This is a genomic window from Erwinia persicina (genome assembly GCF_019844095.1).
Lineage (GTDB): Bacteria > Pseudomonadota > Gammaproteobacteria > Enterobacterales > Enterobacteriaceae > Erwinia > Erwinia persicina.
Window position 1 is genome coordinate 3,047,575 of the sequence record NZ_CP082141.1, and the last position, 115,343, is coordinate 3,162,917.

Below are 115,343 nucleotides of genomic sequence, written 5' to 3' on the forward strand. Positions count from 1 at the left end.
TATTTAACTCAGATTTTACCTAGAGATAAGTCACAATTTCTTTTATCAGCGGTGGGCCTTTATAAATAAATCCGGAATATATTTGCACCAGCGATGCCCCGGCCGTCATTTTTTCACGCGCGGAAACCAGTGAATCAATGCCCCCTACGCCAATAATCGGCATGCGACCCTGTAATTCCTGAGCCAGACGGCGGATGATTTCCGTACTGCGAAGCTGGACAGGGCGTCCGCTTAATCCCCCCGCTTCATCCGCATGTGCTAATCCTTTTATCAGATCGCGATCCAGCGTGGTATTGGTTGCAATCACCCCGTCTATATTGTGGCGCACTAAACTGTCAGCCACCTGGATCAATTCTTCTTCCGAAAGATCGGGCGCGATCTTCACCGCCACAGGGACATATTTATGATGGATCTGCTGAAGATCATTCTGCCGCTGTTTGACAGCAGACAGTAAATCATCCAGCGCTTCACCGTACTGTAACGATCGAAGTCCTGGTGTGTTTGGCGAAGAAATATTGATGGCAATGTAACCGGCATAGGCATAAATCTTGTCCATGCAGGTTAAATAATCGTCTTTACCCTGTTCCACCGGGGTGTCTTTATTCTTGCCAATATTAATACCCAGGATACCGTCGAAGTGGGCTTTTTTGACATTCTCCACCAGGTTATCCACGCCAAGATTATTGAAGCCCATGCGGTTGATGATGCCTTCCGCCGCCACGATGCGGAACATCCGTGGCTTCTCATTCCCGGGCTGTGGGCGCGGGGTGACCGTGCCGATTTCAATGGAACCAAACCCCATCGCGCCGAATGCATCAATGCACTCGCCGTTTTTATCGAGGCCGGCGGCCAGACCAAGCGGATTCTTAAACGTCAGCCCCATGCAGGTTACCGGTTTAAAAGGCAGGGACTGACGGATCAGGCCGATCAGCGGGGTGCCGGAGAGGCGCTTCAACTGCTGCAAAGTCAGGTCATGCGCACGCTCAGGATCGAGCTGAAACAGCGCCTTACGAACGAAAGGGTAATACATGGTCACTCCTGAGGTCCCGATGGAAAATCGGGGTCGTATTATCCCGGTTTCCTCGGTTAAAGGGAAATGACCTGGCGCAAAAGCACGCCCGAATGTCCATTTTTTTCTCTCTGTCGGGGTCCAGCCCCAGCGTTATGTGCAAAACGGCAAAAATATGCCGGATAAATCATTTAAGCGTCCAAACGCGCTCTGTCAGGATAAGTCATCTGTTCTTGAAATCTGGTTATTAATAACTTTTGGTTATAAGGAGAAGTTATGCGCGTTATTACTCTGGCGGGAAGCCCCCGTTTTCCTTCCCGCTCCACCGCGCTGCTGACAATCTGCCAGCACGCGCTGGAAAAACGAGGTGTCGAAGTTATCCCGTGGAACCTGCATAACTTCAATCCTGAAGATCTGCTGTACGCCCGCTTCGACTCCCCTGCCCTGCTGGCATTAAAAGAGGATCTCGACACCGCTGACGGCCTGATCGTCGCCACACCGGTATATAAAGCGTCTTTTGCCGGTGCGTTGAAAACGTTGCTGGATCTGCTGCCCGAGCGTGCCCTGGAACATAAAGTGGTGTTACCACTGGCAACCGGCGGCACCGTCGCTCATCTGCTGGCCGTCGATTACGCGCTTAAACCGGTACTGAACGCGCTGAAAGCGCAGGAAGTGCTGCACGGTGTGTTTGCTGACGACACGCAGATCAGTCACTACGACCGGACGCCCGAGCTGTCGCCGATACTCGCCGAACGGCTGGCAGAGTCGCTCGATACTTTCTGGCATGCCCTGGCGCGCCGGCATCAACCGCTGGCCACCGCCGTCTGAACTGAGGAATTGCGATGACACTGTTTTCCCGCTTCATCACCACGCTATTCATCGCAGGTCTGCTGGCCGGTCAGGCGATGGCGGCAGCCTCCCCTGATGCCCCCGCACAGATACGGATTGGCTATCAGAAAGGCTCCGTCAGTATGGTACTGGCAAAATCACATCAGCTATTGGAGAAGCGCTTTCCTCACACCACGATTAAATGGGTGGAGTTCCCCGCCGGGCCCCAGATGCTGGAAGCGTTGAACGTCAACAGTATTGATTTAGGCAGCACCGGCGATATTCCACCGATTTTCGCCCAGGCCGCCGGCGCTGACCTGCTGTATATCGGTTCTGAACCGCCCAAGCCAAAGGCAGAAGTGATTCTGGTACGCGAAGAGAGTCCGCTGAAAACGGTGGCCGATCTCAAAGGTCATAAGGTGGCCTTTCAGAAGGGGTCCAGCTCCCACAACCTGCTGTTACGCGCGCTGAAAGAAGCGGGTCTGAGCTTCAACGATATTCAGCCTGCATTTCTGACGCCAGCGGATGCCCGTGCTGCCTTCCAGCAGGGCGATGTTGATGCCTGGGCAATCTGGGACCCGTATTACTCTGCGGCCCTTCAGCAGGGCGGCGTTCGTGTGCTGAAGAATGGCGACACGCTCAACCTGACCGGTTCCTTCTATCTGGCAACCCGGCCCTTCACCGAGAAAAACGGCGCGTTCCTGCAGCAGGTGCTGGATACCTTCAGCCAGGCTGATGCCCGGACCCGCAGCCAGCGTGAGCAGAGCGTCGACCTGCTGGCGCAGGCGATGGGGCTGCCAAAAGCGGTCATCTCAACCTATTTCGACCATCGCCCGCCGACCGCTATCACCCTGGTGAGCGATAAGACAGCACAGGCACAGCAGCAGACCGCCGATCTGTTTTACAGCAACCACCTGATGCCGGTGAAAGTCGATGTCTCCAGCCGCATCTGGCATGGCCCTTCCCCCCAATGAATGAGGAGTAACACAATGAGTCTTTCCGTTTTCTGGTTTCTTCCCACTCACGGTGATGGGAAATATTTAGGGACTAACGAAGGTGCACGCCCGGTCGATTATGCCTATCTGCAACAAATCGCCCAGGCCGCCGACCATCTGGGGTTTGGCGGGGTACTGATCCCGACAGGTCGCTCCTGTGAAGATGCCTGGCTGGTGGCTGCATCGTTAATCCCGGTGACCCGGCGTCTGCGCTTCCTGGTGGCGCTGCGTCCCGGCGTCATCTCACCGACTCAGGCCGCCCGCCAGGCGGCAACGCTTGACCGCCTGTCTAACGGTCGTGCCCTGTTTAACCTGGTCACCGGGGGCGATGCGGAAGAGCTGGCCGGGGATGGCGTGTTTCTGGATCACCGCGAGCGTTACGCCGAGTCTGCCGAGTTTACCCGCGTCTGGCGACGCGTGCTGGAAGGCGAAACGGTGGACTATGAAGGTAAACACATCCACGTCCGCGGCGCACGCCTGATGTTTAAACCCGTTCAGCAGCCACGCCCGCCGCTGTGGTTTGGCGGCTCGTCTGAAGTGGCGCAGGACCTGGCCGCCGAGCAGGTGGATGTCTATCTCACCTGGGGGGAACCACCAGCGCAGGTGAAAGAAAAGATTGCGCAGGTGCAGGCTAAAGCGGCCGCACAGGGACGTAAAGTCCGCTTTGGTATTCGCCTGCATGTGATCGTGCGCGAAACCAATGAAGAAGCCTGGCAGGCCGCCGACCGTCTGATTTCCCACCTGGACGATGCCACCATCGCGAAAGCACAGGCTGCGCTGGCGAAAACAGACTCTGTGGGTCAGCAGCGCATGGCCGCGCTGCACGGCGGTAAACGCGACCAGCTGGAGATCAGCCCGAATCTGTGGGCCGGCGTCGGTCTGGTGCGTGGGGGGGCTGGTACGGCACTGGTGGGTGATGGCCCTACGGTGGCTGCGCGAATGCAGGAGTATGCCGATCTGGGGATCGAGACTTTTATTCTGTCCGGCTATCCGCATCTGGAAGAAGCCTGGCGCGTGGGCGAATTACTCTTCCCGCACCTGGATCTGGCTATCCCCGAGATACCACAGCCCCAGGCCGTTCAGGCCCACGGTGAACAGGTCGCCCACGATTTTGCCCCACAAAAAGTTTCGCAGAGTTAGAGGTGAGCCATGAGTAAAAGCCTGAATCGTATTGGTAATGGCCTGCTGCCGTGGGCGTTACCCGTTCTGCTGGTGGTCGTCTGGCAGTTAGCCTCACAGCTGGGCTGGCTTTCCACCCGGATCCTGCCGTCGCCGGAATCCGTTATTATCACCTTCTGGAGGCTGTCGGCCAGCGGTGAACTGTGGCAACACCTCGCCATCAGCAGTTGGCGCGCGGCAGTGGGGTTCAGCATAGGCGGTTCAATTGGCCTGTTACTCGGGTTAATTACCGGAATGTCAACGCTGGGCGAACGCCTGCTGGATACCTCGGTACAGATGCTCCGTAACGTGCCCCATCTGGCCCTGATCCCGCTGGTGATCCTGTGGTTTGGCATTGACGAGTCGGCCAAGATCTTCCTGGTGGCGCTGGGGACACTGTTTCCGATCTATCTCAATACCTATCACGGTATCCGTAATATCGATCGCGGGCTGGTGGAAATGGCGCGCAGCTATGGCCTGTCAGGCTGGAGCCTGTTTATTCAGGTGGTGCTGCCCGGTGCCCTGCCCTCCATTATGGTCGGCGTGCGCTTTGCGCTCGGTCTGATGTGGCTGACGCTGATCGTTGCTGAAACCATTTCGGCCAACTCCGGCATTGGTTACCTGGCGATGAATGCCCGTGAGTTTCTGCAAACGGATGTGGTGGTGGTGGCGATTATTCTCTATGCCCTGCTGGGCAAACTGGCTGACGTCAGCGCACTGCTGCTGGAACGCGTGTGGCTGCGCTGGCATCCGGCGTATCAATTAAAAGAGGAAAACGCATGAGCGAGTTCACCCCGTCTCCGGCGCGTCTTAATGCCGGTACGCCGCTGGCGATCAGCGGCGTCAGCAAACAGTATAACCAGCGCACGGTGCTGAATAATATTGACCTGCATATTCCCTCCGGACAGTTTGTCGCCGTGGTCGGGCGCAGCGGCTGTGGCAAAAGCACCCTGCTGCGCCTGCTGGCCGGACTGGAGAAAGCCAGCAGCGGCGAGCTTCGGGCCGGTAGTGCCCCCCTGAGCGAGGCGCGGGAGGATATCCGGCTGATGTTCCAGGACGATCGCCTGCTGCCGTGGAAAAGCGTCATCGATAACGTCGGGCTGGGCCTGAAAGGCAAAGCATGGAAAGATCGGGCGCTGGACGCGCTGAAGGCCGTTGGCCTGGCCGACCGCGCCGGGGAGTGGCCCGCTGCGCTGTCAGGCGGCCAGAAACAGCGGGTGGCGCTGGCTCGTGCACTGATCCACCGTCCTGGCCTGCTGCTGCTGGATGAGCCGCTTGGCGCACTGGATGCCTTAACCCGCATCGAAATGCAGGATCTGATTGAATCCCTCTGGCAGGCGCATCATTTTACCGTACTGCTGGTGACGCATGATGTCAGTGAAGCAGTGGCGATGGCCGATCGGGTACTGTTGATTGAGGAAGGGAATATCGGCCTGGATCTCTGCGTTGATCTGCCACGACCACGGCGTAAAGGATCGGTCAGGCTGGCTGAACTGGAAGCGGAAGTGCTGGATCGCGTGATGAAACGCCTGCCGGTGCAAAAAGAACGACAGTATGCGCATGGCTGACGGGGACCGACATCAAGAAAAATGGGCGAGATTATCGCCCATTTTTTTATCTTATTGTCCGCCCGTCAGGGTCAGGCATTCAGTGCCTTGCTAATTTTTTCAAACAGATCGCCAGACAGTTTATCCAGCGCCTGCAGCTGTTCCAGCGCGTTACGCATCAGCGCCTGACGTCCTGCATCATAGCGTTTGAGGCGAATTAATGGCTCGATCATGCGCGCCGCTACCTGTGGGTTGCGGGTGTTGAGATCGCTGAGGATCTCCACCAGGAACTGATAGCCACTGCCGTCCGCCGCATGGAAAGCCGCCGGGTTAGCTGAAGCAAATGCCCCGACCAGTGAGCGAATACGGTTCGGATTGCTCAGGGTAAAGGAGCGATGGTTAAGCAAGGCGCGTACCTGGGACAGTACATCGGCCGCCGGACTGGTCGCCTGCAGAGCAAACCACTTGTCCATCACCAGGCCATCCTGATGCCAGCGCTCATCAAAATCGGCTAACAGCGCGGCACGGCACGGCAGCTGTGCCGCGATGGCAGCCGACAGCGCCGCCACGGTGTCCGTCATATTATTGGCGTGGTGATACTGTGCGCTGACCAGCCTGTCGGCCTGAGCCGCGTCGGCAAAGGCCAGGTAGCTCAGGCAGACGTTTTTCAGCGAGCGTTTACCGATATCCGCGTGTTCAATGCGATATTCCGGCGTCTGACTGGCGTAATACACCGCCAGCAGCTCATCTTCCAGCTCGGTCGCCAGCGTGCGGACCAGTGCTTCACGCACCACCGCATTGGCCTGTGGGTCGATGATGTCAAACAGCTCAGCAATCTCATTCTCACCGGGCAGTGACAGGATCAAGGCCATCAGTGCGGGATCGGTGGACTCGGATAAAAGCACCGCACGGAACGCATCTGCAACGTGCAACGGCAGGGATAGCGGTTGCCCCTGCTGCTGGCGGGCAACGTTAATCTTGATGTGGTTCGCCATCAGACTCTGCGCTGCATCCCAGCGCGAAAAATCATTACGTGCGTAGCGCATCAGGAAAGTTAACTGGGCATCACTCCAGTTGTAGTCCAGCTTCACTGGCGCAGAAAACTCGCGCAGCAGAGAAGGTACTGGCTGGAAATACACCTTATCAAAGACAAATGTCTGGAATGATTCGGTCACGTTCAGCACGTGATGGACCGGGTGGCCGTTATGCTGTAGTGGAATAACCTTGCCTTCACCGTCATACAGCTCGATATCCAGCGGAATATGCAGCGGCAGCTTCTCTTTCTGGTCGGCCGTCGGCGGAGTCAACTGTGTGACGTGCAGCGTGTACTGCTCCAGCTCCGGGTTGTAGTCGTCACGGACTGACAGCACGGGCGTACCCGACTGGCTGTACCAGCGACGGAACTGTGACAGGTCAACGTTTGAGGCATCTTCCATCGCCTGGACAAAATCATCACAGGTCGCGGCGCTACCGTCGTGACGCTCGAAATAGAGCTGCATCCCTTTCTGGAAGTTCGCTTCGCCCAGCAGGGTATGCAACATGCGGATCACTTCTGAACCCTTTTCGTACACCGTCAGGGTGTAGAAATTGTTCATCTCGATCACCTGCTCAGGACGGATCGGATGCGCCATTGGGCTGGCATCTTCAGCAAACTGGGAGCCGCGCATGACACGCACGTTATCGATGCGGTTAACCGCGCGCGAGCCCAGGTCAGAGCTGAACTCCTGATCGCGGAAGACCGTCAGCCCCTCTTTCAGGCTGAGCTGGAACCAGTCGCGACAGGTGACACGGTTACCGGTCCAGTTATGGAAGTATTCGTGACCAATGACCGCCTCGATGCCGAGGTAGTCTTTATCCGTGGCCGTTTCCGCTTTGGCCAGCACATATTTGGAGTTAAAGACGTTCAGCCCTTTATTTTCCATTGCGCCCATATTGAAGAAGTCGACGGCGACGATCATAAAGATGTCGAGGTCATACTCCAGGCCAAAACGCTCCTCATCCCATTTCATGCTGTTTTTCAGCGAGGTCATCGCCCAGTCAGCACGATCAAGGTTGCCACGATCGACAAAGATTTCCAGGGCAACGTCACGACCCGAACGGGTTTTGAAGCTGTCGCGCAGCACATCGAAATCGCCGGCGACAACGGCAAACAGATAGCAGGGTTTTGGGAAGGGATCGTGCCACTTCATCCAGTGACGGCCATCTTCCATCTGCCCGCCATCCACGCGGTTACCGTTAGAGAGCAGGTACGGATAGAGTGCCTGTTCAGCAATAATCGTCGTGGTAAAACGTGCCAGCACGTCAGGGCGATCAAGGTACCAGGTAATATGGCGGAAACCTTCAGCTTCACACTGGGTACAGAGTGCTTCACCGGATTTGTACAACCCTTCCAGCGCAGTGTTTTTATCCGGATGGATATCATTGACGATTTTTAATGTGAAGACCTCTGGCAACTGCTGAAGTATCAGCGCGCCCTCTTCCTGCCGGTAATGCTGCCACGGCTGGTCGTTAACGTGCAGCGAGATCAGCGTCAGGTCTTCTCCGTCCAGGCGCAGTTCGGCATCACGGTCCCCCAGACGTTTAATCTGGCTGATGGCGGTCACCTGGGTGGTACTGGCATCAAGATTAAACGTCAGGTCGATATCGGTAATGGTGTAATCTGGCGCACGATAGTCATGGCGATTCTTGGCTTGTGGCAGTTGCGTCATAAGTCTTTCTCACGTCGATAATTAGTTAACCTTTTCAAGTCTATTCCTGTTATCACCAGGTTGCCACGTGGAATCACCCTTTAACCGTACCTTTGCGGTGAATTGGTACATTTCATTAACAAACGCACAGATTGCCCTCGACCACGCCGACCGAATTGTGCTGTGATCGGGTTCAATAAATACGTATTCGGGTTATACTCCTGCGACTTTTTCTTCATTTGAACCAGGGATAACGCTCTTCGCCAGAGGATGCTGAAACGCACCATGACACGACACGCTTCCCCGATTTTGACTACGCTTCTCGATACCGATGCCTATAAGCTTCATATGCAGCAGGCGGTGTTCCATCGTTATTACGATGTCACTGTGGCCGCCGAGTTTCGCTGCCGGGGTGATGACATGCTGGGTATTTATGTCGATGAAATTCAACAGCAAATCGATATGATGGCCGCGCTGGTGCTAACGGAAGATGAGTTCACCTATCTTGCCGGGCTGCCGTTTTTCACCCCGGATTATCTCAACTGGCTGCGGACCTTCCGATACGATCCCGCGCAGGTTCGCGTGCGCAATCACCAGGGAAAACTGGATATCCGCATCAGCGGACCGTGGCGTGAAGTGATCATGTGGGAAGTGCCGCTCCTGGCGTTGATCAGTGAGGTGGTTCACCGCCATCGTTCACCGCAGGTCACGCCAGAGATGGCGGTCAGTCAGCTGAAACTCAAGCTGGCGCAGTTTAACGAGCTCACCGCCGATCTGGATATGTCGCGCTTTCGCCTGATGGATTTCGGCACCCGTCGCCGCTTCTCGCATGATGTTCACCTGGCGATAGTCAGTACGCTGAAGCAGGAATTTCCCTGGCTGGTTGGGTCCAGTAACTATGAAATGGCGCGCCAGCAGCAGATTATGCCAGTGGGTACCCAGGCGCATGAATGGTTCCAGGCGCACCAGCAAATCAGTCCGGTGCTGGCCAACAGTCAGCGTGCTGCGCTGCAATCCTGGCTGGAGGAGTATCCCGATCAGTTAGGTATTGCCCTGACAGACTGCATCACTATGGATGCCTTCCTGCGTGATTTCGGTCTGGAATTTGCCAGCGCCTACCAGGGATTGCGCCATGATTCTGGCGACCCGCTGGAGTGGGGTGAGAAAGCGATTGCCCATTATCATCAGCTGGGCATCGACCCGTTGACGAAAACGCTGGTCTTTTCTGATAATCTTGATCTGGAAAAGGCGGTGGGACTTTATCGCCACTTCGGTCAGCGGATTAATGTTATTTTCGGCATTGGTACACGCCTGACCTGTGATATCCCTCAGGTTAAGCCGCTTAATATTGTCATTAAGCTGGTGGAGTGCAACGGCAAGCCCGTTGCTAAACTGTCCGACAGCCCGGGAAAAACTATCTGCCAGGATAAAGCCTTTGTGCGTGCCCTGCGTAAAGCGTTTGACCTGCCGCTGGTGAAGAAAGCCAGCTAGTCCTGTTACGGGGGCCCTCCCATACCGGCCCCCCGATCCCCTCCCCCCTAAAGAAATCTGCTTCTGCTGCCGGAATTCGCTTGTTTATCATCGCCTGGCAAGTAACATAGCAAGACCCTAAATTTGGGGTATTCAATTCAGATTAATTAATAGCGAGAGAATTATTATGAGCGTTGTGCCAGTAGCGGATGTACTGCACGGCCGGGTCGCGGTTGACAGTGAAGTCACCGTACGTGGTTGGGTGCGTACACGAAGAGATTCAAAAGCCGGTATTTCCTTTATCGCCGTTTATGACGGCTCCTGCTTTAATCCCGTTCAGGCTGTCGTGAATAATTCTCTGAATAATTATCAGGATGAAGTTTTACGTCTGACCACCGGCTGTTCCGTCGCCATCACCGGTAAAGTCGTTGAATCTCCGGGCGAAGGTCAGAGCTTTGAAATTCAGGCTACCCACGTGGACGTGGTGGGCTGGGTGGACGATCCCGATACCTATCCGATGGCGGCTAAACGCCACAGCATTGAATACCTGCGTGAGGTCGCTCACCTGCGCCCACGTACTAACCTGATTGGTGCCGTCGCCCGTGTGCGTCACACCCTGGCGCAGGCTCTGCACCGTTTCTTTGATGAGCAGGGTTTCTTCTGGGTTTCCACTCCGCTGATCACTGCATCCGATACGGAGGGTGCCGGTGAAATGTTCCGCGTTTCGACGCTGGATTTAGAAAACCTGCCGCGCACGCCGGAAGGCAAAGTCAATTATGATGAAGACTTCTTCGGTAAAGAAGCGTTCCTGACCGTATCCGGCCAGTTAAACGGTGAAACCTACGCCAGCGCCATTTCCAAGATCTACACGTTTGGCCCGACCTTCCGTGCGGAAAACTCCCACACCAGTCGCCATCTGGCAGAGTTCTGGATGCTGGAGCCTGAGATTGCCTTTGCCGATCTGGAAGACAATGCCGCGCTGGCCGAAGCCATGCTGAAATATGTTTTCAAAGCTGTGCTGGAAGAGCGCGCTGATGACATGGCTTTCTTTGCCGAGCGTGTTGACAAAGACGCAATTTCACGCCTGGAGCGTTTTGTCACTACAGACTTTGCCCAGGTGGACTACACCGAAGCCGTTGAGATCCTGCTGGCCTCGGGACAGACCTTTGAAAACGCCGTGTCATGGGGCATCGACCTCTCTTCTGAACACGAGCGTTACCTGGCAGAGAAACACTTTAAAGCACCAGTGGTGGTGAAAAACTATCCGAAAGAGATTAAAGCTTTCTACATGCGCCTGAACGACGATGGCAAAACTGTGGCCGCCATGGACGTGCTGGCCCCGGGCATTGGTGAAATCATCGGGGGTTCTCAGCGTGAAGAACGTCTGGATGTGCTCGATGCCCGACTGGCCGAGATGGGTCTGAATAAAGAAGATTACTGGTGGTATCGCGATCTGCGTCGTTACGGCACTGTGCCTCATTCAGGTTTCGGTTTAGGTTTCGAACGATTAATCGCCTATGTCACTGGCGTACAAAATGTAAGGGATGTTATCGCCTTCCCACGCACTCCACGCAACGCGACGTTCTGATTTCTGCATTAAATATAAGAAATTCATATATATACTAAGGTCAGCCTCGCTGGCCTTTTTTTATTTTTGTAAATTTAGAGATGACTCACAAAGTTCCGTGATTTTTACATTTTGTAATACATATTTTCCTCTTGTTACTAGAATAAGAGATTAGTAGCATTTTCGGGCTAGATTAACCAGGCTACGAATGGAAAGATGCGTGCAGACACAGGAAGACACCAAACTCTCATCAGAGTTCTGTAAAGAATTATTGACGGCAGTGGCAGGTGTCCAAATAACTCCAATGAGGGTAATAACAAAATGATGAAGCGCAACATTCTTGCAGTAGTGATCCCAGCACTGTTGGCTGCTGGTGCCGCTAACGCAGCAGAAATCTATAACAAAGATGGCAACAAACTGGACCTGTACGGTAAAGTTGATGCGCGTCACAACTTCTCTGACAATAGCAACGAAGACGGTGACCAGACTTATGTTCGTTTTGGTTTCAAAGGTGAAACCCAGATCAACGATCAGCTGACCGGTTACGGCCAGTGGGAATATAACGTACAGGCTAACACTGCAGAATCTCAGGGTACCGACGGTTCTAAAACCCGTCTGGGCTTTGCTGGTCTGAAATTCGGTGACGCGGGTTCATTCGACTACGGTCGTAACTACGGCGTGATCTATGACGCAATGTCTTACACCGACCAGCTGCCAATCTTCGGTGATGACACCATGTACACCAACAACGACAACTTCATGGTTGGTCGTGCAAATGGTGTTGCTACTTACCGTAACAGCAACTTCTTCGGTCTGGTTGATGGCCTGAGCTTCGCTGTACAGTACCAGGGCAAAAACGAAAGCAATGACCGTCGTATTATTGACGAGAATGGCGACGGCTGGGGCAGTTCTGTAGCTTATAACACCGGCATGGGTATCAGTGCTGTAGGTGCTTACGCGTCTTCAGACCGTACTAACCGCCAGGTTGCTGACGGCAACGGCGATAAAGCTGACCAGTACGCATTGGGTCTGAAATATGACGCAAACAACGTTTACCTGGCGGCGTTCTACGGTGAAGCACGTAACACCAGCAGCTATGGTAACAATCAGACTGCCAACAAAACTCAGAACTTTGAAGTTGTTGCTCAGTACCAGTTCGACTTCGGTCTGCGTCCATCCATCGCTTACCTGCAGTCTAAAGGTAAGGACCTGAACGGTGTGACCGGTAACGGTTCTACCTTTGCTGGCGGTGACGCTGACCTGGTTAAATACATTGAAGTTGGTACTTACTACTACTTCAACAAAAACATGTCTACCTACGTTGACTACAAAATCAACCTGCTGGATGACACAGACTACACCCGCGCTGGTGCTATTAACACCGACGACGTTGTTGGTGTTGGCCTGCAGTACCAGTTCTAATTGCCCTTTAATCGCGGCTCAGGTCGCGATTAACCGTGCACTCAACGGAGCTTCGGCTCCGTTTTTGTTTTTCTCTCCTCCCTTCCCCCTTTCTGCTGTTTTTTTGACGCAAACGGTTGGTAATTTACCCTTACTGGCGTTAACCTGAGTCCTCACTTCGCTTTAATTTAAGCTAACGGACTTCGACTATGTTTGAACGTATTGCAGCTGCACCCGCCGACCCTATTCTTGGTTTAGCCGATCTGTTCCGCGCTGATGACCGCCCAAATAAGATCAACCTCGGCATTGGCGTGTATAAAGATGAAACCGGCAAAACGCCGGTACTGACCAGCGTTAAAAAAGCTGAACAGTATCTGCTGGAAAACGAAACCACTAAAAACTATCTGAGCATTGATGGTATTGCTGACTTTGGTCGCTGCACCCAGGAACTGCTGTTCGGTGCCGATAGCGCACTGATTTCCGGTCATCGTGCGCGCACCGCCCAAACCCCTGGCGGTACTGGTGCACTGCGCATTGCCGCCGACTTTATTGCCACCCAGACCAGCGCAAAACGTATCTGGGTGAGCAATCCGAGCTGGCCAAACCATAAAAACGTATTTGCCGCTGCCGGTCTGGAAGTGTGTGAATATGATTACTATGATGCTGCCCAGCACACACTGGACTTTAACGGGCTGGTAAACAGCCTGAGCGCAGCGCAGGCTGGTGATATCGTGCTGTTCCACGGCTGCTGCCACAATCCGACCGGCATCGACCCAACGGCAGCCCAGTGGGCCCAGCTGGCTGAGCTGTCGCTGACTAAAGGCTGGCTGCCGCTGTTTGACTTTGCCTATCAGGGCTTCGCTCGTGGTCTGGAAGAAGACGCTGAAGGCCTGCGCTCATTCGCCGCCAGCCATCAGGAACTGATCGTTTGCAGCTCTTACTCGAAAAACTTCGGTCTGTATAACGAGCGCGTCGGTGCCTTTACCCTCGTTGCCGCTGATGCCACCGTGGTCGACACGGCGTTCAGCCAGGTCAAGGCCACCATCCGTGCTAACTATTCCAACCCACCTGCACACGGTGCTGCCGTCGTGGCCACGATCCTTGACAACAGCGCCCTGCGTGCCCTGTGGGAACAGGAGCTGACCAGCATGCGTGAACGCATTCAGCGTATGCGTCAGCTGTTTGTTAATACCCTGCAGGAAAAAGGCGCAAAAGGCGACTTCAGCTTTATCATTAATCAGAACGGGATGTTTTCCTTCAGCGGCCTGACGAAAGATCAGGTTGTGCGTCTGCGTGAGGAATTTGGCGTGTACGCGGTGAATTCCGGACGTGTCAACGTGGCAGGCATGACGCCGGATAATATGTCTCAGCTGTGCGAGGCGATTGTCGCGGTACTGTGATTCGGTGAGCTGAGGGTGACCACCCGGTGGGTGGTCACCCTTTTTTATTCGCTATTGCAGGAAGGGATTGCTGATGCGCTCACGTCCCAGCGTGGACTTCGGACCGTGCCCCGGAATAAAGGTCACGTCATCGCCCAGGGGCAGCAGCTTAGTCTTAATAGAGGCGATCAGGTCACTGTGACTGCCCTGCGGGAAGTCAGAACGACCAACACCGCCGCTGAAGATCACGTCACCCGAGACCAGCAGGCGGCCGGTACGGTCAAAGAAAACGATATGTCCCGGCGTATGCCCGGGACACAGCAGAACCTCAAGTTCCGTCTCTCCTACCCGGACAGTTTCGCCTTCCTCAAGCCAGCGGTCTGGTTCCAGCGGCGGACATTCGGCAAAACCAAACATCTGACTTTGCATCGGCAATCCGTCCAGCCAGAACTTATCAGCCTTATGAGGCCCGATCACCGGAACAGCATAATGTGCGGCCAGTTCAGCGGCAGCCCCGACGTGATCGAGGTGCCCGTGCGTCAGCAGGATGCGGGTCAACGTCACATCCAGCGCTGCAACCTGCTGCTTAATATTTTCAGGATCGCCGCCGGGATCCACCAGCGCGGCCTCACGCGTTTGCGTACACCAGATCACCGAGCAGTTCTGTGCGAACGCGGTGACCGGGATAATATGATAATCCATGCTACTCCGTTACCGGCCACCACAGGGTGCCGGGATGTCGTTTACCAGTGCCGGACTGGCCCGGTATCAATATGCACAAAGTTACTACTCGGATAGTATCCTACACCACCCGCCCGCAGCGAAAGTGCGGCTTTGCGAACATTGCTTAACGAGATCCCTTCAATATGGAAATCCATTGCCTGGCCCAGCGTGTGGTAGCTGTGCTTGGCGACCCCCCGGGTATGAGAGCGCAGGGAATTGTTGGTGCCGAGGGAGCGGTAGCCTGAGATAAGCTGTACTGGTTTACGACTGTCCAGCAGCGTTTGCAGGCGGAACAGCTGGTCGAAGAGATGGGGATCAATACTTTTACTTTTATTCGCGCGGTAATCACGGAAAAAATGATTCAGTCTGGCTAATTCATCCTTGTCATAGCTTTTACCGTTAAAAAATTCCGTTTTAAGGTTTTCACCGGTATTGAGGTTGTTGAGCGTCAATACACGCGGCCGGGACGTCGATAGCGAGGCGAAAGCCTGCCCCGGGAGGAGTGCTACACCGAGTGCGGCGCCACCTAACGTCAGCCACTTACGGCGATGAGAGTCAATTTTATGCATGGATCAGTATTACCTGGCTTAATGATTCGGAGCAGTGCAAATATGTGCACCGTTCGGAACCTTACCGGGCGAAAAAACCTACGTCAACCTGCGAAAAGAAAAACCGGCGCAGAGTGTGATGTTATCGCCTCTGCACCGGTTTTATACCCCACCAGCAACCCTGGCGGGAATATCTGATTAATCAATCATTAGAGCAATAACTGACCAGCTGACAACAGCGCCGGGGCGCCGGATCGGGCGGTATTGTCATAATTGTAAATATCTGTACGAAATTGCGGCAAGCCATCATCGGCGACCCAGGCCGTCAGATAATAGAGGTTCACCGGAACGCGCTGGCGGATGGAGACAAAGCGGGTATCCCCCTCTTTCAGCGTGCTGGAAATACGCGAATTATCCCAGCCAACGTTCTGTAACAGCAGGCTGGCCAGATCTGAAGCGCGGTTGACCCGGACGCAGCCTGAACTCAATGCGCGAATATCTTTCTGGAACAGGCCGTGATTTGGCGTGTCGTGCAGATAAATCGCATCCGAACTTGGCATATTGAATTTGTAGCGGCCGAGTGAATTAGTCGGCCCCGGAGCCTGGCGGATGCGATAAGGGAACGAGGCAGCAGACACCATGCTCCAGTCGATCATTGACGGGTCAATAACCTCCGCATCGTTCGTCCAGCCGGAAAGCAGCGTATAACCGTGTTTATACAGGTACATCGGGTCCTGTTTCACTTTTGGCACAATGTCCTTGCGCACCAGCGTTGTCGGCACATTCCACGGTGGGTTAAGCACCACGTTATTCAGGGCGCTGCGCATCAGAGGCGTTTTACGGTCAGGACGGCCAACAATCACCCGTGAAGAAAGGATCTCATTGCCGTTAACGTAGTAGGCCAGAGAGTAATTAGGAATATTGACCATAATACCGTTATGCATATCATCCGGCAGCAGACGTAACCGCTGTATGTTCAGCGCCAGTAATGAAGCCCGGCGCTGGGGCGAGACGTTAAGCCATTCACGCGTACGCGTACCAATGGCGCCGTCTGCTTCCAGCCCCTGCCAGGTCTGAAAACGTTTAAGGGCTTCGACCAGGTCCGGGGTATAAATATTATCGCTGTTCACCGGTATCACGACACCATCAACGTTACCCACGTTTTGCGGGGTAGCCGGTGGCAGGTTATCAGTCGGTACTGCCGACGGACTGACCACAACGCTGCTGTCCGTTGTGGGGCGCGCTGTCGCATCAGGCTGGGCATTGTCATCATCATGCACCAGCGGGGCGTCAACCGGCCCCACCACTTCTTCCGCCGGTGTCGATGGCTCGCTGGCCGGGGACATCATCCCGGTACGCTGCAGGATGTCACGCAGCGCGGGCACATCGTTGCTGACCTGGCCGGGACGCAGGGTTTGTTTATCGGTCAACTGCGGCCACGGCCGGTTTTCGGCCAGCAGGGTTTTCAGGGCCTGATGCATGCGCGCATACTGTGGATGCTGAGGTGCCAGCGACAGAACAAATCCATTCAGATTCCCCTGCGCCAGCGCATTTTGCCACTGGTTGATCACCGCCACTGACGGTGTTTCCATTTTATAAGGCACATTGCTGTAGAGCCAGGTTTCCCCTTTGCTGGGAACACTGGAAGTAAATTGCAGATAGCCCAGCATGGCATCAGACAACACCACGTCACGAGCCAGTCCGGTGATAGCGGGGTCGGTCAGCTGTTTGACCCACTGAATAAACTGTGGCTGAACGCCGGAGATAGCGACTTCGGCTAACTGCTGCTGAAACTGCTGTACGGCCTGACCATCCTGCCACATCGGCTGCATACTCCGGCTGGCATACAGAGGAGCAAGACTTTTCAAATAGAACGGCGCGTTTCCGTGCGGATAGAGCGCGGCAATCTGCGATGCACTTTGCACCACGCTAACGTGATGACTCACCGGCGCAGAGACCGGCGGTATCCCCGCAAGCGATGGCGACATGCTGACCATCCAGCAAAACAGAGTACAACCCAGCGCAACAGCCCGGGTGGAAAACGATTTCTGCAGCAACATCCTTGCTCCCTGTTAGTCTGCTGAACGGGAAGCCAGCAGTAATTAGTCATTGTTATAAGTATAGAAACAGAAAACGGCATTTGCCTCATACGTGCAAATGCCGTTATCCAGAGTAATCTGGACGCAGAAATATTACCACTGCGTCACATTATTTTTTACAGTATGAGGCGTGCTATGCCTCAGCCTCTGCATCTTTAGCGGTCAGTGTCGGTTCCGCCGTGAAGCCGCGGAGGCCGACCACGTGAACATGCTCGGTATTATTGAACACTTTACGGACCAGTTTATAAGTAGTGCCTTTCTCCGGGCTGATGTTCTCAGGTGCGGCGATAATCAGCTGCATCTCAAGGCGATCGCACAGTTCAAACAGGGTAGCGATGGATTTCGCATCCAGACGAGCAGCCTCATCAAGGAACAACAGGCGGCACGGAGAGATATCCTTACCGCGCAGGCGCCGTGATTCCTCTTCCCAGCTCTGCACCACCATCACCAGAATTGACATGCCGGTACCGATGGCCTCTCCCGTCGACAGCGCACCGCTTTCTGCACGAAGCCAGCCGTCCGATCCGCGGTTCACTTCCACTTCCATCTCAAGATAGTTGCGGTAGTCGAGCAGCTCTTCCCCGATAGTCTGTGGCGTGCGCTGTCCCATATCGATCTGCGGATTCAGGCGCTGATAGAGTTTCGCCAGCGCTTCAGAGAAGGTCAGACGGTTGCTCTTGAACAGATCCTGATGCTGCTCATGCTGCTCGGAAAGTACGTCCAGCAGCGTGGAGTGCGCTTCACGCACGTTGACGTTGAGCCGGACGCTCTTCACCTGCCCGAAGCTGACCGCCTGTAATCCCTGGTTCAACTGACGAATACGGTTCTGCTCACGCTGAATAGTTTTGCGAATAATGTTCGATACGCTGCGTGAACTGATGGCCAGCATCTGCTCACGAGCCGTCAGCTCTTCGGTCAGACGGTTCAGTTCAATTTCCATCTGTTCGATGGCTTCAACCGGATCGTCAGTGCGAATGATATCCTGGCGAATACGCTCGCGCAGGTGCTGATAGACCGCAATAAAGAACTGGATTTTGCGCTCAGGGCGTTTCGGATCTTCAGACAGGCGCAGCACATCGCGCAAGTGTTCGTTATCCGCCACGGCCAGACGCAGTGCTCCCAGCGCCTTATCCGACATGGAACGCAGCTCATCGCCCCCCAGATAGGCCAGTTCGCGGCGGTGCAGACGGCGCTCAACGCCGTTATCTTTCACCAGCCGCAGGACGGCCACCCAGCCGGCTTTGGCACTGACCACCTGTTCGCGACCAGCCTGATACTCCCGTTCCAGACGGCGCAGTTTTTTCTGCAGCGCATCCATCTCAGCTTCACAGAAGGTCAGCTGTTTTTCCAGCTGATTGCGACGCATACGGTTATTGCTCAGCGCGCTGTAGAGTTCATCACGGCGTTGCTTTGCCCGCTCTTCGGCAGAAGCATCCGCCTGCACACCGATATCCAGCATCTCCTGCTGCAACTCTTTCAGCATATCGCGTTTGGCATCGTAGGAGCTTTTCAGCGAGGCCAGCACCTGTGAGTACTGGGTTAACTGAGCCTGATGCTGACGTAATTTTTCCCTTGCACGGGTACGTTCACCTTCCGCCTGCTCCAGACGCTGGCGCAATTTTTCATTGAGGTCGCTGGTGCCGTTCAGCATCCCGGCTGAATCGACATAGCCAAAGTGCGCACGACGCTGCACGACCTCGGTCAGGGCAAAGGCCTGCTGACGGGCATCGCGCTGCTGCTGCTGCGCCTGCTGGTAATCCAGCTTCAACTGGTCGTGCTGTTCCGGGTCACTCTGCAGCACAGAAAGGATCGGCTCCAGTCGGGTCAGGTGTGCGCCGTGCTGCTGCACAAAGCGCGCGGCTTCCTGCGCTTCATCCAGCTTTTCCTGAATTTCTTCGTGGCGATCCTGTAACGTATCATCCAGTAACAGGCTGACGCGCGGTAACAGGCGGTTAAGCTGGGCAACGCCCTCTTTCGCCTGTTCAAACTGCTGACGCTGCTGCTGGTTTTCGCTTTCGTGGTTCGTCAGCGCACGCTCAACCTCATTACGCCGGGTATTGAGCAGACGCATTTCCGCTTCCGGATCCGACTCAAACGCTACGCCCAGATGGCTGCCAATAAAGCGGCTGAAGGACTGATGCAGACGCTGGGTTTTCTGAACGTCAAAGGACAGCGTGGCGTAACGTTCGGCCAGGGCTTCACGTTCAGCGTGCAGGAGGTCAAGCTGGTTCTCACGGGCTGCACGGCCAAACAGCGGTACTTTAGGAAAACGGGAATAGCGCCACTGGCGGTCCCCGGCTTTCACTACCACCGCTTTTTCCAGCTCCTCCACGTTAAACACGCTGTCATCAAATGACTGCGGGTCCCCTTCAATCAGATAGAGATCTTCCGGGCAGTCATCGAGCCCGTCGAGCTGTTCGCGGATCAGCGACAGGTCCGGCACCACAATCGCGTGGCGGGCGGGGCCATAGAGCGCTGAGAAGTAAGGGGCATCGTCGATGGTGACATCGTCATAGATTTCGGACAGCAGTACGCCGCCAAAACGTTCGGCCAGCGTGTTCAGTCGCGCATCTTCGGCACCGCCCGGCTGGCTGAGACGTTCGATCTGTTTTTCAATCTCCCGCTTACGCGCGGAAACTTCATCACGTTCAACGGTGGTTTCACGCTCGCGCTCCAGCAGCTGCTGCATAAACTCGGTGACCTGCTGGCTGTTTTCCAGCGACTGTCCGGTCTGTTCGCTCAGCTGCGACAGGATCTCCTGCGCGGCAAGCCACTGCGGTGCCTGTTTGGTGAGCCGCGCGATGCGTTCACGCAGTTGCTCCAGCTCCTGGCGCAGGGCCATACGGCGCTCACCGGCATCGGCCACGCTTTCGTTCAGCAATTCAATCTGGGCTTCCAGCTCCGCCTGCAGGGACTCCAGCTCACCGGCATCGACCTGCTGGCCGTGTCGCTTGCAGAAGTCATTGAGCAGTCGCTCGGCATCCTGTTGTTCACGCAGGCGTTGCGTCAGTTCATTCAGGCGGCTACGCAACGGCTGGAGCTGTTCAGCGTGGTAACGCTGATTGCTGGCGTCACGTAACAAATCGCGGCCCACCTGCCAGGCTTCGCTGCGACTGACCGGACCGGCGATTTTATTGACCAGTTCAAACGCCTGTTCGAACTGGCTGTGCGCGGCCTGCGCCACGCTCATTTTTTGCTCCAGCATCAGCAACCTGTCGGTGGCTTCCTGCTCTTTAGCCTGGAACGTTTCCTGCCACTCGTCGGCGTTTTCAATAGTGAGGTCGCGCAGCTGACAGATTTCCTGAGCACGCTGCAAAGCGGTCAACGCCTGTTGATACTGAATGGCCCGCGTCTGCTGGACATCCAGCGCCTGCTGGTAGTCGGCCAGCTGATTTTTCAGCTCATCCACTTCCAGTTCAGCATTTTCGCTGCGCGCTTCGTTTTCCTCATGCACCTCACGCGCTTCGGCGACCACTTCATTCTGCTCTTCCAGGCGGAAGGTCAGTTCTTCCAGGTCGGCGTCGTAGCGATCAATTTTTTCCTGCTGACGCAGAGCCGTCTGTACCAGATTCAGATGGTCGCTGGCCCCCTGATAATCTGTTTCCAGATCGCTCTCAGCGGCGTTATGTTCACCCAGCTCACGCGCCATCTCGATATGTCGATACTGCTCGGCAGCAAGCTGCTTCCGACTGGTAAACAGATCGTTACGCACCTGCATGGCCGCATCAAGATGAATGCGTCGCTCGTTAGCGTGACGCATGTAGTCTGCCGCCACGTAGCTGGTGGCTTCAGAAATCAGGTGTTTAAACAGGTCGCGATCGGACTGCGTCACCCGTATCGCTTCCAGCGTCATGCGGTTTTCACGCAGGGCGGCTTCCATATCCTGAAACGCCTTCCGCACGCCGCTGTTTTCCGGCAGCAGGTAGTCGCGCAGGGAGCGTGTAATGGCGCTGGAGATCCCGCCATACAGCGAGGCCTCAATCAGACGGTAATATTTACTACGGTCAGCCGCGGAACGCAGACGACGCGCCACGATACCGAGGTCGAACATCACCGAATGGTAGTCCGTAATGGAGTTGTACTGTTTGAACTGTACGCTTTCCATCGCTTCAAAGCGGTCTTTCAGCTCACTGATGGGCACCACGCGCGCCTGACGCGCGTTGACCGTCTCCGTGAGAATTTCGGTAGGGTTAATCGACGTTGGCAGGCCGTGGATACTGAACGGTTTGATATCCACTTTACGGTCGCGACCGGCAACCTGCTGCAAACGTACCCCGACCAGCACGCGCTGGTGCAGTGAGTTAACCACATCAAGCACCGCGTAGCAGACGCCCGGCCGCAGTTTACCGTGCAGACCTTTATCCCGCGAACCGGAGGTGGCCCCGGCCTCGGTGGTATTACGGAAATGCAGCAGCGTCAGATCGGGGATCAACGCAGTAACAAAAGCCGCCATGGTGGTGGATTTACCGGCACCGTTACCGCCTGACAGCGTAGTCACCAGCTCATCAAGGTCAAAGGTGCGGGCAAAAAAGCCATTCCAGTTAATCAGCGTCAGCGAGCGAAACTTCCCACGTTCAATCATTTATTCTTCCTCCGCACGGTCCGGCGCATTGTTGTCCGCGTCACTCTCATCGCTTTCATCATTCAGGGCCAGCCCACCGTCAAGCTGCATCGCTTCGCCATCCCGGATCATGCGCAGCTGCGCATCGCGCGGATCGTCACCGCTGCGCACATCGGCACCAAAGCGGAAGACCGATTCGGTAATGCGGAATTTGCTGCTGTCATTGCCCATAAACCAAACCATCCCCAGCCGGCGCAGGCGATTTAACGACGCGCGCATCTTCTCCTGGAGTTTCTGGCGATCCAGGTCAGAACCGGTCGAACGCTGGTTGACCAGCTTCAGCAGCTTACTTTCATCAGCCAGCGACATCAGTTCATCGTGCAGTTCCTGCTGGGTGAAAATCCCCTCATTGGCCAGACGCTCCGGACTGAGATAGAGGTAACACAGTATCTTACCGACCATCATATCCAGTTCAGACAGCACCGAGCGCGGGATCAGCGTGGTGGAGCGTGGCCGCAGATAAAAGAAGCCTTCTGGCGCACGGATCAGTTCAACGTTATAACGGGTGTAAAATTCTTCGAGAAATTCCTGATAATCCATCAGAAAGGCGTGCTGATCTAGCTCGTCGATACCAATATGCCGCCCTGCGCGTAACTGGCTGTCCAGCGCCGGAAAGATCGGATTTGCCAGAGCCATCGCCAGCTTAACCGGCATCACTTGTTCAATATTTGTCGATGACATGTGCCTGCACCTTGGCTCCGTAATCATTAATAGCCTGCCATTTTGCAGCCAGGCCAGAGAAGTCTGCTTCGGCCACGCCTAAGCGTACAGCCTGATCGACGACAATACGCGCCACGTCAAAGTGACGAACTCGCGGGTATTGTGTCAGGTAATCGCGTATGACTTCGCCCAGATCCAGCGGTTTCTGCTGGGTCTTGTAGCTGGCCAGCGCCTCTTCAATCATCGCCGCCAGCTGTTCACGAATCGCGTTAAACTCTTCGTATTCCAGTTCTGAAGGCAGTTCACCCGTCACCTCTTCGCTGCGCAGGGTCAGTTCTTCATCACGCATGTCGTACAAACGGTCAGCATTGGCAAAGGTGAGTGCCCAGGGCTGATCGAAGTAATTCTGTACCGACTGCCGCAACCGCTGGGCGAAGACACGGTTTTTATCCATATCTATCGCCGTACGGATAAATTTATGCACATGGCGGTCGTAACCAATCCACAGGTCAATCGCCTGCTGGCCCCAACTGATAATGCGATCCAGCTTGTTCTGCAGGTCAAACACCAGTTTGTCGACAAAGCCCAAATCGGGGCTGTTCATCGTCGCATCCTGAATGCGCAACAGGTTGGCCTGCAGCTTATCGCCCGCGGCTTCCAGGGTGTCCTGTAGCTCGCGCAGCGTGCCGGACGTTTCATTTAACAGCAGTTCACAGCTGGAGATAGCCGCCCGCCAGTCTTTGTTGAGCAACTGGGCAATATCGTCTTTTACCGCCTGCTGCTGCTCATCCATGATGCGCTGAGTGATATCAATACTGTCGAAAATTTCCGCGACGGAGTATTTCAGCGGCGCAAACACGTTGCGGTGCCAGTGGTATTCATCGCCATTTTCATCGGCGGCATCTGCCGCCCGCTTCAACTCACCGGCCACGATCGACAGCTGCAGCGAAAGGCGCAGCGTGGAAAATTCACGCTGGCGAATGTAGTAGTCTGTGATGCCGATACCCAGCGGGGTGAGGCGGTAGATGGCATTGCCTTCGGCGTGTTCGCTGGTAAAGCGATTAAGCAAACGCTGACGCACCATATCATTGATGGCATTATTGGCACGTACAACTACCGTTTCACTGGTCTGCTCAAAGCCTTCGCTGACATGGCGGAAGGCATCAATCAGTTCGCCTTCACTCATTTCGCCATCCATGCGCTCCCCGTTGAGGGTGGCAATTGCCAGCAAAAAAGCCAGACGTTCGGTTGGCAACGAGACGGAAAAATCATTTTTTCGCGCCCAGGCCACCAGTTCCGGTACAGTCTGGGAAAATTCACTCATAGTTCTTCTGCCTTATGGGTTTCCGCGCTGTAACGTGGATATAACGCCCTAAACTTAAAAAAGGCTCCTGGCGGCAGTATTGCTTTTCCAGGGCCAGAACCTCATCAAACCGTTCAATCTGCCTGGTTTTATCGCGCAGATAATCATGAAAAACCCGAATACCGGTTTTGCTCTCAATAGTAAAACCACAATCCTGAAGCCAGCCGTAGACCTGCTGGGGGTCACGGGGATAGTCGGGAGACAGCGTCTTCTTTTTACGCTTGGCCAAACCCGACTGCAGGTAACCAAAATTACCCAGCACCATCGTCTGCATCAGCAGGCCATTCAGATTGTAAAACATCAGCGACAGCACCCCGCCTGGCTTAAGCGCATCATACAGCGCGGCCAGCACTTCCTGCGGTTCTGCCACCCACTCCAGCACAGCGTGAAACAATACCAGATCAACCGGTTTATCTAAATGTTGACCGACCTGCTGGGCGCTAATTTGTGCGAATTGCATGTTACCGCTCACACCTTTTTCATCGGCCAGGCGGCGAGCGCGCGATAACATCTCTTGTGAAACATCACAAAGCAGAACCTGATGGCCCCGCGCGGCGACCCCGCAGCCGGTCTGACCTTCTCCTCCGCCCGCATCCAGTACCGACAGCGCGCCCTCGGGAAACGAGGCTAACAGCGCGTCAAGATCCTGCCAGAGGATCGCCTGACGAATACGCCCTTTAGTGGTACCGTAAATGTTCTGCGAAAATTTTTCTGCGATATCATCAAAGTTGCGATCCTGCATACAGCGGCTCCGGGTTAAGGGCGTGATGGTATGGGAGTCACCCGGTTATTCCGCGCCGGACTAAAACGGACAGGTAGATCCCTATTTTTCCCCGCCAGCGGACGTAGTAAATGAGCTGCAACGGCTGCGGCTTGAAAGTGGCGGGGTATTTTGGCATACACTGGCAAATAATGAAGCTTTCGGTCGCCGCTTAGTGCTTGGGTGATGTTTTTTCGGACAAAAGGAACCTGTTTTCATGTTTTTCGCCCTAAAAAAAGTCGTTGGTGGCCTGCTGCTACCGCTGCCGATGCTGCTGCTGATCATGGCAGTTGGCATTATGCTGCTCTGGTTTAGCCGATGGCAGAAAAGTGGCAAAACCCTGGTTTCCCTTGCCTGGGCTCTGCTCCTTCTCATCAGCCTGCAGCCTGTCGCCGACCGTCTGCTGGCACCGCTGGAAAATCGCTACCCGACCTGGCAGAATCAGCACCCGGTAGAGTATATCGTGGTTCTCGGCGGTGGCTACACCTGGAACCCACAGTGGGCGCCCAGTTCTAACCTGCTTAATAACAGCCTGCCCCGTCTGGCTGAGGGTATCCGCATCTGGCGGGCTAACCCGGGGTCGAAACTGATTGTGACGGGTGGCCATGCTCAGGGGAATCCGGTGAGTTCAGCCAGTGTGGCATCACGCGTGGCCCAGTCTCTCGGTGTGCCACCAGAGGATATTATCACTCTGGATCAACCCCGGGATACAGGCCAGGAAGCAGAAGAAGTAGCAAAAATAGTGGGCCAGCGGCCGCTGGCACTGGTCACCTCAGCCAACCATTTGCCACGCGCCATGGTTTTCTTCCAGCGTCAGGGGCTTAACCCCTGGCCTGCTCCGGCCAATCAGCTGGCGATCGCTTCTCCTCTGAATTTCTGGGAGCGGGCCCTGCCGTCATCCTTCTGGCTGGGGCATAGCGAACGTGCTGTTTACGAGTGCCTGGGCCTTGTCTGGCAGTGGCTGCATCCGGCAGCGAAGGAGTCAGTCGAGCCAGGGCAGCAGTGATCGACTGGCCAGACTGAACCGCTGAGCATCAAACTGTGCGGTGTGGATCAGTCTGGCAATCTCTTCCCAGACAATATACAGCCAGCGGCGTGCGACAAACCCCTCTGCGACGGGTGCGCGCTGCAGGTAGCAACTGAGGATGTCATCACCGACGCCAGTTGCGCAAAGGGGATAGAGATCGAATTCACGCGGTGCCCAGAGTACGGTGCCGGGATTGATCACCGCCAGCAGTTGATCTGCCCAGGCCTCTTTCATGATGCTGGTGGGTGCCATGTTTCCGTGGACTAAAACACAGGGATCGTCAAACCCGTTGAACAGCCTGGACAGGCTTTGACGGCTGCGAAAAAGCAGCTGCCGGGCATCCATGCTCAACTGTGCCGGGCGCAGGTAGCCGAGCGTGGCCCAGAGGACCTCGACCCGCTGGGCGTACCAGGCCGGCCAGTGATTCTGTTGCGTGCTGTCAACCGTGCCTACCAGCCCATGGCTGTCAATCCGGTGCCAGCCAAGCATTCCCTCGACAATCTGCTCCTGAAGCTGTTGCCAGCGCTCAGGCGTGCGCGTGGGCGCTTCGATGGATACCCCGCCCGTACGTTCAATCAGTAAGACCTCATGCAGCGGAGGTTGCTGGCTGATAACCAGACCATACACGGCAGGAACACGCACTTTGCCTTCACGCATCAGCATCGACAGCTTGTGCGCTTCCTGGGCAGCAATGCCATTCATACTGAAGTATTTCGCGACCAGCGGCAGAGAATAGCCCTGGTCATCGTACAGGGTATAGAGACTGGCGAAAGGCTGCTGACTGATACATTCCACCCGACTGACCGGTTCGCCAAGAACCAGTGCCAGTTCAGATCGCAGGTGTTCCATCTGCCCTCCTTTCAGGCAAAAGGTCTTATAAGGGCGCTGAACGCGGAAATTTTTTGCTTCGTGCCGGACACGGCTGCAGCAGAAATGACGGGGTCGGAGGAAAGCACCCCATCGTGGGTTACTGCATGGCTTCGCGTACGCGCAGTAAGTCTTCTGGCGTATCAACACCTACGCTGGGAATAGCCTTTGCCACATCGACGTGGATTTTTTCGCCGTACCACAGCACGCGTAGTTGCTCAAGCAGCTCGATCTGTTCCAGCGGGCTGGCTTCCCAGCCAACATAGCGGCGAATAAATCCGGCACGATAGCCGTAAATACCAATATGACGCAGGAAATGGTCCCCGATGGTGTCGCGGGAAGCCGCAAACCGCTCACGATCCCAGGGGATGGTCGCGCGCGAGAAGTAGAGTGCATAGCCATTAGCATCGCGCACCACCTTCACAGCATTCGGATTAAACGCCTCTTCCGCTGAATCCACCGGCACGGCCAGCGTTGCCATACCGGCGCTGCTTTGGGCCAGATTATCTGCCACCTGGCGAATAATCACCGGGGGGATCATCGGCTCATCGCCCTGGACATTCACAATTACGGTGTCATCAGGGAACTGATAATGATCAATCACCTCCGCCAGACGCTCGGTGCCAGACTGATGGTCAGGACGAGTCATACAGACTTCGCCACCGGCCGCTTCAACGGCGCGCGCTACGTCAGGATGGTCAGTCGCCACAATCACGCGATCGGCACCTGACTCCAGCGCCCGCTCCATGACATGGACCACCATGGGCTTGCCGTGAATGTCGACCAGCGGCTTACCCGGCAAACGGGTAGAAGCAAAACGCGCCGGAATGATGGCGACAAAACTCATGGATGGCTCTCTTCGAGGGTTAAGCCACGGGCTTCCACCTCCAGCAGGACGGGAATGCCGTCACGAACCGGGTAAGCCAGCCCATCCGGTTTGCAGATTAACTCCTGCTGATCTTTGTTGTAATACAGTTTGCCGTGACATACCGGGCAGGCAACGATTTCAAGTAAACGATGATCCATGGTTCCTCCGCGATGAACCCAGTTTTGCAATGGGTTAAGAATATCATAGCTGTACGGGCGCGGTTACCTGCACACCGCGAAAAAATGCCCTGGCGGCTATATTTCCCAACGCGCTGGCCAGCAGGCCGCCATGGCGGCGGGGAGTTTATTGACCTCGATCATTTCTGCGCCCTGCCAGCGGGCAAAACGTGTCAGAGCCAGCTTAATGTCGCCGACCATCTGCTGGCTGACGCGCGTGTTCGCCTCCAGCCAGATCGCATTGACCTGTAAGGTTTTCTCTTTACGCAACATGCGCGCATCCAGCCGGCCTTTCAGCGCACCGCGATGCAAAAGGGGCAGGACAAAATAGCCGTACTGCCGCTTTGCCTCTGGCGTATAACACTCCAGGCGATAGTCAAAACCAAACAGCTCCCTTGCGCGCTTGCGATCCCAGACCAGTGGATCAAAGGGCGACAGGATCGCCGTATGCGTGGCGGCCTGCGGCCTGGCAAGTTGCCCGAACAGGGAGTGATGGAGATACAGCGTGCCCAGGCTTTCGACCTGCACTTCACGGACCGTGCCCTCTTCGCGCCAGCGTGCAAGAGCAACCGCCACGGGCGCGCGTTTCAGACGGTAATAATCTGCCAGCCAGGAGAGGCGGAAAATGCCCAGGCTGGCCGCACTATTGTCCAACATACGCTGGACGGCGTCCTCTTCCTTCAGAGCATGTTGTTGATCATCCCAGTCGGGCAATATCCGCTCGCGCAGGTCGTAAACGCGCTGGAAATTGCGCCGTTCACTGATCATCAGTTCACCGGCCGTAAATAAATTTTCCAGGTGCCGCTTATGCGGCTTCCATGCCCACCAGCCGGGCTTCTGGCCTGGGGGGGCGGTAAAGTCAGCAGAACGGACAGGGCCGTTTTCGCTGATATGGGCCAGCAAATCGCCGATCTCCTGCTGATGCTGATCCCGCCATGCCTGACTGAACTTCCAGCCCAGCGCAGACGGGTTAAGCATGCGATGACGCAGCAACCCGTAATCGGCAACCGGAATAAAGCAGGCTTCGTGCGCCCAGTACTCAAACAGTTTTTTTTCCGCCAGGGCCTGATCAAGCCAGATCGGGGGGTACTCACCCAGCCGGCTGAACAGCACCAGGTAAGGGCTGCGTGCCACTACGTGGATGGTATCGATCTGCAACAACGCCATTCGTCGCACGGCAGCCAGCAGGTCGTCAAAGCAGGCTTTACGTTTAGGTGGGCGCAGCAGTCCCTGCGCCGCCAGCTGTAGCTGACGGGCCTGAACAAGAGAAAGTTTTTCCGCCGTCATATTGCCATCCCTAAAAATCAGATGGCTCAAGTGTAGCGCCTGTCAGACAGGCAGGCAGAAATTATCGGGGAATTAATGCACTGATTTTGTTAAGCAACACGCTGGACTGTTCAGAGGGAAGCACCGCATCAACCGGTAAATACCACCAGTCAGCACAGGCAAATGCCCTGACTTTTACCGCATCTTTTTCGGTCATCACCAGGGTCTGACCCGGCAATATCAGGGCATTCAGCGTGTCCGCGGTGTAATTCTGATGGTCAGCAAAAACCACCTCTTTCTCGATTCTCACACCCTGCTGACGCAGCGTATTGAAAAACCGCGGCGGATGACCGATGCCCGCCATGGCAACAACATTGTTCAGCTCACCCACTTCACGTCGCTCACCGGAAAGCAGGTTCACTGCCAGACCCGGCGCCAGACGCATCGCAAGCTCTCCCTGCTGCGCCGTGCCACCATTAGCGATCACGGCGCTGACATTTTTCAGACGGTTAGCACGCTCCCGCATCGGGCCCGCAGGCAGCCACCAGCCATTGCCAAAACGTCGTTCACCGTCCACGACGACAATTTCAATATCACGATCCAGTGCATAATGCTGCAGACCATCATCAGTAATGATGACATCAATATCTTCGCTGTTAACCAGCGCTTCAACAGCCTGGCGTCGTTGCGGCGCCACGGCGACTGCCGCGCCGGTGCGCTGATAAATCAGTACCGGCTCGTCACCCGCTTCGCGGGTGGTAACGTCTGGGCCCAGCACCAGCGGATAGCGTTCGGCTTTACCCCCGTAGCCCCGCGACACCACACCCACGCGAAATCCACGCTGCTGCAGTGCCTGCACCAGCCAGATTACCACCGGTGTTTTACCATTCCCTCCGGCGGTGAGATTACCCACAATCACCACAGGAACCGGTGCACGCCACACCTTGCGCCAGCCGCAACGGTAGCTCAGACGCAGCAGGTTACTGACCAGCCCATAGAGCAGACTGAAAGGCAGTAACAGGAGATACAGCGCCGAGCGACCGCTCCAGATGCGTTCAATCATTGGCCAAATTGCATCTTATGCAGTTGCGCATAGACGCCACGCTCGGCCAGTAGCATTTCATGACTGCCGCGCTCAACGATCTGGCCATCTTCAACCACCACAATCTCATCAGCCTTTTCAATGGTGGAAAGACGGTGCGCGATCACCAGGGAGGTGCGGTTCTTTTGCAGCTCATCCAGCGCAGACTGAATGGCACGCTCAGATTCGGTATCCAGTGCGGAAGTCGCTTCATCCAGGATCAGAATGGGGCTGTCACGTAGCAGGGCGCGGGCGATAGCGATACGCTGACGCTGCCCCCCAGAGAGCAGCACACCATTTTCACCGATCATGGTATCCAGGCCATTTTCCATCTTATTAATAAAGTCCATGGCATGAGCCATTGTTGCGGCTTTTTCCACTTCTTCCCGGCTGTATTGTTCATGGCGGGCATAAGCAATGTTGTTGGCGATAGTGTCGTTAAACAGGTGCACATTCTGCGATACCAGCGCCACCTGACTACGCAGAGACGCCAGCGTATATTCGCGCAGGTCGTGACCATCCATCAGGATATTTCCCTGCTGAATGTCGTAAAAACGCGTCAGCAAACTCGCCAGGGTTGATTTACCCGACCCCGATCGCCCAACCAGCGCCACGGTTTTACCCGCAGGAATGGCCAGATTAATGTTCTTCAGTGCAGGGATTTCGCGTCCAGGGTAAGTGAAAGTCACGTTACGGAATTCGATATCACCTTTGGCACGCTCGACCGTGCGCTTACCGGTATCCTCTTCCTGCTCACTGTCGAGGATGGAGAACAGCGTCTGACAGGCCGCCATGCCACGCTGGAACTGAGCATTGACATTGGTGAGTGACTTCAGCGGACGCATCAGGGCAATCATCGAGGAGAAGACCACGGTGATGGTCCCTGCGGTCAGGGTTTCCATCACGCTAGGGAAGCTGGCGGCGTACAGAACAAAAGCCAGCGCCAGTGAGGCGATGAGCTGAATAATCGGATCGGAGATGGATGACGCTGAAACCAGTTTCATGCCCTGCTGGCGCATGCGATTACTGACCACGTTAAAGCGTTTGCTCTCGATCTCCTGCCCACCAAAGATCAACACTTCTTTATGCCCTTTCAGCATCTGTTCGGCGCTGGTTGTCACCTGCCCCATCGTGTTCTGCATATTTTTGCTGATATTACGAAAGCGCTTAGAAACAGTACGAATGGCGAATGACACAACGGGTGCCAGGACAATCAGGATAAGCGACAGCTGCCAGCTGTAGTAAAACATCAGGATGAACAGGCCAATAATAGAGGCACCTTCACGCACTACGGTCACCAGCGCACCGGAGGAAGAGGAGGCCACCTGCTCAGAATCATAAGTAATGCGCGACAGCAGCGTACCGGTCGATTGCTGGTCAAAAAAGGCGACCGGCATGCCCATCATGTGGCTGAACAGGCGACGGCGCATACCCATCACCACATTACCAGACACCCATGAGATACAGTAACTGGACACATAGCTGGTCACGCCGCGAACCAGCATCAGCCCCATAACCGCCAGTGGCATCCACAGGAGAACTGCATTATTCGCTTTGCCAAAACCATCATCGAGTAAAGGCTTCAGCAGTGACAGCATGAGTGTATCGCCTGCCGCATTCAGAACCAATGCGATGGCTGCCACAATCAATCCCGCCTTGTATGGCACAATCATGGGCCAGAGTCGACGGAATGTCTGCCAGGTGGAGAGATCTTTATCCAGATGCATTATTTAACCAGCGTTGAATGAAATAGCCGCTTATTCTACCTGGAATACCTGACTACGCCAAACCACTGATGATACCAACGGTTCATTATTTGTTCTCTTAACCCTTTTAATTGCCAGTTATCACGAAAAAAATGAGCACTCAACTGGCCGGAAAGCGCTGTATCACGCCATTCCACATTATATTCAGCATAGCGTTGAATAATTTGCCTGGCGGGCAAACGCCAGGCACTGTAACGCGCTGCAGAGGCGATTGCTGCTGATGCAGAAACGGCACGCAGGAAGGGCGGTGATGAGGAGGTTCTGCTTCCGTGATGCGGCACCTGGAGTAAATCAGCCCGCAGGGTGGCACGTTGTTCAGCGACCAGCCTTAACTCTGCCGGTGCCTCAATATCACCGGTAAGCAGCACACGCCATTTTCCATCGGTAACGGCTACCACACAGGACTGATTATTTCCTTCCCGCACTTCTCCCTGTGGTGGCCAGAGCACCTGAAACTGGAGGTCCTGCCAGCGCCAGTTCACGCCTTTACGGCAGGGTAAGTGGCCGGAACGTGCAAGAGCGCTTCTCACTGTGGCTGCGGGAAACGCTGCCTGTACACTTTGAAGACCGCCGATATGGTCAAGATGACCGTGGCTGAGAATAATACCGGTTACGTTTAACCCCTGCCAGGCAAGCCAGGGCAGGATCTGACTGCGGGCAAAATCGCCTCCAGGCCAGCGATTTCCGGTGTCGTACAGCATGGCTTCACCGTGGCGGGAGATCACGACGGCCAGCCCGTGTCCGACGTCCAGCATGTCAACACGCCAGCGCGGCAGAGAGGCCACATCGCGCCAGCTGCACAGCACCAGAACAGCGCTCAACAGAGTGACGGGCGAAGTTCGCCACCAGCCGAAACGGAGGGTTAACAGCACCAGCCAGCATAACAGGCTGACTGCAGCCATCGTCCGGTCAAGTGGGAACCAGCCACGCGGGAGATGCTGGAGAGGGATAAACACCAGCGCGAGGGAACGGTCCACCCACTCCCACAATACCAGGTTAATCACAGGCACTGGATTCACTAACGTTGCCACCAGGATCAGAGGAACAGTAATGCAGGAAATCAGCGGTACAGCCCACAGGTTAGCCACCAGAGCACTTACGCTGATACCATGAAACAGCACCGTCTGAAGCGGCATCAGCAGTAACAACATCCCTGCCTGAAGATGCAACAGCCGCAGCAGCAGCCAGCGTTTACGCCGCGAAAAACGGGAAGGAAGAGGAAAAAAATGATACCAGAGCAACAGGCCAGCCACTGCCAGTGCTGAAAGCCACAGACTGTCGGAGAGCACGCTCAGTGGATCAAAAAAGAGAATGATACCGATACACACCGCCCATACCTGCCCCCCCTGACAGTTCATTCCACGCAGGCGAAGCACGCTCCAGACCAGTAAGGCTAAAATAGCCCGAAGCGCAGGCGGGTTTCCTCCAGAAAGCCAGCAATACAACAGCGCTACCAGCAATCCGCTGTACATTGGCAGACGATAGCCAATACACCAGGCCGGAAAAGTAAACTGTATCATGCGTGCCAGCAGCCAGCCGAAACTGGCAGCGAGAGCGATATGCATGCCGGAGATTGCCATCAGGTGCGCTGTACCAGTTTCGCGCAGCAGCTGATTTGTTTCGCGATCGACCTGCGATCTGTCGCCGAAAGCCAGCGCAGAAATTAACGCCTGCCGGCTTAAATTCGCCGTGTTTTTTTTCATGGCCCCCGTTACTTTGTCACGCAGGCTACAGGTGGCATCCGTGACCACGGCTGACACCACCCTTCCGGTCAGAGGGGTATGGTTCGCCAGGGCATAACGCTGACGATCAAATCCCCCTTCATTAAGTTGCGCGTGAACCGGACGCAGCGCTAGTTGCATCTGCCAGCGTTGTCCGGCACAAAAAGCGGTCGCCTGCGGCTGAACCCTTAAACTGGCGTAGAGAGGTGGAAACAGGATCCGGCCCTGAAAACGCAGCAGGCGTGCTCTGATTGTTTTGCCGTCAGGTTGGACGGCCTCCACTCTTATATCTGTCTTAACCCTCGCATGTGTAAGCTGTTCAGTCTGCGTCAGCATAGTACGCCCGGCGCTGGCGGCGGCGATAAAAAACACCAAAATCAGCGCGATATGCCTGGCAACACGCCGGCCCGACAGAGCCAGTAACAGAGCGAAGCACAGCACAAGAACGCTGCATACAGCGCCTGGCAGCCGGGGCAAAAAGCTGAGCGGCAGCGTTGCCGCTATTACACTCCATGCCAGCCTGTTGACCGTCAAAAACATCGCACCTCCCTGTTCTGATACCGCCAGTGTGCAGCAATCAGGATCAGGGTTCAGGTGGCGCAGAAAGGATTGGGATAATGCCACACAAACTATTGCTGGCGTTGCAACCTGCCTGCATTATTTTGCGTGACATCCCCCATCAGGACGACTTTTTTCAGACAAAAAAAAACGACACCGGAGTGTCGCTTTATCGATTCATCGCCATACCCTGAGGTATTAACCGCCGTAAATATTGGCGCGATCGCGCAGTTCTTTACCTGGCTTGAAGTGTGGAACGTATTTACCTTCCAACTCAACCTTGTCGCCCGTTTTCGGGTTACGCCCGGTACGAGGTGCACGATAATGCAAAGAGAAGCTGCCAAATCCCCGGATTTCGATACGCTCGCCGTCTGACAACGTCGTTGCCATATGTTCGAGCATCTCTTTTACCGCATCCTCAACGACTTTCGCCGGAATATGAGAGTGCTGGCCGGCAAGTCTTTCAATCAGTTCTGACTTGGTCATGTAACCTCCGGTTTATCCCTGTTAGGAAAAGTTCTGACAGTAACGACGGTACAGGGCAGCTTACGCTGCCCTGAGAGCGATTACTCGCCTTTAGCTGCTTTGAAAGCTTCAGCCATTGCGCTAGAGAAGTTGCCTTCTTCCGGTTTAGTCGTATTAACCGTGTTGATAGCTTCTTTCTCGTCAGCCTGGTCTTTCGCACGAACAGACAGGCTCACAACGCGGTTTTTACGGTCTACACCGGTGAACTTAGCTTCAACATCGTCGCCAACGTTCAGAACCAGAGTAGCGTCTTCTACGCGATCCAGCGATGCTTCAGAAGCACGCAGGTAGCCTTCAACGCCGTCTGCCAATTCAACTGTAGCACCTTTAGCGTCAACTGCAGTCACTTTACCGTTAACAATGGCACCTTTCTTGTTCAGAGAGATGTAGTTGTTGAACGGATCTTCTGCCAGCTGCTTAACGCCCAGGGAGATGCGCTCGCGCTCTGCGTCAACCTGCAGAACCACAGCAGCGATTTCGTCGCCTTTCTTGTATTCACGAACTGCTTCTTCTCCGGTCGCGTTCCAGGAGATGTCAGACAGGTGAACCAGGCCGTCGATGCCGCCGTCCAGGCCGATGAAGATACCGAAGTCAGTGATAGACTTGATTTTACCTTCAACACGGTCGCCCTTGTTGTGGGTTTCTGCGAACTGCTGCCATGGGTTGTTTTTGCACTGCTTCAGACCCAGGGAGATACGACGACGTTCTTCGTCGATGTCCAGAACCATAACTTCAACAACATCACCCACGTTAACAACTTTAGATGGGTGAATGTTTTTGTTGGTCCAGTCCATTTCAGAAACGTGTACCAGGCCTTCAACGCCTTCTTCGATTTCAACGAAGCAGCCGTAGTCGGTCAGGTTGGTTACACGACCAGTCAGCTTGGTGCCTTCTGGGTAACGTTTCGCGATAGCAACCCATGGATCTTCGCCCAGCTGCTTCAGACCCAGAGAAACACGGGTACGCTCGCGGTCGAATTTCAGCACTTTAACAGTGATTTCATCGCCAACATTCACGATTTCGCTTGGATGCTTAACGCGCTTCCATGCCATATCTGTGATGTGCAGCAGGCCGTCAACGCCGCCCAGATCAACGAATGCACCGTAGTCAGTAAGGTTCTTAACGATACCTTTAACTTCCATGCCTTCCTGCAGGTTTTCCAGCAGCTGATCGCGCTCTGCGCTGTTTTCGGATTCGATTACCGCACGACGTGAAACCACCACGTTGTTACGTTTCTGATCCAGCTTGATGACTTTGAACTCAAGCTCTTTACCTTCCAGGTGCAGCGTATCGCGCACTGGACGTACATCTACCAGAGAACCTGGCAGGAATGCACGAATTCCGTTCAGCTCTACGGTGAAGCCGCCTTTCACTTTACCGTTGATAACACCGGTAACAGTTTCAGCTTCTTCGTAGGCTTTCTCCAGCGTGATCCATGCTTCGTGACGTTTAGCTTTTTCACGAGACAGCAGGGTTTCACCGAAGCCGTCTTCTACTGCATCCAGAGCAACGTCTACTTCGTCGCCAACCTGAATTTCCAGTTCGCCGGCTGCGTTCTTGAACTGCTCTGCAGGAATTGCAGACTCAGATTTCAGACCCGCATCAACCAGAACGACGTCTTTGTCAATAGAGACAACAACGCCACGAACGATGGAACCCGGACGGGTTTCGATTGTTTTTAAGGATTCTTCAAATAGTTCAGCAAAAGATTCAGTCATATTGATAATCTTCAGGATTCTTCAATTTAACGTCCACCTGACATCCTGACGGGTGGGGTTGTTTCACATGCCCCATGACATCCATGTCACAGGGTTAGATAAATCGTTCTGTGAGCAAGGGCTCATACAGAGGTCATTAAGCGTAGCTTATTTTTAAGCCAGCGTGAGTTTTTCCCGCGCATAATTTAACGCAACTTCAATCACCTCTTCAATCGACATCGTCGTTGAATCAAGGACTAAAGCATCATCTGCCGGCACCAGAGGTGCGATGGCACGATTGCGATCACGCTCATCACGCTCTTTTATCTCAGATAAAAGGCGCTCAAAGTTAACACTAAAGCCCTTTTCCTGCAACTGTAGCATGCGGCGGTGGGCACGCTCTTCAGAACTCGCATCGAGGAAAATTTTCACCGGTGCATCGGGGAAAACAACCGTTCCCATATCGCGGCCATCGGCAATCAAACCCGGGAAATCACGGAAAGCGCGCTGACGGCGCAATAAGGCTTCACGCACACGGGGGAAGGCTGCCACTTTCGACGCTGTATTACTGACATCCTGAGTGCGGATTTCACTGGAGACATCTTCTCCCTCAAGGATCACTTCCATCTCGCCGTTACTGGATACAAAACGAACATCAAGATGGGCAGCGATCGGCACCAGAGCTTCTTCTGAGGTGATATCCACCTGATGATGCAGCGCAGCCAGCGCCAGAACGCGATAAATTGCGCCGGAATCCAACAGGTGCCACTGCAACGACTCGGCCATCGCTTTGCACAAAGTGCCTTTCCCTGCACCACTTGGGCCATCAATGGTGATCACTGGGGCTGTTGCCGTCATGTCGTTCTCCTGTCGGTGGAATGCCGGGGCAACCCGTGCCCGGGCAAATATCGACGCGCATTATACCCTTCATGCATGAAGCTGCAACTGCGTTGGTCGGTGTACCTTTGTGGCTGATTAACGGTACACATCCTCAAAGAGTGGCCGCTACGCCGGCTGGCTGATACGGCCCAGTTGCTCAAAATAGTCAGGGAACGTTTTGGCCGTGCATTTAGGATCAAGAATAGTCACTGGTGTGGAGGAAAGTGCGACAAGTGAGAAACACATCGCCATACGGTGATCATTGTAGGTACCGATTTCAGCAAACTGGATCTGCGCTGGCGGTGTAATACGAATGAAGTCATGCCCTTCTTCAACTTCCGCGCCCACTTTGCGAAGCTCAGTGGCCATTGCCGCAAGACGATCCGTCTCTTTCACCCGCCAGTTATAGATATTGCGCATTACCGTTGTGCCTTTCGCAAACAAGGCAGCCGTTGCAATGGTCATCGCCGCATCCGGGATATGGTTCATATCCAGGTCGATTGCGTTAAGCGTGCCACGCGTACAGGCAATAAAATCATCGCCCCACTCCACGCTGGCCCCCATTTTTTCCAGCACATCAGCAAAACGAATATCTCCCTGCATGCTGTTGCGGCCGATTCCGGTCACTTTGACCGTACCGCCTTTAATCGCGGCAGCGGCGAGGAAATAAGAGGCAGACGATGCATCGCCTTCAACCAGATATTCACCCGGAGCCTGGTACTGCTGCTGGCCGCGGATGTGGAAGGCGCGATACTCTTCATTTTCTACCTGAACGCCAAAGGTTGCCATCAGGTTAAGCGTGATATCGATGTAGGGTTTTGAAACCAGATCCCCTTTGATCACAATACGGGTATCACTTTCAGCTAAAGGCGCGGTCATCAGCAGTGCCGTCAGAAACTGGCTGGAAACGCTGCCGTCCACGGCTACTTCGCCCCCCCTGAATCCCCCTTTCAGGCGCAGCGGCGGATAGTCTGGCTGCTCAAGGTAATCAACTTCAGCGCCTCCCTGACGTAAAGCATCCACAAGGTGCCCGATCGGCCGCTCTTTCATGCGAGGTTCACCTGTCAGCACAATATTGTTTGCGCCGAGACACAGCGCCGCCGCCAGTGGACGCATGGCCGTGCCGGCATTACCAAGAAACAGTTCTAGCGGACCTTCAGCCTTAAGCGCTCCCCCCTGACCGACGACTTCACACACCGTGCGATCATCAGACAGCATAAAGTGTACGCCCAGCGCCTGCAGCGCATTCAGCATGTGGCGAACATCATCGCTGTCGAGCAGATTGGTCAGGCGAGTCGTGCCTTTTGCCAGCGCTGCCAGCAACAGTGCGCGGTTAGACACGCTCTTGGAACCGGGAAGGTTAACAGTACCGTCGACCAGGGCAATAGGTTGTAACGTCAGGGAATCCTGCATGTGAAACGTATTCTCCAAAATAATTACGATGAAACCCCGCTGGGCGCGGGGTTTCAGATTCAAAGCTTATTGCAAAGTTACCTTAGCCGTGACGACGTTCGAAGTCGACCATAAAGTCGGTTAACGTCTTCACACCCTGCAGCGGCATGGCATTGTAAATCGAGGCACGCATGCCACCGACGACACGATGACCTTTTAATGCATGTAAGCCCGCCGCAAAAGACTCTTCCAGGAACAGCTGATCCAGTGAGGAATCCGCTAACTGGAAAGGCACATTCATACGCGAGCGGTTAGCAGCGGTCACATCATTACGGTAGAAGCTGCTGCTATCAATGGTGCCATACAGCAGGTCTGCTTTAGCCTGATTACGTTTATCCAGCTCGGCAACACCGCCCTGCTCTTTCAGCCACTTGAAGACCAGCCCGGAGAGATACCAGGCAAATGTCGGGGGCGTATTAAACATGGATTCGTTTTCAGCCAGCACCTTGTAATCAAGAATGGAAGGCAGTTCTTTACGCGCCTGCCCCAGCAGGTCTTCGCGCACCACGACCAGCGTCAGCCCTGCTGGTCCGATATTTTTCTGCGCACCGGCATACAGCACGCCGAAACGATTAACATCAATGGGAGAGGACAAAATAGTAGAAGAGAGATCCGCAACCACTACTTTGTCGCCAAAGTCAGGCGTTTCCGGAATAGCGATACCGTCTATGGTCTCATTCGGGCAGTAGTGAACGTAAGCCGCGTCATCAGACAGGGCCCACTGGCTCATTGGGGTAATGCCACGCAAACCATCAATGGTCGTTTTCGCATCAATGACATTTGGCGTGCAGTATTTCTGCGCCTCTTTCACGGCGCTGGCCGCCCAGTAGCCGCCATCTATATAATCTGCTGTCGTATGCTGTCCCAGCAGATTCATTGGGATAGCCGCAAACTGCGCCCGCGCGCCACCGTGACAGAATAAAACTTTATAGTTAGAGGGAATTTTCAGCAGATCGCGAAAATCTTTTTCAGCCTCTTCTGCAACCTGAATAAACTCCTTACTACGGTGGCTGATCTCCATGACGGAGGTTCCCAGTCCCTGCCAGTTGCAGAGTTCCTGTTCAGCGCGACGAAGCACTTCTACCGGCAACATAGCCGGGCCTGAGCTAAAATTGAAAACCTGACTCATTTCCCCTCACCACTTTCAGATCAATCGGTTTTGATTCCTCTATCGGTTTTATCACTGCCACCCTCATGCTGCAATGATTTATCCGGACGGCAGGCCAGTTTGCTGCGACGTGTCGCAACAGCTTGTAGGGCAAATGCAAAAGCAGACGATATTTTGTGAGGCGTTTTCCCGTTAGAAAAACAGACCGGTTCTCTTTTCGCTGAAAAATGGCATTCTTGCCATGATGAAATTACCCGTGCCGGATAGCGATTCCGGCAGAAACCCCGTATCATTGCGCGCTTTCCGCACAATCAATCACGAGTGGACAAAATGACTCAAACTTATATACCAGGCAAAGACGCCGCGCTGGAAGTTTCCATCGCACGCTTTCAGCAAAAACTGCAGGATCTCGGCTTCAATATTGAAGAGGCCTCCTGGCTGAACCCGGTGCCAAATGTCTGGTCAGTCCATATTCGCGACCGTGACTGCCCGCTCTGTTTTACCAACGGTAAAGGCGCCAGTAAAAAAGCCGCTCTGGCCTCTGCGCTGGGCGAGTACTTTGAACGCCTGTCTACTAACTATTTCTTTGCCGACTTCTGGCTGGGTGAGAAGATCGCCAAGGGTGATTTTGTCCATTACCCTAACGAGAAGTGGTTCCCGCTGCCGGAAGACGATCAGCTACCGGAGGGAATTCTTGATGCCCGCCTGCGTGAGTTTTACGACCCGGAAAATGAGGTCAGCGCCAGCGATCTGATTGATCTTCAGTCAGGCAACGCCGCACGCGGCATTTGTGGCCTGCCGTTTACCCGTCAGTCAGATCAGCAAACCGTTTATATCCCGATGAATATTATCGGTAACCTGTACGTGTCGAACGGGATGTCTGCTGGTAACACCGCTAACGAAGCGCGCGTTCAGGGGCTGTCTGAGGTATTTGAACGTTACATTAAAAACCGCATTATCGCGGAATCCATCAGCCTGCCGCTGATCCCGCAGGATGTGTTAAACCGTTATCCGGGCGTTGTCGAGGCTATCGCTTCGCTGGAAGCAGAAGGGTTCCCTATCTTCTCCTATGATGCTTCCCTGGGCGGTAAATACCCGGTCATCTGCGTGGTGCTGTTTAACCCTGCCAATGGAACCTGTTTTGCTTCATTCGGTGCGCACCCTGATTTTGGCGTTGCCCTGGAGCGTACCGTCACAGAACTTCTGCAGGGCCGTGGCCTGAAAGATCTCGATGTCTTCACCCCCCCGACCTTCGATGATGAAGAAGTCGCAGAACATGCCAACCTGGAAACACACTTTATCGATTCCAGCGGCCTGATCTCGTGGGATATGTTTAAAGATGATGCAGATTATCCCTTTGCGGACTGGAGCTTCAAAGGCAGTACGGAAGAAGAGTTCGCCACCCTGATGGCTATCTTCAACGCCGAAGACCAGGAAGTTTATATTGCCGACTACGAGCACCTGGACGTTTACGCGTGCCGCATTATCGTTCCCGGCATGTCAGATATCTATCCGGCCGAAGATTTACTGCTGGCCAACAACAGCATGGGTGCCTATCTGCGTGATACGCTGCTCAGTCTGCCAGAAAGTCGTTGGGAAAAAGCAGACTATCTTTCTCTGCTTGAACAGTTAGATGAAGATGGCCATGACGACTTCACACGCGTACGTGAACTTCTGGGTCTGGCGACCGGTAAAGATAACGGCTGGTACACACTGCGTATTGGTGAGCTGAAAGCGATGCTGGCACTGGCTGCAGGTGATCTGGAGCAGGCATTGATCTGGACGGAATGGACAATGGAATTTAACCAGTCGATCTTTAGTGCAGAACGTGCCAACTATTATCGCTGCCTGCAAACGCTACTGTTACTGAGCCAGGAAGAAAGCCGCGATCCCCTTCAGTATCATACGGCATTTGTACGAATGTATGGTCAGGACGCCGTAGACAATGCTTCTGCGGCGATCAGCGGTGAAGCACCTTTCTATGGTTTACAAAGCGTAGACAGCGATCTGAACGCGTTCCCTGCGCATCAGTCTCTGCTGGCAGCCTATGAAAAACTGCAGAAGGCTAAACGTCTGTACTGGAAATAACGCTGCGAGAAAAATGACACAATATCGCTGCATCATTTAAGACGACTTTTTATTTATTTCTGCCATGACATGGGCAGTAGGTTAAAAAAAGGTAACAGCTTAGGTTGTTACCTTTTTTATTGTCACAATTGCGCTATATTTGCTGTGATATGTTCACGCTTTTTTTTATTTCCCCTGCATGAGACTCAAATATTTTTTTAATTATTAAAAAAGTTTTATACCTTAAAAAACAAGGTTTTAAATAAATTAACCTTACTAAAAACAAGTCTTTAACGGCTAATTTGCCGGGCCTGTATGATCCACGTCAATTTCTCTCCTATACTCGTTTGCTAGACTTTCTTTGCCGACTACTTTTGAGAGGACGTTAGTGTGAAAGCTGGCAACCCCTTTGATCTGTTATTACCATCCGAAATGGCAAAAGTTGCCGAAGACGCTGGCGTTTATAAAGCGACAAAACATCCCTTCACCACCTTCTTTCTGGCGATAACCGCTGGAGTATTTATCTCCATCGCTTTTGCTTTTTATATTACAGCAACCACCGGCACCGCAACCGTACCCTGGGGACTGGCCAAACTGGTAGGTGGCATCTGTTTTTCACTGGGCCTGATGCTCGTGGTCGTGTGTGGTGCGGATCTTTTCACCTCTACCGTTCTCACTGTCGTGGCTAAAGCCAGTGGGCGCATCAGTTGGTTACAGCTCGCCCGCAACTGGATCATCGTTTATATCGGGAATTTTATCGGCGCTATCTTCTTTGTCGTGCTGATCTGGTTTGCCGGACAATACATGGTGGCCAACGGAGCCTGGGGGCTGAATGTCCTGCAAACCGCTGACCATAAGATGCACCATACTTTTATTGAAGCCGTCTGCCTTGGCATCCTGGCAAACCTGATGGTGTGCATGGCCGTGTGGATGAGTTACTCCGGCCGCAGCCTGCTGGACAAAATGTTTGCCATGGTACTGCCTGTCGCCATGTTTGTGGCCAGCGGTTTTGAGCACAGCATCGCCAACATGTTTCTGGTACCCATGGCCATCATCATCAAAGATTTCGCCACGCCGGAATTCTGGCAGGCAACCGGAGCGAGTGCGGACCAGTTTACACATCTGACCGTGAGCCACTTTATTACCGATAATCTTATTCCCGTGACGCTGGGCAATATCATCGGTGGCGGGTTACTGGTGGGCTTAACCTATTGGGTGATTTATCTGCGTGATGGCGACCATCACTGACAGCCCCATGAACAGATTTTTGCAACTGTCGGTGTGATGTCACCCGGCGGGAACGTACAACGAACTTCACGTTATAAGGTAGGTATCAAATGACCGAGCTTAATCAAAAAATGGCGACAGCCTGGGAAAGCTTTGCACAGGGTGAATGGCAGACCAGCATCAACGTCCGTGACTTCATCCAGAAAAACTACACACCCTATGAAGGCGACGAAGCGTTCCTGGCCGGTGCTACCGAGGCAACGACTGCTCTGTGGGATACCGTCATGGAAGGCATCAAACAGGAAAACCGCACCCATGCGCCTGTAGATTTTGATACCGACCTGCCATCAACCATCACCTCTCATGACGCAGGCTATATTAATAAAAGCCTGGAAAAAATTGTCGGCCTGCAAACCGAAGCCCCCTTAAAACGTGCCCTGATCCCGTTCGGTGGCATCAAAATGGTCGAAGGTTCGTGCAAAGTCTATGGTCGTGAACTCGACCCGACAGTGAAAAAAATCTTCACCGAATACCGCAAAACCCATAATCAGGGTGTATTCGATGTTTATACCCCCGATATTCTGCGCTGCCGTAAGTCAGGCGTGCTGACCGGTCTGCCAGATGCATATGGCCGTGGTCGTATCATTGGTGACTATCGTCGCGTCGCGCTGTACGGTATCGATGCGCTGATGAAAGATAAATTTGCTCAGTTCACCTCCCTGCAGAACGACATGGAAAATGGCGTGAACCTCGAAGCCACTATCCGTCTGCGTGAAGAGATTGCCGATCAGCATCACGCTCTGCAGCAGATTAAAGATATGGCTGCAAAATATGGCTGTGATATCTCTGGCCCGGCAACCAGTGCTAAAGAAGCTGTACAGTGGACCTACTTCGGTTACCTGGCTGCGGTGAAATCACAGAACGGCGCAGCGATGTCCTTTGGACGCGTGTCGACCTTCCTGGATATCTATTTTGAACGCGACCTGAAGGCGGGTAAAATCACCGAACTGGAAGCACAGGAACTGATCGACCACCTGGTGATGAAACTGCGCATGGTGCGCTTCCTGCGTACGCCAGAATATGATGAGCTGTTCTCTGGTGACCCAATCTGGGCAACCGAATCCCTTGCCGGTATGGGCGTTGATGGCCGGACCATGGTGACGAAAAACACCTTCCGCTTCCTGAACACGCTCTACACCATGGGGCCTTCACCAGAACCTAACATGACTATCCTGTGGTCAGAAAAACTGCCACTGAACTTCAAAAAATACGCGGCCAAAGTGTCTATCGACACCTCATCTCTGCAGTATGAAAATGATGATCTGATGCGTCCTGACTTCAACAATGATGACTATGCCATCGCCTGTTGTGTTAGCCCGATGATCGTCGGCAAACAGATGCAGTTCTTCGGTGCCCGCGCTAACCTGGCAAAAACCATGCTGTATGCCATCAATGGCGGCGTGGATGAAAAAATGAAAATGCAGGTTGGCCCGAAAGAAGCGCCAATGATGGATGAAGTGCTGGACTACGATAAAGTGATGGATCGCATGGATCACTTTATGGACTGGCTGGCCAAACAGTATGTGACCGCGCTGAACGTAATCCACTACATGCATGACAAATACAGCTATGAAGCCTCGTTGATGGCACTGCATGACCGTGACGTTTACCGCACAATGGCCTGTGGTATCGCGGGCCTGTCCGTGGCGGCTGACTCACTGTCTGCAATCAAATATGCAAAAGTATCGACTATTCGTGATGAAGATGGCCTGGCCGTTGACTTTAAAATCGAAGGTGAATACCCGCAGTTTGGTAATAACGATTCACGCGTTGATGACATTGCCTGCGACCTGGTTGAGCGTTTCATGAAGAAAATTCAGAAGCTGCAAACCTACCGTAACGCGGTTCCAACTCAGTCTGTTCTGACCATTACCTCTAACGTGGTGTATGGCAAGAAAACGGGTAACACCCCGGATGGCCGTCGTGCTGGTGCACCATTTGGACCTGGTGCTAACCCTATGCACGGTCGTGACCAGAAAGGTGCCGTTGCCTCACTGACCTCCGTGGCTAAACTGCCGTTTGCTTACGCGAAAGATGGTATCTCGTACACCTTCTCTATCGTGCCAAACGCGCTGGGTAAAAACGATGATGTGCGTAAAACCAACCTTGCCGGTCTGATGGATGGTTACTTCCATCATGAGGCCAGCATCGAAGGCGGCCAGCACCTGAACGTCAACGTGATGAACCGCGAAATGCTGCTGGAAGCGATGGAAGATCCGGAAAAATATCCGCAACTGACCATTCGCGTCTCTGGCTACGCCGTTCGCTTTAACTCGCTGACGAAAGAGCAGCAACAGGACGTGATTACGCGTACCTTTACACAAAGCATGTAAGCGTTGTGCAGGCCCTCTCCGGGGGGCCTGCCTGCCACCAGCCGGTTTTGTCAGTTGTCTGCTTAGGATCACTGCCAAAACAGACTTAACACAGCTAAAGACTGTGTCACCGTGGAGAACTCATCGCAATGTCAGTAACCGGTCGCATCCACTCTTTTGAATCCTGCGGGACCGTTGACGGTCCCGGCATCCGTTTTATCACCTTCTTCCAGGGCTGCCTGATGCGCTGCCTGTATTGCCATAACCGTGATACCTGGGATACTCACGGCGGCAAAGAAATCACCGTTGAAGAATTAATGAAGGACGTTGTCTCCTATCGTCATTTTATGAATGCATCGGGAGGCGGCGTAACGGCTTCCGGCGGCGAGGCTATCCTTCAGGCTGAATTCGTCCGTGACTGGTTCCGCGCCTGTCAGGCAGAAGGAATTAATACCTGTCTTGACACCAATGGCTTTGTGCGCCGCTACGATCCGGTTATCGATGAGCTACTGGACGTCACTGACCTGGTGATGCTCGATCTGAAACAGATTAATGATGACGTCCACCAGATTCTGGTCGGTGTCTCTAATCACCGAACCCTCGATTTTGCCCGCTATCTTGCCAAACGCGGGATCCGCACCTGGATCCGCTACGTGGTGGTGCCCGGCTATTCTGATGATGATGAATCCGCACACCGCCTGGGTGAGTTCACTCGCGATATGGGTAACGTGGAGAAGATTGAGCTGCTGCCCTATCATGAGCTGGGCAAGCATAAATGGATCGCGATGGGCGAGGAGTACAAGCTGGACGGCGTTCATCCACCAAAAGCAGAAACGATGGAGCGGGTAAAACATATTCTGGAAGGTTACGGCCATCATGTGATGTACTAAAGGTCAGCCCTCCTTTACCCACAGATACCGTTCTTTTCTGCACCGCAGAGGCTGACCTTCTTTTCCGGTCAGCCTTTTTTCATTTATGCGTGCGCCACTGGTGTTGCGTGATGATCGGCTTTACGCAGTAACATCACCAGATAGACCAGAGCCACTCCGGCAATCATTACGAACAACAACCGGTCAGAATAGTTCTGCATCAGCATCGAGGTCATGGTCGGGCCAACCAGGCTGCCAACGGTATAACTCAGTAACAGGGCCTGGTTCATTGCCACCAGTTCGTGATGAGCCACTGTTTCACAGGCCCAGGACATAGCTACCGGGTAAAGGGTGAAACCGGCACAGCCGAGGATGAACAGCGCCGGAGCCATAGCAGCATTACTCAGCATTGCCAGCGCACCGAGGATCACCACAAACACCTGAACACGCAGAACCAGCAGCCGGCCATAACGATCCGCAAGTCGCCCTATCGGCCACTGACCGATAATGCCCGCGCTGACCAGCAGCGCCATCCAGTAGCCAACCGTGGAGTCACTCATCCCCTGATGGGAGAGATACAGTGGCATCAGGCCATACAATGAACCCAGCACGATCCCGGATATGATACAGCCGTTGATCCCCAGGCGAGCATTACGACGGCGCAGCATCGGCCACATCCGCCCAGGCGGGGTCTCTTCGTCTTGCTGACTTGCCGTGACGCGGCAGAACACCAGCGGCAGGACTGCCGCCAGAATTACGCTGCTGACCCACGGCAGGACATGCATCAGCTCGGTAGAGACTTTACTCACCAGCAACTGGCCAATGACCGTGCCGATGTAATAGACGATCATATAAGCCGCCAGCAGCCGCCCACGGTTGCGCAGAGTGCCGTTGCACAGCAACGCACTTTCCACGACGACCCAGATCAGAGCACAGCCAATACCCGCTACAAAACGCCAGAGCGTCCATGACCAGAACCCCGTCCCCAGCGCGAGGGCTACCGTCGCCAGGGCAAACACCAGCGAGGCCAGGTAATAGCTGCGATTAAACCCGTAGCGCTTGATGACCCATCCAGCCAGTAACGTTCCCAGCAGATTGCCACAATAGTACGAGGAGCTGACCATACCTACCTGCCAGGTCGGCAGCGCATCATGCGTCAGCCAGAGCGGCACCAGTGTATTCAACACGGCAATAGAAACCGTGAGCAGCAGTAAGCCGCACAGCAGCACCAGAACGGGACGTGACCAGGTGGACATAGTATTGGAGAACCGAAACGAGGAAGATTTTGCGCGCATCATGCCACTGCGCAAGCATTTGGAAAAGCACAATAAATCTGGATGCGCACGATTTGTAGAGCAGCGATTTAATATTTTTATCTACAGGAGCTTAACGCTTCCAGCTACAGGCATCATGTGGATATTATCTCGTTGAATTTATTCAACACTGATAAGCGGGTGCTCACAACATCCATCATATTTTTTGTTCGAACGTTAACATAAAAAAACCCGCCGGCGGCGGGTTCTTAGTACGGCACGTTGGACTTAACCAATAGAGGTTAAGCCTTTCATATACGGACGCAGTACTTCTGGCACTTCAATGCGCCCGTCTGCCTGCTGATAGTTTTCCAGCACCGCAACCAGGGTACGGCCAACCGCCAGACCGGAGCCATTCAGCGTGTGAACCAGACGCGTTGCCTTTTCACCGCGAGGACGACAGCGGGCTTTCATGCGACGCGCCTGGAAATCGCCCATATTTGAACAGGACGAGATCTCACGGTAAGTATCCTGGGCCGGCAGCCATACTTCCAGATCGTAGGTTTTGTGCGAACCAAAGCCCATGTCTCCGGTACACAGCAGCACCTTACGATAAGGCAGGTTCAGCAATTGCAGCACTTTTTCGGCATGACCTACCAGCTCTTCAAGCGCATCCATTGAATCTTCCGGACGCGTAATGTGCACCATTTCAACTTTGTCGAACTGGTGCATGCGGATCAGGCCACGCGTATCACGTCCATAGGCCCCCGCTTCTGAACGGAAGCAGGGAGTATGGGCGGTCATTTTGATTGGCAGAGACTCTTCTTCCAGAATCTCGTCGCGCACCAGATTGGTCAGCGGAACTTCTGACGTCGGGATCAGCGCATAGTTGCTGCTGGAAGCTTCTTCTTCCAGCGGACGCGTATGGAACAGATCTTCGCCAAACTTCGGCAGCTGGCCGGTACCGTACAGGCTGGCATGGTTCACCAGGTAAGGCACGTAGGTTTCCTGATAGCCATGCTGTTCGGTATGCAGATCGAGCATGAACTGGCTCAGTGCGCGATGCATCAACGCAATCTGGCCACGCATGACGATAAAGCGGGAACCGGTCAGCTTGACCGCAGCAGCAAAATCCAGTCCGGCAGCCATTTCGCCAAGCTCAACGTGGTCACGCACGGCAAAATCAAATTGGCGCGGTTCACCCCAGCGGCTGATTTCCTGGTTTTCACTGTCATCTTTGCCCAGCGGAACCCCATCTGCAGGGATGTTAGGGATAGCCATTGAAAAGTCATTGATGCTGGTCAGCAGTGCATCCAGCTCTGCCTTTGCAGCGTCCAGGCGTTCGCCCAGCACATTCACTTCCTGACGCAATGGCTCGATATCTTCCCCACGTGCTTTGGCCTGCCCGATGGATTTGGATCGAGAGTTACGCTCTGCCTGCAGGTTTTCAGTTTCTACCTGCAATACTTTACGACGCTCTTCGTGTGCGCGCAGCGTATCAACGTCCAGCTTATAGCCACGGCGTGCCAGTTTTTCAGCGACTGCGTCTGGCTCAGTACGCAGTAGATTGGGATCGAGCATGCTTGTCCTGTGATGATTGATTGAGTGTAAAAAGAAGGGACGCCCCCGTATTCGAGTGCGTTGAATTCATTGCTAACCTTACCGCAACGTCCGTGTCAGCGGTAGCGTTTTGTCGGGCTATTTTGATCCTGTTCATGCAACCAGGACAGCTTTTCGCCAATCTTGCCCTCCAGCCCGCGCGAGGTCGGCTGGTAATATCGCGTTTGCGCCATTTGTGGAGGAAAATAGTCTTCTCCGGCAGCATACGCATTGGGCTCGTCATGGGCATAGCGATATTCAGCGCCCAGTCCCATCTCTTTCATCAGTTTAGTGGGCGCATTGCGCAGATGTTCAGGGACATCATAGTCTGGACTGTCACGGGCATCACGCATGGCCGCTTTGAACGCTGTATAAACCGCGTTACTTTTCGGTGCACAGGCAAGATACACGATCGCCTGAGCGATGGCGCGTTCGCCTTCTGCCGGCCCGACGCGAGTGAAACAGTCCCAGGCCGCGATCGCCACCTGCATTCCCCGGGGATCGGCATTTCCAACATCTTCTGAGGCAATCGCCAGCAGACGCCTTGCCACATAGAGCGGATCGCCACCAGCAGTAATGATGCGCGCATACCAGTAGAGTGCGGCATCCGGCGAGGAGCCGCGCACCGATTTATGCAGCGCGGAGATCAGATCATAGAAACGATCGCCCTTATTATCGAAGCGCGCGCTTCGCTCGCCCGAGACTTCGTTCAGCAACTGAGGTGTGAGCTCGCGTTTAGCCTTGCTGTTCACCTCGGCCATGTCCGCCATCATTTCCAGCGTATTCAGCGCACGGCGTGCATCACCGTTGACCAGTTCTGCGATCATATTGCGGGTATTATCAGGTAAAACAATATTGTCATTACCATATCCCCGCTCGCTGTCTTTCATCGCCTGATCGAGAACGGTCGCAATATCTTCACTGGTCAGTGACTTCAGCAGATAAACGCGCGCACGTGATAACAGTGCGGAGTTAAGCTCAAAAGAGGGATTTTCGGTTGTAGCACCGATAAATGTGATGGTGCCATCTTCGATATGCGGCAGAAAAGCGTCCTGCTGGCTTTTATTAAAGCGGTGAACTTCATCCACGAACAAAATCGTGCGACGACCAGCATTACGATTTTGTCTTGCACGCTCAATGGCTTCACGGATCTCTTTTACGCCGGAGGTAACGGCGGAAATACGTTCGACGTCGGCCTGGCCATAGTGACCAATAATCTCGGCCAGCGTGGTTTTTCCCGTCCCGGGTGGTCCCCATAAAATCATCGAATGCAGATGACCGGCCTCTATCGCTCTCGGCAGGGGTTTACCGGCTGCGAGTAAATGTTGCTGACCGATATACTCAGCCAGCGTACGTGGCCGCATACGCGCGGCCAGAGGCTGAAATTCATTACGGGAAAAATCGAGGGACAGGTTACTCACGCAAACCTCACTGACGCTGGTCGTCCACGGTGACGCCCTTTGGCGGTGTGAACTTGAACTTATCGGCGCTGATACTGCCGTTCTGCTGGCTCTTAAGCGTATAGCTACTGCGCTGGCCGTCCTGTTCAATCGCACTGAACTGGTTAATGGTCCCGTTAGTCGAGACATTGATCGTAAATTGCTTCAGATTTCCATCGGCACTTTTCGGCGTCAGAGAGAAATCATCCCCTTTCTGCGCGACATTATACTGTTTCCAGTCGCCAGACTGGTTACGCGCAATCAGCATAAACGGCGTATTACTGGTTGCGTCCTTCAGCCAGCTTGCGCTGACCTGTTCGACAAACGGGTTATAGAACCACAGCGTTTTACCATCAGAAATCAGCGTGCTTTCGTCCGGCGCAGTCATATGCCAGTTAAACAGGTTGGGACGCTCAACCCACATCTCACCTTCACCGTCCTGCACTGAAGCCCCACTGCCGTCAGTAACTTTCTGATTAAAGGTGGCATGGAAGCTTTTCACCTTATCCAGGCGCTGTTGCAGATCGCTGGAGGCATCAGCCCACACAGCAGAAGAAGAAAACGCGGCCAGCAGACAGCAGGAGATCATTAATTTTTTCATTACGGCATCCTTATTAAAACTCTCTTATCCCGGTCCGGGTTGAGCGTGACAGGAATAACTTTAGCCCGGCGCTGAAAACAGCGACAGGAGAAAAAACTGAATTCTCCCGGCCATATCAAGCAAATATGGGGGCAACCCTCTTAAATTCAACAGGCCAGGCAGAGCCTGGCCTGTTGAGGGGCATTAAAACAGGGTGATTATCGTTCATGCGGTGGGGGTGCCAGCACCTCGCGGTTACCGTTATGCCCCGGTGACGAGACGATCCCCTGCGCTTCCATCTGTTCAATGATGCGCGCAGCGCGGTTATAACCGATGCGGAACTGTCGCTGTACGCCTGAGATAGAGGCGCGACGCTTATCGACCACAAACTCCACGGCCTGATCGAAAAGCTGATCAAGCTCTTCATCACCCTCCACGCCGCCGGAACCCGACTCTGCGTCGTCACCGCCACTGAGAATGCCCTCTTTATACTGAGGACGTTCACGGGCTTTCCAGTCTTTGACAACGGCATGGACTTCCTGGTCACGGACAAAAGCACCGTGAACACGAACCGGAATCGACGAGTTTGGGGCCAGATACAGCATATCCCCCATCCCCAGCAGCGACTCAGCACCGGACTGATCGAGAATAGTACGTGAATCAATTTTACTGGAGACGGTAAAAGCAATACGTGTCGGAATATTGGCCTTGATCAAGCCAGTGATGACATCAACTGATGGACGCTGTGTCGCCAGCACCAGGTGGATACCCGCCGCACGCGCTTTCTGCGCCAGACGCGCGATCAGCTCTTCCACCTTTTTACCGACGGTCATGATAAGGTCGGCAAACTCATCGACCATCACGACGATGTAAGGCTCTTTTTCCAGAACCGGCGGCGTCATATCCATGCTGTCCGTTGGCTTCCAGAACGGATCGGGGATTGGCCTTCCCATCGCCTCAGCCATATCCACTTTCTCGTTATAACCGGCGATATTACGTACACCCAGAGCAGACATCAGTTTATACCGACGCTCCATCTCGACGACGCACCAGCGCAGGGCGTTTGCTGCATCTTTCATATCGGTGACCACATCGGTCAAGAGATGTGGAATGCCTTCATAGACGGAAAGCTCAAGCATTTTCGGGTCGATCATGATAAAGCGCACTTCTTTCGGCGTGGCTTTATAAAGAATGCTGAGGATCATGGCATTGACACCCACCGACTTACCGGAACCGGTCGTACCGGCAACCAGCAGGTGAGGCATTTTGCCCAGATCGGCAACCACCGGATCGCCCGAAATATCTTTACCGAGCACAATAGAGAGCGGCGAGGGGTTATCACGGAAGGCAGGACAATCCAGCACTTCACGCAGGTATACCGTCTGACGCTTCAGATTAGGTAATTCCAGCCCCACATACGGACGCCCCGGAATGACTTCCACCACGCGCACAGCAACGGCAGACAGTGAACGCGCCAGATCGCGTGAGAGGTTAGAAATGCGCGCTGCTTTCACGCCCGGAGCCAGATCCAGTTCGAACCGCGTGATCACCGGTCCAGGCGAGTAACCCACGACATCCGCTTTCACGCGATAATCCGCAAGACGCGCCTCAATCAGGCGGGCAGTCTGTTCCAGCGCAAACTGATCAACCGGCTCTGTTTCTGCCGGTGGCGATGAAAGCAGATCGAGCGTGGGCAATGGCGTCGTCGGTTTGTGCGTTGGCTGCTCGTGGCGCATCAGGAACGGATGGATAAGGCTTTCCATATCCGGTTCCTGCGGTTTCACTGGCTGTACGGCAGGCGCCGTAGCGGGCTGCCAGGCAGGCGCTGCGGGGGCTGAAGGCTGTGGCGATTGTTGTACGGCAGCAGGTTGTTGCACGGCTGCAGGCTGCTGCCATGAAGGCGTTGCAGGCACCTCCGGTTCAACTTCAGCCGCAGGCGGCAGGGTAAACAGCGGCTCAACCGGACCATCATCCACCAGGTCGTCCATGGGGGAGAAGTCAAAAGCACCTGCCGTATCGAGAGTAAAGGCTGGACGGCTGGTTGGCTCTTCAGCCGTATAGCGCTGCTGCTGCTGTTCAGCAAACTGCCGTGCCAGCGCAGCCTGCTGCAGTGCTTCTTCGTCTTCAGCAGCAAACTCCTCACCGTAGCGCTGCTGTTCGCGCGCCAGGAAGGCTTCCCGCAGTTGATTCTGCTCTGCGTCATCCTGTTCTTCAGGTGTCACTGTTTGCCCGCTCGCCATGTCAGAAGCGGTCATTTCAGGCTGACGCTGCTCCTGCTCTTTAGCTTTTTCCTCTGCCATACGCTGAGAAGGTAATTTAATTCCATAAGAAGCCAGCTCACGGCGAGTCGGTAATTTCACCGGATTCGGACGTGGCAGTTCGGGGCCTATACCCTGCTTAACCTGCGGGTTAAGATCCTCTCCGCTGGTAGCAGTAAAGCCCGGCATAAATGGCGTGTTGCTGGTGGCAGACTGAGCCACGGCACCAATGGCTGCACCGGTAGCGGCGGCAGCGACGCTGGCAGGGTGAGACGCATGCGGCGTAGAGAAATCAAACGGTGATGCCGTGGAAGTATCCTGCCAGTTGCCCATTTTCGGGCCGTCATCGTCCTCGACCGGCACAGAAGGTGCCGGGGTGTGAACATCTGTTGGCATTTCAAAACGATACAGCGACGGCTGCGGTGCAGCGGCCTGAGTTTCTGCTGCTGAAGAGACAGGGGCAGGGGCAGCTTCATGGGCAGACTGAACCTGAACAGGTGGCACCGTAACGGTGACTGCTGCTGCCGGTTCAGCCACTGCGGCGCGAACCGCAGGCGAGGCCAGCAGGGGGTCGTCCTGCTCATCGTCCTCATCCGCATAGAGGGGCTGCGCTTTTTTCAGCAGAATATCATCGCGATCGTCCGTTTCCTGCGTCGCACTTCGTCTGACGACTGGGGCATCGCGTTCTTGTTCCTCGTCTTCCTCGTCATGCCACTCTTCCTCAGCACGCGAACGATTACTGGCGAAGGTGAGAACACCCATGACCACGCCACCAATTTTTTCAGCAATCGTCAGCCATGACCAGCCCGTATAAAGCGTCAGGCCAGCAGCCCAGATACACAGCAATGTCAGCGTGCCACCCGGCCCACTAAAATAAGGTGCCATGGCGTTGCTTAACAGGCTGCCGATCACACCGCCGGAAGCAAAATACCAGATATCATCAGCATTGATTGCGGCCAGGCCACAAGAGGTGACAACCAGCGCCAGCACACCAATCATGCGCAGTGCGACGGCAAAATAGTCAATGTAATCCTGAACGTGACGCTGGCTGAAGGTGATCCAGCACAGGCCCAAAATTACCGGCGGAAGGGCGTAAGCCATCACGCCAAAAATGAAGAATAGCGTATCAGCAAGCCAGGCCCCTACCCCTCCCCCTAAATTGTGGATGGGCTCATGCCAGGCAGTTTGTGACCAACTGGGGTCGGAAGGATTGAAGCTGACTAATGCGACCATTAAATAAATGGCGAAAAGAGCAACAACAATAAGTAATGCTTCAAGCAGACGACGCCCGCTGCTCAACGGTTGTAACGAAACGTCTTTATCTTCTGTATATTCCTGGCTCAAGAGTACTCTCCAGGTGCCTGTAAACTATGAAGGTAATTGCGCCGGGTACCCCCGGCGCTGAACCTGTATGAATTCACAGGAGTGTACCGAAACCCAACAGGTTTTGCACCTGTCCTGTGTTACCGGGTTTTAATCACTAACCGGTTACTTTGTTTCACTTCTTCCATAACCACATAGGTACGGGTATCGTTCACGCCCGGCAGGCGCAGCAAGGTTTCACCCAGCAATTTACGGTAAGCGGACATATCAGGTACGCGGGTTTTCAACAGATAGTCGAAATCACCGGAAACAAGATGACACTCTTGAGTTTCCTCAAGTTTTTGCACAGCGGCGTTAAATTGCTCAAACACATCCGGCGCACCACGATTCAGAGTAATCTCAACGAATACCAGTAACGATGCATCCAGGTAGTGAGGATTCAGCTGCGCAGTGTAACCCAGAATAAAGCCCTGTCGCTCCAGACGGCGAACACGCTCAAGACACGGTGTCGGTGATAATCCGACGCGCTTCGAGAGTTCGACGTTCGAAATACGGCCATCCTTTTGCAGTTCATTCAGGATATTACGGTCAATTCTGTCGAGATCTTTACCCGGTCGTTTTTTATTGTCTACCATTATTATTGTCTCTCTAAAAATCCTTCCCTCTACCTGCCATACCCTGAACGACATCAATGTAACAGGGTTGATCTCAGCGAAGACATAGAGCCTGTGGCAGTTTACACCGCCCTATCTGCATGACGCATGTTGTCTGTCCACACCATGCGTCATTACAGATAACAGGCTGAATCTATCCGGCCATAAGCGCAAAACGCGGGATGAACTGCTGCCTTTCGCAGCCTGATAGACTCTGCTTCTTATAATGTTTTCGCAAATGCGTAGCCGATTGTCAAAGCAAAACAAACAAAATCAGTACAACATGCCAAACCAGCGTCTGTCTCTCTGTTTTTCAATGACAAATTTACGCCCTACAAGGGCGACACCTGGCAAGATGTGCTTTTTTTGCCCGCCACCCCCTCTTCTCCTTCAGACGATTGGAAAAACCTTTTTCATTAATTGTTAACAAAATCGCAGAATACTTTTTTTGCCACGCCAAATTCCCTACAATCCGGGTATAGGTTTGCCAGTTAATTAATGAGGGTTTCATGGGTACGGCTAAACACAGTAAATTACTGATTCTGGGCTCGGGCCCGGCAGGCTATACCGCTGCCGTCTACGCAGCCCGCGCTAACCTGAACCCGGTGTTGATCACCGGCCTGGAAAAAGGGGGTCAGCTGACCACCACCACCGACGTCGAAAACTGGCCAGGCGATGCCAATGAGCTGACCGGGCCGCTGCTGATGGAGCGCATGCATGAACATGCGGTGAAATTCAATACAGAGATCATCTTCGATCACATCCACAGCGTTGATTTACAGAATCGTCCATTCCGTCTGACAGGCGACGAAGGTGAATACACCGCGGATGCGTTGATTATTGCGACCGGAGCATCGGCACGCTATCTGGGTCTGCCTTCTGAAGAGGCATTTAAAGGTCGCGGCGTGTCAGCCTGCGCAACCTGTGATGGTTTCTTCTATCGCAATCAGAAAGTCGCGGTCATTGGCGGCGGTAATACTGCGGTGGAAGAAGCGCTTTATCTGGCAAATATCGCCGCTGAAGTCCATCTTATTCACCGCCGTGACAGCTTCCGTGCGGAAAAAATCCTCATTGACCGCCTGAACGAAAAAGTCAGAAACGGTAATATTGTTCTGCATACTGACCATACGCTGGATGAAGTGTTGGGCGATCAAATGGGCGTCAGTTCACTGCGTTTACGCTCAACAAAAGACGATACGAGCAAAACACTGGAAGTGGCGGGTCTGTTTGTCGCCATTGGCCACAGTCCTAATACCGCTATCTTTAACGGTCAACTGGCGCTGGAAAATGGTTACATCAAAGTCCAGTCCGGCATACAGGGCAACGCGACGCAGACCAGCATCCCTGGCGTGTTCGCCGCCGGTGACGTTATGGATCACATTTACCGCCAGGCGATTACCTCTGCGGGTACGGGCTGTATGGCCGCGTTGGACGCTGAACGTTATTTGGATGGTTTAGTTAAAAATAATCAGTAAGTTGTTAAAATTCTGAACTAATCTTGCCTCAGGCGACGAGCAATTGTCGCCTTTTTACCCTTCTCATTGTACCATTGCCACGCTTAACACCTATCTTCCCGAGGGCTTTGCCTCACTACTGTTTACGTCAGGGCAATACGGCAACAGATGAATAAAACACGACAACAACATCTCACCCGCTGGCTGAAAAGTCAGAGTGTGCATGGCCATCGCTGGCTGCGCCTCTCCTTCATGCTGGGTACATTAAGCGCCCTGCTCATCCTGGCCCAGGCCTGGTTTCTTGCCTCGCTGCTGCAGGCATTACTGGTGGAGCATCAACCCCGGGAAACGCTGCTGACCTCTTTCGCCCTGTTGCTGGCCTGTTTTGCCGGCCGTGCCCTGCTGGCATGGTTACGCGAAAAAGTGGGTTTTAAAACGGGTCAGGCGATTCGCCAGACCCTACGGAGCCAGGTACTGGATCGCTTATCTGATCTGGGGCCGGCATGGATTCAGGGTAAACCTGCAGGAAGCTGGGCCACGCTGCTGCTGGAGCAGATTGAAGAGATGCAGGATTACTACGCCCGCTACCTGCCACAGATGATGCTGGCCGGAGTGATCCCGCTGCTGGTACTGATTCTGCTGTTCCCGGTTAACTGGGCAGCCTCGCTGATCCTGCTGGCTACCGCGCCTCTTATTCCCCTGTTTATGGCGATGGTTGGTATGGGGGCAGCGGATGCAAACCGCCGTAACTTCCAGGCGCTGGCACGTCTCAGTGGCCAGTTTCTTGACCGTCTGCGCGGGCTGGAGACATTGCGTCTGTTCCACCGTGCTCATGCTGAAACAGAAACCATTGCAGAAGCCTCCGACCAGTTTCGTCAGCGTACGATGGAAGTGCTGCGCATGGCGTTTCTCTCCTCCGCCGTGCTGGAATTCTTCGCCTCGATCTCTATTGCTCTGATCGCGGTCTACTTTGGTTTCTCTTACCTCGGTGTCTTTGACTTTGGCCATTACAGCGGTCCGGTCACGCTATTTGCCGGCTTCCTGGTGCTCATCCTTGCCCCTGAATTCTATCAGCCGCTGCGCGACCTCGGGACTTACTATCATGCCAAAGCCCAGGCCATTGGTGCCGCAGACGCTTTGCAAACGTTCCTTGAGGAGAGCGAAGCGGCCTCTGTAGCACGAGGGACACTAAGCCCAGACCTGAGTCGCGGCTTCCATCTGGTCGCACAGGATTTGGTGATTATCACTGCCGACGGTACCCCACTGGCGGGGCCGCTGAATTTCACACTGCGTCCAGGACAACGTGTTGCGCTGGTTGGGCAAAGCGGGGCAGGTAAAACCTCGCTGATGAATGTCTTACTGGGTTACCTGCCCTATCGTGGCTCCCTGCGAGTGAATGAGGTTGAGCTGCGTGATATTGATCTGCCGCACTGGCAGCAACAGCTTGCCTGGGTCGGGCAAAACCCCCACCTTCCAGCCAACACCTTGCGGCAAAATATTCTGCTGAGTGGCAACCGCGATGATGCCCGTCTGCAAGAGGTACTTACCCTGGCCGGGGTCAGTGAATTCCTGCCCGGCCTGCCCGCAGGCCTGGATCATGAAACCGGCGACCGATCCGCACGTCTTTCTGTCGGTCAGGCGCAGCGTGTGGCCGTGGCACGCGCCCTGATGAAACCCTGCCAGTTGCTGCTGCTCGATGAACCGGATGCCAGCCTCGATGCGCAAAGTGAACAGCATGTGAATCACGCGCTGCTTCAGGCCTCGCACAGCCAGAGCACGCTGCTGATTACCCACCAGTTAGACCGTCTGGATCAGTGGGATGAAATCTGGCTGATGCGAGACGGTGAAATTGTACAGACCGGAAGTCACGAGATCCTGGCTAATCAGCCGGGCCCCTTTGCCGATCTGATGGCCCAGCGCGGAGGATCGCTCGAATGAAAACCCTGCTGCCGTTTTTGAAACTTTACCGCCGCCATATTATCCGGCTGCTGGCCGGTATCGTGCTGGCCGTGCTCACACTGCTGGCCAGCATCGGCCTGCTGACGCTCTCCGGCTGGTTCCTTGCCGCCACCTCCCTTGCCGGCGTGGCGGGCATCTACAGTTTCAATTACATGCTCCCTGCCGCAGGCGTGCGCGGCGCGGCTATCAGCCGCACGGTAGCACGCTATTTAGAGCGACTGGTCAGCCATGACACCACCTTCCGCGTGCTTCAGCATTTGCGTGTCTTTACCTTCAGTAAACTCCTGCCCCTCTCTCCAGCCGGCATTGCGCGCTTTCGCGAAGGAGAGTTGCTCAACCGTCTGGTAGCCGATGTCGATACGCTGGATCACCTCTATTTGCGGGTGATTTCACCGCTGGCTGGCGCGCTGGCGGTGATCGTGGTGGTAACCACTGGCCTGAGCTGGCTGGACGGCGGACTGGCGCTGACGCTTGGCGCACTGATGCTGCTGACGCTTATCGTGATCCCACCGGTGTTTTACCGTGCCGGGCTGCCGGTAGGGGCTGATTTAACCCGACTGCGCGGGGAATACCGTAGTGGCCTGACCCGCTGGTTACAGGGCCAGGCAGAGTTAAGCCTGTACGGTGCCGCGCATACGTTCCGCAGTGCGATGGACAAAACTGAACAGGCATGGCTGGCCGCGCAGCAGCGTCAGGCCAGCCTGACCGGTCTTTCTCAGGGGCTGGTCATGCTGATGGGAGGGATTGCCGTAACGCTGTTGCTGTGGTTAAGCGCCTCCGGTATTGGCGGCGACCCGTATCCCGGGGCGTATATTGCGCTGTTCGTATTCTGTGCACTTGCGGCCTTTGAGGCGCTGGGGCCGGTCGGCACCGCCTTCCAGCATCTGGGTCATGTGATTGCGTCAGCACAGCGCGTTTCACAAATTATCGAACAACGTCCCGCCGTCACCTTCTCCCGTCACGGCGAGATGCCATCGCGTGCCGGTGCCGCGCTAAGCCTGAAGGAGGTCAGCTTCCGTTACGATGGTGAAGGTGCGTTTGCTATCCAGGGACTGACACTGGATATTCGCGCTGGCGAACACATCGCCCTGCTCGGCCGCACTGGTTGTGGTAAGTCAACGTTGTTGCAGCTGCTCACCCGAGCCTGGGACCCGCAGCAGGGGGCCATTTTGCTTAATGACCAGCCGCTGGCTGACTGGCGTGAAGCCGATCTGCGCGCCCGCACCAGCGTGGTCACTCAGCGTGTCCATCTGTTCAGCGCCAGCCTGCGGGACAACCTGATCCTTGCAGCACCCGGCAGCAGCGATGAGACACTGTGTAACGCGTTGCTGCAGGTGGGTCTGGAAAAACTGCTGGATAACGATCAGGGCCTCAATGCCTGGCTCGGCGAAGGCGGCCGACAGCTTTCCGGCGGTGAACTACGTCGGCTGGGGCTGGCCCGTGCATTGCTGCATGGCGGAGATTTGATGCTGCTGGATGAGCCGACGGAAGGTCTGGATGCAGAAACCGAGCAGCAGATTCTGGCCCTGCTGCGGGATGTTGCCCGGGGAAAAACGCTGATTATGGTGACCCACAGACTGCGCGGGCTGGCACACTTTGACCGTATTTGTGTTATGGACAGCGGACAAATCATTGAACAGGGAAATCATCAGGAATTAGTCTCAAAACAGGGGCGCTACTGGACATTTCTGCAGCGCTTTGCGCTATAGTGATTAGCTCTCGTTCTGCTGAGAACACCCTATGCGCCTGATCCAACTTTCCCGTGAATCGCTGAATTTCCCGCCGCCAGAAATGGCGCTGCGGGAACCTAACGGCCTGCTGGCCATGGGGGGAGATCTCAGCCCGCAGCGCCTGCTAAATGCCTATCATCGCGGTATTTTCCCCTGGTTCTCCCCCGGTGATCCGATCCTCTGGTGGTCACCCGATCCCCGAGCCGTACTGCTGCCGGAACGTTTCCATCTTAGCCGCAGTATGAAACGCTTCCATCAAAAATCACCCTACCAGGTCACCCTTAACCAGGGATTTCAGCAGGTGATCGAAGGTTGTGCCTGCGATCGTGAGGAAGGCACATGGATTACTCATGAAGTGAAACGTGCCTGGCAAAAACTGCATGAACTGGGCCACGCTCAGTCAGTTGAAGTATGGCGTGAGGGAGCGCTGGTGGGAGGGATGTACGGGCTTGCTCTGGGGCAAATTTTTTGCGGTGAATCGATGTTCAGCCGCAGTGAAAATGCGTCAAAAACCGCACTGCTGGTCTTCAGCGACTACTTCCGGCAGCGGGGTGGGCGGTTGATTGACTGTCAGGTTCTTAATCCGCATACGCTTTCCCTGGGAGCAGAGGAGATCCCCCGGGCGGACTATCTGCACGCTGTCGACTCACTGGCGCACCTGCCACTTTCGGCAGATTGCTGGCTGCCGCGCCGGCTTTTTTAATGGATTCCTTCGATGTTTTCCACGCAACACTGCGAGAACAGTGATATAATATGCGCGTTTGGTATGTCGTCCGCCTTTCACCGGTACAAGATGGTGATGCGGAATACCAGGCTGGGAATCTCAACGCACCTTTTCAGAACTGTTTCAATCGTGCGAAAAAAGCATATTTAAACAGATTCTTAGCCCGCTGTTCCCCCACGCTGACGTCTTTGACTCCAGATTTATTCGTAATCCGTCTGCGCAAGGTGCGCGTGAGAGGGATTGATGTGGATGAATTCATCCGCAATTCTTTACTTAATACGTGAAATTCGGCATTATCTTGCCGGTTCAAAACTAAGGTAGTCCACCTAGAGGATTCGATGGCCAAAGAAGACAATATTGAAATGCAGGGTACCGTACTTGATACGTTACCTAACACCATGTTCCGCGTTGAATTGGAAAACGGTCACGTGGTTACCGCTCATATCTCCGGTAAAATGCGTAAAAACTATATCCGCATCCTGACGGGCGACAAAGTCACTGTAGAGCTGACCCCGTACGACCTGAGCAAAGGCCGCATTGTCTTCCGTAGTCGCTAAGTAACGCATTCTGCAGTGCTGCCGCGTCCTTCACGCCCGCAGCACCGATAATCCAAACCGGACTTACTCAGTCCGGTTTTTTTATGCACAGCATATTTTTTTTTCCCCCCTAAAGTGCCCTTACCGCCTGCCGATAAATCAGATTAATCCTAAAAAAAGACCGATTAAATCAGTCTGACTCACTCTGATGGTGGCAAATCAATGAACAAAGCGTTGTACTCTTTCCCGTTAAAGCCGCTGGTTATCGCGCTGGCTGCTGCTCAAGGTTTTCTCTCTCTGGCAAATGCAACACCGCAACAAATGTCTCAAACAATTGATGCCACTTATGCCAGCAATATCCCCTTAAACATTACCACCGAGACGTTGTTCATCAATAATGATGGCAGCATTTATACCGCCTCGGATGCAGTGACTAACACGCAGAATACCCTGCTGGTCGATAACATGGGTACGATCGTCTCGCAAGATTCCTATGCACTGAACAACCAGTCGACGATCGATACTCTGCGCAATTCTGGCACCATCAGGATGGGAGAGAGTGGCAACGCGGGAGTGGGAAAAAGCGCCATTATCAACAGAAACGGGGCCACTATAGGTACCCTGCTCAATAGTGGCGTTATCTCGACTGGCTTCAGTAATGACCCCATGATGTCGCAGACGCTGTCGGGTATCAGCAATGCCGGCACCCTCGGTAAGTTGATCAATGATGAAAGAGGTTATATTTCAGGCAGCCGTGCTGGCATTTTGAACAGCGGTCTCATCACAGAGCTGAACAATGCGGGTACTATTACCACCACAAATAACGGCTTTATGAACAAGGCCACTGATGCCATTATCAACAATCGCATCATTGGCAGCATTATTAACAGTGGGACGATTGCGGGTAATATCAGGAATAACACGATTAATGTCCTGTCGATTTCGGGTGGCAGCTTCCAGCGGGGTATCCTGACCGGTAGCCAAAATTTGATGGGGATGTCATTTGGCTCACCGTTTGCTTCCCCTGTAGGTACCATCCTGAGTAATGCTGCCGACGTGCGTTTACAGCAGGGGATGCTGCACCTGAATGACAACGTCGAATTGGGGGGCAACCATACACTGAGCAATAATGCCGATGTATTAATTACTCAACCCCTGACCATTAATGGTAACTACCATCAGACCGAAAAGGCGATCCTTAATATCGGCGTAACGGATGCTACCGCGACGACGGGCACCCAGCTTGATACCCAATACGGCCGTCTGAGCGTTAGCGGCAATGCGCTGATTGATGCCGGGTCGACAGTGCGTTTAAGCAACACGGGCAGCAGCTATGGATTTGCCAGTGGCCAGCGCTATCTGGTGATCAGTGCGGGCACTGCAACGTATAACGAAAACAGCCTGACTTATCTTGCGGAAAACTTTAACGGTAAGGTTTCTGCCAGAGTGATCGACAACGGTAACGGCAACGATCTGGCGCTCTATCTTGATGATGCGGCTGCGCCACCCGTCACACCGCCCGTGACGCCTCCGGTCACACCGCCCGTGACGCCTCCGGTCACTCCGCCTGTGACGCCTCCGGTCACTCCGCCTGTAACGCCTCCGGTCACACCGCCCGTGACGCCTCCGGTCACACCGCCCGTGACGCCTCCGGTCACACCGCCCGTGACGCCTCCGGTCACACCGCCTGTGACGCCTCCGGTCACTCCGCCCGTGACGCCTCCGGTCACTCCGCCCGTGGCGCCTCCGGTCACTCCGCCCGTAACACCTCCGGTCACACCGCCCGTGACACCAGCTGATCCTGTTGCAGCCCAGCCGCTGCCGACCACGGGTAACGCGATTTCGTCAATCAATGGCCTTTCAGGTTATAGCGGCTTCTCTGCCGGTCTGCTTGACCTGTTCAACGCCTCAAAAACCATTACGACTCAGGCCGAGGCCAACCGGGTCGGTGAACAGCTGTCCCCTGCTCAGAACAGCATGGCGTCAGCGGCCACCTCGGCCGCCTCAATGGATGCGCTGGGCGTGGTGGGCACGCATCTCGATGGACTGCGTATCAATCCGGGGGCCAGTGCACGCGGGATTGCCACGGGAGATGACAGTCTGGAGTGGGCGGTATGGGGTAAACCTTTCTACGGTAGCGCGCGACAGGGAATGGTCGATGACGTCAGTGGCTATCGTGCACACTATGCCGGCCTGGTGCTGGGCACAGATCGTCAGTTGCTGGATAGCTGGCGCGCCGGTGCAGCCCTGAGTTACAGTCGTACCTCGGTCAAAGGTGCGGACAACCTGAAGGGAAGTCACAGCGATGTGGACGCGTGGGGCGGGATTCTTTACGCCACCTATAGCGGTGACCCATGGTTTGTTAACCTCAGTACCAGCCTGACACGTCAGACCTATGACAGCCAGCGCGCCGTCGACTTTAGCGGCTTTAACGACAGTGCCAGTGGACACTTCCACGGGCAACAGATCGCCGTGAAGAGTGAAGCTGGTTATCCCTTCCTGCTGAGCGCAAACACGACCTTAACCCCGCTGGCCAGCCTGAGTTACAGCTATCTGCATCAGGATAGCTACCAGGAAAATAGTGGCAGCGGCAGTGCCCTGACGGTTGAGAGTGCACACAGTCAGTCAGTTGAGAGTAGCCTGGGGGCGAAGCTGTCACACAACTGGTCAACGGCTGCAGGCGATCTTTCACCGTTTGTTCAGTTGATGTGGACTCATCAATACGATCGTAGCCGCATGACCACGACATCAGGCTTCAGTGCAGACAGTTTGGGTGAAACCCGCTTTACCTCACAGGGTGCCAGCCCGGCGGCCGACAGCGCGGAAACCAGCGTGGGCGTCGCACTGGCCCATGACGATGATCTGACGCTGGAAGCCCGTTATGATTTGCAGACCGCCCCGCACTTCCAGGGTCAGACCGTCAGCCTGCAACTTCGTAAACTGTTCTGATTAGCCGATGAAACTTACGTTACGTCTGGCATCGGTGTGTTGCAGCCTGCTTCTTGCCGGCTGTACTTCACAGAACAGGTTAGCGACCGCCGATGCCATCGCGCATCAGGCGGGTTTGCAGCCGGGTGAGATCCACGCTGCGCCTTTTGTCCTGCGCTGGTGGGGGCGGATTAGCGATCCCCACCAGCCGGTTCATCTGTATATTGAAGGGGATGGATTTGCCTGGGTGACGCCCGGCCAGCCCTCGCGCGACCCTACCCCGCTGAACCCGGTTGCACTCAAGCTGGCCGCTGTGGATAACGCGGCAAACGTAGCCTACCTGGCACGCCCCTGCCAGTATATCCCCATGACCCGTAACCCTGCCTGTAATCAAAGCTGGTGGACTGACCGCCGTTTTGCTCCAGTGGTGATCGATACAATAAACAACGCCATCAGCCAGATACTGCGCTCGGCCCCCGGACAGTCGCTGGTTTTAGTGGGATATTCCGGCGGGGGGGGCATCGCAGCGCTGGTGGCTGCGCGGCGGAGTGACGTACTGTCGTTGCGCACCGTGGCAGGCAATCTGGATATGGATGAAGTTAACCGGCTTCATCATGTCAGTCCGATGCCGCTGTCGCTGAATGCCAGAGCCGTTGCCACCAGGCTGGCTACCCTGCCGCAGATCCATTACTCAGGCAAAGATGATCGGGTTATCCCACAAAGCGTGACTGAGGGCTACGTCAGTGCCAGCCACTCGACCTGTGTAAAGGGGATCAGCGTGCCGGGCATGGCCCACGGAGGGGACTGGGACAGACTCTGGGCCACACTGTTAATGCAGCCGCCAGGCTGCGAATAGATAAAAAAAAACCTGATGACTAACCATCAGGCTTTTTTATTAACGCAGGGCGGGCAGATTAGTATTAGTGCACTGTGCCTTCTGCTTTGCGCTTTTCAGCACTCAGGAAGTGGTAAGTGAGCTGGTTTTTGTCTTTATCCAGCGCTACCGACACTGACCCCCCGTCAACCAGTGAACCAAACAGCAGTTCATTAGCCAGCGGTTTTTTCAGGCTCTCCTGCACGGTACGGGCCATCGGGCGTGCGCCCATTGCCTTGTCGTACCCTTTTTCTGCCAGCCAGTCCCGGGCTTCATCACTGACTTCCAGCGAGACACCTTTTGCATCCAGCTGTGCCTGGAGTTCGACGATAAACTTGTCGACCACCTGGTGGATAACCACCTGATCCAGATGTTTGAACCAGATAATGTTATCCAGACGGTTACGGAATTCTGGCGTAAAGATCTTTTTGATCTCCTCCATGGCATCCGTACTGTTGTCCTGCTGGATCAGGCCGATAGATTTACGCTCCGTTTCCCGTACCCCGGCGTTAGTGGTCATCACGACCACCACATTACGGAAATCCGCTTTACGGCCGTTATTGTCGGTCAGCATACCGTTATCCATGACCTGCAACAGCAGATTGAAGACATCCGGATGTGCTTTTTCGATTTCATCCAGCAGCACGACCGCATGGGGATGTTTAATCACCGCATCGGTTAACAGCCCACCCTGGTCAAAGCCCACGTAACCCGGAGGCGCACCGATCAGGCGGCTGACCGTATGACGTTCCATGTACTCAGACATATCAAAACGTAGCAGCTCGATGCCCAGTGCTTTAGCCAGTTGAACGGTGACCTCGGTTTTACCCACGCCAGTCGGGCCAGCAAACAGGAAGGAACCGACCGGTTTGCGATCCTGCCCCAGGCCTGCACGGCTCATTTTAATGGCTTCAGTCAACACCTCAATGGCATTGTCCTGCCCGAAGACCAGCATTTTCAGACGATCGCCCAGCGTTTTCAGAGAGTCACGGTCAGAAGCCGACACGCTCTTCTCAGGGATCCGCGCAATACGAGCCACCACCGATTCAATGTCGGAAACGTTAACGGTTTTCTTGCGCTTGCTGACCGGCATCAGTCGTGAACGGGCACCGGCTTCGTCTATCACGTCAATAGCCTTGTCAGGAAGATGACGATCGTTGATGTATTTCACCGCCAGTTCCACCGCTGCGCGTACCGCTTTCGCGGTGTAACGGACGTCGTGATGCGCTTCGTACTTCGGTTTCAGGCCGTTAATGATCTGAACCGTTTCCTCTACGGTAGGTTCGGTAATATCAATTTTCTGGAAGCGACGCGCCAGCGCACGGTCTTTTTCGAAAATATTACTGAATTCCTGGTAAGTGGTTGATCCCATCACCCGGATCTTGCCACCCGACAGCAGTGGTTTGATCAGATTCGCGGCATCCACCTGGCCACCCGATGCCGCACCTGCACCGATAATGGTATGGATCTCATCGATAAACAGAATGCTGCTGGTGTCCTGCTCAAGCTGTTTCAGCAGGGCTTTGAAGCGTTTTTCAAAATCGCCGCGGTATTTGGTGCCAGCCAGCAGTGAACCGATATCCAGCGAGTAGATGGTGCAGTCCTTCATCACTTCCGGGACATCACCCTGCACGATACGCCAGGCAAGGCCTTCCGCAATCGCCGTTTTACCAACACCTGACTCCCCCACCAACAGCGGGTTATTTTTGCGACGGCGGCACAGCACCTGAACAGCACGTTCCAGCTCTTTATCACGGCCGATCAGCGGATCGATACCGCCTACGCGGGCAAGCTGGTTAAGGTTGGTGGTGAAGTTTTCCATACGATCCTCCCCGCCTGCCTGCTCTTCATTGACCGGATTTTCCGCACCCGATGCCGGACCCGGTTCATCTTTGCGCGTGCCATGAGAGATATAGTTCACCACATCAAGACGGCTGACTTCATGTTTACGCAGCAGATAAGCCGCCTGCGACTCCTGTTCGCTAAAGATGGCGACCAGTACATTTGCCCCCGCCACTTCGCTGCGGCCGGATGATTGCACGTGGAAGACAGCACGCTGCAGTACGCGCTGGAAACTGAGCGTCGGCTGTGTGTCGCGCTCCTCTTCACTCACCGGTAAGACCGGAGTGGTTTGTTCAATGAAGGCTTCGAGTTCCTGGCGTAAGGCCACGATATCCACCGTACAGGCTTCCAGTGCCTCTCTGGCCGACGGGTTACTGAGTAAAGCCAGTAACAAATGCTCGACGGTCATAAACTCATGTCGGTGCTCGCGCGCTCTGGCGAAAGCCATATTTAAACTGAGTTCCAGTTCTTGATTGAGCATAGGCACCTCCCCCATTAGATCGCCTTATTCAGGCTTTTTCCAGCGTACAAAGCAACGGATGCTCATTTTCCCTGGCATATTTGTTCACGTGAGCGACCTTGGTCTCTGCGACTTCCGCAGTAAATACACCACAAATCGCCTTTCCCTGGTAGTGAACCGCGAGCATCAGTTGCGTTGCACGTTCAACATCATAAGAAAAGAACTTTTGCAGAACGTCAATAACAAATTCCATAGGCGTATAATCGTCATTATTCAGAATAACTTTATACATCGAGGGTGGCTTGAGCTCCTCGCGGACTTTGTCGTCTGCAAGTTTTTCAAAATTCAGCCAATCGTTAGTCTTTCCCATACCTGTCCAGAGTGATCAACATGACTTACTTACGCCACACTACCATTATTCAGGTTAGGAATAACATGAACATAATGTTGTGCAGCGCGATTGAAATGGCGTACTGAAATCATCAATCGCGACCTTCATCACAAAATTTCCAATAGCGTTAACTGCTTCAAATTTTGATGATTTCATCTCCGTTTCCTCCCCTCGTTTGCTTGACCGTTGGAGCTAATTCTCTACAGTACAAGCACAGGCTGGATGCGATTTAACCAGCCATCAGGTCAAAAACCTGAACACCTCACTCAATTTTGAATGTCTTGCGAGGGATGTAGAAGCATGGAGACGGGTACTGTTAAGTGGTTTAATAACGCCAAAGGCTTCGGTTTCATCTGTCCGGTGGGCGGCGGCGAAGATATTTTCGCACACTACTCAACGATTAAGATGGACGGCTACAGAACGCTGAAAGCCGGGCAACAAGTCCAGTTTGATCTGCATCAGGGGCCAAAAGGCAATCATGCCAGCCTCATCGTCCCTGTGGAAGAGGCCATCGCCGTCAGCGCGTAATCCCCTTCCTTCATTCTGTACAACCCTACGATAAAATGCCAGCCAGCGATGCTGGCATTTTTATGCTTCCGCCTGACGAATTATCTATATGGGTTGCGATACGCCTTTTTCAAGGCGCATTACCCGGCAACCCTTCAAATGCCTCTGCGCCGCGGCTAATCTGCGTTGCCCCGCGCCAGCCGCTGCACGCGTGAAAACATGCTGCGCAGCAGTTCAGGCACAGAATCCGTTCCCCGTGAGGCGGCCTCTGCTGCCACTGCAATCGCCAGCTCTGGCTTGGACGCATGCTGAATAGCTTTAGCAATAATGCGCCGCAGGTTGAGTGGTGTCCCCGCCGGCAACCCGGACATACGATGATAAACTGCTGCGAATCCCTGCTTGTACAGGAAATGCTCCATATCCAGTGCGGGTAATTGCGTCAGGTAATGATCTTCGTGCCGATCGCCTTGCTGTAACATGCCACGGGCCGTGGCGGCATACTTCCGGCCCGCATCGTCACCATCGGTCAGCACATGCCACGCAATCCCCATTCGCCGGGCAAATTTTAACAGCGGGCGTAAACCGGATTGGGCAAACTCAATCACCTTTATCCCTTCTGCGGCAAAGTGGTAGCCGCACTGCCTGGCCAGCTCGTTCATCACCCAGACTTCCGTCTCGCCTTCCACCAGCAGCCAGCAGCGGGCAAACAGCGAGGACGGGCGGTTAAAACGGATGTGGAAAGCAATACGGCGGCTGTCTTCAGCACTCATGCCTGACGGGCCAATGCGCCACGCAGCCACGCGTCCGGGCTCACGCACCAGACGGCATACCTGTTCTACCGGTACCTGTGACAGCAGTTCGCCAGAGTTGGTGGTCACCATTTTTTGCAGCGGAAGCAGGGACAGCAGCTCCCAGGCAACGGACAGCATGATGGGATGCAGCCGGGTCTCCGGATCTTCCAGCACCAGCAGCGGACGGGCCTGTGCATCCAGCTCCCGGGCATCCCGCGCCTGTACCAGCAGCGCAAACAGCCGCAGCAATATCAGCCGGCGGCTGCGGTCGCCGCCGGCAATCAGATGATTCATCTCACCCAGATGCCGCCAGCCGCTGCCTGACTCACGCTGCAGGTGAGAAACCCGGTTTCCCGGCAGTGAAGCCTGCGGTGACTGAACAGAAAAATAGTGTTCCACCAGTTGCCGGAGTGTGTTGACCCCTTCGCGCAGAGCACTGTCGGACAGATTTTGTGGGCCCGCCCCCCCCTCGCGCAGCAGATCTTCCATTATACTGGTCAGTTCGGCAAACGGCGCGGCGGGCAAGGTCGCTGCCGCGTCATGAGGCTGACGACGACTGAAACGCGCATCACGCAGGCGCAGTACCGGATGCAGGCGGATAAGCGTTTTGATCGCCGCCAGCGCACGCTCATCCGTAAGCAGCGGCTGGCTGCAGGCATCAACAAACTGGCGGTGGGTGATCACCTCCCCGGCGTCAGGCTGATGTCCCGTCATTTTCAGCGTCAGACGCCGTAATCCGTCTTCACCACACCACCACAGCGGGGCGAAGACCTGATAGTGAAGGGCATCCGCCTCCCCCGCTTCGCGTTCACAGAAGGTAAACACCACCTGCAAATCCCGCTCGCGGCGCGCTGCATCGCCCTGTGCAAAATGAAAATCGTGGGGCCTGAAGGCATAAAGATCGGGCTGAGGTGCCAGCAGGAGAGTCAGCGCATCCAGCAGGCTGGATTTCCCCCAGGCATTTTCCCCGATCAGGACATTGGTTCCCTCCAGTGGCAGCGACAGCTGACTGATGCCACGAAAGCCGGTAACGGCCATATTTTCCAGAATCATCTTCGCCCCTGTTATCCCGGTTTTAATCAGAATGGTTGGCCAGTGGCTGTCGGTCAAGCTGCGGGGAAAAATCGTTTTTCAGGCCGTCCCCTTTGCGCCAGATCAAAGCCAGGTGGGTTAACGGCACAAGCCCCTTGTATCCGCCGCCGGGATCTCTTACATAAGATGCATATTAAATACATCTTATAAAAGGTGAGATCATGTTCTGTATTCAATGTGAGCAAACAATGCGTACACCAGCCGGTGACGGCTGTACCTACGCGCAGGGGATGTGCGGTAAAACAGCGGAAACCTCTGATTTACAGGATCTGCTGGTCGCAGTCCTTCAGGGGCTTTCAGCCTGGGCGCTGCAGGCACGCAGTCTGGGTATTATCGACCATGAAGTGGACAGCTTTGCCCCGCGCGCGTTTTTTTCCACACTGACGAACGTCAACTTTGATTCACGGCGTATTGTGGAGTATGCGGTTGAGGCCATTGCGCTACGCGATCGCCTGCAGCAGCGCTGTGCCGACGCGGGCGGCAGTCGGTTGCTGGATCATCCGCTGGCCTCACTGGCCCTGGCCAGCCACGAGATAGCCGGGTTGCAGCAACAGGCAGCGCAGTTCGCGTTGAATGTTGCCGGCGTCAACGCCGATATTCTCGGGCTGCGCCTGCTTTGTCTCTACGGGCTGAAAGGGGCTGCGGCGTATATGGAACATGCCCACGTCCACGGGCGCTTCGACAACGATATCTATGCTGAATATCATCAGATTATGGCCTGGCTGGGAACGCAGCCATCGGAGATGGCTGAGCTGGTCAGTTGTGCCATGCAGATTGGTAAAATGAACTTCACCATCATGGGGATGCTCGATGAAGCGCAAACCACCGCATATGGTGATCCGCAGCCCGTCACCGTCAACGTCCGACCGGTGGCCGGTAAAGCCATTCTGATATCAGGCCACGACCTGAAAGATCTGCAGATCCTGCTGGAGCAGACCGCCGGCCGTGGCATTAACATTTTCACTCACGGCGAAATGCTGCCAGCACACGGTTACCCGGCGTTAAAAAAATATCCGCATCTGGCAGGCAATTACGGTAGCGGCTGGCAGAATCAGCAAGCGGAATTTGCCCGTTTTCCCGGCCCCATCGTGATGACCTCCAACTGTATTATCGATCCGCTGGTGGGCGATTATCAGCATCGTATCTGGACGCGCAGTATTGTCGGCTGGCCTGGCGTAAACCACCTTGAAGAGGATGACTTCTCGGCGGTGATTGACCAGGCAGAATCGATGCCGGGGTTCCCGTGGAGTGAAATTCCCCATGAAATCACCGTCGGTTTCGGCCGAAAAGTGCTGCTGGAGGCCTGCGACAGCATCATTGACCTGGTCAGCCGTAAAAAGCTGCGCCATGTGTTTCTGGTGGGCGGTTGCGATGGCAGCCGCGACCAGCGCAGCTATTACACTGATATGGCGCTGGCGATCCCCGATGACTGTCTGATCCTGACGCTGGCCTGTGGAAAATACCGCTTTAACAAACTCGATTTTGGTCATATTGAGGGGCTGCCACGTCTGCTGGACGTTGGCCAGTGTAACGACAGTTATGCGGCCATTATGCTGGCGGTAAAACTGGCGGAGAAACTGAACTGCGGTGTGAACGACCTGCCGTTATCACTGTTGCTGTCCTGGTTTGAACAGAAAGCTATCGTGGTACTGCTCACGCTGCTCTCCCTCGGAGTAAAAAATATCCGTACCGGCCCGACGGCACCGGCGTTCCTCACCGACAATCTGATGGCGCTGCTGCAGAAAGAGTTCGGCATGATCCCGGTCAGCAGCGTGGAAAACGATCTGGCTGGCATTCTTGGCCACGCGGAGTAACTGATGAAATCACCGAATCTGTGCCCCTGGCGTATGCAGGTGCATCATGTGCAGCAGGAAACGCCGGACGTCTGGACGCTGGCGTTAATTAATCACGATTTTTATCGCTGGCAGGCAGGTCAGTTCGCGCTGGTCAGAATCGGCAACAGCGAGGAAATGCGCGCCTATACGTTGTCCTCCACCCCCGGGCAAAGCGCCTTGATCACGCTTACCGTACGGCGCATTGAAAAGGGTAAAGGGTCGGACTGGCTGACCCGGCAGGTGCGCCCGGGCAATGATATCTGGCTGTCCGATCCACAGGGAGATTTCAGCTGTCAGCGCCACCCCGCCAGTCACTATCTGTTTCTCGCTGCGGGCTGCGGCATCACGCCGGTGATGTCGATGTGCCGCTGGCTGCAGGCGCAACGCCCCGGCTGCAGCGTGCAACTGATTTACAGTGTTCGTTCGCCGCAGGATGTGATTTTTGCCCGGGAACTGAGCGCCATGCAGCCGTGGTTAACACTGACTCTGTTTGCAGAACACGCCGCCACGGCAGAGATGCAGTCCGGGCGACTTGATCGTGCCCGCCTCGCAGCCCTGGTGCCAGATATGGCCCGGCGTACGGTGATGATCTGCGGCCCCCAGCCTTATATGAATGCCCTTCAGCAGGATGCGCAGGCGCTGGGGGCAAAAAAAATTCTGACTGAACAGTTTACGCCGGTGAGCGAAGCGCCGGTGGGATCCGCTCAGTTCACCCTGCGCAGCCCGGCGCTGATGCAGGGGGGCGCCTTTCCCGCCGGGTGGTCGCTGTTAACGGCCATGGAACAGCATCAGCAGCCGGTCGCCGCGGCCTGCCGTTCGGGTGTCTGTGGTTGCTGTAAAACCCGCGTTGCTGAAGGGAGCTATCACACCACCAGCGTTCAGACCCTGAGCGACAGTGAGATTGAGGCCGGCTTCGTTCTGGCCTGCAGCTGCTACCCACAAAGCGATATTGTTCTCACCTGACGCCCTGGTGCCGTGTGAAATAAACGGTTTCACACGGGATTTCCCCGTTTCCTGCATCCTAAACTAAGCTTGTTTCAGCCAATTTGACCTTTCTGTTAAAGGACATCCCCACCACTGAGGAGAGAAGCATGAAGCAAACTGTTGCCGCGCTGGTAGCGAAAACACTGGAAAGTGCAGGCGTGAAACGTATCTGGGGGGTCACCGGCGACTCGCTCAACGGCCTGAGCGACAGCCTTAACCGTATGGATACAATCCGCTGGATGCCAACCCGTCATGAGGAAGTCGCCGCCTTTGCTGCGGGTGCGGAGGCACACCTGACCGGCGAGCTGGCGGTATGCGCCGGCTCCTGTGGCCCAGGTAACCTGCATCTGATTAACGGTCTGTTCGACTGCCACCGTAACCACGTGCCGGTACTGGCCATCGCCGCTCATATTCCTTCTGCAGAGATCGGCAGTAATTACTTTCAGGAAACTCATCCTCAGGAGCTGTTCCGTGAGTGCAGCCACTACTGCGAACTGGTTTCCAACCCCGAGCAACTGCCGCAGGTTCTCGGCATTGCCATGCGCAAAGCGATCCTGAACAAAGGGGTCTCTGTGGTGGTGCTGCCGGGCGATATTGCCCTGCAGATGGCCCCGGAAGGTGCAACGGCGGACTGGTATCCCCCACATCTGCCGCAGGTTCAGCCGGTCAGTGAGGAGCTGACGAAGCTGGCGTCGGTACTCAACGCGTCAGGTAATATTACTCTGCTGTGCGGTAGCGGCTGTGCCGGTGCCCACAGTGAGGTCGTGGCGCTGGCAGAAACCCTGAAGGCCCCCATCGTTCATGCCCTGCGCGGTAAAGAGCACATCGAATATGATAACCCTTACGATGTGGGCATGACCGGGCTGATCGGCTTCTCATCGGGTTATCACGCCATGATGAATGCCGATACGCTGCTGGTGCTGGGCAGCCAGTTCCCTTATCGTGCGTTTTATCCGGCCGATGCAAAAATTATTCAGATTGATATTAATCCAGGCAGCCTGGGCAGCCACTGTCATCTGGATATGGCGCTGGTCGGGGATATCAAATCGACGCTCAATGCCCTGCTGCCGCAGCTGACGGTCAAGACGGAGCGCGGCTTTCTGGACAAGGCGCTGGAACACTATGGAAAAGCGCGGAAAGAGCTCGATGACTTGGCGACGGCCAACGATAAACTGCCTGTTCATCCACAATATCTGGCGCAACAGATCAGCCGCTACGCCAGTGAGGATGCGATCTTTACCTGTGATGTGGGCACGCCGACCGTGTGGGCAGCCCGCTACCTGAAAATGAACGGCAAACGCCGCCTGCTCGGCTCCTTCAGCCACGGCTCGATGGCGAATGCCATGCCGCAGGCGATTGGAGCCCAGGCGATCGACCCCAACCGCCAGGTGATCGCCCTGTGCGGGGACGGTGGCTTCAGCATGCTGATGGGCGACTTCCTCTCACTGGCGCAGTTAAAACTGCCAGTGAAAATCGTGGTATTCAACAACAGCGTGCTGGGCTTTGTGGCCATGGAGATGAAATCCGGCGGTTATCTGACCGACGGTACCGATTTGGAAAATCCCAACTTCGCCGCCATTGCCAACGCCTGCGGGGTAAAAGGCATCCGCGTTGAGCAGGCATCCCTGCTGGACGATGCGCTGCAGGAGGCGCTGGCGCACGACGGCCCGGTGCTGGTGGACGTGGTCACCGCCAAAGAGGAGCTGGCCATGCCGCCGCAGATCAAACTGGAACAGGCCAAAGGCTTCAGCCTGTACATGATGCGCGCCATCATTAACGGCCGCGGTGATGAACTGGTTGATCTGGCTAAAACCAACTGGCTACGGTAAAAGAGTGAGAGGCTCTTTTTGACGGACGCTGCGGCGTCCGTTTTACCGTTGACAGGAGAACAAGCGTGATCGACCTGCGTAGTGATACCGTGACCCGCCCCACTCAGGCCATGCTGAGTGCGATGATGTCAGCCGAAACCGGAGACGATGTTTACGGCGACGATCCCACGGTCAATAAACTGGAAGCAGAAGTTGCCCGTCTGAGCGGTAAGCCCGCTGCCCTGTTCCTTCCCAGTGCAACCCAGGCCAACCTGGTCGCCCTGCTCTGCCACTGTCAGCGCGGCGAGGAATATATTGTTGGTCAGCTGGCACATAACTACAAATATGAAGCAGGTGGCGCTGCGGTGCTGGGGGGCATTCAGCCTCAGCCAATCCTCGCGGCCGCTGACGGCACGCTACCGCTGGACGTTGTGGCGCAGTTTATCAAGCCGGATGATGTACATTTCGCCATCACCCGCCTGTTAAGTCTGGAAAATACGCATAACGGTAAGGTGCTCCCGCTGGCGTATTTACAGCAGGCATGGGCGTTTACCCGTGAACGTCATCTGGCGCTACATATTGACGGTGCGCGCATTTTCAACGCGGCCGTCGCGCTGGACGTACCGCTGGAGGCCCTCGCCCGCTATGGTGATACGCTGACGGTCTGTCTGTCCAAAGGGCTGGGTGCCCCGGTGGGAGCCATGCTGTGCGGCAGTGAGGCGTTTATTCTGCGAGCGCGGCGCTGGCGCAAGATGACCGGGGGCGGGATGCGCCAGGCGGGAATACTGGCGGCGGCGGGGCTGTATGCGCTGGAGCATCACGTGGCGCGCTTAAAAGATGACCATGATAACGCCGCGTGGCTGGCGGCTGCGCTGCGGGATATTGGCGTTGACGTTACCCGCCAGGATACCAACATGGTGTTCCTGCGCCTGCCGGAGGCACAGGTTGCCACGCTGGGCCCCTGGATGCGGGAACGCGGTATGCTTGTCAGCCCTGGCCCGGTGACGCGGCTGGTGACCCATCTGGACACAGATCGCCCTGCGCTGGAGCAGCTGGTCAGCCAGTGGCAGGCCTTTTTAGCCACGTCGTAAACTATCCTGCACCATATTTTTCCACCAGCGCGGCGGCGATGGCTTCAGTTTCGGCATCGGCAATGCCACTGTAGTCAGCAGGACGAAAGTGCATCTGAAACGCCGCGATCAACGCCTGCTGCTGATACGGTTTCATCTGCGGCGTTACCTCGTAGCCATAGCTGGACAGCAGGCTCAACAGGCGGGTCTTATCCACCCGCTGCGCCGGTGGTCGTCCTGCCAGCCAGAACGTCACCCGGGCCGCATCAGGCCAGGCACCCACCCCCTGGCGGGCAAACGCTTCCCAGGGAAATTCCGGGCCGGGATCCTGCTTGCGCATCGGGGCGATATCGCTGTGTGCTACCACGTCCTGCGGCAGGATGCCGTAGCGCTGGATAATATCGCGCATCAGCGGAAGCAGCGCATCCATCTGCGACTGCGGGAAAGGCTGCCAGACGATCGCCCGCCCCTCGCGATGCCAGCCCTGATTCTCCAGCTCAATGCCGATTGAGGTATCATTCAGTCGGGTGGCACCGCGCCAGTAGCTCTCACCGGCGTGCCACGCCAGCATCGACTCCGGCACCAGACGCCACACCAGAGGCTGGCCGTCATATTTCGGCGGTTTTGCCGGCAGGAGATAGTGTGCACTGACGCTGCGATCGGTAAGCGTATTCAGCGAACGCGGAAAATCCCCGGCGGTGTAGTGGATAACCAGCACTTTCACGCGCGGCCGTGCGCCCCAGGCCTCCTGCCGCGTATCGACGGTGTACCCCTGTTGTGGCAGCAGCCCTTTTGGGGTAATAGAGGTATAAATAAAGACAGCCAGCAGCACCAGCAGCGGCCGGATAACAGCAACTGGACGCATCAGTGACGCAGTTTAACGGCAGTACCGCTGACGCTCACCATCAGCATACTGCTGTCTTTCCCTACGGTTTCATAATCAATGTCGATACCCACTACGGCATCCGCACCGAGGGATTTCGCCTGCGCTTCCAGTTCAGAAAAAGCAATCTCGCGGGCTTTGCGCAGCTCTTTCTCATAGGCTCCGGAGCGCCCACCGACGATATCGCGAATGCCGGCAAAAAAGTCGCGAAAAATATTGGCCCCGAGAATAGCTTCTCCAGTCACAACACCACAATATTCAGTAATGGGCTGGCCTTCCAGCGTCGGGGTAGTCGAAAATTTCATACAGCTCTCCATGTGTCATGTACGCTTCGTTCTTTTCACTCAACTGAGCGGCTATACTTAATGATAAAGCACACCCGCTGATAACAATAAGGAAATCAAAATGAAATACCAGCCCTTTGCTGTCGTGGTTCCCCTCGCACTCCTGCTGAGTGCCTGTACCACCGTCGAACCCGCTTATAAGGATATTGGTACCCGGGTAGGGCCATGTGTTGACGGCGGCCCGGACAGCGTAGCGCAACAGTTCTACGATTTACGCGATCAGCAGCCTTCTCAGGGCGTGCCGGATGCGCAACTGCTGGCAAAATACCGGCCTCTGCTCAGTAACAAACTCTATCAGTTGCTGCTCAAAGCACAGAATGAACCGAATAAAAACGCACAGCTGACGGGGGATATCTTCTCCAGCCAGCGCCAGGGGCCGACGGAAGCCAGCGTGGCGGACGCCTCGACCATTCCGAATACTGACGCACGCAATATTCCGCTGCGTGTAACCCTGCAGCGTGGCGACGTTCGCTGGCAGGATGAAGTTCATATGGTCCGTGAAGGCACCTGCTGGACGGTCAACGATGTGCGTTATCTCGGCAATAATCCCCATCTGTCGGGCGGTTCGCTGGGTCAGCTGCTGCAAAAATAAACCCTTTGTGCGTGCCGCGCATCAGCGGCACGATCTCGCGCACACATTTGCATAACAACATCGATACATCGAAGCCAAAACCGTTACATCACGCTATGTTGTGCTACTATTCAATCACCCTGCCCGCATAAATAAATTTTAACGCACAATGATTGCATAACTATGCTGTCGACGTTAAGATTCGCGGCATCAATTGCTATTCACTTTTTGCGCATGAGTATTCAACTAAACGGTATAAACTGCTATTACGGTGCCCATCAGGCGCTGTTCGACATTCAGCTGGCTTGCCCACAGGGTGAGACGCTGGTACTTCTGGGCCCGAGTGGCGCCGGGAAGAGCTCACTCCTGCGCGTGTTAAACCTGCTGGAGATGCCGCGTTCCGGCACGCTGGAGATTGCCGGTAATCGCTTTGACTTTACCCGCCCGCCTGGCGACGCCGCGATACGCGAACTGCGTCAAAATGTGGGTATGGTCTTTCAGCAGTACAATCTCTGGCCTCACCTGACGGTCGTTCAGAATCTGATCGAGGCGCCCTGCCGCGTGCTGGGTCTCAGCAAAGCACAGGCCCATGATCGTGCGGCCAGGCTGCTCGATCGCCTGCGTCTTAAGGCTTTTGCTGACCGCTACCCGCTTCACCTTTCAGGCGGTCAGCAGCAGCGCGTGGCGATTGCCCGTGCGCTAATGATGGAACCGGCCGTTCTGCTGTTTGATGAACCGACCGCGGCGCTGGATCCGGAAATCACCGCCCAGATCGTCAGCATCATTCGTGAACTGGCGCAGACCCAAATTACCCAGGTGATCGTGACCCATGAAGTTGAGGTGGCGCGTAAGACGGCCAGCCGCGTGGTGTATATGGAGAACGGTTATATCGTCGAGCAGGGTGATGCCAGCCGCTTTACACAGCCGCAAACCGAGGCGTTTGCCCACTATCTTTCGCATTAATTGCAGGACATAACGATGAAAAAAATTGTCATTGCCGCGCTGTTAGCCGGCTTCAGCCTGAGCGCCAGCGCGACCCAGACCCTTCGTTTTGCCACCGAAGCGTCTTACCCTCCTTTTGAGTTCGTGGATTCTGATAATAAGATCCAGGGCTTTGACGTGGATCTGGCCAACGCGCTGTGCCGCGAGATCGGCGCCGAGTGTACCTTTACCAACCAGGCTTTTGACAGCCTGATCCCCAGCCTGAAATTCCGTCGTTTCGACGCCGTCATGGCGGGAATGGACATTACACCTGAGCGTGAAAAACAGGTGCTGTTCACTAAACCGTATTATGAAAATTCCGCCCTGTTTATCACTCAAAAAGATAAAGTGCCCAGCGTCGATGCGCTGAAAGGGAAACGTGTCGGTGTGCAAAACGGCACCACGCATCAGAAATACCTCGGTGAGAAACTGGCAGACATTAAGGTTGTCCCTTATGACAGCTATCAGAATGCGATCCTTGACCTGAAGAATGGTCGTATTGATGCCGTATTCGGTGATACTGCCGTGGTGAACGAATGGCTGAAGCAAAATCCGAATCTGGCCCCACTGGGTGAGAAAGTAACGGATAAAGCCTACTTTGGTACTGGCCTGGGCATTGCAGTTCGCCAGGGCAATACGGAACTTCAGGGTAAATTCAACGCGGCGCTGGACAAGGTGAAAGCCAACGGCACCTATAAAACAATCTACAGCAAGTGGTTTGCGCAGTAATTAATGAACGAATTTTATACGCTTGCCAGCGCCGCCGGAATGACCGTCGGCCTGGCTGTTTGTGCGCTGGTCGCAGGGTTAATCCTGGCGATGATTTTCGCCGTCTGGGAATCGGCGCGCTGGCGTCCCCTCGCCTGGCTTGGCACCGGCCTGGTCACCCTTTTTCGCGGCCTGCCGGAAATTCTCGTGGTGCTGTTTGTCTACTTTGGCGCTTCACAGCTGCTGCTCACACTCTCTGATGGCTTTACCCTCAATCTGGGTATCGTGCAGATCCCCATCCAGGTCGCCATTGAGAATTTTGACGTCAGCCCGTTCCTGTGTGGTGTGATCGCGCTGGCCGTGCTCTACGCCTCCTATGCCTCACAAACCCTGCGCGGCGCGCTAAAAGCCGTACCGTCAGGACAGTGGGAATCAGGCCAGGCGCTGGGGATGAAAAAAACCGCCATCTTCTTCCGACTGATTATGCCGCAGATGTGGCGCCACGCGCTGCCGGGTCTGGGCAATCAGTGGCTGGTGTTGCTGAAAGATACCGCGCTGGTATCGCTGATTAGCGTTAACGATATTATGTTACAGACCAAAAGTATCGCCACACGTACCCAGGAACCTTTTACCTGGTATGTCATTGCGGCGGGGATCTACCTGCTGATCACCCTCGTCAGCCAGGCGGTATTGAAACGGATTGAGCTGCGGACTACGCGTTTTGAACGGGGTGACTGCTGATGCTGAGTTATTTCCCTGAACTCCTGAAAGGTCTGAATACCAGCCTGCTGCTGACGGTGACGTCCCTGCTGCTGGCGCTGGTGCTGGCGCTGCTGTTTACCGTGATCCTGGCGCTGAAAGTGCCGGTGCTGAACCTGGTGACGCGGGGGTATATCACCCTGTTTACCGGAACGCCGCTGTTGGTGCAGATCTTCCTGATCTATTACGGTCCGGGTCAGTTCCCGGCGATTCAGAATATTCCCTGGCTGTGGGCTCTCCTTTCTGAGCCCTGGCTCTGTGCGCTGCTGGCGCTGTCACTCAACAGCGCGGCCTATACCACGCTGCTGTTTCACGGTGCGGTCCGTGCTATTCCCGCCGGGCAATGGCAGTCCTGCGCGGCACTGGGCATGAACCGCCGCGATCAGCTGCGCATTTTGCTGCCTTACGCTTTTAAACGTGCACTCTCTTCTTATTCCAACGAAGTGGTGCTGGTATTTAAAAGTACCTCGCTGGCCTACACCATTACGCTGATGGAAGTGATGGGACACGGGCAGTTGCTGTATGGCCGCACGTATGACATCGGGGTGTTCGCCGCAGCCGGGGTGATTTACCTCTGTGTGAACGGACTGCTGACCCTGATGATGCGCCTGATTGAGCGCCACGCCCTGGCGTTTGAACGGCGTAACTAAAACGGGCGAGTGCGTTGTCAGGCGCGGCCTCACCGGCAACGCAGAATAAAAAGCCCTCACCGCCTTTTAATCAGCCGATAGACCGGCCTGCCCGTCAGGGATACTGGTCAGGATAATGAGACCTTAAGGAATAAACTGATGAAAAAACTCGTTCTGGCAGCCCTGCTTGCCAGCGTTGCCTTTGGAACCCAGGCCGCAGATAAGATCCGTTTTGCCTCCTCGGCGACCTATCCTCCCTTTGAATCCCTGAACAGCGATAATCAGATTGTTGGCTTTGATATCGACCTGGCCAATGCGCTGTGTAAGCAGATGCAGGCGGAGTGCAGCTTTACCAATAATCCTTTTGACAGCCTGGTGCCTGCGCTGAAGTTCCGACGCTACGATGCGGTGATCTCCGGGATGGACATCACCGAAGAGCGCAGTAAGCAGGTCAGCTTTACGCAGCCGTATTACGCTAACTCAGCAATTATTATCGCCAAAAAGGGCCGCTTCACTCGCCTTGAGGAGCTGAAAGGAAAACGCGTCGGGATGGAAAACGGCACGACTCACCAGAAATATCTGCAGGATAAGCATCCTGAGATCACGGCGGTGGCCTACGACAGCTATCAGAACGCTATTCTTGATCTGAAAAATAACCGTCTGGATGGCATCCTGGGCGATACTGCTGTCGTCGGTGCCTGGCTGAAGACCAATCCTGACCTCAGCTCCGTCGGAGAACATATCACAGACAGCAGCTACTTTGGGACGGGTCTTGGCATTGCCGTGCGCAAAGATAATGAGGCGTTACTGAATAAGCTGAACACCGCTCTGGACGCGCTGAAAGCCGACGGGACGGTGGAGAAACTGAATAAGCAGTGGTTCCCTGAATAATCAGATGGACTGACAGGGGTCGCAGTTCCGTCCTCACTGGCTGGGTTCGCACCGTTGCAACGGCCGAACCCAGCCAGGGTTTTTCATCTGCGGTAATAACGTTTTTTCCGGTCGCACTGCCTGTTAACCGTTTACACCCGCTGTAACAGCGTCAGCACCTCGTAATGCGCGGTGTGTGGGAACATATCGAACATCTGCACCCTGACAATACGGTAAGCTGGCAGACGGCCTATATCCGTAGCCATCGTCTCTGCGTTGCAGCTGGAGTAGAGTATCCAGGGCGGCGCCATCTTATCCAGATAGTCACACAGATCCGCACCAATTCCCCGGCGCGGGGGATTGACCAGCACCAGCTCAGGCACACTGCCCTCTCCGGTGGCAAAAGCGGTGGAGTCCAGCGCCGCGAAGCTGACCTTTTCCAGCCCCATCTGCGCAGCAGAACGCTGAGCGCAGGCGATCGCCGCCTGACTGATCTCGATGCCAGTCAGCGTCATATCAGGCGTGGCGCAGTGCAGGCCAAAACCACCGACGCCGCAAAACAGATCCCACATCGTACTTACCTGCAGCGCGCTGACCCATTCACGAGCCGTCGCGTACAGCGCAGCGGCCACAGCGGGGTTGGTCTGGAAGAAGCTCTTAGGCAGGATGGACAGCGGGACATCGTTGAGCTGCTCGGCAAGCACCTGGTTTTCCGTCAGCGGGATCTCCTCTTCGCCTTCGAGAATGGCCATCGCCACGGGCTGTATATTCGCAGAGATCGCCACCAGCTGTGGCAATGCACGCTGGAGTTCAGGCAGCGCAGCGCGCAGCTGTGCCAGCTTGGTGGTCGAACGCAGTACAAAGCGCAGCATCAGCTGACCAGTATGATGACTTTCTGTGAGCAGAATATATTTCAGTTCACCACGCCGGCGCGCGACGTTGTAAGGCGTTAACCCGGCGCGGGCGATAAATGGGCGCAGTTCAGCAAATACGCTGGCAAAACTGTCAGGATAAAGCGGGCAGTCGGCCAGATCGACCGGCGTACCATCGCGGTGCAGCATACCCAGCAGCGGACGTTCCACGCTGCCGCTGACCACCATTTTGGCCTTATTGCGGAATTTTTGCTGCGCCGACACCGCAGGGGGCAGCCATTGTCCCACCGGATGCGCTTCCAGCAGCTGCTGCAGGTGAGACTGTTTTTGGGCAAGCTGCCGGGGATAAGGCGTTTCCAGCCACTGGCAGGAACGGCAGCGGCCGGCGTCGTAAAGCGCGCAATACATGATGAAAGCCTGATAAGGGAAGCGAAATGCAGGGGCGCAGTATAGCAGCGAGGGGTTACCGATAAAACTGCCGGCTGCTCTGTGGCACGAACAGCAGCAGCAGGATCAGCATATCAGGGAGTTTTTGCCCCAGCAGGGACTGAATGATCTGGCGGCCACTGTCCCGATTGATACTGAATATTTCCGGATAGATCCAGCCCATCGATGCGATAAACATATAAACCACCACCACCAGCTGCGCCAGCAGAAACCCCCAGCGTCCCCAGCTACGTCCGCGCATCAGCGCAATCGCACAGCGCAGTTCAATAAAAAAAATCAGCTGGCTGGCAATAAAAATCAGCGTGGAATCCCAGGCCTGTGCGCTGCGGTGAATAAAATTCATCAGTTCCAGAAATCCCAGCTCGTTGAACAGCAGCATCACGCCCAGACAGCGGGTGGCAATAATGGCAATACCGGCAATCCACACCGGGACCGGGACAGGCCCCGCATCGCGCAACAGGATCTTATCCTCTCTCAGCAGTGCTGACATTTTTCTCTCCCGCTCTGCCGGAGGTATGCCCTGAAGGCGAACAGCTGACCCGTTTTGGTGTTTTACAATTGCGCTCACCAGAATATTCCCACTAGAAAGAGAAAAAAGTGTCTTTTAAATTCACTGTGCCATAAATAATAGCCTGATAACGGGATGACGTTCGCCAGATTAACCGACGACACGACTTGTTATCTTAAAGATTAATTTCTTTAATACATCCTGGCATGATATCTGCCGTACTCATCCGGCAGATCACTGTTTATCGGCAGTCACCCCCCTTATTTTTAGCCTGGGTAACAGAATAATTCCACTGCCGGGAGCGAAAAGCACCCGCAGGCTATTTTGCCTGATTGTTGATAGCCGTGAGGAAGTTAATCGCTGTGCCTGCAAATAAAATTAGCGCATCCGCTGAAGAGAACGCAACCGGCTCATCGGCCTGCCGCTAAGGGTTGTCAGCCAGATGTATTTTTCCGGTGAGGGTTTGCACAATAGCGCTAAGCAGCCTGACGCCTGTCGCAAAATAAATCTCAGCTTAGGATGATGAATAATCCCTTCCCGGGTGTTGCGGCGGCTCTGCGTAAAGATTCCCTCTTTTTAATGGGATCCCGGTACAGTTAAGGCAATGCCTGCCTGGCGTCTCTGACGTAGCGACGACATAATGGCCGCTGCGGATATTGCCCCGCATGATGAATGCCTCAGTGGCGATGTGAGTAATGAGAGTCATTGCGTAACACAAGCTGAACGGAGTGAAATAACGTGTCAAAAGTATTAGAACATTACCATTACCTTCATGACATCCCGGAGTTAGGTTTCCAGGAATTTAAAACTTCGGCCTATATCAGCCAGCAGCTTAAGGCCGCCGGATACGCAGTACAGGATAATTTTAATGCTACTACCGGTATCGTGGCAGTACTGGACAGCGGCGTGCCGGGCCCGACTCTGGCATTACGCGCAGATATGGATGCGCTGGGGCATATCATTGACGGCGTCCCCTGCGCCCGCCATACCTGTGGCCATGATGGCCACTCCTCCGTAGTGCTGACGGCCGCGCAGGAGCTGATGGCCGAAAAGGCCATTAAAAAAGGCCGCCTCAAACTGATTTTCCAGCCTGCAGAAGAACTGGGCACGGGCGCACTGGCGATGATTGCCGGCGGCGCGATCGATGATGTGGATATGATCCTTGGTTTCCACGTGCGCCCGGCGCAGGAGTGTGCCGTCGGCACGGCGATCCCAGCCGTGTACTATTCCGCCTGCGTGACCGTCGAGGCAATCATTCACGGTCAGACGGCGCATGGCGCCCGCCCGCACCTCGGCGTCAACGCCCTGGATGCCGGCGTCAGCGCGGTACAGGCGGTTAACGCCATCCATCTGGCAGCGGACAGCATGTGGAGCGTCAAAGCCACCCGCTTCCTCTGCGATGCGGGCGTGACCAATTCCATCCCGGATGAAGCGCGGGTGGTGTTCGATCTGCGCACGGCAACAAACGAGGATATGGTGACGTTGCAGGATCGCGTGCGTCGGGCGATTGAGCACAGCGTGGCGGCCTTTGGTGCGCAGGCGGAGGTGCAGATCCTAAAGGCGATGCCTGCGGCAGAGATTGATGACGAGATGAGCGCATTGATCGCCGGGGCTATTGTTGAGGTGCTGGGTAAGGAGGCGCTGATGGCTCCCCGCGCCACGCCGGGCAGTGAAGATTTCTTCCACTACCCGGTGGAGCGTCCATCGGTGAAAGCCGGATTCTGGGGGCTTGGCACCGGGTTACTCCCCGGGCTGCACCATCCTGATATGCACTTTGATCTGAATTCACTGCCGGTGGGGATTAACATTTTCAAAGCCTGCGTGAAGAAGGTTCTGGGATAATTCGCCCCGGAACACAGCGCTTACTGGCCGCAACCCAGGATCAGCCACGGCGTTGTGCCCTGCAGGGTACGCCCTTTTGGTTCGGTCGCCCCCTGCAGATAATGCACGCCGGGTGTGATGCAGACTTTTTGTGTCGCATCCTCCCCGTTACCGCAATGATTAATGCCCGCTGCGCGCCCGCTGAATATCCTTCAGCCGCTGCTTCTCTTTACCCGCCATCAATCGCCAGGCAATAAACCCGACAATCCCGACCACCAGCAGGATCAACGTTGCCAGCGCGTTAATCTCCGGGTTAATGCCACGGCGAACGGTGGCAAAAATCTGCATCGGTAAGGTATTGGCCCCCGGCCCGGTCACAAAGTTGGAGATTACCAGGTCATCCAGCGACAGGGTGAAGGCCAGCAGCCAGCCGGTGACAATCGCCGGGGCGATCATGGGGACGGTGATGACAAAGAACACCTTCAGCGGCGTGGCCCCTAAATCCATCGCGGCTTCTTCGATGGAGCGATCCAGCTCGCGCAGGCGGGAATTGATCACTACCGCAACGTAGGCAGTACAGAACGTCACATGCGCCAGCCAGATGGTCAGCATTCCACGCTCGGCAGGCCAGCCAAAGGCATTGCTCATCGCCACAAACAGCAGCAGCAGTGACAACCCGGTGATCACATCCGGCATCACCAGCGGTGCGGTGAGGATAAAGGCAAAACCGGTGGAGCCCTTAAAGCGCCCGAAGCGCACAATCACCATGGCCGCAATCGTTCCCAGGATCACCGCCGCCGTGGCCGACAACCCGGCCAGAGAGAGGCTGAGGGTGACGGCGCGGATCATCGCATCATCATTAAACAGCACGTGATACCAGTGCAGGGAGAAGCTCTCCCACGCCGCCAGTTGTGATGAGTTAAAGGAGTACACCACCAGCAGCAGCATCGGCGCGTAAAGAAACACGAAACAGACCACGAGAATGGCCGTACGCCATTTTGAGCGAATAACCGGTAACTGACTCACGCTTTTTCCCCCATCTCTTTGTTCTGATGTTTATGGAACCAGATAATGGGCAGGATCAGGATCAGCAGAATAATCACCGCCAGCGCCGAAGCCACCGGCCAGTCATGGTTATTAAAGAACTCCATCCACACCACGCGCCCGATCATAATACTGTCAGGGCCGCCCAGCAGCTCAGGGATCACGTACTCCCCCACCGCCGGAATAAACACCAGCATCGATCCGGCAATAATCCCGCCTTTGGTCAGTGGCACAATGACACTCCAGAAGGTTTTTAGCGGGCGGGCACCCAGGTCGAGCGATGCTTCCACCAGTGAGTAATCAATCCGCGTCAGGGCGGTGTAGATCGGCAGCACCATAAACGGCAGATAGCAGTAGACAATCCCGATATAAACCGCCAGGTCGGTGTAAAGAATGGTGAGGGGATGATCGGTGATCCCCGTCCACATCAGGAACCGGTTCAGTAAGCCGTTATTATTGAGGATGCCCATCCAGGCGTACACCCGCACCAGGAACGAGGTCCACGAGGGCAGGATCACCAGCAACAGAAGAATATTGCGCGTTGAAGGCGATGCATGCGCTACGGCCCAGGCCAGCGGATAACCAATCAGCAGGCAGACAATGGTGGCAATCCCGGCCACCTTCAGCGAGTGCAGATAGGCGAGGATATACAGCGGATCGTCGGTCAGCGTCAGGTAATTGCCGAAGTTAAGCGCCATGGTCAGCTGGCCGTCGGCCCAGCTTAACAGGTCGGTATACGGCGGGCTGGCACGGGCGATATCAGCAAAGCTGATCTTCAGAACAATCAGAAACGGCAGCAGAAACAGCAGTGCCAGCCAGAGGTAAGGCAGGCCGATAATCAGTTTACGTCCGTGTGCCGTTTGCAGGCGCGTCAGCAGCCCTTTAAAGCCGGTTTGCTGGCCGCTTGGCGGTTTAGTCTTACGTTCAGAATATGGGTTCATGATTTACACCGTTAAGACCACACAGCTATCGGCATCCCAGCAGAGACGCACTTCGTCACCCCAGGTCGGGGTATCCTTACGAAAGCGATAGGCGTTTTGCAACTGGGCGCTGATCATCTGTCCACTGCGCAGGCGAACGTGATAAATCGACAGATCACCGAGGTAGGCGATATGCACGACTTCCCCGACCGCAAAGTTACAGCCATCCGCCGGAACCGCTTCGCACAGCATGACTTTTTCCGGACGCAGCGCCACGGAAACCGGTACGCCATCGACCACCGAGACATCCGAGGCGACTTTCAGCGGATGGACAAGCCCCGGGCAGTCGATAATCAGCCCATCGTCCTGACGGTCACGCAGCAGGCCTTCGAAGAGATTAACCGACCCGATGAATTCAGCGCTGAAGCGCGTGGTCGGGTGCTCATAAATCTCTTCCGGCTCGCCCATCTGCACGAATTTGCCCCGGTTCATGATCGCAATACGGCCAGCCATGGTCATCGCTTCTTCCTGATCGTGGGTCACCATGACGCAGGTCGCCCCGACACGCTCAAGAATATCCACCACTTCATGCTGCATACGGTCACGCAGCTTTTTGTCCAGCGCACCCATCGGTTCGTCGAGCAGCAGCAGCTTCGGGCGTTTGGCCAGGCTACGGGCCAGCGCCACGCGCTGACGCTGGCCGCCGGAAAGCTGGTGCGGCTTGCGTCTGGCATATTCCTGCATATGAACCAGAGCAAGCATTTCCGCCACGCGTTCAGCAATCACCTCTTTCGATAAGCGGTCCTGCTTCAGGCCGAACGCAATGTTCTGCTCTACCGTCATATGGGGAAACAGCGCGTAGGACTGGAACATCATATTGATCGGACGCTGATACGGCGGCACATGGGAGAGATCCAGGCCATCCAGCACAATCTGCCCCTGGGTAGGCGATTCGAAGCCAGCCAGCATGCGCAGTAGCGTTGACTTACCGCAGCCAGAGGGGCCAAGCAGAGCAAATATCTCGCCTTTATAAATGGTGAGGTTCACATCATCCACTGCGTGCTGACCGTCGAACGATTTGGTCAGGTTACGGATTTCCAGCAGCGGCGTTAGCGCCTTATCTGCTTTGCTTTCAGGACGGGGGATTGCGTCGTTCACGACCATGATACTCCGGCGCTAAAAGGGGGGAACGGTGCGATGCCCCACCCCTAAAAATGACAAAACAGAGGCCGGTAATCGCGCCTCTGCTGCTTAACAAGTGTAAAATGAGGGTGCGTTACTTACCGCTTTTAACTTTAGTCCATGCACGCGTACGCACACGGTCAAGTTTTGGCTCCTGCACCTTCAGGGTAAACAGTTTTGCCATGGTGTCTGCCGTCGGATAAATCCCCGGGTTATCACGGATGGCCGGATCGACAAACGGCAGGGACGCTTTGACGCCGCTGGCGTAGAACACTGTATTGGATATCTGGGCCATCACTTTTGGCTCCATCAGATAGTTAATAAACTGATAGGCCTCATCGACGTTTTTCGCATCTTTAGGGATAGCCAGCATATCGAAGAACGCCAGCGCCCCCTGTTTGGGAATGCTGTAGGCAATATTCACGCCGTTCTTGGCTTCGACAGCACGATTTTTTGCCTGCAGGATATCCCCGGCCCAGCCAATAGCCACGCAGGTGTTTCCGTTCGCCAAATCGTTAATGTACTGAGATGAGTGGAAGTAGCGAATGCTGGGGCGCAGTTTCAACAGCAGGTCAGTCGCTGCGGTATAATCTTTCGGATCGCTGCTATTAGGATCTTTGCCCATATAGTTCAGCACGGTAGCAAAGATTTCTTCCGGTGCATCCAGGAAGGATACGCCACAGCTTTTCAGTTTTTCCAGGTTTTCCGGCTTCAGTACCAGATCCCAGCTGTCGACAGGGGCATCTTTGCCCAGCGCCGCTTTCACTTTTTCAACGTTGTAGCCGATGCCCGTGGTGGCCCACAGGTAAGGAATGGCGTATTTGTTGCCCGGATCGTGCTGCTCAAGCTTTTTCATCAAATCCGGATCAAGGTTTTTATAATTTGGCAGTTTGCTTCTGTCCAGCGGCTGGAACACGCCTGACTGAAGCTGACGCGCCAGGAAGCTGGAGGAAGGAACGACGACATCATAACCGGTATTACCGGCCATCATTTTGCCTTCCAGCACTTCGTTGGAGTCGAAGACGTCATACACCACTTTAATACCGGTTTGCTTTTCAAAATCCGCCACGGTATTGGGCGCAATATAATCAGACCAGTTATAAACGTGCAGCGTCTTATCTGCAGCCAGTGAACCCGCAGAGACCGCCATCAGCGCACCCGCAACCACAGCTGACAACCATTTTTTACGTTGGTTGAACATTTTCCATCCTCCTGAACAGAGATAAACTAATGCCGGGCAGGCGAACCGGTGAACACCTGCCTCTTAATACAGGTTAGTACCTTAAGAGAACCAGAGTGAATCAATATTCATTCTGTTGTTAATACTAAAAACCTATATATCTGGGGACGTTGCACGCATGATGCAGCCACGCAAGAATAGCCCCACTATCAGGCCCAGACCAGCCCCCAGGATAAAAAACGCCTTTTATCGATTTTTTATGCATGTTTCCTCTCTGTGATATGCCATTCATGGCATAAACAGCGACTAATATCTGGCAATAAAGGGCATAGTGCAGAATAAAAAGCCGTGTGGATACTCAGGGATAAGGTGATAAAAGCAGCGTTTGCGGCAAAAAAGGATGGGAACGTTTTGGCGGGATGAAAACAGGCGGAAGATAGCTCCGCCTGCTGGCAAAAATGAAGGTAAAAAAGGAGGGGTTAATGCAGCACGGAATGGCCATCAGCCATGAGTGTCCGGTCCTCATCTTCCCCGATCATCAGCAAATGATTGGCAAAGGCTTCCATGACAATCATGGAGATCTGTTCTTCGCTCTGCTTCATAAAATGGACAAACTGGCTGTAGGTCAGCCCCGCCGTTGTACTCACTGACTGGCAAACGATCAGTTTTGGCAGGTTATCGTCCTGAATATCCAGGAACGCCTTTACCGTCAGGGAGCTGGCGTTGATTTGCGACAGGTCCGCAAGCAGTGGGATCAGCGCCGTAGGTTTCACCTCGGCAAGCGCCGAAAACAGGATCACGTTGTCCACCAGATCCAGTTTGGCGTCAAACACCCCGTCAAAATTCTGCATATGCGGCAGATGAAGTGCCTGGCATGAATCACACTCAAACCAGGTAATGCTTTGCTGATCCAGCCAACGTCGCAATACGTCGAGATCCGGAACGACGAGTGAATCCATATTGTTTGTCTCTTGCCGCAATAAAATTGCGTTCTAGCTTACGGAAAAACGCCGCTAAAAACCATAATTACGACAGAAATATGACGCCAGTGACTGCTTTTAAGGATTAACCCAGAGGGGGTCCCCATGGGCAGCCCCCCTCACTGCAGAAAGCTGTCGGGCGTAGCAATAACGAAAGAAAAGACCTTAGCGGGGCGATGCCTGAGCTGCAATTGTCAGGTTAATCGCAACCCGGTCATCCACGATACCCACCAGGTGATCAACGTTAAATGCGCTGCGGGAAATGGCCGTTGAGGCATGAAGGGCGAGGGTCTGCATACCCGGCGATAAAACCCCATGATTATCCAGCGAGGCCTCCATCACTACCGGACGACGCACATCTTTCACTGACAGCATGCCAAAAATTCTGAACTGCCCCTGCCCCAGTGCTACCACCCGAATGCTGGTAAAGCGTATCCAGGGGTAGTGTGCCGCATCAAAAAACAGCGCCCCTTTAAGCTGGCTGGTCAGCAGGATATTGGACGCCACCAGCGTGGCCACCGGGATTTTCACTTCGATATGGTCCTGCCAGTCGGCAGCAGGATCCAGTGTGACCGTCCCGGTCACTCCCTGAAGTCGGGCCTGTGAGAAGGCGTGGCCGAACGCGCGCCATGACAAACCAATCGCCGTTTTATCCGTTGAAATAGCATAGGTTGCTGGCGCCGCATACAGCGCCGTACTCATCAGCAATAAAAAACTCAGTAAATACACAGGGCGAGTCATCGGTGAACCTCCGTTTAGCAGTCATAGCGTAAACACCTGACCACGCCATTCTATTCACCGATTTATGCGCATGGCGCTGCAGCGCCGGGTTGCCCGGCGCTAACGATGCCCTTTATCCGCCGGTTTTCAGGCAAAAACCGGGCTGGGCCTGCGCCTCAATCCATCCGATCATCTTAGCGGCTATATTCAGTCCCGTGGTCTTTTCAATCCCCTCCAGTCCGGGAGACGCATTCACTTCCATCACCAGCGGACCACGGTGAGCGCGCAGAATGTCCACACCAGCCACATCCAGTCCCAGCGTCGCGGCAGCTTTGATCGCTATCGCGCGTTCAGCAGCGCTGATCGTTACCCGCCGGGCCTGGCCGCCGCGATGCAGATTCGAACGGAAATCGCCCTCTTTCGCCTCGCGTTCAATCGCCCCAACCACCTCTCCGCCAATCACCAGGCAGCGGACGTCGCAACCCCGTGCTTCTTTGATAAACTCCTGCACCAGAATGTGCGCATTCAGGCCGCGAAATGCATCGATCACGCTTTCAGCAGCCTGACGGGTTTCAGCCAGTACCACACCAATCCCCTGCGTGCCCTCTACCAGCTTGACCACCAGCGGTGCGCCGCCCACCATTTCGATCAAATCCCGGGTATCGTCCGGTGAGTGAGCAAAGCCAGTGACCGGCATGGCAATCCCTGCCCTCGCCAGCAGTTGCAGTGAGCGCAGTTTGTCCCGCGCCCGGGCAATTGCCAGTGATTCATTGAGCGGATAACTGCCGCACATTTCGAACTGACGCAGCACGGCCGTGGCATAAAACGTGGTGGCGGATCCAATACGCGGGATCACCGCATCAAAGTGCGCCAGCTGACGCCCCTGATAATGAATCGCCGACGACCCCGGATTGATATTCATATAGCAGGAAAGCGGATCAATGACCTCAACGCTGTGCCCGCGTGCCCGCGCGGCCTCCAGCAAACGCTTACATGAGTAAAGCGAACCATCACGGGAAAGAATGGCAATTTTCACCAGAAGCCTCCGGGCGAAAGGGTTAGCGCGTTGCCCATCCCTGCTGATGCAGGTAGTCAAGGATAAACGGACGGCTCTCTTTAATGATGGTTTTCTGGATATGCTCACTCCAGCTTTCCGAGCGGCGATTGCTGTCGCGTGACTCATAATAGGCCACCAGCTCGCGGTCATATTCCGCCAGCAGCGCAGGGTCAAGCGGCTGATAATGGTTTTCGTGCACCAGCATGGCCGCTGGCATACGTGGTTTGGTATCCGGATCCTGTTCAGGGCTGCCCAGGCACATGCCAAACAGCGGCAGCACAAACTTCGGCAGGCCAAGCAGTTCAGTCACCTCTGCAATGTTGTTACGAATACCGCCAATATAGCAGCCGCCAAAGCCCAGCGACTCCGCCGCTACCATCGCATTCTGCGCCATCAGCGCCGTATCCACACAGCCCAGCAGCAGTTGCTCTGCAAGCCCCAGTTGCGCTTCCGGACAGATCTGCTGATTGCGGTTAAAATCGGCACAAAAGATCCAAAACTCCGCGGCCTGAGCCACATATTTCTGGCCACCGCTGAGGGTGACCAGCGTGTTACGCATCTCCGGATCGGTAATACGGATAATGGATGAACACTGTAAAAAACTGGAGGTGGAGGCCGACTGAGCAGCATCCAGAATCGCTGCACGTTGCTCTGCAGTGATCGCCTGGTCGCTGAAGGCACGAATTGAACGGTGCGAACACATTAGCTTAATGGTCGGCGTCATGGGAATCTCCTGGTTTGGGCTTCTCACGCGAAGATCGCGTGTTAAAAAGGTCGGGCGCCATGACCCTGGCCGTCCGCCACATCATGACTGTGGCAGCAGGCAGCATCAGGGCGATACCGGCAAAAATCATCACTGTCGCGGCAAGTTTACCGGTAAATAGCGACGGCAAGGGTAGCATTTCATGTAACGTCAGGTAAGAGAGGATGAGCAGCACCATGCCAAGGACTTCAAGAACCAGCACCGGCCGGGGAAGTTGACTGAATGCACGCATAACGGCTCTCCTGCTGACGGCATTATTCTGAATGAGTGAGGATATTAAAGCGCAGAATGTGCGTTTATGCATAGGTGCAGCGAATCAGACTAACAGGTAATTCCTTCTTCCTTTCAGCCCGGGATGCGGGCATCATAAGCGCCAATAAGCCATGATATGTGACATGTATCACATAAAAGTTCTGACCCTTTGAGGAGAAACCTATGTTTGCAGTGATTTTTGGACGTCCTGCCTGCCCGTACTGTGTTCGCGCGAAAGAGCTGGCTGAAAAACTGACGGAAGAACGTGATGACTTTAATTTCCGCTATGTGGATATTCACGCTGAAGGGATCACCAAGGCTGACTTAGAGAAGACCGTGGGCAAACCGGTAGAAACCGTGCCGCAGATCTTCCTGGATCAGACACACATCGGTGGCTGTACAGAATTCGAAGCTTATGCGAAAGAGAATCTGGGCCTGTTCCAGTAAATTCCCCTCTTATTACGCCCCCGCAGCGGCCGATTCTTTTGCAATCGGCCCGCATTGCAGTCAGTAAGCTATAAGCGCTCTTTCCTGTCCTGTTGCTGCTGATGCATCTCCATCAGCGTCCGCCACAGCATCACCGCTAAAGTGCCCGATCCGCACCAGAATACGGCGCTGGCAATAAAGGCAATCTCCTGACCCAGCCCCACACTGTTAAAGCCATCTGACTGCATCAGTAGCAGACAGGGGGGTGATGCCAGAGCGATGGCGACGGTCATCACCGTTAGCGGGGCCTCGCGGGAGGTCAATGCAGCCAGGGCGCCAGGTAAGACAAACAGCAGCAGCCCGAGCTGAGCATGTCCACTGTAACCTGCGGGTAGCGGATAGCGTACGGCGATATAGATTGCACCGTAGAGTGCGCTGCAGGCGATCAGACCTGTCCAACGGATACCTTTTATCCACACAAGAATTTTCTCCGGGTCATGATTAACCCAATTCAATTCATTTCGACGCGTCAATGAGTCAGCCCACTGACAGTGAGCAGCCGCTTTTATCCTGAATATTTTCCAAAAACAAAACCCGTAACAAATAAGCCAGCCAGGTGCTGGCTGTCATGCCACATAGCGACTAAAATGAGTCGCGCTTTATCTGACTGTCGGCTAAGACTTCTCTTAACAGGCAACAGCAGTGGCTATTGTTACGCCATGAAATTTAGCGCATAAACCCCCTCCTATCAATAGGTTACTGGTAAACAAGAAGTTAAACCGTGAATATAAACGTCGCAGATTTGTTAAGTGGAAATTACATTCTGTTATTATTTGTCGTACTGGCGCTGGGGTTATGTTTAGGCAAACTTCGGTTAGGTTCTGTTCAACTCGGTAATTCTATTGGCGTTTTAGTTGTTTCTTTACTGCTCGGCCAGCAGCATTTCTCCATTAATACCGACGCCCTTAATTTAGGCTTTATGTTATTTATTTTTTGCGTTGGCGTAGAAGCGGGCCCCAATTTTTTCTCTATTTTCTTTCGCGACGGAAAAAACTATCTGATGCTGGCCATTGTGATGGTCACCAGCGCGATGATCCTCGCTCTGTGTCTGGGCAAACTATTCGGCTGGGATATTGGCCTGACGGCCGGGATGCTGGCAGGTTCAATGACCTCAACACCGGTACTGGTCGGGGCCGGAGATACCCTGCGTCAGACACTGACTGACGGCCAGAGCCTGAGCCAGGCACAGGACCATCTGAGCCTCGGCTACGCGCTGACCTATCTGATTGGTCTGGTCAGCCTGATTTTTGGCGCGCGCTATCTGCCTAAATTACAGCACCAGGATTTGCCCACCAGCGCCCAGCAGATTGCCCGGGAGCGCGGTCTGGATCCGGACAGTCAGCGGAAAGTCTATCTGCCAGTGATCCGCGCCTACCGCGTTGGACCGGAGCTGGTGGCCTGGATTGATGGCAAAAATCTGCGTGAGCTTGGTATCTACCGCCAGACAGGTTGTTATATTGAGCGTATTCGTCGCAACGGCATTCTGGCCAACCCGGATGGCGATGCGGTACTGCAGCCTGGAGATGAAATTTCGCTGGTGGGCTATCCTGATGCCCATTCCCGGCTCGACCCCAGCTTCCGCAACGGGAAAGAGGTTTTTGACCGTGACTTGCTGGATATGCGCATCGTCAATGAAGAGATCGTGGTCAAGAATAACAATGCGGTGAATAAACGTCTGAGCCAGCTGAAGCTGACCGATCATGGCTGCTTCCTTAACCGGGTGATCCGCAGCCAGATTGAAATGCCGATCGACGACAGCATTATTCTCAATAAAGGCGACGTCCTGCACATCAGCGGTGAAGCACGCCGCGTGAAGGCGGTGGCTGACCGTATTGGTTTTATCTCCATTCACAGCCAGATGACCGATCTGCTGGCATTCTGCGCTTTCTTTATCATCGGTCTGATGATCGGCATGATCACCTTCCAGTTCAGCAGCTTTAACTTTGGCATTGGTAATGCGGCCGGGCTGTTGTTTGCCGGGATCATGCTGGGCTTCCTGCGCGCTAATCATCCAACATTTGGCTATATTCCCCAGGGCGCACTGACCATGGTGAAAGAGTTTGGTCTGATGGTCTTTATGGCGGGCGTAGGGCTGAGCGCCGGTAGCGGTATCACTAAAGGATTGGGTGAAACCGGGCTGCTGATGCTGGGTGCCGGTCTGATCGTTAGCCTGGTGCCGGTGATTATCTGTTTCCTGTTCGGTGCGTGGGTGCTGAAAATGAATCGCGCCCTGCTGTTCGGCGCCATTATGGGCGCACGTACCTGTGCTCCGGCGATGGAGATCATCAGCGACACCGCACGCAGTAATATCCCGGCACTCGGCTATGCAGGAACCTATGCTATTGCTAACGTTTTACTGACACTGGCAGGTACGCTGATTGTGATAATCTGGCCGATTCTGGGCGGTTAAAAAAATTAATCGATTTCGCAGAACTTTTTTTGTGGGCTGAAGTCTTAATTAGTGCCACTGCTTTTCTTTGAAATCCCCTGATTGTGGAGCCCGTTAATCTTATGATTATCGGGTTTTTTTCTTTTCTGCCTCCTCGTAAACCGCCCTGTCAGCCTTAAGGCTTCCTTAAGCCCTCCCCGGCAAACTGACTGCCTGGACTCTGGTCAGATAGCTAAACCTTCATGAAATCATCATCAATTCTCAACAAAAGCCAAACGAGCCATGCAATTAAGAGCGAAACTCTTTACCCCTTACCTGCTGGCTTTTACCTTAAGCAATTCGTGCTGTTAATTCTCAGTGCGATGCTGTTTATCTGGCTGTCGCGCAGTGAACGCTGGGATATGGCAATAACGCGGATGTGGTTCGATCCGCTGACCGGACAGTTTCCGTGGAAGGATAATGTCTGGCTTGATGTGATCAACCACCGGCTGCTGAAGCAGGGCGTGATCGCCATGGGCGTTCTGCTGCTGCTGGCCGGGTTTATCCGCCGTCAGCCGCGCTGGGTGCTGGTGGCCCTGCTGATGGGTATCGGCCCGCTGGTGGTGGGCGTGCTGAAAGCCACCAGCGCTCACTCCTGCCCGTGGGATCTGGTGGAGTTTGGCGGGAAGGCTGTCTCTTATCCTTTGTTCGGTGCGGTGCCGATCAACAGTGGGCCGGGGCACTGCTTCCCGGGCGGGCATGCCTCCAGCGGCTTTAGTGCACTGGCGCTGTTTTTTCTTTTTTACCCGCGTCGGCCGCGCCTGGCATGGGTTTGCTGGTGGTCAGCCCTGATTCTCGGCATGGTCATGGGTTTTGGCCAGATTATGCGCGGCGCCCACTTCCTTTCTCACAACTTGTGGGCGGCGTGGTGGGTCTGGCTGACGCAATGTGTGATTTTTGGGTGCGTAACGTACCTGCTGAAAAGACGAGGATATATTGATGATGGAAGAGTTAAACCGGGTGCTGTTTCTTTGGGTTAACGCCAGCACGGATTCACCCGAGTGGCTGATTACCCTGGCGACGTTTATTGCCCGCGATCTCATTGCCATTGTGCCCCTGCTGATTGTCGGCCTGTGGCTGTGGGGGCCGCGCAGCCAGCTCACCTCCCAGCGCGTGCTGGTGGTTAAAACGGGTGTCGCTCTGCTTTGTGCGCTGGCAATCTCCTGGTGTCTTGCCCATCTGTTCCCCCATCCGCGTCCTTTCGCTATTGGGCTGGGTAATCAGTTTCTGTCGCATGCGCCTGATGACTCTTATCCCAGCGATCATGGCACGGTTATTTTTACCTTTGCCATCGCCTTTATTTGCTGGCACCGGATGTGGTCAGGTGCCATTTTACTGGTCACTGGTGCGGCTATCGCCTGGTCGCGAGTCTACCTTGGCATACACTGGCCGCTGGATATGCTCGGCGGTATGCTGGTCGGGCTGCTCTCGTGCCTGTTTGCGCAAATTCTCTGGCAGTTCTGCGGCGGCGCGTTGCTGCCCCGACTCTCTTCGCTTTATCGCACCGTCTTTGCCTTTCCCATCAGTAAAGGTTGGGTTCGCGATTAATATTTAATTAGGGCCTGATTATTCAGGCCCTTTTTGCATTGATGCAGATCATCGTACCTTCTTTTAAAACACGAAAACTTTGCTGTTATTTCAGACAGCGGGGGCGTTATTTATTGCGCAACACGCGCTTTAATCACGCCCGTTATTTTACCTGTTGCGCAATAGCTCCCAGCCGGAAAAAACCCACCCCATCAGAAAAACACAACCCACTGATAAATAGTGTTATTTAATAAAAACCGCCGTTATTATAAGCAGAACAGCTCACTACTTACCCAGTTAAAAAACAAAAAAAGCAGTGTAAATGGCTGTTTAAACAGCGGTAACCTGGTGATTAACACCCTTAAAAAACACACCCGCAGACATTCCCTCTAAAAAAGGTAGTGAAAGTGTGATTACGATCACCGGTAACCACAAAGACAGTGCTTTCATCTATTTTTTCTGGTGGTAAAGTGTGCGCCATTAAAACAGAGTAATTAATTAAAGCCGTAATCAGAGGCTAATTCTGTAGAGGCGAATGAAATACGATTTAGTTAATTGTTTTTACCTTTTAACCCTGGAGAAATCATGGACACATCCCAAACGGCGGTGTTGAGCCCCGAAGCAACACAGGATGCCAGCGTCTGGCGTAAAACTGACACCATGTGGATGCTCGGCCTGTACGGCACGGCTATCGGTGCCGGCGTGCTGTTTCTGCCGATCAATGCCGGCATTGGCGGGTTGATCCCGCTGATCATCATGGCGGTACTGGCCTTCCCGATGACTTTTTTTGCTCACCGTGGTTTGTGCCGTTTTGTGCTTTCAGGCCGTCAGCCGGGCGAAGATATCACTGAAGTGGTTGAAGAACATTTTGGTGTGGGGGCCGGTAAACTGATTACGCTGCTCTACTTCTTTGCCATCTACCCAATCCTGCTGGTCTACAGCGTGGCGATCACCAATACCGTTGAAAGCTTTATGACCCATCAACTGCATCTGCAGGCACCGCCACGCGCCCTGCTGGCGCTGATTCTGATTGTCGGGCTGATGACTATTGTGCGTTTTGGCAAAGAGATTATCGTCAAAACCATGAGCGTACTGGTGTATCCGTTTGTGCTGGTGCTGATGGTGCTGGCGCTCTATCTGATCCCGCACTGGAGCAGCGCGATTTTTGATAACGTCAGCATGAGCGGAACCGGAAAAGGGCTGATGATGACCCTGTGGCTGGCTATTCCGGTCATGGTTTTTTCCTTCAACCACTCCCCGATTATCTCCGCCTTTGCCGTGGCCAAGCGCGAAGAGTATGGCGACCAGGCAGAGCCTAAATGCTCACGCATTCTGGCACGCAGCCATGTGATGATGGTGCTCACCGTGATGTTCTTCGTGTTCAGTTGCGTACTGAGCCTGACGCCGGCCAACCTGGCGGAAGCCAAAGCGCAGAACATCTCTATCCTCTCTTACCTGGCCAACCATTTTGATACCCCGCTGATGGCGTGGCTGGCCCCCGTCATTGCAATGGTGGCCATTACGAAATCCTTCCTGGGTCACTACCTTGGCGCACGTGAAGGCTTTAACGGTACCGTTAACAAAATGCTGCGCAGTCGTGGAAAATCCATCGCCGAACATAAACTGAATCGCTTTACAGCGCTGTTTATGCTGGTAACGACCTGGATTGTCGCCACGCTGGATCCGAGTATTCTGGGTCTGATTGAAAGCCTGGGCGGCCCGATCATTGCCGTCCTGCTGTTCCTGATGCCGATGTATGCCATCAACAAAGTGCCGGCAATGCGCAAATACAGCGGTAAACTGAGTAATGTCTTTGTGGTGCTGGTTGGCCTGGTGGCGATTTCAGCCGTCGCTTACGACCTGTTCTGATGCGGTGGGCCGACCGGTAAACGGGTCGGCCCCTTACTGATTAAGCGAACCAACTGCCAAACCAGCCGTTCATTTTCATCATGATGTAGTCCCAGATACGCCCAAAGAAGCCTGCCTCTTTCACCTCATCTAATACCACCAGCGGCCGCTGCGCGATGGATTTTCCGTCCAGTTGGAAGTCGATGGTCCCTACCACCTGATTTTTTGCCAGCGGTGCCGTCAGCTGCGGCTGGGCAAGCGTAAAGCTGGCCTTGAGATTTTTCAGCTGGCCTTTGGGCAGGGTGATCGCCGCATCTTTCGCCACACCCAGATTGACCTCTTTCCGGTCACCGAACCAGACGCGCTGGGTAGCAAACGCATTCCCTGCCTTAATCGGTGTCACCGTCTCGTAAAAACGAAAGCCCCATGTCAGCAGTTTTTCACTTTCCCGGAAGCGGATGGCGTCGGTGGCCGCGCCCAGCACCACCGAGATCAGCCGCTGATCGCCGTCAACGGCTGAGGCCACAAGGTTATTTCCTGCGCCGGAGGTGTGTCCGGTCTTGATACCATCGACCTGAAGATTGGTGCTCCACAGCAACCGGTTACGGTTGTACTGGCGGATCTTATTGAACGTGAATTCTTTCTCTTTGTGCAGCGCATACTCCTCCGGCACATCGCGGATCAGCGCCTGCCCAATCAGTGCCATGTCGCGTGCGGTACTGTACTGTCCGGAAGAATCCAGCCCGTGCACCGTTTTGAAGTGGGTGTTTTTCAGCCCCAGCGCCTGCACATAATTGTTCATCAGGCCGACAAAGGAGTCCTGGCTCCCTGCCACATGGTCGGCAAGCGCAATACTGGCATCATTACCTGACTGAATAACGATGCCTTTGTTGAGTTCCGACACAGGAATGCGATCGCCCGGCTTAAGAAACATCAGCGATGATCCCTGTAAAATCGGGTTTCCGGTGGCCCAGGCGTCCTTCCCGACAGTGACCATATCATCTTTGCTGATCTTGCCCGCTTTCAGCGCCTGACCGGTCACATAGCTGGCCATCATTTTGGTCAGACTTGCAGGATCAAGACGCTCATCAGCATTCGATTCGGCCAGCACCTTTCCACTGTGATAATCCATCAGCACCCAGGCCTTCGCTTCTATCTGCGGGGCAGCGGGAGCCTGCTCAGCATAAGCAGTAGACAGCGAGAGCAGTAGTAATGTGGTGGGGGTAGCCAGTGCAAAAACACGGGAAGGAAGGGACGTATTTTTCATGGGGTGACCGCTTATCCATTTGAAAGGCAATTATAAAAGTGAAACCAGGCGTTTAACTGCCCTACACTAAGGCGTTATACCCAGAAAATGAACAACTTAACCGTAAAGTTTCTTAGAGTTTATTCAATCTGGCAGATTTTTCCTGTATCACTGGCTGATTTTTCGTCATTTTTTCTGCGATTAAAACGGGCGAAAATCCGAATTTGCCGCGAACAGTTAAGCCTGTCACAAAAATCCGCTACTCTGGGCCGCCACTGCCAGAGGAGTATGATGATGGATTTAGCGCTGTTCGATCTCGACGAAACACTGATTTGCGAAGACAGCACCGGCCTGTGGCTGCGCTGGCTGGTTGCGCAGGGGTTTGCCCCCGCCGGACTGATCGATGAGGAGCGGGCCCTGATGGAGCAGTACTATCAGGGAACGTTGTCCATGGAGGAGTATATGCACACCACACTGTCACCGCTGAACGGTATGGCTGCCTCCACGGTGTCTGGGTGGATCCGCCGCTTTATCCAGCGCGATATCCTGCCCCGCGTCTACCCTGCCGCGCGGGAACGCATGGCGTGGCACCGGCAGCGGGGAGATACCATTCTGGTGATTTCAGCCAGCGGCGAGCATCTGGTCGCACCGATAGCCGAACAGCTGGGGGCATGTGGGGCACTGGCGATAGGCGTAGAAGTTATCGATGACCGCTACAGTGGGCAGATCTATGGCACGCTGACCTATAAAGAAGGCAAGGTCGCCCGGATAAAAGAGTGGCAGGCAGCGCAGAAAGCAGCGCCCTTTTCCCATAGGTGGGCTTACAGTGACTCAATCAATGATGTTGCCATGCTGGAATATGCGGATCGCGCGGCTGTGATTAATCCCGCCGCTGCGCTGGAGCGACTGGCACAGCAGCGCGGCTGGGACATTTGCCACTGGGCCAGATAGCCCACAGGGCTGACCCCAACAGGTCAGCCCCGACCTGATCAGGGCTGCAGCCCTACCCTGAGCAGCTTGCCGTTACTCTCATCGGTCAGCACATACAGCCAGCCGTCCGGCCCGCTGCGCACGTCACGAATACGCTCGCCACGATCGGTCAGCAACCGCGCCTGTTCTTCAACCCGGTCACCGTTCACCCGCAGCTGGATCAGGTTCTTTTCTTTCAGCGCGCCGATAAACAGAGCGTCTTTCCACTGCGGAAAACGGCTGCCGCTGTAGAATGCCATGCCGCTGATCGCCGGGGAGACCTTCCAGTATAAAATCGGCTGTTCCGTGCCCGCCACCCGTCCTCCTTTCGAACCGGGTACCTTCTCACCGCTGTAATCAATGCCCCATGTCGCCAGCGGCCAGCCGTAATTCCTACCCTTGCGCGGAATGTTGATTTCATCGCCGCCACGCGGCCCGTGCTCACTTTCCCAGATTTCACCGCTGGCGGGGTTCATAGCCAGCCCCTGTGGGTTACGCATTCCCCAGCTCCAGATCTCTGAACGCGCTCCCGCTTTATGTGCCAGTGGATTATCGGCCGGTACGGAACCATCGGCATTCAGGCGAATAATTTTTCCCTGAAGCGCTGACAGATCCTGCGCTTTTTCCGCCTGGAAATTATCACCAAAGGCGATAAACAGGTGGCCGCTACGGTCAAAGGCCATCCTGGTACCCAGATTCGCCCCGGTTGACACGCCCTGCTGGCGCAGGACTTCACGGAAATCGGTTAAGCGAAGATAATCATCACTCAGGCGGGCATAGCCTACGGCGGCCCCGGCACGACCATCATGCCCGGCTACGGTATAACTGAGCCAGACACGTCGGCTGCTGGTAAAGTCCGGGGCCAGCACCACATCCAGTAATCCCCCCTGGCGCTGCGACCAGACGTCAGGCACGCCGGCGATCGCTGGCGACAGGCCCTTCCCCGCCTGCCAGCGCCGCAGCTGGCCGGATCGCTCGGTGATCAGCAGTCCCTGATCTTCGGGTAAAAAGGCCAGCGACCACGGATGGTCAAGCCTGTCCTGCAGTACCTCTACCTGAACCTTATTCGCCAGCACAAAAGGGCTGAGTAATAACGCCGGAAGGAACGCGAATGCCGCCAGGTAATGCCTCATCGTAATTGCTCCTTGTAACCATTTGTTAAATAAATTTAGCTAAGTTGTCAGTAATTGCCGAATTATCTGGCGCACTGCGCTATATTTCTCCGGCTGTGACCTGCAATACCTTCATTCAATACGACAAGGGATAGTTCTGATGACTTCACGATTAACACAGACAGGCTTCGCACGTTTTCTGCTGTTGCCTTTTATCATGCTGGCTTTACTGCTGACGCTGAGCGGCTGTGGCGACAAAGAGCCTGAACAACGCAAGGCTTTTATTGAGTTCCTGCAAACCCGCGTGCTGGCGAAATCTCAACTGGCTGTTCCGCAGCTGACCGACGATGAGAAGAAGGCCTTCGGTCCTTATGCCAGTGACTATGCGATCCTGACCGATTATCACCAGGGAATGAGTGAGATATTTAACGCGTCGCTGGTGCCTGTTTTTTCCAGCCTGAACCACGTGGGTTCGGTCACAACGCTGATAGCTAAACGCGATGAAATGAGCAAAATGGCCGCTGACAGTAAAGCATGGGAGCCTGCGCTTGCCAAACAACGCGCGGAGGCTGATGCGAAACACCAGGCGCTGAAGCAGCCGGAAGATCTGAAAGCGGTCTACGATCAGGTGTATACCAAACTGGTAGCACAGCCTGATGACGTGGCGCGCCAGATCGCCACGCTGGTGCCGGAAACGCTGGCTCTGGTAGTCAGTCAGGTCGATCTGCTGAAACAGCAGGGTGATAAGGTGAAGATTATCGGTAACAGCGTTCAGTTCACCGATCAGAAGGCACTGGATCAGTACAACGCCATTCAGCAAAAATTACAGCCGTTGGTGACTGAGCTGTCGAATACGGTGAGTAAATTAGAAAATATGATGCGTTAACGGTTAAACGGTGGCGACCGCAACAGCGGTCGCCACTGACCCGATGCCTTATTCTGCGGGCAGTGCGACCACGTCACGAACCATTTCGTCAATAGCACTTTTCAGCTCGGCCTGGTTAATCGGCGCGCTGCTGTTTGCCACCGTTTTACCATAAGCTTTACGCACCACTTCCATCACCGGTTTCCCGGTTTTCGCATCCAGAAGCTCGGCCTCGAGGAACAGCACGCTGTTCTGCGTCCGGTGGCCGGATGCGGCCATGGTGCTGGCTACCACTGCGGCCACCGGAACCACTTCATAGAATTTCATGTCCTGATTTTCCGCGTTCACTGCCGTGATGGCGGTCTTCATCACCAGCGTACCGGGTTCCGGCTGACTCACCAGCGGCTTGCGCTGCGCAACAGCGGCTTTAAGCTGAGTATCAAGGTACGTGCGAATCTGGTCGAGTGTAGCCTGGCTGACCCGGTTATTGGGCTTTGCGGCAGGATAGTAAACGACCGGGGTGTAATAGATCCCGCGATAGTCGGACAGCTTGTCATCCGGCGAAATCCAGCGCAGCGTTTGATGGCCGCTGGGCGATTCGGACGGCTTCAGTTTTGAGTAATCCGGTAAAAAACCGGAATATTGAGTAGTATCAGCCACTTTAGACGAACAGCCCGCCAGCACTAAACACAACGTTGCCAGCCCGGCGACCAGAGGTAAACGTGCAGAATGCATTGCCATATCCTTACAGGGTGAAGGTTATTCAAGCATAGAGCGCCTGTCATCAATCACCAGACAATGTGCACAATATTTGTTCAGGCTGCACTGAGGGCTAGGTTTTTAGCTTCGGATCCAGCGCATCACGCAGGCCATCTCCCAGCAGATTAAAAGCCAGCACGGTAAGGAAGATTGCCAGACTGGGGAAAATCGCCACATGCGGAGCCATCACCATATCGGCCTGCGCCTCATTGAGCATGGCGCCCCACTCCGGCGTCGGGGGCTGTGCACCCAGTCCAAGGAACGACAGACTGGCCGCAGAAATAATGGAGGTACCAATACGCATGGTGAAATACACCACGATCGATGACAGCGTTCCGGGCAGGATGTGGCGCAGGATAATCGTCAGATCTGACGCGCCAATGCTGCGCGCCGATTCAATGTAAGTCAGGTGCTTGAGGACCAGCGTATTCCCCCGTACCAGCCGGGCAAAAGCCGGAATACTGAAGATCGCCACAGCGAGAATCACGTTCGACATGCCGTTGCCCATCACCGCTACAACGGCTATCGCCAGCAGGATCCCGGGAAACGCAAACAGCACGTCACAAATGCGCATGATGATGCGATCCCACCAGCCTTCGTAATAGCCCGCCAGCAGTCCCAGCAATGTGCCAATCGCCGCACCGACTGCCACGGAGAAAAATCCCGCCACCAGAGAGAGCCGGCTACCCAGCAGCACGCGGCTGAAAATATCCCGCCCCAGCGCATCGACCCCAAACCAGTGGATCAGCGACGGCCCTTCATTCAGCCTGTCGTAATCAAAAAAGTTTTCCGCATCAAAGGGCGCAAGCAGCGGAGCAAACAGCGCCGTCAGGATCAGGAGCAGCACAAAAACGGCGGCGACCATCGCCACGTGCTGACGGCGGAATCGTCGCCAGAACTCCCGCCACGGCGTACGGACGCGATGGGGGCTGACACCCGGCAGCGCAGAGAGGACGGCGTTACGTCGCCAGTTAATCATCGTGCATCCTTACTTATAGCGAATGGCGGGGTTGATAGCCGCATACAGCATATCAACGACCAGGTTAATCAAGATAAATTCCAGCGAAAACAGCAGCACCTCGGCCTGGATCACCGGGTAGTCGCGCATGGCCACCGAATCCACCAGCAGTCGCCCCAGACCCGGCCAGTTGAAGACCACTTCAACCACGATCGATCCGCCAAGCAGGAAGCCAAACTGAAGCCCCATCATGGTCACCACCGGGATCATCGCGTTTCTCAGTCCGTGTTTAATCACCACCACCGATTCACGTACGCCTTTGGCACGCGCGGTACGCATGTAATCTTCCTGCATCACCTCAACGAACGAAGCACGGGTAAAGCGTGCCATGACGGCCGCCACGGCGGCTCCCAGGGTGATGGAGGGTAAAATGTAGTGCTGCCAGCTATCGGCTCCCACCGTCGGCAGCCAGCCCAGTTCAACGGAGAAAATCTGCATCAGCAGAATACCCAGCGCAAATGCCGGGAACGAAATCCCCGATACGGCCAGCGTCATACCCAGCCGGTCGGGCCAGCGGTTGCGCCACACGGCAGAGGCAATACCAATCGCCATACCAAAAATAACCGACCACACCATGCTGGTCAGCGTCAGCCACAGGGTGGGCAGAAAACGCTGGGCGATCTCCTCAGCGACCGGTCGTTTTGACACCATGGAGATACCAAAATCGCCGCGCACAACGTGGGTAATGTAGTGCCAGAACTGCTGCGGTAATGGCAGATCCAGGCCCAGTTGCTGGCGGACCATTGCCACTACCTCGGCATCGGCTTCGCGTCCGGCAATCAGCCGTGCCGGATCGCCCGGCAGCAGGTGGACAAAGAGGAAGACCAGCACCGCGACAATCAGCAACGTGGGGATCAGGCCCAGTAAACGTTTTAAAAAGTAATTAAGCATCTTGCACCCTGCGCCCCCCTTTTCGGGAGGCGCGCCAGTCGGTTACTTCAGGTCGGCATCGTCAAAGCTGAACGAGGTATCCGGCATCACATAAAATCCGGTCAGATTTTTGGTATTGGCTGACACCAGCTTTTCCACCACCAGCGGAGCCCAGGGCTGATCTTTCCAGATACGATCCTGAGCGTCTTTGTACAACGCGGCTTTTTTCTCGCCGTCGGTAGTATTCAGCGCATCAGCCAGGTCTTTATCAACCTGCGGATTACTGTAAAAGGCCGTGTTAAAGATGGTCGGTGGCCAGGACTGCGTGGCAAACAGCGGCGTCAGCGCCCAGTTGGCTTCCCCAGTCGACGCAGACCAGCCGGTGTAAAACATTCTGACACCGCTCTCTTTCTGGCCTTTATCTTCCACCTGCGCCGCGCGCTGGCCGGCATCCATTGCCGTCAGTTCGACTTTAATACCCACCTGCGCCAGCTGTTGCTGGGTGAACTGCAACACTTTTTGTGCGGTGCTGTGGTTGTGAGAAGACCACAACGTCGTGGTAAAGCCGTTGGGATAGCCTGCTTCTTTCAGCAGCTCACGTGCTTTCGCCGGGTTGTATTCCGGGGCCGGGTAACTTTGTGAATACTGGATCGACGGCGGCACGATACCCGTTGCCGGGGTGGCATAACCGGCAAACGCCACTTTCGCCAGAGCCTGTCGGTTAATCGCGTAGTTAATCGCTTCGCGCACTTTCGGATTATCAAACGGCTTTTGCGTCACGTTAAAGCTGATGTAGCGCTGCATAATGGATGGTGAGGTGACCAGATCCAGTTTGCTGTTTTTTTCCAGCAGCCTGGCCTGCTCAAACGGGATCGGGAAAGCAAAGTTCGCCTCGCCGGTTTGCAGCATCGCGGAACGGGTATTATTATCCACCACCGGACGCCAGGTGATGCTGTCCAGTTTTGGATAACCCGTTTTCCAGTAGCCGGCGAACTTTTTCACCTTCACAAACTCGGTCTGGTTCCAGGTCACAAACTCATAGGGACCGGTGCCCACCGGGTGGAAGCCGATGTCCTTACCGTATTTTTTCAGTGCGGCCGGCGAGATCATCGCCGCTGCCGGGCTGGCCAGGGTGTTAATAAAGGCTGAGAATGGCTGCTTCAGCGTAATTTTTACCGTGCTGTCATCGACCACTTCCGTTGTCGCGATGGTTTTGAACAGGTTATAACGTTTGAGATGATTATCCGGGTTACTGGCGCGGTCGAGGTTAGCCTTGACCGCCGCGGCGTTAAATGGCGTACCGTCCTGGAACTTCACGCCGCCTTTGAGCTTGATGGTGTAAATCAATCCGTCCGGGCTGGCCTGATAGCTATCCGCCAGCACATTTTCCAGCTTCATGGCTTTATCAAAGCCAAACAGCCCCTGATAGAAGGACTTTGCCACCGCCTGCGACAGCGTATCGTTAGCGTCGTACGGATCGAGCGTGGTGAAATTTGAGGCAACGGCGATGGTTACGTCTTTCGCCGCCCAGACGGGCAGTGCAACGGCGCTACCGAGCAGGCCAGCGGTTAACAGCAGCTTACGTGTGTAGTGATTCATCATCTTACGTCATCCCTTGTTGTCGTTATGCAAAATTCAGGTGCGGTGAATGGTATGGCGCGCCACGTAGTGCCCGGCGCTCACCTCCACCAGAGGGGCCACGTCCGGCTCGTCACCAACAGCACGTATCGGACTGGGTATTTCATCAACTAACAGTGCCCGTTCACGTCGGCGGTGTGCCGGGTTGGCCACGGGCACAGCGGCCATCAGCTTACGGGTATAAGGATGCTGGGGATGTTCGAATACCGCCTGCCGGGGTCCGATCTCCACAATCTGCCCGAGGAACATCACTGCCACGCGATGGCTGATACGCTCCACCACCGCCATATCGTGGGAAATAAACAGAAACGCAATGCCGAACTCGCGCTGCAGATCGAGCATCAGATTGATAATCTGCGCCTGAACAGACACATCCAGCGCTGAGACCGCCTCATCTGCAATCACCACTTTCGGATTGAGCGCCAGCGCCCGGGCAATGCAGATGCGCTGACGCTGACCACCGGAGAACTCATGCGGATAGCGCTGAGCATGTTCCGGCAACAGACCGACGCGCTCCAGCAGAGTGGCCACGCGCTGCGCGGCGTCCTCACCGCGGGCAATCCCATGCACCAGCAGCGGTTCCATAATGGAAAAACCCACCGTCAGGCGCGGGTCGAGCGAGGCATACGGATCCTGAAAGATAAACTGGATATCCCGCCGCAGGTGCGACAATGCGCTGCCGGCCAGCGTCTCAATGCGCTGACCGTCAAAGGTAATACTGCCTCCCTGGCTCTCGACCAGTCTCAGCAAAGAGCGGCCGGTGGTCGACTTACCGCAGCCGGATTCTCCCACCAGCGCCAGCGTTTCGCCGGGCCGGAGATCGAAGCTCACTTTCTCCACGGCATGCACCCGCCGGTGTACACGGTTCAGCAAACCGCTACGGATATCAAACCGGGTGACCAAATCGCGTACCTGCAAAATGGGTTCCGCCTGCGGGTCTACCGTATCCTGGGGCTGTTCATCCACCGGCTCGCCGTCACGCAGCAGCGGGAATTTCGCCGGCCAGTGTCGTCCGGTCATCGCGCCCAGTTTGGGCACCGCGGCCAGCAGTGCACGGGTATAGGGCTGTCCGGGGGTGGAAAAAATGGCATCAACGCTGCCCGTCTCCACCACGTCACCGCGATACATAACCTGCACACGATCGGCCATTTCGGCCACGACCCCCATATCGTGAGTGATAAAAATCACCCCCATCTGCATCTCTTTTTGCAGCACGCGGATCAGCTGCAGGATCTGCGCCTGAATAGTGACATCGAGCGCCGTCGTCGGCTCATCGGCAATCAGCAGGGCAGGACGGCAGGAGAGCGCCATGGCAATCATCACCCGCTGACGCATTCCGCCGGACAGCTGATGCGGGTAGCGTCCCAGCACATTTTTAGCCTCCGGTATCCGCACCAGATCGAGCATCCGCTGCGCTTCGGCCAGCGCCCCGGCGTGGCTTTTCCCCTGATGCAGACGAATGGATTCGGCAATCTGCTCCCCGACCGGAAACACCGGGTTAAGCGAGGTCATCGGCTCCTGAAAGATCATCGCCATATCGGCACCGCGAATGCGGCGCAGCTGTGACGGTGACAGCGTGGCGAGGTTGACCTGCTGCTGATTACGGCGACGCAGCCACATCTCACCGCTGTCAATAACCCCGCCGCCCTGCTCCACCAGTCGCATCAGCGCCAGCGAGGTAACAGACTTCCCGGAACCGGATTCTCCGACAATCGCCAGGGTTTCCCCCCGGCGGACATCCAGCGACAGCTTGTTCACCGCCTGAATGTGCTGGCCTTCATGCTGAAAACTGACGCTGAGATTGCGAACTGACAGCACCACGTCATCCTGATGGGGCAATACACTCATCAGGGCTCCTCCCGATAGATGGCAACGACCGGCAGCTCACCGGCCACCGCGTAACCGCGATACATCCCTTCGCTGTTAAAGGGCAGAGCCAGATTGCCATCGGTATCAATGGCGATCAGCCCCCCACTGCCGCCGAGTGCAGGAATTTTTTCATGGATCAGCTTATCGCTGGCCTGTTGTAACGACAGCCCACCATATTCCATCATGGCGGCGATGTCATAGGCGGCCAGCGTGCGCATAAAGACCTCTCCGGTGCCCGTGCAGGAGATCGCCACACGCTCGCTGGCATAACAGCCTGCTCCGGGCAGCGGCGAATCGCCCACGCGCCCGACCTGTTTATTGGTCATGCCACCGGTTGACGTGGCAGCGGCGAGGTTGCCTGCGCTATCTAACGCGACGGCCCCCACGGTGCCAAATTTTCGATCAGGGGGCAGGCCCCCATCGTGATCCAGCAGGGTCTGCTGTGTATTCAGCGCATGTTCGAGCTGGGTGCGGCGCTCCGGCGTGGAAAAAAAATCATTGCTGACCATTTCCAGCCCCTGTTTTTCCGCAAACGATTCCGCACCCTGGCCAATAAACAGCACATGAGGGCTATTTTCCAGGACTGAACGGGCAGCCAGCACCGGATGGCGTACACGGCGGACTCCCGCGACAGCCCCGGCTTCGCGCGTGCGGCCATCCATCACGCTGGCATCCAGTTCGTGCGTACCTTCATGGGTGAAAACCGCCCCGACGCCCGCGTTAAACAGCGGACACGCCTCCAGCTGACGCACCGCCTCGGTAACCACATCCAGCGCGCTGCTTCCCGCTGCCAGCAGTGCCTGCGCGCTGGCCACAATCTGCAGCAACGCCTGTCGGTAAAGCAGCTCTTTATCTGCATCCATGCTGGCACGCGCGATAGCTCCTGCACCACCGTGAATTGCAATCGTCGCTCTGGCCATCATTCATTTTTCCTGTGTACCAAATCAGCATGAAAAACACTGAGTTAGGGTATATTTTTCGAAAAATAGCAGTTTTTGACTATAGGCAGGCAATATAGGGATGTAAAGCAGAAAGTTCGCACCCTGATAATAACGAATGATTCTAAGATAGAGCGTTAAGTAAGGTCAGGACGCCGGTACACGGGCAAACGTGACCCTGGGAAGGATTCGCGCCATAATAGGCTCATCAGATTTTGCACGTATCGTGGAGGACATAAGAAAGATGGATGCTTTTAATTCGGGATTAATCTCGCTTGATGACGCACTGCACACCATGCTGGCGCGCATTACCCCGGTGCAGGAGCAGGAGTCTGTGGCTCTGCCTGATGCCGCCGGGCGGATCACCGCCTGCGCGGTCACCTCCCCAATCGATGTCCCCTCCTTTGATAACTCCGCGATGGATGGCTATGCCCTGCGTCTGGCCGACCTCGCGTCCGGTGAGGCGCTGTCCGTGGCGGGAAAATCCTTCGCCGGAGCCCCTTTCACCGGCAACTGGCCTGCCGGGAGCTGTATCCGGATCATGACCGGTGCCGCACTCCCTGCGGGGTGTGAAGCGGTGGTGATGCAGGAGCAGACCGAACCGGACGGCGACGCCATCCGCGTGACGGCCCGCATCAGCGCCAGGCAGAATATTCGCCGGGTCGGCGAAGATATTCGTCAGGGCAGTCAGGTGCTTGACGCCGGATGCCTGCTGGGCACGGCAGAACTGCCGCTGCTGGCATCACTGGGTATTGCAGAGGTCAGCGTGCTGCGCAGGCTGCGCGTCGCCCTGTTCTCCACCGGCGACGAATTACAGCCGGTCGGTCAGCCGCTGGCCCCGGGCCAGATTTACGACACGAACCGCTTTGCCGTCAGCCTGATGCTGAAGAAACTGGGTTGTGAGGTGATTGACCTCGGCATTATCCGTGATGATCCTGACGCCCTGCGGTCGGCCTTTATTCAGGCCGACCGCCTTGCCGATGTGGTGATCAGCAGCGGCGGGGTGTCGGTCGGTGAAGCCGACTACACACGCACCATGCTGGAAGAACTGGGCGAAGTCGGCTTCTGGAAACTGGCCATCAAGCCCGGCAAACCTTTCGCTTTCGGCCGCCTGCCGGATAGCTGGTTCTGCGGCCTGCCCGGTAACCCGGTGTCGGCGGTCGTGACCTTCTATCAGTTAGTTCAGCCGCTGCTGGCCAGACTGTCCGGAAAGCCGGGCCCCTCCCTGCCGCCCCGCCAGCGGGTGCGCTGTGTCAGCGCGCTGAAAAAATCGCCCGGTCGTCTCGACTTTCAGCGTGGGCGGGTACAACGCAGTGCGCAGGGGGAGCTGGAAGTCAGCACCACCGGCCACCAGGGATCGCACATCTTCAGTTCATTCCATCAGGCTAACTGCTTTATTGTTCTCGAACAGGATCGTGGAAACGTTGCAGCGGGTGAATGGGTAGAGATCGAACCGTTTAATGCGCTGCTGGCAGACTGATATGTTACCGGAACTGAGCGATGAAGAGATGCTGCGTTACAACCGGCAAATTGTACTGCGTGGCTTCGATTTTGAGGGTCAGGAAAGGCTGAAAGCGTCCCGCGTGCTGATCGTTGGCCTTGGTGGTCTGGGTTGTGCCGCCGGCCAGTACCTTGCCTCATCCGGGGTGGGGCATCTGACGCTGCTCGATTTTGACCACGTTTCCACGTCTAACCTCCAACGCCAGGTGCTGCACGGCGAAGCCCAGGTCGGCATGGCCAAAGTCGACTCCGCACGTGCGCGCCTCGCCGCCATCAACTCACTGATCGCCCTTGAGACGATCAACGCCCGGTTGACGGACGCGCAGCTGGATGACGTCATCGCGTCACATCATCTGGTGGTCGACTGCTGTGATAACGTGGAGACACGCGAACAGCTCAACCGCCTGTGTCACGCCCGCAAAGTGCCGCTGGTATCCGGTGCGGCCATCCGCATGGAGGGCCAGATCAGCGTCTTTACCTGGAAAGAGGATGAACCCTGTTATCGCTGCATCAGCCGCCTGTTTGGTGCCGCCACCCTGAGTTGCGTAGAGGCGGGCGTAATGGCGCCACTGGTTGGCGTTATCGGCTCGCTCCAGGCGATGGAAGCCATTCGCGTCCTGGCCCACTACGGTTGCCCGCCGGTGGGTAAGCTCCTGCTGTACGATGCCATGACCTTACAATTCCGGACGATGACATTGCCCAAAGATCCTGGCTGTGAAGTGTGCGGCATTATCAGCTAGCGCTATAGTTAAGCTAATGCGTGGATGCGTAAAGGACTGATAAGCCCATGATTGATGAGCACAATGCGATAGCCACGAGCGAAAAATCGTCTCTACGACAGCTGATGATCATCTTTCTGTTGGTGATTGTCGCGGCGGTCATTGCTATCAATGGCTGGGTCATCTGGACCTCATGGAACCGCATGATTTCCACCTCTCAGCTTGATGCGCGTAACCTTTCCCAGTCACTCTCCCGGCAGGCGGAGGACACTTTTTTACAGGTAGACCTCACCCTACAGGACCTTCGCGATCGTATCTCTCTGATCGGGCTCAGGGATGAACAGACCGACTACCTGCGCGAAATACTGACCAATCGTAAAGCCAGCCTTCCGCAGCTGCACGGGCTGTTTGTTTATGATGCCAAAGGTAACTGGCTGGTAACCTCTGACGGAAATATGCCGAAACGTGCCAATAATGGCGACCGCGAATATTTTCACTACCATCAGCAAAACAGCAGTAAAGCGATCCATATTGGAAAAGTGATCCGTAGCAGGACGACTGGCGATCTAATTATCCCGGTATCGATGCGTCTCGATAACTACGACGGTTCCTTCCGGGGCGTACTGCTGGCCTCCGTGCGGCTTGATTTTTTCAAGCAAATATACAATTACTACAATCTGAACGAACATGATGTGCTGGCACTGATGCTGAAAGATGGCACGATCCTGTACATCCGTCCTTTCAGCAATGAGGCGATCAACCGCAATATTTCCCAAAGTCCGCTATTTACCAACCTGCTGAAAACGGCCTCCAGCGGCACGGCCATCTATAAATCCGCGTTTGACGGTATCGAACGGGTGTTTGGTTACTCCAGCCTCAAACGCTACCCGCTGGTCGTGGCAGCCGGTTATGATAAAGAGTTACTCCTTGAAGCCTGGTTCTCAGACATCAGTATTTATGCCCTGCTCTGCACCATTCTGTTGCTGGTGATCTTCCTGCTGGGCTTTCTGGTCATGCGCCATATTTCGCTGAACCTCAAAAATCAGCTGGAACTGACACTCGTGCGCGATCGGCTAACGTCAATGAACCGCACCTTACAGACCCTGGCGCTGGTTGATGGCCTGACAGGGCTGGCTAACCGCAGGCAGTTTGACCTCTATCTGCAGCGCAGTGCTGCACGATCGGCAAAACTGCACTCGCCGCTGGCGCTGCTGATGATCGACGTGGATTCGTTCAAGCTGTTTAACGATACCTACGGCCATCTGGCCGGCGATGAGTGCCTTAAGCTAATCGGTGACACGCTGGCACATCTGCCCCGACGCCCGGAAGATTTGGTTGCCCGCTACGGCGGAGAAGAGTTTGCGGTCATAATGCCGGGGGCCGATCGTGAGGCCGCGCTACGTTTTTCCCGCCAGGCCTTGGCGGCAATTGCAGCACTGAGGATCCCTCACGGCCAGACAGGTACCGACAGCAAAGTGGTGACCATCAGTATCGGGATGCATGTAATGAATGCTGAACGTAATGTTGATGCGGGGCAGGCCCTGATTGCAGAGGCCGATAAAGCCCTGTATGCGGCGAAAAAAGCGGGGAAAAACCGGGTAGCGGAAAATTGGTAAGGGAAAGGGGCGA

The 115,343-nt window shown here is 55.0% G+C and carries 94 protein-coding genes and 2 pseudogenes; 43 read left to right on the forward strand and 53 right to left on the reverse strand.

What is annotated here, in order from left to right:
• Positions 1 to 19 precede the first annotated feature (19 nt).
• Positions 20 to 1,030, reverse strand: coding sequence for a quinone-dependent dihydroorotate dehydrogenase (pyrD, locus tag K6L24_RS14005; RefSeq protein WP_062743846.1), 1,011 nt, complete (start codon positions 1,028 to 1,030; stop codon positions 20 to 22).
• A 255-nt stretch (positions 1,031 to 1,285) separates the two neighbouring features.
• Here pyrD and ssuE point away from each other — a divergent pair, with 255 nt between their 5' ends.
• From ssuE to ssuB, 5 genes are read left to right on the forward strand one after another with little or no spacing between them, the layout of a single operon-like run.
• The gene (ssuE, locus tag K6L24_RS14010) at positions 1,286 to 1,837 is read left to right on the forward strand and encodes an NADPH-dependent FMN reductase (RefSeq protein ID WP_062743847.1); all 552 of its coding nucleotides are present in this window, start codon (positions 1,286 to 1,288) and stop codon (positions 1,835 to 1,837) included.
• A gap of 14 nt (positions 1,838 to 1,851) precedes the next feature.
• A complete protein-coding gene (locus K6L24_RS14015; protein ID WP_222681577.1) occupies positions 1,852 to 2,811 on the forward strand; it encodes a sulfonate ABC transporter substrate-binding protein in 960 nt (319 codons plus the stop codon).
• A 15-nt stretch (positions 2,812 to 2,826) separates the two neighbouring features.
• On the forward strand, positions 2,827 to 3,972 hold the full coding sequence (gene ssuD, locus K6L24_RS14020) for an FMNH2-dependent alkanesulfonate monooxygenase (RefSeq protein WP_062743849.1): 1,146 nt from the start codon (positions 2,827 to 2,829) through the stop codon (positions 3,970 to 3,972).
• 9 nt (positions 3,973 to 3,981) lie between these two features.
• Positions 3,982 to 4,773 (forward strand): aliphatic sulfonate ABC transporter permease SsuC, encoded by a 792-nt coding sequence (ssuC, locus tag K6L24_RS14025; protein WP_062743850.1) that lies wholly within the window; start codon positions 3,982 to 3,984, stop codon positions 4,771 to 4,773.
• On the forward strand, positions 4,770 to 5,558 hold the full coding sequence (ssuB, locus tag K6L24_RS14030; RefSeq protein WP_062743851.1) for an aliphatic sulfonates ABC transporter ATP-binding protein: 789 nt from the start codon (positions 4,770 to 4,772) through the stop codon (positions 5,556 to 5,558). The genes ssuC and ssuB overlap by 4 nt, the downstream gene beginning before the upstream one ends.
• Positions 5,559 to 5,629: 71 nt before the next feature.
• Here the strand turns inward: ssuB and pepN are convergent, their stop codons facing one another.
• On the reverse strand, positions 5,630 to 8,245 hold the full coding sequence (gene pepN, locus K6L24_RS14035; protein ID WP_222681578.1) for an aminopeptidase N: 2,616 nt from the start codon (positions 8,243 to 8,245) through the stop codon (positions 5,630 to 5,632).
• A 264-nt stretch (positions 8,246 to 8,509) separates the two neighbouring features.
• On the opposite strand from pepN, the gene pncB reads away from it, so the two are divergent.
• From pncB to K6L24_RS14055, 4 genes are all read left to right on the forward strand, one after another.
• Positions 8,510 to 9,715 carry a nicotinate phosphoribosyltransferase gene (gene pncB, locus K6L24_RS14040; protein ID WP_062743898.1) on the forward strand — a complete coding sequence of 402 codons (1,206 nt, stop codon included), beginning with the start codon at positions 8,510 to 8,512 and terminating at the stop codon, positions 9,713 to 9,715.
• Between the two features lie 166 nt (positions 9,716 to 9,881).
• Positions 9,882 to 11,282, forward strand: coding sequence for an asparagine--tRNA ligase (gene asnS / locus K6L24_RS14045; protein WP_062743853.1), 1,401 nt, complete (start codon positions 9,882 to 9,884; stop codon positions 11,280 to 11,282).
• 300 nt (positions 11,283 to 11,582) lie between these two features.
• Entirely contained in the window at positions 11,583 to 12,683 is a 1,101-nt protein-coding gene (gene ompC / locus K6L24_RS14050; protein WP_062743854.1) for a porin OmpC, read from the forward strand.
• Between the two features lie 188 nt (positions 12,684 to 12,871).
• A complete protein-coding gene (locus K6L24_RS14055; protein WP_222681579.1) occupies positions 12,872 to 14,062 on the forward strand; it encodes an amino acid aminotransferase in 1,191 nt (396 codons plus the stop codon).
• A gap of 51 nt (positions 14,063 to 14,113) precedes the next feature.
• On the opposite strand, the gene K6L24_RS14060 is transcribed toward K6L24_RS14055, so the two are convergent.
• The 7 genes from K6L24_RS14060 to cmoM form a co-directional block, all read right to left on the reverse strand.
• A complete protein-coding gene (locus K6L24_RS14060; protein WP_062743856.1) occupies positions 14,114 to 14,743 on the reverse strand; it encodes an MBL fold metallo-hydrolase in 630 nt (209 codons plus the stop codon).
• Between the two features lie 41 nt (positions 14,744 to 14,784).
• Positions 14,785 to 15,333, reverse strand: a complete 549-nt coding sequence (gene mepK, locus K6L24_RS14065) for a peptidoglycan L,D-endopeptidase MepK (RefSeq protein ID WP_062743857.1) — start codon at positions 15,331 to 15,333, stop codon at positions 14,785 to 14,787.
• A gap of 188 nt (positions 15,334 to 15,521) precedes the next feature.
• Positions 15,522 to 17,372: a L,D-transpeptidase gene (gene ldtD, locus K6L24_RS14070; protein ID WP_062743858.1), complete on the reverse strand. Its 1,851-nt coding sequence runs from the start codon at positions 17,370 to 17,372 to the stop codon at positions 15,522 to 15,524.
• A gap of 172 nt (positions 17,373 to 17,544) precedes the next feature.
• Positions 17,545 to 21,993 (reverse strand): chromosome partition protein MukB, encoded by a 4,449-nt coding sequence (gene mukB, locus K6L24_RS14075; protein WP_118664352.1) that lies wholly within the window; start codon positions 21,991 to 21,993, stop codon positions 17,545 to 17,547.
• Positions 21,994 to 22,713, reverse strand: a complete 720-nt coding sequence (gene mukE / locus K6L24_RS14080; RefSeq protein WP_062743860.1) for a chromosome partition protein MukE — start codon at positions 22,711 to 22,713, stop codon at positions 21,994 to 21,996.
• On the reverse strand, positions 22,694 to 24,016 hold the full coding sequence (gene mukF / locus K6L24_RS14085; protein WP_222681580.1) for a chromosome partition protein MukF: 1,323 nt from the start codon (positions 24,014 to 24,016) through the stop codon (positions 22,694 to 22,696). Before mukF ends, mukE begins: the two co-directional genes overlap by 20 nt.
• Complete coding sequence (gene cmoM, locus K6L24_RS14090; protein ID WP_118664353.1) at positions 24,009 to 24,797, reverse strand: tRNA uridine 5-oxyacetic acid(34) methyltransferase CmoM; 789 nt, start codon at positions 24,795 to 24,797, stop codon at positions 24,009 to 24,011. The genes mukF and cmoM overlap by 8 nt, the downstream gene beginning before the upstream one ends.
• Positions 24,798 to 25,032: 235 nt before the next feature.
• Here cmoM and elyC point away from each other — a divergent pair, with 235 nt between their 5' ends.
• Positions 25,033 to 25,821: an envelope biogenesis factor ElyC gene (elyC, locus tag K6L24_RS14095; protein ID WP_222681581.1), complete on the forward strand. Its 789-nt coding sequence runs from the start codon at positions 25,033 to 25,035 to the stop codon at positions 25,819 to 25,821.
• On the opposite strand, the gene K6L24_RS14100 is transcribed toward elyC, so the two are convergent.
• The 12 genes from K6L24_RS14100 to serC form a co-directional block, all read right to left on the reverse strand.
• Entirely contained in the window at positions 25,798 to 26,691 is an 894-nt protein-coding gene (locus K6L24_RS14100; protein WP_222681582.1) for a YcbJ family phosphotransferase, read from the reverse strand. The two genes, elyC and K6L24_RS14100, sit on opposite strands and share 24 nt — an antisense overlap.
• Before the next feature lie 118 nt (positions 26,692 to 26,809).
• Positions 26,810 to 27,556, reverse strand: coding sequence for a 3-deoxy-manno-octulosonate cytidylyltransferase (gene kdsB, locus K6L24_RS14105; protein ID WP_062743865.1), 747 nt, complete (start codon positions 27,554 to 27,556; stop codon positions 26,810 to 26,812).
• Positions 27,553 to 27,735, reverse strand: coding sequence for a Trm112 family protein (locus K6L24_RS14110; protein WP_222681583.1), 183 nt, complete (start codon positions 27,733 to 27,735; stop codon positions 27,553 to 27,555). Before K6L24_RS14110 ends, kdsB begins: the two co-directional genes overlap by 4 nt.
• 96 nt (positions 27,736 to 27,831) lie before the next feature.
• Positions 27,832 to 29,040 carry a winged helix-turn-helix domain-containing protein gene (locus K6L24_RS14115; protein WP_062743867.1) on the reverse strand — a complete coding sequence of 403 codons (1,209 nt, stop codon included), beginning with the start codon at positions 29,038 to 29,040 and terminating at the stop codon, positions 27,832 to 27,834.
• A gap of 61 nt (positions 29,041 to 29,101) precedes the next feature.
• Positions 29,102 to 30,082, reverse strand: a complete 981-nt coding sequence (gene lpxK / locus K6L24_RS14120) for a tetraacyldisaccharide 4'-kinase (protein WP_222681584.1) — start codon at positions 30,080 to 30,082, stop codon at positions 29,102 to 29,104.
• Positions 30,079 to 31,827: a lipid A ABC transporter ATP-binding protein/permease MsbA gene (msbA, locus tag K6L24_RS14125; protein ID WP_062743869.1), complete on the reverse strand. Its 1,749-nt coding sequence runs from the start codon at positions 31,825 to 31,827 to the stop codon at positions 30,079 to 30,081. The genes lpxK and msbA overlap by 4 nt, the downstream gene beginning before the upstream one ends.
• A 35-nt stretch (positions 31,828 to 31,862) precedes the next feature.
• Positions 31,863 to 34,127 carry a ComEC family protein gene (locus K6L24_RS14130; RefSeq protein WP_222681585.1) on the reverse strand — a complete coding sequence of 755 codons (2,265 nt, stop codon included), beginning with the start codon at positions 34,125 to 34,127 and terminating at the stop codon, positions 31,863 to 31,865.
• Between the two features lie 216 nt (positions 34,128 to 34,343).
• On the reverse strand, positions 34,344 to 34,631 hold the full coding sequence (gene ihfB, locus K6L24_RS14135) for an integration host factor subunit beta (RefSeq protein WP_062743871.1): 288 nt from the start codon (positions 34,629 to 34,631) through the stop codon (positions 34,344 to 34,346).
• Between the two features lie 80 nt (positions 34,632 to 34,711).
• Positions 34,712 to 36,388 (reverse strand): 30S ribosomal protein S1, encoded by a 1,677-nt coding sequence (gene rpsA, locus K6L24_RS14140; RefSeq protein WP_062743872.1) that lies wholly within the window; start codon positions 36,386 to 36,388, stop codon positions 34,712 to 34,714.
• 153 nt (positions 36,389 to 36,541) lie between these two features.
• Positions 36,542 to 37,225: a (d)CMP kinase gene (gene cmk, locus K6L24_RS14145; RefSeq protein WP_062743873.1), complete on the reverse strand. Its 684-nt coding sequence runs from the start codon at positions 37,223 to 37,225 to the stop codon at positions 36,542 to 36,544.
• A gap of 147 nt (positions 37,226 to 37,372) precedes the next feature.
• Entirely contained in the window at positions 37,373 to 38,659 is a 1,287-nt protein-coding gene (aroA, locus tag K6L24_RS14150; RefSeq protein ID WP_062743899.1) for a 3-phosphoshikimate 1-carboxyvinyltransferase, read from the reverse strand.
• 82 nt (positions 38,660 to 38,741) lie between these two features.
• Complete coding sequence (serC, locus tag K6L24_RS14155) at positions 38,742 to 39,827, reverse strand: 3-phosphoserine/phosphohydroxythreonine transaminase (protein WP_118664357.1); 1,086 nt, start codon at positions 39,825 to 39,827, stop codon at positions 38,742 to 38,744.
• A 309-nt stretch (positions 39,828 to 40,136) separates the two neighbouring features.
• Between serC and ycaO the strand changes: the two genes are divergently transcribed.
• From ycaO to pflA, 4 genes are all read left to right on the forward strand, one after another.
• Complete coding sequence (gene ycaO, locus K6L24_RS14160; protein WP_062743875.1) at positions 40,137 to 41,894, forward strand: 30S ribosomal protein S12 methylthiotransferase accessory factor YcaO; 1,758 nt, start codon at positions 40,137 to 40,139, stop codon at positions 41,892 to 41,894.
• 369 nt (positions 41,895 to 42,263) lie between these two features.
• Positions 42,264 to 43,121, forward strand: coding sequence for a formate transporter FocA (gene focA / locus K6L24_RS14165; protein ID WP_062743876.1), 858 nt, complete (start codon positions 42,264 to 42,266; stop codon positions 43,119 to 43,121).
• Positions 43,122 to 43,210: 89 nt separating this feature from the next.
• A complete protein-coding gene (gene pflB / locus K6L24_RS14170) occupies positions 43,211 to 45,493 on the forward strand; it encodes a formate C-acetyltransferase (RefSeq protein ID WP_062743877.1) in 2,283 nt (760 codons plus the stop codon).
• Between the two features lie 128 nt (positions 45,494 to 45,621).
• Positions 45,622 to 46,362 (forward strand): pyruvate formate lyase 1-activating protein, encoded by a 741-nt coding sequence (gene pflA, locus K6L24_RS14175; protein ID WP_062743878.1) that lies wholly within the window; start codon positions 45,622 to 45,624, stop codon positions 46,360 to 46,362.
• Between the two features lie 83 nt (positions 46,363 to 46,445).
• On the opposite strand, the gene K6L24_RS14180 is transcribed toward pflA, so the two are convergent.
• From K6L24_RS14180 to lrp, 7 genes and pseudogenes are all read right to left on the reverse strand, one after another.
• Positions 46,446 to 47,597 carry an MFS transporter gene (locus K6L24_RS14180; protein ID WP_062743879.1) on the reverse strand — a complete coding sequence of 384 codons (1,152 nt, stop codon included), beginning with the start codon at positions 47,595 to 47,597 and terminating at the stop codon, positions 46,446 to 46,448.
• Between the two features lie 285 nt (positions 47,598 to 47,882).
• Positions 47,883 to 49,175, reverse strand: a complete 1,293-nt coding sequence (gene serS, locus K6L24_RS14185) for a serine--tRNA ligase (protein WP_062743880.1) — start codon at positions 49,173 to 49,175, stop codon at positions 47,883 to 47,885.
• Positions 49,176 to 49,270: 95 nt separating this feature from the next.
• Positions 49,271 to 50,614 (reverse strand): replication-associated recombination protein A, encoded by a 1,344-nt coding sequence (locus K6L24_RS14190; RefSeq protein WP_062743881.1) that lies wholly within the window; start codon positions 50,612 to 50,614, stop codon positions 49,271 to 49,273.
• 7 nt (positions 50,615 to 50,621) lie between these two features.
• Positions 50,622 to 51,233 (reverse strand): outer membrane lipoprotein periplasmic chaperone LolA, encoded by a 612-nt coding sequence (gene lolA / locus K6L24_RS14195; protein ID WP_062743882.1) that lies wholly within the window; start codon positions 51,231 to 51,233, stop codon positions 50,622 to 50,624.
• Between the two features lie 197 nt (positions 51,234 to 51,430).
• Positions 51,431 to 53,671: pseudogene (locus K6L24_RS14200) on the reverse strand (DNA translocase FtsK); the annotation flags it as partial.
• Between the two features lie 630 nt (positions 53,672 to 54,301).
• A pseudogene (locus K6L24_RS22480) lies at positions 54,302 to 54,703 on the reverse strand (DNA translocase FtsK 4TM domain-containing protein); the annotation flags it as partial.
• A 230-nt stretch (positions 54,704 to 54,933) separates the two neighbouring features.
• On the reverse strand, positions 54,934 to 55,428 hold the full coding sequence (lrp, locus tag K6L24_RS14205; protein ID WP_006118610.1) for a leucine-responsive transcriptional regulator Lrp: 495 nt from the start codon (positions 55,426 to 55,428) through the stop codon (positions 54,934 to 54,936).
• 527 nt (positions 55,429 to 55,955) lie between these two features.
• Here lrp and trxB point away from each other — a divergent pair.
• The 7 genes from trxB (at position 55,956) to K6L24_RS14240 (ending at position 65,633) form a co-directional block, all read left to right on the forward strand.
• Positions 55,956 to 56,921, forward strand: coding sequence for a thioredoxin-disulfide reductase (gene trxB, locus K6L24_RS14210; protein WP_062743884.1), 966 nt, complete (start codon positions 55,956 to 55,958; stop codon positions 56,919 to 56,921).
• Between the two features lie 147 nt (positions 56,922 to 57,068).
• A complete protein-coding gene (cydD, locus tag K6L24_RS14215) occupies positions 57,069 to 58,838 on the forward strand; it encodes a heme ABC transporter permease/ATP-binding protein CydD (RefSeq protein WP_137268911.1) in 1,770 nt (589 codons plus the stop codon).
• Positions 58,835 to 60,568 (forward strand): heme ABC transporter ATP-binding protein/permease CydC, encoded by a 1,734-nt coding sequence (gene cydC / locus K6L24_RS14220; protein WP_137268912.1) that lies wholly within the window; start codon positions 58,835 to 58,837, stop codon positions 60,566 to 60,568. The genes cydD and cydC overlap by 4 nt, the downstream gene beginning before the upstream one ends.
• 31 nt (positions 60,569 to 60,599) lie before the next feature.
• Positions 60,600 to 61,292, forward strand: a complete 693-nt coding sequence (gene aat, locus K6L24_RS14225) for a leucyl/phenylalanyl-tRNA--protein transferase (RefSeq protein WP_062743887.1) — start codon at positions 60,600 to 60,602, stop codon at positions 61,290 to 61,292.
• 359 nt (positions 61,293 to 61,651) lie between these two features.
• Positions 61,652 to 61,870, forward strand: a complete 219-nt coding sequence (infA, locus tag K6L24_RS14230) for a translation initiation factor IF-1 (RefSeq protein WP_002211347.1) — start codon at positions 61,652 to 61,654, stop codon at positions 61,868 to 61,870.
• A gap of 201 nt (positions 61,871 to 62,071) precedes the next feature.
• Positions 62,072 to 64,798: an autotransporter family protein gene (locus K6L24_RS14235; protein WP_222681586.1), complete on the forward strand. Its 2,727-nt coding sequence runs from the start codon at positions 62,072 to 62,074 to the stop codon at positions 64,796 to 64,798.
• 7 nt (positions 64,799 to 64,805) lie between these two features.
• Positions 64,806 to 65,633, forward strand: a complete 828-nt coding sequence (locus K6L24_RS14240) for an alpha/beta hydrolase (protein ID WP_222681587.1) — start codon at positions 64,806 to 64,808, stop codon at positions 65,631 to 65,633.
• Between the two features lie 64 nt (positions 65,634 to 65,697).
• Here K6L24_RS14240 and clpA read toward each other — a convergent pair whose 3' ends face one another.
• Positions 65,698 to 67,974: an ATP-dependent Clp protease ATP-binding subunit ClpA gene (gene clpA / locus K6L24_RS14245; RefSeq protein WP_062746752.1), complete on the reverse strand. Its 2,277-nt coding sequence runs from the start codon at positions 67,972 to 67,974 to the stop codon at positions 65,698 to 65,700.
• Between the two features lie 28 nt (positions 67,975 to 68,002).
• Positions 68,003 to 68,323, reverse strand: a complete 321-nt coding sequence (gene clpS / locus K6L24_RS14250; protein ID WP_062746725.1) for an ATP-dependent Clp protease adapter ClpS — start codon at positions 68,321 to 68,323, stop codon at positions 68,003 to 68,005.
• Between the two features lie 321 nt (positions 68,324 to 68,644).
• Between clpS and cspD the strand changes: the two genes are divergently transcribed.
• Positions 68,645 to 68,872, forward strand: a complete 228-nt coding sequence (cspD, locus tag K6L24_RS14255) for a cold shock-like protein CspD (RefSeq protein ID WP_062746723.1) — start codon at positions 68,645 to 68,647, stop codon at positions 68,870 to 68,872.
• 155 nt (positions 68,873 to 69,027) lie between these two features.
• Here the strand turns inward: cspD and K6L24_RS14260 are convergent, their stop codons facing one another.
• Positions 69,028 to 70,695: an ATP-dependent nuclease gene (locus K6L24_RS14260; RefSeq protein WP_118664361.1), complete on the reverse strand. Its 1,668-nt coding sequence runs from the start codon at positions 70,693 to 70,695 to the stop codon at positions 69,028 to 69,030.
• Between the two features lie 200 nt (positions 70,696 to 70,895).
• Between K6L24_RS14260 and hcp the strand changes: the two genes are divergently transcribed.
• The 4 genes from hcp to ltaE all read left to right on the forward strand — a co-directional run bounded on the left by hcp (position 70,896) and on the right by ltaE (position 76,452).
• A complete protein-coding gene (gene hcp, locus K6L24_RS14265) occupies positions 70,896 to 72,548 on the forward strand; it encodes a hydroxylamine reductase (RefSeq protein WP_222681588.1) in 1,653 nt (550 codons plus the stop codon).
• Positions 72,549 to 72,551: 3 nt separating this feature from the next.
• A complete protein-coding gene (gene hcr, locus K6L24_RS14270) occupies positions 72,552 to 73,532 on the forward strand; it encodes an NADH oxidoreductase (RefSeq protein WP_118664362.1) in 981 nt (326 codons plus the stop codon).
• A 128-nt stretch (positions 73,533 to 73,660) separates the two neighbouring features.
• Entirely contained in the window at positions 73,661 to 75,382 is a 1,722-nt protein-coding gene (gene poxB, locus K6L24_RS14275; protein WP_062746712.1) for a ubiquinone-dependent pyruvate dehydrogenase, read from the forward strand.
• Between the two features lie 65 nt (positions 75,383 to 75,447).
• Positions 75,448 to 76,452 carry a low-specificity L-threonine aldolase gene (gene ltaE, locus K6L24_RS14280; protein WP_222681589.1) on the forward strand — a complete coding sequence of 335 codons (1,005 nt, stop codon included), beginning with the start codon at positions 75,448 to 75,450 and terminating at the stop codon, positions 76,450 to 76,452.
• 1 nt (position 76,453) lies between these two features.
• Here the strand turns inward: ltaE and K6L24_RS14285 are convergent, their stop codons facing one another.
• On the reverse strand, positions 76,454 to 77,296 hold the full coding sequence (locus K6L24_RS14285) for an N-acetylmuramoyl-L-alanine amidase (RefSeq protein ID WP_062746707.1): 843 nt from the start codon (positions 77,294 to 77,296) through the stop codon (positions 76,454 to 76,456).
• Complete coding sequence (locus tag K6L24_RS14290; RefSeq protein WP_062746704.1) at positions 77,296 to 77,619, reverse strand: heavy metal-binding domain-containing protein; 324 nt, start codon at positions 77,617 to 77,619, stop codon at positions 77,296 to 77,298. The genes K6L24_RS14285 and K6L24_RS14290 overlap by 1 nt, the downstream gene beginning before the upstream one ends.
• 100 nt (positions 77,620 to 77,719) lie before the next feature.
• Between K6L24_RS14290 and K6L24_RS14295 the strand changes: the two genes are divergently transcribed.
• The 6 genes from K6L24_RS14295 to K6L24_RS14320 all read left to right on the forward strand — a co-directional run bounded on the left by K6L24_RS14295 (position 77,720) and on the right by K6L24_RS14320 (position 82,197).
• Positions 77,720 to 78,250, forward strand: coding sequence for a lipoprotein (locus tag K6L24_RS14295; protein ID WP_062746702.1), 531 nt, complete (start codon positions 77,720 to 77,722; stop codon positions 78,248 to 78,250).
• Positions 78,251 to 78,463: 213 nt separating this feature from the next.
• Positions 78,464 to 79,192, forward strand: a complete 729-nt coding sequence (gene artP, locus K6L24_RS14300) for an arginine ABC transporter ATP-binding protein ArtP (RefSeq protein WP_222681590.1) — start codon at positions 78,464 to 78,466, stop codon at positions 79,190 to 79,192.
• Positions 79,193 to 79,207: 15 nt separating this feature from the next.
• Positions 79,208 to 79,939: an arginine ABC transporter substrate-binding protein gene (gene artJ, locus K6L24_RS14305; RefSeq protein ID WP_118664365.1), complete on the forward strand. Its 732-nt coding sequence runs from the start codon at positions 79,208 to 79,210 to the stop codon at positions 79,937 to 79,939.
• A 3-nt stretch (positions 79,940 to 79,942) separates the two neighbouring features.
• Complete coding sequence (artQ, locus tag K6L24_RS14310) at positions 79,943 to 80,659, forward strand: arginine ABC transporter permease ArtQ (protein WP_118664366.1); 717 nt, start codon at positions 79,943 to 79,945, stop codon at positions 80,657 to 80,659.
• Positions 80,659 to 81,327 carry an arginine ABC transporter permease ArtM gene (artM, locus tag K6L24_RS14315; RefSeq protein ID WP_062746696.1) on the forward strand — a complete coding sequence of 223 codons (669 nt, stop codon included), beginning with the start codon at positions 80,659 to 80,661 and terminating at the stop codon, positions 81,325 to 81,327. Before artQ ends, artM begins: the two co-directional genes overlap by 1 nt.
• 138 nt (positions 81,328 to 81,465) lie before the next feature.
• The gene (locus tag K6L24_RS14320) at positions 81,466 to 82,197 is read left to right on the forward strand and encodes an arginine ABC transporter substrate-binding protein (RefSeq protein ID WP_062746694.1); all 732 of its coding nucleotides are present in this window, start codon (positions 81,466 to 81,468) and stop codon (positions 82,195 to 82,197) included.
• Between the two features lie 131 nt (positions 82,198 to 82,328).
• On the opposite strand, the gene rlmC is transcribed toward K6L24_RS14320, so the two are convergent.
• Positions 82,329 to 83,456, reverse strand: coding sequence for a 23S rRNA (uracil(747)-C(5))-methyltransferase RlmC (gene rlmC, locus K6L24_RS14325; protein WP_062746691.1), 1,128 nt, complete (start codon positions 83,454 to 83,456; stop codon positions 82,329 to 82,331).
• Positions 83,457 to 83,511: 55 nt separating this feature from the next.
• Complete coding sequence (locus K6L24_RS14330; RefSeq protein WP_062746689.1) at positions 83,512 to 83,985, reverse strand: YbjO family protein; 474 nt, start codon at positions 83,983 to 83,985, stop codon at positions 83,512 to 83,514.
• Between the two features lie 756 nt (positions 83,986 to 84,741).
• On the opposite strand from K6L24_RS14330, the gene K6L24_RS14335 reads away from it, so the two are divergent.
• Positions 84,742 to 85,845: an amidohydrolase gene (locus tag K6L24_RS14335; protein WP_222681591.1), complete on the forward strand. Its 1,104-nt coding sequence runs from the start codon at positions 84,742 to 84,744 to the stop codon at positions 85,843 to 85,845.
• A gap of 159 nt (positions 85,846 to 86,004) precedes the next feature.
• Here K6L24_RS14335 and potI read toward each other — a convergent pair whose 3' ends face one another.
• From potI to K6L24_RS14380, 9 genes are all read right to left on the reverse strand, one after another.
• Positions 86,005 to 86,850, reverse strand: coding sequence for a putrescine ABC transporter permease PotI (gene potI, locus K6L24_RS14340; protein ID WP_118664368.1), 846 nt, complete (start codon positions 86,848 to 86,850; stop codon positions 86,005 to 86,007).
• A complete protein-coding gene (gene potH / locus K6L24_RS14345) occupies positions 86,847 to 87,809 on the reverse strand; it encodes a putrescine ABC transporter permease PotH (protein ID WP_118664369.1) in 963 nt (320 codons plus the stop codon). The genes potI and potH overlap by 4 nt, the downstream gene beginning before the upstream one ends.
• A gap of 3 nt (positions 87,810 to 87,812) precedes the next feature.
• Positions 87,813 to 88,946, reverse strand: coding sequence for a putrescine ABC transporter ATP-binding subunit PotG (gene potG / locus K6L24_RS14350; protein ID WP_205423298.1), 1,134 nt, complete (start codon positions 88,944 to 88,946; stop codon positions 87,813 to 87,815).
• A gap of 118 nt (positions 88,947 to 89,064) precedes the next feature.
• Positions 89,065 to 90,171, reverse strand: a complete 1,107-nt coding sequence (potF, locus tag K6L24_RS14355; protein ID WP_062746679.1) for a spermidine/putrescine ABC transporter substrate-binding protein PotF — start codon at positions 90,169 to 90,171, stop codon at positions 89,065 to 89,067.
• A 458-nt stretch (positions 90,172 to 90,629) separates the two neighbouring features.
• On the reverse strand, positions 90,630 to 91,109 hold the full coding sequence (locus K6L24_RS14360) for a YbjN domain-containing protein (protein WP_062746677.1): 480 nt from the start codon (positions 91,107 to 91,109) through the stop codon (positions 90,630 to 90,632).
• Between the two features lie 186 nt (positions 91,110 to 91,295).
• A complete protein-coding gene (locus K6L24_RS14365) occupies positions 91,296 to 91,871 on the reverse strand; it encodes a YceI family protein (protein WP_191927187.1) in 576 nt (191 codons plus the stop codon).
• A gap of 112 nt (positions 91,872 to 91,983) precedes the next feature.
• The gene (rimK, locus tag K6L24_RS14370) at positions 91,984 to 92,886 is read right to left on the reverse strand and encodes a 30S ribosomal protein S6--L-glutamate ligase (RefSeq protein ID WP_062746674.1); all 903 of its coding nucleotides are present in this window, start codon (positions 92,884 to 92,886) and stop codon (positions 91,984 to 91,986) included.
• Positions 92,887 to 92,908: 22 nt separating this feature from the next.
• Complete coding sequence (gene nfsA, locus K6L24_RS14375) at positions 92,909 to 93,631, reverse strand: oxygen-insensitive NADPH nitroreductase (protein WP_062746672.1); 723 nt, start codon at positions 93,629 to 93,631, stop codon at positions 92,909 to 92,911.
• Positions 93,615 to 93,902: a YbjC family protein gene (locus K6L24_RS14380; RefSeq protein ID WP_137269626.1), complete on the reverse strand. Its 288-nt coding sequence runs from the start codon at positions 93,900 to 93,902 to the stop codon at positions 93,615 to 93,617. The genes nfsA and K6L24_RS14380 overlap by 17 nt, the downstream gene beginning before the upstream one ends.
• A 203-nt stretch (positions 93,903 to 94,105) precedes the next feature.
• On the opposite strand from K6L24_RS14380, the gene K6L24_RS14385 reads away from it, so the two are divergent.
• Positions 94,106 to 94,369 (forward strand): GrxA family glutaredoxin, encoded by a 264-nt coding sequence (locus tag K6L24_RS14385; protein WP_062746668.1) that lies wholly within the window; start codon positions 94,106 to 94,108, stop codon positions 94,367 to 94,369.
• A 68-nt stretch (positions 94,370 to 94,437) separates the two neighbouring features.
• Here the strand turns inward: K6L24_RS14385 and ybjM are convergent, their stop codons facing one another.
• On the reverse strand, positions 94,438 to 94,827 hold the full coding sequence (ybjM, locus tag K6L24_RS14390) for an inner membrane protein YbjM (protein ID WP_191927188.1): 390 nt from the start codon (positions 94,825 to 94,827) through the stop codon (positions 94,438 to 94,440).
• Positions 94,828 to 95,129: 302 nt separating this feature from the next.
• Here ybjM and K6L24_RS14395 point away from each other — a divergent pair, with 302 nt between their 5' ends.
• The 4 genes from K6L24_RS14395 to K6L24_RS14410 all read left to right on the forward strand — a co-directional run bounded on the left by K6L24_RS14395 (position 95,130) and on the right by K6L24_RS14410 (position 100,232).
• Positions 95,130 to 96,818, forward strand: coding sequence for an aspartate:alanine antiporter (locus tag K6L24_RS14395; RefSeq protein WP_191927189.1), 1,689 nt, complete (start codon positions 95,130 to 95,132; stop codon positions 96,816 to 96,818).
• A 221-nt stretch (positions 96,819 to 97,039) separates the two neighbouring features.
• The gene (locus K6L24_RS14400; protein WP_062746662.1) at positions 97,040 to 97,816 is read left to right on the forward strand and encodes a phosphatase PAP2 family protein; all 777 of its coding nucleotides are present in this window, start codon (positions 97,040 to 97,042) and stop codon (positions 97,814 to 97,816) included.
• Complete coding sequence (gene ybjG / locus K6L24_RS14405; RefSeq protein WP_062746748.1) at positions 97,779 to 98,384, forward strand: undecaprenyl-diphosphate phosphatase; 606 nt, start codon at positions 97,779 to 97,781, stop codon at positions 98,382 to 98,384. The genes K6L24_RS14400 and ybjG overlap by 38 nt, the downstream gene beginning before the upstream one ends.
• Before the next feature lie 564 nt (positions 98,385 to 98,948).
• A complete protein-coding gene (locus tag K6L24_RS14410; RefSeq protein ID WP_062746660.1) occupies positions 98,949 to 100,232 on the forward strand; it encodes an HAAAP family serine/threonine permease in 1,284 nt (427 codons plus the stop codon).
• A 40-nt stretch (positions 100,233 to 100,272) separates the two neighbouring features.
• Here K6L24_RS14410 and K6L24_RS14415 read toward each other — a convergent pair whose 3' ends face one another.
• A complete protein-coding gene (locus K6L24_RS14415) occupies positions 100,273 to 101,478 on the reverse strand; it encodes a serine hydrolase (protein ID WP_118664372.1) in 1,206 nt (401 codons plus the stop codon).
• Positions 101,479 to 101,751: 273 nt separating this feature from the next.
• Between K6L24_RS14415 and K6L24_RS14420 the strand changes: the two genes are divergently transcribed.
• Positions 101,752 to 102,408: an HAD family hydrolase gene (locus K6L24_RS14420; protein WP_062746657.1), complete on the forward strand. Its 657-nt coding sequence runs from the start codon at positions 101,752 to 101,754 to the stop codon at positions 102,406 to 102,408.
• Positions 102,409 to 102,446: 38 nt separating this feature from the next.
• Here K6L24_RS14420 and K6L24_RS14425 read toward each other — a convergent pair whose 3' ends face one another.
• Positions 102,447 to 103,559 (reverse strand): PQQ-dependent sugar dehydrogenase, encoded by a 1,113-nt coding sequence (locus K6L24_RS14425; protein WP_222681592.1) that lies wholly within the window; start codon positions 103,557 to 103,559, stop codon positions 102,447 to 102,449.
• Between the two features lie 139 nt (positions 103,560 to 103,698).
• Between K6L24_RS14425 and K6L24_RS14430 the strand changes: the two genes are divergently transcribed.
• Positions 103,699 to 104,424, forward strand: a complete 726-nt coding sequence (locus K6L24_RS14430; protein WP_062746653.1) for a DUF3053 domain-containing protein — start codon at positions 103,699 to 103,701, stop codon at positions 104,422 to 104,424.
• Positions 104,425 to 104,472: 48 nt separating this feature from the next.
• Here K6L24_RS14430 and K6L24_RS14435 read toward each other — a convergent pair whose 3' ends face one another.
• The 6 genes from K6L24_RS14435 to K6L24_RS14460 all read right to left on the reverse strand — a co-directional run bounded on the left by K6L24_RS14435 (position 104,473) and on the right by K6L24_RS14460 (position 111,477).
• Entirely contained in the window at positions 104,473 to 105,138 is a 666-nt protein-coding gene (locus tag K6L24_RS14435) for a DUF3313 domain-containing protein (RefSeq protein ID WP_118664375.1), read from the reverse strand.
• 97 nt (positions 105,139 to 105,235) lie between these two features.
• Complete coding sequence (gene gsiD, locus K6L24_RS14440) at positions 105,236 to 106,141, reverse strand: glutathione ABC transporter permease GsiD (protein WP_062746648.1); 906 nt, start codon at positions 106,139 to 106,141, stop codon at positions 105,236 to 105,238.
• Positions 106,142 to 106,150: 9 nt separating this feature from the next.
• Positions 106,151 to 107,071 (reverse strand): glutathione ABC transporter permease GsiC, encoded by a 921-nt coding sequence (gene gsiC, locus K6L24_RS14445; RefSeq protein ID WP_062746646.1) that lies wholly within the window; start codon positions 107,069 to 107,071, stop codon positions 106,151 to 106,153.
• A gap of 42 nt (positions 107,072 to 107,113) precedes the next feature.
• Entirely contained in the window at positions 107,114 to 108,652 is a 1,539-nt protein-coding gene (gsiB, locus tag K6L24_RS14450) for a glutathione ABC transporter substrate-binding protein GsiB (RefSeq protein WP_222681593.1), read from the reverse strand.
• A 33-nt stretch (positions 108,653 to 108,685) separates the two neighbouring features.
• Positions 108,686 to 110,536, reverse strand: coding sequence for a glutathione ABC transporter ATP-binding protein GsiA (gsiA, locus tag K6L24_RS14455; RefSeq protein ID WP_137269622.1), 1,851 nt, complete (start codon positions 110,534 to 110,536; stop codon positions 108,686 to 108,688).
• The gene (locus tag K6L24_RS14460; RefSeq protein ID WP_062746743.1) at positions 110,536 to 111,477 is read right to left on the reverse strand and encodes an isoaspartyl peptidase/L-asparaginase family protein; all 942 of its coding nucleotides are present in this window, start codon (positions 111,475 to 111,477) and stop codon (positions 110,536 to 110,538) included. Before K6L24_RS14460 ends, gsiA begins: the two co-directional genes overlap by 1 nt.
• A 262-nt stretch (positions 111,478 to 111,739) precedes the next feature.
• Between K6L24_RS14460 and moeA the strand changes: the two genes are divergently transcribed.
• The 3 genes from moeA to K6L24_RS14475 are packed head-to-tail and all read left to right on the forward strand — an operon-like array spanning position 111,740 to position 115,330.
• The gene (moeA, locus tag K6L24_RS14465) at positions 111,740 to 112,975 is read left to right on the forward strand and encodes a molybdopterin molybdotransferase MoeA (protein WP_222681594.1); all 1,236 of its coding nucleotides are present in this window, start codon (positions 111,740 to 111,742) and stop codon (positions 112,973 to 112,975) included.
• Position 112,976: 1 nt separating this feature from the next.
• On the forward strand, positions 112,977 to 113,735 hold the full coding sequence (gene moeB / locus K6L24_RS14470; RefSeq protein ID WP_222681595.1) for a molybdopterin-synthase adenylyltransferase MoeB: 759 nt from the start codon (positions 112,977 to 112,979) through the stop codon (positions 113,733 to 113,735).
• A 47-nt stretch (positions 113,736 to 113,782) separates the two neighbouring features.
• Entirely contained in the window at positions 113,783 to 115,330 is a 1,548-nt protein-coding gene (locus tag K6L24_RS14475; protein WP_245006687.1) for a GGDEF domain-containing protein, read from the forward strand.
• The last annotated feature ends 13 nt before the right edge of the window (positions 115,331 to 115,343 follow it).

What these genes read in the sequence shown, in the direction of transcription:
- pyrD (WP_062743846.1), bottom strand. Translation starts at nt 1,030, where the DNA reads ATGTATTACCCTTTCGTTCGTAAGGCGCTGTTTCAGCTCGATCCTGAG.
- ssuE (WP_062743847.1), top strand. Translation starts at nt 1,286, where the DNA reads ATGCGCGTTATTACTCTGGCGGGAAGCCCCCGTTTTCCTTCCCGCTCC.
- K6L24_RS14015 (WP_222681577.1), top strand. Translation starts at nt 1,852, where the DNA reads ATGACACTGTTTTCCCGCTTCATCACCACGCTATTCATCGCAGGTCTG.
- ssuD (WP_062743849.1), top strand. Translation starts at nt 2,827, where the DNA reads ATGAGTCTTTCCGTTTTCTGGTTTCTTCCCACTCACGGTGATGGGAAA.
- ssuC (WP_062743850.1), top strand. Translation starts at nt 3,982, where the DNA reads ATGAGTAAAAGCCTGAATCGTATTGGTAATGGCCTGCTGCCGTGGGCG.
- ssuB (WP_062743851.1), top strand. Translation starts at nt 4,770, where the DNA reads ATGAGCGAGTTCACCCCGTCTCCGGCGCGTCTTAATGCCGGTACGCCG.
- pepN (WP_222681578.1), bottom strand. Translation starts at nt 8,245, where the DNA reads ATGACGCAACTGCCACAAGCCAAGAATCGCCATGACTATCGTGCGCCA.
- pncB (WP_062743898.1), top strand. Translation starts at nt 8,510, where the DNA reads ATGACACGACACGCTTCCCCGATTTTGACTACGCTTCTCGATACCGAT.
- asnS (WP_062743853.1), top strand. Translation starts at nt 9,882, where the DNA reads ATGAGCGTTGTGCCAGTAGCGGATGTACTGCACGGCCGGGTCGCGGTT.
- ompC (WP_062743854.1), top strand. Translation starts at nt 11,583, where the DNA reads ATGATGAAGCGCAACATTCTTGCAGTAGTGATCCCAGCACTGTTGGCT.
- K6L24_RS14055 (WP_222681579.1), top strand. Translation starts at nt 12,872, where the DNA reads ATGTTTGAACGTATTGCAGCTGCACCCGCCGACCCTATTCTTGGTTTA.
- K6L24_RS14060 (WP_062743856.1), bottom strand. Translation starts at nt 14,743, where the DNA reads ATGGATTATCATATTATCCCGGTCACCGCGTTCGCACAGAACTGCTCG.
- mepK (WP_062743857.1), bottom strand. Translation starts at nt 15,333, where the DNA reads ATGCATAAAATTGACTCTCATCGCCGTAAGTGGCTGACGTTAGGTGGC.
- ldtD (WP_062743858.1), bottom strand. Translation starts at nt 17,372, where the DNA reads ATGTTGCTGCAGAAATCGTTTTCCACCCGGGCTGTTGCGCTGGGTTGT.
- mukB (WP_118664352.1), bottom strand. Translation starts at nt 21,993, where the DNA reads ATGATTGAACGTGGGAAGTTTCGCTCGCTGACGCTGATTAACTGGAAT.
- mukE (WP_062743860.1), bottom strand. Translation starts at nt 22,713, where the DNA reads ATGTCATCGACAAATATTGAACAAGTGATGCCGGTTAAGCTGGCGATG.
- mukF (WP_222681580.1), bottom strand. Translation starts at nt 24,016, where the DNA reads ATGAGTGAATTTTCCCAGACTGTACCGGAACTGGTGGCCTGGGCGCGA.
- cmoM (WP_118664353.1), bottom strand. Translation starts at nt 24,797, where the DNA reads ATGCAGGATCGCAACTTTGATGATATCGCAGAAAAATTTTCGCAGAAC.
- elyC (WP_222681581.1), top strand. Translation starts at nt 25,033, where the DNA reads ATGTTTTTCGCCCTAAAAAAAGTCGTTGGTGGCCTGCTGCTACCGCTG.
- K6L24_RS14100 (WP_222681582.1), bottom strand. Translation starts at nt 26,691, where the DNA reads ATGGAACACCTGCGATCTGAACTGGCACTGGTTCTTGGCGAACCGGTC.
- kdsB (WP_062743865.1), bottom strand. Translation starts at nt 27,556, where the DNA reads ATGAGTTTTGTCGCCATCATTCCGGCGCGTTTTGCTTCTACCCGTTTG.
- K6L24_RS14110 (WP_222681583.1), bottom strand. Translation starts at nt 27,735, where the DNA reads ATGGATCATCGTTTACTTGAAATCGTTGCCTGCCCGGTATGTCACGGC.
- K6L24_RS14115 (WP_062743867.1), bottom strand. Translation starts at nt 29,040, where the DNA reads ATGACGGCGGAAAAACTTTCTCTTGTTCAGGCCCGTCAGCTACAGCTG.
- lpxK (WP_222681584.1), bottom strand. Translation starts at nt 30,082, where the DNA reads ATGATTGAACGCATCTGGAGCGGTCGCTCGGCGCTGTATCTCCTGTTA.
- msbA (WP_062743869.1), bottom strand. Translation starts at nt 31,827, where the DNA reads ATGCATCTGGATAAAGATCTCTCCACCTGGCAGACATTCCGTCGACTC.
- K6L24_RS14130 (WP_222681585.1), bottom strand. Translation starts at nt 34,127, where the DNA reads ATGTTTTTGACGGTCAACAGGCTGGCATGGAGTGTAATAGCGGCAACG.
- ihfB (WP_062743871.1), bottom strand. Translation starts at nt 34,631, where the DNA reads ATGACCAAGTCAGAACTGATTGAAAGACTTGCCGGCCAGCACTCTCAT.
- rpsA (WP_062743872.1), bottom strand. Translation starts at nt 36,388, where the DNA reads ATGACTGAATCTTTTGCTGAACTATTTGAAGAATCCTTAAAAACAATC.
- cmk (WP_062743873.1), bottom strand. Translation starts at nt 37,225, where the DNA reads ATGACGGCAACAGCCCCAGTGATCACCATTGATGGCCCAAGTGGTGCA.
- aroA (WP_062743899.1), bottom strand. Translation starts at nt 38,659, where the DNA reads ATGCAGGATTCCCTGACGTTACAACCTATTGCCCTGGTCGACGGTACT.
- serC (WP_118664357.1), bottom strand. Translation starts at nt 39,827, where the DNA reads ATGAGTCAGGTTTTCAATTTTAGCTCAGGCCCGGCTATGTTGCCGGTA.
- ycaO (WP_062743875.1), top strand. Translation starts at nt 40,137, where the DNA reads ATGACTCAAACTTATATACCAGGCAAAGACGCCGCGCTGGAAGTTTCC.
- pflB (WP_062743877.1), top strand. Translation starts at nt 43,211, where the DNA reads ATGACCGAGCTTAATCAAAAAATGGCGACAGCCTGGGAAAGCTTTGCA.
- pflA (WP_062743878.1), top strand. Translation starts at nt 45,622, where the DNA reads ATGTCAGTAACCGGTCGCATCCACTCTTTTGAATCCTGCGGGACCGTT.
- K6L24_RS14180 (WP_062743879.1), bottom strand. Translation starts at nt 47,597, where the DNA reads ATGTCCACCTGGTCACGTCCCGTTCTGGTGCTGCTGTGCGGCTTACTG.
- serS (WP_062743880.1), bottom strand. Translation starts at nt 49,175, where the DNA reads ATGCTCGATCCCAATCTACTGCGTACTGAGCCAGACGCAGTCGCTGAA.
- lolA (WP_062743882.1), bottom strand. Translation starts at nt 51,233, where the DNA reads ATGAAAAAATTAATGATCTCCTGCTGTCTGCTGGCCGCGTTTTCTTCT.
- lrp (WP_006118610.1), bottom strand. Translation starts at nt 55,428, where the DNA reads ATGGTAGACAATAAAAAACGACCGGGTAAAGATCTCGACAGAATTGAC.
- trxB (WP_062743884.1), top strand. Translation starts at nt 55,956, where the DNA reads ATGGGTACGGCTAAACACAGTAAATTACTGATTCTGGGCTCGGGCCCG.
- cydD (WP_137268911.1), top strand. Translation starts at nt 57,069, where the DNA reads ATGAATAAAACACGACAACAACATCTCACCCGCTGGCTGAAAAGTCAG.
- cydC (WP_137268912.1), top strand. Translation starts at nt 58,835, where the DNA reads ATGAAAACCCTGCTGCCGTTTTTGAAACTTTACCGCCGCCATATTATC.
- aat (WP_062743887.1), top strand. Translation starts at nt 60,600, where the DNA reads ATGCGCCTGATCCAACTTTCCCGTGAATCGCTGAATTTCCCGCCGCCA.
- infA (WP_002211347.1), top strand. Translation starts at nt 61,652, where the DNA reads ATGGCCAAAGAAGACAATATTGAAATGCAGGGTACCGTACTTGATACG.
- K6L24_RS14235 (WP_222681586.1), top strand. Translation starts at nt 62,072, where the DNA reads ATGAACAAAGCGTTGTACTCTTTCCCGTTAAAGCCGCTGGTTATCGCG.
- K6L24_RS14240 (WP_222681587.1), top strand. Translation starts at nt 64,806, where the DNA reads ATGAAACTTACGTTACGTCTGGCATCGGTGTGTTGCAGCCTGCTTCTT.
- clpA (WP_062746752.1), bottom strand. Translation starts at nt 67,974, where the DNA reads ATGCTCAATCAAGAACTGGAACTCAGTTTAAATATGGCTTTCGCCAGA.
- clpS (WP_062746725.1), bottom strand. Translation starts at nt 68,323, where the DNA reads ATGGGAAAGACTAACGATTGGCTGAATTTTGAAAAACTTGCAGACGAC.
- cspD (WP_062746723.1), top strand. Translation starts at nt 68,645, where the DNA reads ATGGAGACGGGTACTGTTAAGTGGTTTAATAACGCCAAAGGCTTCGGT.
- K6L24_RS14260 (WP_118664361.1), bottom strand. Translation starts at nt 70,695, where the DNA reads ATGATTCTGGAAAATATGGCCGTTACCGGCTTTCGTGGCATCAGTCAG.
- hcp (WP_222681588.1), top strand. Translation starts at nt 70,896, where the DNA reads ATGTTCTGTATTCAATGTGAGCAAACAATGCGTACACCAGCCGGTGAC.
- hcr (WP_118664362.1), top strand. Translation starts at nt 72,552, where the DNA reads ATGAAATCACCGAATCTGTGCCCCTGGCGTATGCAGGTGCATCATGTG.
- poxB (WP_062746712.1), top strand. Translation starts at nt 73,661, where the DNA reads ATGAAGCAAACTGTTGCCGCGCTGGTAGCGAAAACACTGGAAAGTGCA.
- K6L24_RS14285 (WP_062746707.1), bottom strand. Translation starts at nt 77,296, where the DNA reads ATGCGTCCAGTTGCTGTTATCCGGCCGCTGCTGGTGCTGCTGGCTGTC.
- K6L24_RS14290 (WP_062746704.1), bottom strand. Translation starts at nt 77,619, where the DNA reads ATGAAATTTTCGACTACCCCGACGCTGGAAGGCCAGCCCATTACTGAA.
- K6L24_RS14295 (WP_062746702.1), top strand. Translation starts at nt 77,720, where the DNA reads ATGAAATACCAGCCCTTTGCTGTCGTGGTTCCCCTCGCACTCCTGCTG.
- artP (WP_222681590.1), top strand. Translation starts at nt 78,464, where the DNA reads ATGAGTATTCAACTAAACGGTATAAACTGCTATTACGGTGCCCATCAG.
- artJ (WP_118664365.1), top strand. Translation starts at nt 79,208, where the DNA reads ATGAAAAAAATTGTCATTGCCGCGCTGTTAGCCGGCTTCAGCCTGAGC.
- artQ (WP_118664366.1), top strand. Translation starts at nt 79,943, where the DNA reads ATGAACGAATTTTATACGCTTGCCAGCGCCGCCGGAATGACCGTCGGC.
- artM (WP_062746696.1), top strand. Translation starts at nt 80,659, where the DNA reads ATGCTGAGTTATTTCCCTGAACTCCTGAAAGGTCTGAATACCAGCCTG.
- K6L24_RS14320 (WP_062746694.1), top strand. Translation starts at nt 81,466, where the DNA reads ATGAAAAAACTCGTTCTGGCAGCCCTGCTTGCCAGCGTTGCCTTTGGA.
- rlmC (WP_062746691.1), bottom strand. Translation starts at nt 83,456, where the DNA reads ATGTATTGCGCGCTTTACGACGCCGGCCGCTGCCGTTCCTGCCAGTGG.
- K6L24_RS14330 (WP_062746689.1), bottom strand. Translation starts at nt 83,985, where the DNA reads ATGTCAGCACTGCTGAGAGAGGATAAGATCCTGTTGCGCGATGCGGGG.
- potH (WP_118664369.1), bottom strand. Translation starts at nt 87,809, where the DNA reads ATGAACCCATATTCTGAACGTAAGACTAAACCGCCAAGCGGCCAGCAA.
- potF (WP_062746679.1), bottom strand. Translation starts at nt 90,171, where the DNA reads ATGTTCAACCAACGTAAAAAATGGTTGTCAGCTGTGGTTGCGGGTGCG.
- K6L24_RS14360 (WP_062746677.1), bottom strand. Translation starts at nt 91,109, where the DNA reads ATGGATTCACTCGTCGTTCCGGATCTCGACGTATTGCGACGTTGGCTG.
- K6L24_RS14365 (WP_191927187.1), bottom strand. Translation starts at nt 91,871, where the DNA reads ATGACTCGCCCTGTGTATTTACTGAGTTTTTTATTGCTGATGAGTACG.
- nfsA (WP_062746672.1), bottom strand. Translation starts at nt 93,631, where the DNA reads ATGACGCCGACCATTAAGCTAATGTGTTCGCACCGTTCAATTCGTGCC.
- K6L24_RS14380 (WP_137269626.1), bottom strand. Translation starts at nt 93,902, where the DNA reads ATGCGTGCATTCAGTCAACTTCCCCGGCCGGTGCTGGTTCTTGAAGTC.
- K6L24_RS14385 (WP_062746668.1), top strand. Translation starts at nt 94,106, where the DNA reads ATGTTTGCAGTGATTTTTGGACGTCCTGCCTGCCCGTACTGTGTTCGC.
- K6L24_RS14400 (WP_062746662.1), top strand. Translation starts at nt 97,040, where the DNA reads ATGAAATCATCATCAATTCTCAACAAAAGCCAAACGAGCCATGCAATT.
- ybjG (WP_062746748.1), top strand. Translation starts at nt 97,779, where the DNA reads ATGGAAGAGTTAAACCGGGTGCTGTTTCTTTGGGTTAACGCCAGCACG.
- K6L24_RS14410 (WP_062746660.1), top strand. Translation starts at nt 98,949, where the DNA reads ATGGACACATCCCAAACGGCGGTGTTGAGCCCCGAAGCAACACAGGAT.
- K6L24_RS14415 (WP_118664372.1), bottom strand. Translation starts at nt 101,478, where the DNA reads ATGAAAAATACGTCCCTTCCTTCCCGTGTTTTTGCACTGGCTACCCCC.
- K6L24_RS14420 (WP_062746657.1), top strand. Translation starts at nt 101,752, where the DNA reads ATGGATTTAGCGCTGTTCGATCTCGACGAAACACTGATTTGCGAAGAC.
- K6L24_RS14425 (WP_222681592.1), bottom strand. Translation starts at nt 103,559, where the DNA reads ATGAGGCATTACCTGGCGGCATTCGCGTTCCTTCCGGCGTTATTACTC.
- K6L24_RS14430 (WP_062746653.1), top strand. Translation starts at nt 103,699, where the DNA reads ATGACTTCACGATTAACACAGACAGGCTTCGCACGTTTTCTGCTGTTG.
- K6L24_RS14435 (WP_118664375.1), bottom strand. Translation starts at nt 105,138, where the DNA reads ATGCATTCTGCACGTTTACCTCTGGTCGCCGGGCTGGCAACGTTGTGT.
- gsiD (WP_062746648.1), bottom strand. Translation starts at nt 106,141, where the DNA reads ATGATTAACTGGCGACGTAACGCCGTCCTCTCTGCGCTGCCGGGTGTC.
- gsiC (WP_062746646.1), bottom strand. Translation starts at nt 107,071, where the DNA reads ATGCTTAATTACTTTTTAAAACGTTTACTGGGCCTGATCCCCACGTTG.
- gsiB (WP_222681593.1), bottom strand. Translation starts at nt 108,652, where the DNA reads ATGATGAATCACTACACACGTAAGCTGCTGTTAACCGCTGGCCTGCTC.
- gsiA (WP_137269622.1), bottom strand. Translation starts at nt 110,536, where the DNA reads ATGAGTGTATTGCCCCATCAGGATGACGTGGTGCTGTCAGTTCGCAAT.
- K6L24_RS14460 (WP_062746743.1), bottom strand. Translation starts at nt 111,477, where the DNA reads ATGGCCAGAGCGACGATTGCAATTCACGGTGGTGCAGGAGCTATCGCG.
- moeA (WP_222681594.1), top strand. Translation starts at nt 111,740, where the DNA reads ATGGATGCTTTTAATTCGGGATTAATCTCGCTTGATGACGCACTGCAC.
- moeB (WP_222681595.1), top strand. Translation starts at nt 112,977, where the DNA reads ATGTTACCGGAACTGAGCGATGAAGAGATGCTGCGTTACAACCGGCAA.
- K6L24_RS14475 (WP_245006687.1), top strand. Translation starts at nt 113,783, where the DNA reads ATGATTGATGAGCACAATGCGATAGCCACGAGCGAAAAATCGTCTCTA.